Source organism: Rhodococcus sp. C1, from assembly GCF_020809065.1.
GTDB lineage: Bacteria > Actinomycetota > Actinomycetes > Mycobacteriales > Mycobacteriaceae > Rhodococcus_F > Rhodococcus_F qingshengii.
The window spans coordinates 3,909,356-4,024,698 of sequence record NZ_CP078080.1; the positions used below are offsets into that span (position 1 = coordinate 3,909,356).

102 protein-coding genes and 3 tRNA genes (2 of these 105 running past the window's edge) are annotated in these 115,343 nt (G+C 62.2%); 49 read left to right on the plus strand and 56 right to left on the minus strand.

The features are described from left to right. From octT to KTR60_RS17875, 7 genes are all read right to left on the minus strand, one after another. Positions 1-35: the beginning of a diglucosylglycerate octanoyltransferase gene (octT, locus tag KTR60_RS17845; protein WP_030536627.1), read on the minus strand. The gene continues 748 nt to the left of window position 1, outside the view; the window shows 35 of its 783 coding nt (coding positions 1-35); its start codon is at positions 33-35; the stop codon falls past the left edge of the window. Then, positions 22-696, minus strand: a complete 675-nt coding sequence (locus tag KTR60_RS17850; protein ID WP_019749053.1) for a histidine phosphatase family protein — start codon at positions 694-696, stop codon at positions 22-24. Before KTR60_RS17850 ends, octT begins: the two co-directional genes overlap by 14 nt. Then, the gene (gene rsfS / locus KTR60_RS17855; protein WP_003944502.1) at positions 693-1,139 is read right to left on the minus strand and encodes a ribosome silencing factor; all 447 of its coding nucleotides are present in this window, start codon (positions 1,137-1,139) and stop codon (positions 693-695) included. Before rsfS ends, KTR60_RS17850 begins: the two co-directional genes overlap by 4 nt. 46 nt (positions 1,140-1,185) lie before the next feature. After that, a complete protein-coding gene (gene nadD / locus KTR60_RS17860; RefSeq protein ID WP_007731022.1) occupies positions 1,186-1,857 on the minus strand; it encodes a nicotinate-nucleotide adenylyltransferase in 672 nt (223 codons plus the stop codon). A gap of 63 nt (positions 1,858-1,920) precedes the next feature. Next, the gene (locus KTR60_RS17865) at positions 1,921-3,384 is read right to left on the minus strand and encodes a vWA domain-containing protein (RefSeq protein ID WP_007731020.1); all 1,464 of its coding nucleotides are present in this window, start codon (positions 3,382-3,384) and stop codon (positions 1,921-1,923) included. A gap of 8 nt (positions 3,385-3,392) precedes the next feature. Beyond that, positions 3,393-4,304, minus strand: a complete 912-nt coding sequence (locus KTR60_RS17870; RefSeq protein ID WP_003944506.1) for an AAA family ATPase — start codon at positions 4,302-4,304, stop codon at positions 3,393-3,395. 40 nt (positions 4,305-4,344) lie between these two features. Beyond that, positions 4,345-5,631, minus strand: coding sequence for a glutamate-5-semialdehyde dehydrogenase (locus tag KTR60_RS17875; RefSeq protein WP_192712956.1), 1,287 nt, complete (start codon positions 5,629-5,631; stop codon positions 4,345-4,347). Positions 5,632-5,872: 241 nt separating this feature from the next. On the opposite strand from KTR60_RS17875, the gene KTR60_RS17880 reads away from it, so the two are divergent. The 9 genes from KTR60_RS17880 to KTR60_RS17920 all read left to right on the plus strand — a co-directional run bounded on the left by KTR60_RS17880 (position 5,873) and on the right by KTR60_RS17920 (position 15,897). Then, positions 5,873-6,976, plus strand: coding sequence for an NADH:flavin oxidoreductase/NADH oxidase (locus tag KTR60_RS17880; protein ID WP_042924054.1), 1,104 nt, complete (start codon positions 5,873-5,875; stop codon positions 6,974-6,976). 243 nt (positions 6,977-7,219) lie between these two features. Beyond that, complete coding sequence (locus tag KTR60_RS17885) at positions 7,220-8,662, plus strand: MFS transporter (RefSeq protein WP_003944479.1); 1,443 nt, start codon at positions 7,220-7,222, stop codon at positions 8,660-8,662. Further along, on the plus strand, positions 8,659-9,540 hold the full coding sequence (locus tag KTR60_RS17890) for a ribokinase (protein ID WP_030536629.1): 882 nt from the start codon (positions 8,659-8,661) through the stop codon (positions 9,538-9,540). Before KTR60_RS17885 ends, KTR60_RS17890 begins: the two co-directional genes overlap by 4 nt. Before the next feature lie 53 nt (positions 9,541-9,593). Then, positions 9,594-10,415: a MerR family transcriptional regulator gene (locus tag KTR60_RS17895; RefSeq protein WP_007731010.1), complete on the plus strand. Its 822-nt coding sequence runs from the start codon at positions 9,594-9,596 to the stop codon at positions 10,413-10,415. Positions 10,416-10,454: 39 nt separating this feature from the next. Continuing rightward, entirely contained in the window at positions 10,455-12,554 is a 2,100-nt protein-coding gene (locus KTR60_RS17900) for a RecQ family ATP-dependent DNA helicase (RefSeq protein ID WP_030536630.1), read from the plus strand. A gap of 160 nt (positions 12,555-12,714) precedes the next feature. Continuing rightward, on the plus strand, positions 12,715-13,230 hold the full coding sequence (gene ectA, locus KTR60_RS17905) for a diaminobutyrate acetyltransferase (protein ID WP_003944572.1): 516 nt from the start codon (positions 12,715-12,717) through the stop codon (positions 13,228-13,230). A gap of 48 nt (positions 13,231-13,278) precedes the next feature. After that, on the plus strand, positions 13,279-14,541 hold the full coding sequence (gene ectB, locus KTR60_RS17910; RefSeq protein WP_007731008.1) for a diaminobutyrate--2-oxoglutarate transaminase: 1,263 nt from the start codon (positions 13,279-13,281) through the stop codon (positions 14,539-14,541). A 15-nt stretch (positions 14,542-14,556) separates the two neighbouring features. Beyond that, positions 14,557-14,955, plus strand: a complete 399-nt coding sequence (locus KTR60_RS17915; RefSeq protein ID WP_003944463.1) for an ectoine synthase — start codon at positions 14,557-14,559, stop codon at positions 14,953-14,955. Positions 14,956-14,964: 9 nt separating this feature from the next. Further along, positions 14,965-15,897, plus strand: coding sequence for a D-isomer specific 2-hydroxyacid dehydrogenase family protein (locus tag KTR60_RS17920; RefSeq protein WP_030536631.1), 933 nt, complete (start codon positions 14,965-14,967; stop codon positions 15,895-15,897). Between the two features lie 44 nt (positions 15,898-15,941). On the opposite strand, the gene KTR60_RS17925 is transcribed toward KTR60_RS17920, so the two are convergent. After that, positions 15,942-16,421 (minus strand): VOC family protein, encoded by a 480-nt coding sequence (locus KTR60_RS17925; RefSeq protein ID WP_228401103.1) that lies wholly within the window; start codon positions 16,419-16,421, stop codon positions 15,942-15,944. Between the two features lie 92 nt (positions 16,422-16,513). On the opposite strand from KTR60_RS17925, the gene KTR60_RS17930 reads away from it, so the two are divergent. Continuing rightward, the gene (locus KTR60_RS17930; RefSeq protein ID WP_007730998.1) at positions 16,514-17,371 is read left to right on the plus strand and encodes an NAD-dependent protein deacetylase; all 858 of its coding nucleotides are present in this window, start codon (positions 16,514-16,516) and stop codon (positions 17,369-17,371) included. On the opposite strand, the gene proB is transcribed toward KTR60_RS17930, so the two are convergent. The 9 genes from proB to KTR60_RS17975 form a co-directional block, all read right to left on the minus strand. Continuing rightward, on the minus strand, positions 17,344-18,447 hold the full coding sequence (proB, locus tag KTR60_RS17935; RefSeq protein ID WP_003944552.1) for a glutamate 5-kinase: 1,104 nt from the start codon (positions 18,445-18,447) through the stop codon (positions 17,344-17,346). The two genes, KTR60_RS17930 and proB, sit on opposite strands and share 28 nt — an antisense overlap. Before the next feature lie 44 nt (positions 18,448-18,491). Beyond that, positions 18,492-19,943 (minus strand): GTPase ObgE, encoded by a 1,452-nt coding sequence (gene obgE / locus KTR60_RS17940; protein ID WP_003944579.1) that lies wholly within the window; start codon positions 19,941-19,943, stop codon positions 18,492-18,494. A 231-nt stretch (positions 19,944-20,174) separates the two neighbouring features. Then, entirely contained in the window at positions 20,175-20,444 is a 270-nt protein-coding gene (gene rpmA, locus KTR60_RS17945; protein ID WP_003944532.1) for a 50S ribosomal protein L27, read from the minus strand. A 42-nt stretch (positions 20,445-20,486) separates the two neighbouring features. Next, on the minus strand, positions 20,487-20,798 hold the full coding sequence (gene rplU / locus KTR60_RS17950; RefSeq protein ID WP_003944533.1) for a 50S ribosomal protein L21: 312 nt from the start codon (positions 20,796-20,798) through the stop codon (positions 20,487-20,489). A 319-nt stretch (positions 20,799-21,117) separates the two neighbouring features. Next, on the minus strand, positions 21,118-24,366 hold the full coding sequence (locus tag KTR60_RS17955; RefSeq protein ID WP_228401104.1) for a translation initiation factor IF-2 N-terminal domain-containing protein: 3,249 nt from the start codon (positions 24,364-24,366) through the stop codon (positions 21,118-21,120). 448 nt (positions 24,367-24,814) lie between these two features. Continuing rightward, positions 24,815-25,234, minus strand: coding sequence for a nucleoside-diphosphate kinase (gene ndk / locus KTR60_RS17960; RefSeq protein WP_003944527.1), 420 nt, complete (start codon positions 25,232-25,234; stop codon positions 24,815-24,817). A gap of 18 nt (positions 25,235-25,252) precedes the next feature. Further along, the gene (locus KTR60_RS17965) at positions 25,253-25,693 is read right to left on the minus strand and encodes a DUF4233 domain-containing protein (RefSeq protein ID WP_003944448.1); all 441 of its coding nucleotides are present in this window, start codon (positions 25,691-25,693) and stop codon (positions 25,253-25,255) included. Then, the gene (folC, locus tag KTR60_RS17970) at positions 25,690-27,129 is read right to left on the minus strand and encodes a bifunctional tetrahydrofolate synthase/dihydrofolate synthase (RefSeq protein WP_228401105.1); all 1,440 of its coding nucleotides are present in this window, start codon (positions 27,127-27,129) and stop codon (positions 25,690-25,692) included. The genes KTR60_RS17965 and folC overlap by 4 nt, the downstream gene beginning before the upstream one ends. Next, positions 27,126-29,807 carry a valine--tRNA ligase gene (locus KTR60_RS17975; RefSeq protein ID WP_228401106.1) on the minus strand — a complete coding sequence of 894 codons (2,682 nt, stop codon included), beginning with the start codon at positions 29,805-29,807 and terminating at the stop codon, positions 27,126-27,128. The genes folC and KTR60_RS17975 overlap by 4 nt, the downstream gene beginning before the upstream one ends. 172 nt (positions 29,808-29,979) lie before the next feature. On the opposite strand from KTR60_RS17975, the gene KTR60_RS17980 reads away from it, so the two are divergent. Further along, positions 29,980-30,681 (plus strand): hypothetical protein, encoded by a 702-nt coding sequence (locus tag KTR60_RS17980; protein WP_019749074.1) that lies wholly within the window; start codon positions 29,980-29,982, stop codon positions 30,679-30,681. 71 nt (positions 30,682-30,752) lie between these two features. Here the strand turns inward: KTR60_RS17980 and KTR60_RS17985 are convergent, their stop codons facing one another. The 3 genes from KTR60_RS17985 to KTR60_RS17995 all read right to left on the minus strand — a co-directional run bounded on the left by KTR60_RS17985 (position 30,753) and on the right by KTR60_RS17995 (position 34,484). After that, a complete protein-coding gene (locus KTR60_RS17985; protein WP_050654660.1) occupies positions 30,753-32,786 on the minus strand; it encodes an alpha/beta hydrolase family protein in 2,034 nt (677 codons plus the stop codon). A gap of 12 nt (positions 32,787-32,798) precedes the next feature. Next, the gene (locus KTR60_RS17990; RefSeq protein WP_228401107.1) at positions 32,799-33,413 is read right to left on the minus strand and encodes a GNAT family N-acetyltransferase; all 615 of its coding nucleotides are present in this window, start codon (positions 33,411-33,413) and stop codon (positions 32,799-32,801) included. Positions 33,414-33,476: 63 nt separating this feature from the next. Further along, the gene (locus KTR60_RS17995) at positions 33,477-34,484 is read right to left on the minus strand and encodes an iron-siderophore ABC transporter substrate-binding protein (RefSeq protein WP_030536639.1); all 1,008 of its coding nucleotides are present in this window, start codon (positions 34,482-34,484) and stop codon (positions 33,477-33,479) included. Positions 34,485-34,605: 121 nt separating this feature from the next. On the opposite strand from KTR60_RS17995, the gene KTR60_RS18000 reads away from it, so the two are divergent. Beyond that, complete coding sequence (locus tag KTR60_RS18000) at positions 34,606-36,915, plus strand: FdhF/YdeP family oxidoreductase (protein WP_030536640.1); 2,310 nt, start codon at positions 34,606-34,608, stop codon at positions 36,913-36,915. A 1-nt stretch (position 36,916) separates the two neighbouring features. Continuing rightward, positions 36,917-37,786: a formate dehydrogenase accessory sulfurtransferase FdhD gene (gene fdhD / locus KTR60_RS18005; protein ID WP_003944453.1), complete on the plus strand. Its 870-nt coding sequence runs from the start codon at positions 36,917-36,919 to the stop codon at positions 37,784-37,786. Here fdhD and KTR60_RS18010 read toward each other — a convergent pair. Genes KTR60_RS18010 through aroQ form a run of 3 tightly spaced genes read right to left on the minus strand, consistent with a single transcriptional unit; the run spans position 37,737 to position 40,974 of the window. Further along, the gene (locus tag KTR60_RS18010; RefSeq protein ID WP_030536642.1) at positions 37,737-39,650 is read right to left on the minus strand and encodes a sugar phosphate isomerase/epimerase and 4-hydroxyphenylpyruvate domain-containing protein; all 1,914 of its coding nucleotides are present in this window, start codon (positions 39,648-39,650) and stop codon (positions 37,737-37,739) included. The two genes, fdhD and KTR60_RS18010, sit on opposite strands and share 50 nt — an antisense overlap. Beyond that, complete coding sequence (locus tag KTR60_RS18015; RefSeq protein ID WP_054187687.1) at positions 39,647-40,525, minus strand: shikimate dehydrogenase; 879 nt, start codon at positions 40,523-40,525, stop codon at positions 39,647-39,649. The genes KTR60_RS18010 and KTR60_RS18015 overlap by 4 nt, the downstream gene beginning before the upstream one ends. Then, the gene (gene aroQ, locus KTR60_RS18020; RefSeq protein WP_007730969.1) at positions 40,525-40,974 is read right to left on the minus strand and encodes a type II 3-dehydroquinate dehydratase; all 450 of its coding nucleotides are present in this window, start codon (positions 40,972-40,974) and stop codon (positions 40,525-40,527) included. The genes KTR60_RS18015 and aroQ overlap by 1 nt, the downstream gene beginning before the upstream one ends. Positions 40,975-41,101: 127 nt before the next feature. Here aroQ and KTR60_RS18025 point away from each other — a divergent pair, with 127 nt between their 5' ends. The 3 genes from KTR60_RS18025 (at position 41,102) to KTR60_RS18035 (ending at position 45,598) form a co-directional block, all read left to right on the plus strand. Next, on the plus strand, positions 41,102-41,776 hold the full coding sequence (locus KTR60_RS18025) for a TetR family transcriptional regulator (protein WP_007730968.1): 675 nt from the start codon (positions 41,102-41,104) through the stop codon (positions 41,774-41,776). Positions 41,777-41,847: 71 nt separating this feature from the next. Continuing rightward, positions 41,848-44,070, plus strand: coding sequence for a glycoside hydrolase family 3 C-terminal domain-containing protein (locus KTR60_RS18030; protein WP_158170128.1), 2,223 nt, complete (start codon positions 41,848-41,850; stop codon positions 44,068-44,070). Positions 44,071-44,260: 190 nt separating this feature from the next. Beyond that, positions 44,261-45,598: an MFS transporter gene (locus tag KTR60_RS18035; protein WP_158170129.1), complete on the plus strand. Its 1,338-nt coding sequence runs from the start codon at positions 44,261-44,263 to the stop codon at positions 45,596-45,598. A 101-nt stretch (positions 45,599-45,699) separates the two neighbouring features. On the opposite strand, the gene clpX is transcribed toward KTR60_RS18035, so the two are convergent. From clpX to KTR60_RS18060, 5 genes are all read right to left on the minus strand, one after another. Continuing rightward, positions 45,700-46,980, minus strand: a complete 1,281-nt coding sequence (clpX, locus tag KTR60_RS18040) for an ATP-dependent Clp protease ATP-binding subunit ClpX (RefSeq protein WP_003944582.1) — start codon at positions 46,978-46,980, stop codon at positions 45,700-45,702. A 332-nt stretch (positions 46,981-47,312) separates the two neighbouring features. Then, the gene (locus KTR60_RS18045) at positions 47,313-47,975 is read right to left on the minus strand and encodes an ATP-dependent Clp protease proteolytic subunit (RefSeq protein WP_003944539.1); all 663 of its coding nucleotides are present in this window, start codon (positions 47,973-47,975) and stop codon (positions 47,313-47,315) included. Positions 47,976-48,023: 48 nt separating this feature from the next. Next, positions 48,024-48,611 (minus strand): ATP-dependent Clp protease proteolytic subunit, encoded by a 588-nt coding sequence (locus KTR60_RS18050; protein ID WP_007730960.1) that lies wholly within the window; start codon positions 48,609-48,611, stop codon positions 48,024-48,026. A 216-nt stretch (positions 48,612-48,827) separates the two neighbouring features. After that, positions 48,828-50,201, minus strand: coding sequence for a trigger factor (gene tig / locus KTR60_RS18055; RefSeq protein WP_228401108.1), 1,374 nt, complete (start codon positions 50,199-50,201; stop codon positions 48,828-48,830). 115 nt (positions 50,202-50,316) lie between these two features. Further along, a tRNA-Pro gene (locus tag KTR60_RS18060) sits at positions 50,317-50,390 on the minus strand. 408 nt (positions 50,391-50,798) lie between these two features. Between KTR60_RS18060 and KTR60_RS18065 the strand changes: the two genes are divergently transcribed. Further along, positions 50,799-50,872, plus strand: a tRNA-Gly gene (locus KTR60_RS18065). A gap of 192 nt (positions 50,873-51,064) precedes the next feature. Next, the gene (locus KTR60_RS18070) at positions 51,065-51,841 is read left to right on the plus strand and encodes a hypothetical protein (RefSeq protein ID WP_047270838.1); all 777 of its coding nucleotides are present in this window, start codon (positions 51,065-51,067) and stop codon (positions 51,839-51,841) included. Here the strand turns inward: KTR60_RS18070 and KTR60_RS18075 are convergent. Together KTR60_RS18075 and KTR60_RS18080 are read right to left on the minus strand one after the other, a co-directional pair. Then, a complete protein-coding gene (locus tag KTR60_RS18075) occupies positions 51,838-52,635 on the minus strand; it encodes an Fpg/Nei family DNA glycosylase (protein ID WP_003944531.1) in 798 nt (265 codons plus the stop codon). The two genes, KTR60_RS18070 and KTR60_RS18075, sit on opposite strands and share 4 nt — an antisense overlap. Before the next feature lie 15 nt (positions 52,636-52,650). Beyond that, a complete protein-coding gene (locus KTR60_RS18080; protein ID WP_003944571.1) occupies positions 52,651-53,124 on the minus strand; it encodes a ribose-5-phosphate isomerase in 474 nt (157 codons plus the stop codon). A gap of 142 nt (positions 53,125-53,266) precedes the next feature. Between KTR60_RS18080 and KTR60_RS18085 the strand changes: the two genes are divergently transcribed. Beyond that, the gene (locus tag KTR60_RS18085) at positions 53,267-54,103 is read left to right on the plus strand and encodes a M48 family metallopeptidase (RefSeq protein ID WP_228232720.1); all 837 of its coding nucleotides are present in this window, start codon (positions 53,267-53,269) and stop codon (positions 54,101-54,103) included. Here KTR60_RS18085 and KTR60_RS18090 read toward each other — a convergent pair. After that, positions 54,091-54,714, minus strand: a complete 624-nt coding sequence (locus KTR60_RS18090; protein WP_007730951.1) for a DsbA family oxidoreductase — start codon at positions 54,712-54,714, stop codon at positions 54,091-54,093. The genes KTR60_RS18085 and KTR60_RS18090 overlap by 13 nt on opposite strands. Before the next feature lie 166 nt (positions 54,715-54,880). Between KTR60_RS18090 and KTR60_RS18095 the strand changes: the two genes are divergently transcribed. Both KTR60_RS18095 and pepN read left to right on the plus strand, forming a co-directional pair. Then, a complete protein-coding gene (locus KTR60_RS18095; RefSeq protein WP_030536647.1) occupies positions 54,881-56,116 on the plus strand; it encodes an NAD(P)/FAD-dependent oxidoreductase in 1,236 nt (411 codons plus the stop codon). A 65-nt stretch (positions 56,117-56,181) separates the two neighbouring features. Beyond that, positions 56,182-58,761, plus strand: coding sequence for an aminopeptidase N (gene pepN, locus KTR60_RS18100; protein WP_228401109.1), 2,580 nt, complete (start codon positions 56,182-56,184; stop codon positions 58,759-58,761). Between the two features lie 71 nt (positions 58,762-58,832). On the opposite strand, the gene KTR60_RS18105 is transcribed toward pepN, so the two are convergent. The 3 genes from KTR60_RS18105 to KTR60_RS18115 form a co-directional block, all read right to left on the minus strand. Then, complete coding sequence (locus KTR60_RS18105; RefSeq protein ID WP_003944512.1) at positions 58,833-59,312, minus strand: DUF5130 domain-containing protein; 480 nt, start codon at positions 59,310-59,312, stop codon at positions 58,833-58,835. Continuing rightward, complete coding sequence (locus tag KTR60_RS18110) at positions 59,299-59,562, minus strand: hypothetical protein (RefSeq protein WP_007730943.1); 264 nt, start codon at positions 59,560-59,562, stop codon at positions 59,299-59,301. Before KTR60_RS18110 ends, KTR60_RS18105 begins: the two co-directional genes overlap by 14 nt. Positions 59,563-59,708: 146 nt before the next feature. Beyond that, a complete protein-coding gene (locus KTR60_RS18115; RefSeq protein WP_003944465.1) occupies positions 59,709-60,407 on the minus strand; it encodes an HNH endonuclease in 699 nt (232 codons plus the stop codon). Positions 60,408-60,589: 182 nt separating this feature from the next. Here KTR60_RS18115 and KTR60_RS18120 point away from each other — a divergent pair, with 182 nt between their 5' ends. After that, positions 60,590-60,997, plus strand: a complete 408-nt coding sequence (locus KTR60_RS18120) for a globin (protein ID WP_003944464.1) — start codon at positions 60,590-60,592, stop codon at positions 60,995-60,997. Positions 60,998-61,001: 4 nt separating this feature from the next. Here KTR60_RS18120 and KTR60_RS18125 read toward each other — a convergent pair whose 3' ends face one another. Continuing rightward, a complete protein-coding gene (locus KTR60_RS18125) occupies positions 61,002-61,430 on the minus strand; it encodes a cupin domain-containing protein (RefSeq protein WP_228401110.1) in 429 nt (142 codons plus the stop codon). Between the two features lie 170 nt (positions 61,431-61,600). Here KTR60_RS18125 and KTR60_RS18130 point away from each other — a divergent pair, with 170 nt between their 5' ends. Beyond that, positions 61,601-63,199, plus strand: coding sequence for a glycoside hydrolase family 13 protein (locus KTR60_RS18130; protein WP_030536650.1), 1,599 nt, complete (start codon positions 61,601-61,603; stop codon positions 63,197-63,199). A 28-nt stretch (positions 63,200-63,227) separates the two neighbouring features. Here KTR60_RS18130 and KTR60_RS18135 read toward each other — a convergent pair whose 3' ends face one another. The 12 genes from KTR60_RS18135 to KTR60_RS18190 form a co-directional block, all read right to left on the minus strand. Next, positions 63,228-63,914 carry a hypothetical protein gene (locus tag KTR60_RS18135; protein ID WP_228401111.1) on the minus strand — a complete coding sequence of 229 codons (687 nt, stop codon included), beginning with the start codon at positions 63,912-63,914 and terminating at the stop codon, positions 63,228-63,230. Then, positions 63,907-64,281, minus strand: coding sequence for an acyl-CoA thioesterase (locus tag KTR60_RS18140; protein ID WP_042450296.1), 375 nt, complete (start codon positions 64,279-64,281; stop codon positions 63,907-63,909). The genes KTR60_RS18135 and KTR60_RS18140 overlap by 8 nt, the downstream gene beginning before the upstream one ends. 41 nt (positions 64,282-64,322) lie before the next feature. Next, positions 64,323-69,170, minus strand: a complete 4,848-nt coding sequence (locus tag KTR60_RS18145; protein WP_228401112.1) for an NAD-glutamate dehydrogenase — start codon at positions 69,168-69,170, stop codon at positions 64,323-64,325. Positions 69,171-69,269: 99 nt separating this feature from the next. After that, a complete protein-coding gene (locus tag KTR60_RS18150; RefSeq protein WP_003944475.1) occupies positions 69,270-69,689 on the minus strand; it encodes an acyl-CoA thioesterase in 420 nt (139 codons plus the stop codon). Between the two features lie 4 nt (positions 69,690-69,693). Then, positions 69,694-71,373, minus strand: a complete 1,680-nt coding sequence (gene ettA / locus KTR60_RS18155; protein ID WP_007730925.1) for an energy-dependent translational throttle protein EttA — start codon at positions 71,371-71,373, stop codon at positions 69,694-69,696. A gap of 166 nt (positions 71,374-71,539) precedes the next feature. After that, positions 71,540-72,718: an acyl-CoA dehydrogenase family protein gene (locus KTR60_RS18160; RefSeq protein ID WP_042923855.1), complete on the minus strand. Its 1,179-nt coding sequence runs from the start codon at positions 72,716-72,718 to the stop codon at positions 71,540-71,542. 127 nt (positions 72,719-72,845) lie between these two features. Continuing rightward, positions 72,846-73,085, minus strand: a complete 240-nt coding sequence (locus KTR60_RS18165) for a hypothetical protein (protein ID WP_228401113.1) — start codon at positions 73,083-73,085, stop codon at positions 72,846-72,848. After that, positions 73,082-73,285 carry a hypothetical protein gene (locus tag KTR60_RS18170; RefSeq protein ID WP_228401114.1) on the minus strand — a complete coding sequence of 68 codons (204 nt, stop codon included), beginning with the start codon at positions 73,283-73,285 and terminating at the stop codon, positions 73,082-73,084. Before KTR60_RS18170 ends, KTR60_RS18165 begins: the two co-directional genes overlap by 4 nt. Then, positions 73,282-73,686 (minus strand): TetR family transcriptional regulator, encoded by a 405-nt coding sequence (locus KTR60_RS29265; RefSeq protein WP_323374279.1) that lies wholly within the window; start codon positions 73,684-73,686, stop codon positions 73,282-73,284. The genes KTR60_RS18170 and KTR60_RS29265 overlap by 4 nt, the downstream gene beginning before the upstream one ends. A 6-nt stretch (positions 73,687-73,692) precedes the next feature. Continuing rightward, positions 73,693-74,487, minus strand: a complete 795-nt coding sequence (locus KTR60_RS18180) for an IclR family transcriptional regulator (RefSeq protein ID WP_007733367.1) — start codon at positions 74,485-74,487, stop codon at positions 73,693-73,695. A 359-nt stretch (positions 74,488-74,846) separates the two neighbouring features. Continuing rightward, positions 74,847-75,893 carry a phosphotransferase family protein gene (locus tag KTR60_RS18185; RefSeq protein WP_228401115.1) on the minus strand — a complete coding sequence of 349 codons (1,047 nt, stop codon included), beginning with the start codon at positions 75,891-75,893 and terminating at the stop codon, positions 74,847-74,849. Next, on the minus strand, positions 75,890-76,522 hold the full coding sequence (locus tag KTR60_RS18190; protein ID WP_007733365.1) for a TetR/AcrR family transcriptional regulator: 633 nt from the start codon (positions 76,520-76,522) through the stop codon (positions 75,890-75,892). Before KTR60_RS18190 ends, KTR60_RS18185 begins: the two co-directional genes overlap by 4 nt. A gap of 160 nt (positions 76,523-76,682) precedes the next feature. Here KTR60_RS18190 and KTR60_RS18195 point away from each other — a divergent pair, with 160 nt between their 5' ends. The 10 genes from KTR60_RS18195 to KTR60_RS18240 all read left to right on the plus strand — a co-directional run bounded on the left by KTR60_RS18195 (position 76,683) and on the right by KTR60_RS18240 (position 86,017). Then, a complete protein-coding gene (locus tag KTR60_RS18195; protein ID WP_007733364.1) occupies positions 76,683-77,546 on the plus strand; it encodes a CoA transferase subunit A in 864 nt (287 codons plus the stop codon). After that, positions 77,543-78,301 (plus strand): CoA-transferase subunit beta, encoded by a 759-nt coding sequence (locus tag KTR60_RS18200; RefSeq protein WP_228401116.1) that lies wholly within the window; start codon positions 77,543-77,545, stop codon positions 78,299-78,301. The genes KTR60_RS18195 and KTR60_RS18200 overlap by 4 nt, the downstream gene beginning before the upstream one ends. Further along, positions 78,298-79,428, plus strand: coding sequence for an NAD(P)H-dependent flavin oxidoreductase (locus tag KTR60_RS18205; RefSeq protein WP_228401117.1), 1,131 nt, complete (start codon positions 78,298-78,300; stop codon positions 79,426-79,428). The genes KTR60_RS18200 and KTR60_RS18205 overlap by 4 nt, the downstream gene beginning before the upstream one ends. A 1-nt stretch (position 79,429) precedes the next feature. After that, positions 79,430-80,305, plus strand: coding sequence for an SDR family NAD(P)-dependent oxidoreductase (locus KTR60_RS18210; RefSeq protein ID WP_030537576.1), 876 nt, complete (start codon positions 79,430-79,432; stop codon positions 80,303-80,305). Continuing rightward, the gene (locus tag KTR60_RS18215) at positions 80,298-81,083 is read left to right on the plus strand and encodes an SDR family oxidoreductase (protein ID WP_416309245.1); all 786 of its coding nucleotides are present in this window, start codon (positions 80,298-80,300) and stop codon (positions 81,081-81,083) included. Before KTR60_RS18210 ends, KTR60_RS18215 begins: the two co-directional genes overlap by 8 nt. A gap of 27 nt (positions 81,084-81,110) precedes the next feature. Further along, on the plus strand, positions 81,111-81,560 hold the full coding sequence (locus KTR60_RS18220; protein ID WP_003945322.1) for an FAS1-like dehydratase domain-containing protein: 450 nt from the start codon (positions 81,111-81,113) through the stop codon (positions 81,558-81,560). Continuing rightward, on the plus strand, positions 81,557-81,979 hold the full coding sequence (locus tag KTR60_RS18225) for a MaoC/PaaZ C-terminal domain-containing protein (protein ID WP_030537578.1): 423 nt from the start codon (positions 81,557-81,559) through the stop codon (positions 81,977-81,979). Before KTR60_RS18220 ends, KTR60_RS18225 begins: the two co-directional genes overlap by 4 nt. Continuing rightward, positions 81,976-82,956, plus strand: a complete 981-nt coding sequence (locus tag KTR60_RS18230) for an NADPH:quinone oxidoreductase family protein (protein ID WP_039973333.1) — start codon at positions 81,976-81,978, stop codon at positions 82,954-82,956. Before KTR60_RS18225 ends, KTR60_RS18230 begins: the two co-directional genes overlap by 4 nt. 25 nt (positions 82,957-82,981) lie before the next feature. Further along, positions 82,982-84,181 carry an acyl-CoA dehydrogenase family protein gene (locus KTR60_RS18235; protein WP_007733351.1) on the plus strand — a complete coding sequence of 400 codons (1,200 nt, stop codon included), beginning with the start codon at positions 82,982-82,984 and terminating at the stop codon, positions 84,179-84,181. A 147-nt stretch (positions 84,182-84,328) separates the two neighbouring features. Beyond that, complete coding sequence (locus KTR60_RS18240) at positions 84,329-86,017, plus strand: FAD-dependent oxidoreductase (RefSeq protein ID WP_228401119.1); 1,689 nt, start codon at positions 84,329-84,331, stop codon at positions 86,015-86,017. A gap of 118 nt (positions 86,018-86,135) precedes the next feature. Here KTR60_RS18240 and KTR60_RS18245 read toward each other — a convergent pair whose 3' ends face one another. Further along, a complete protein-coding gene (locus KTR60_RS18245; protein ID WP_007733348.1) occupies positions 86,136-87,953 on the minus strand; it encodes an ABC transporter ATP-binding protein in 1,818 nt (605 codons plus the stop codon). Between the two features lie 106 nt (positions 87,954-88,059). Between KTR60_RS18245 and KTR60_RS18250 the strand changes: the two genes are divergently transcribed. After that, entirely contained in the window at positions 88,060-88,518 is a 459-nt protein-coding gene (locus tag KTR60_RS18250) for a MarR family winged helix-turn-helix transcriptional regulator (RefSeq protein WP_003945320.1), read from the plus strand. 4 nt (positions 88,519-88,522) lie between these two features. Here the strand turns inward: KTR60_RS18250 and ssb are convergent, their stop codons facing one another. After that, positions 88,523-88,936, minus strand: coding sequence for a single-stranded DNA-binding protein (gene ssb, locus KTR60_RS18255; RefSeq protein ID WP_007733347.1), 414 nt, complete (start codon positions 88,934-88,936; stop codon positions 88,523-88,525). Between the two features lie 182 nt (positions 88,937-89,118). Further along, the gene (locus tag KTR60_RS18260) at positions 89,119-91,254 is read right to left on the minus strand and encodes a cytochrome c oxidase assembly protein (RefSeq protein WP_228401120.1); all 2,136 of its coding nucleotides are present in this window, start codon (positions 91,252-91,254) and stop codon (positions 89,119-89,121) included. A 97-nt stretch (positions 91,255-91,351) separates the two neighbouring features. On the opposite strand from KTR60_RS18260, the gene KTR60_RS18265 reads away from it, so the two are divergent. Together KTR60_RS18265 and KTR60_RS18270 are read left to right on the plus strand one after the other, a co-directional pair. Next, a tRNA-Arg gene (locus tag KTR60_RS18265) sits at positions 91,352-91,424 on the plus strand. A 927-nt stretch (positions 91,425-92,351) separates the two neighbouring features. After that, the gene (locus tag KTR60_RS18270) at positions 92,352-93,110 is read left to right on the plus strand and encodes a hypothetical protein (RefSeq protein ID WP_228401121.1); all 759 of its coding nucleotides are present in this window, start codon (positions 92,352-92,354) and stop codon (positions 93,108-93,110) included. Between the two features lie 72 nt (positions 93,111-93,182). Here KTR60_RS18270 and KTR60_RS18275 read toward each other — a convergent pair whose 3' ends face one another. Then, positions 93,183-93,674: a hypothetical protein gene (locus tag KTR60_RS18275; RefSeq protein WP_228401122.1), complete on the minus strand. Its 492-nt coding sequence runs from the start codon at positions 93,672-93,674 to the stop codon at positions 93,183-93,185. A 557-nt stretch (positions 93,675-94,231) separates the two neighbouring features. Here KTR60_RS18275 and KTR60_RS18280 point away from each other — a divergent pair. The 5 genes from KTR60_RS18280 (at position 94,232) to KTR60_RS18300 (ending at position 102,030) form a co-directional block, all read left to right on the plus strand. Then, complete coding sequence (locus KTR60_RS18280) at positions 94,232-94,390, plus strand: hypothetical protein (RefSeq protein ID WP_003945304.1); 159 nt, start codon at positions 94,232-94,234, stop codon at positions 94,388-94,390. 1,729 nt (positions 94,391-96,119) lie between these two features. Continuing rightward, positions 96,120-100,724: a DUF5979 domain-containing protein gene (locus KTR60_RS18285; RefSeq protein WP_416309278.1), complete on the plus strand. Its 4,605-nt coding sequence runs from the start codon at positions 96,120-96,122 to the stop codon at positions 100,722-100,724. Positions 100,725-100,851: 127 nt separating this feature from the next. Continuing rightward, a complete protein-coding gene (locus tag KTR60_RS18290; RefSeq protein WP_003945342.1) occupies positions 100,852-100,995 on the plus strand; it encodes a hypothetical protein in 144 nt (47 codons plus the stop codon). A 66-nt stretch (positions 100,996-101,061) separates the two neighbouring features. Then, positions 101,062-101,877: a class E sortase gene (locus KTR60_RS18295; RefSeq protein ID WP_042923869.1), complete on the plus strand. Its 816-nt coding sequence runs from the start codon at positions 101,062-101,064 to the stop codon at positions 101,875-101,877. Next, the gene (locus tag KTR60_RS18300; RefSeq protein ID WP_003945315.1) at positions 101,878-102,030 is read left to right on the plus strand and encodes a hypothetical protein; all 153 of its coding nucleotides are present in this window, start codon (positions 101,878-101,880) and stop codon (positions 102,028-102,030) included. It begins immediately after the preceding gene. 211 nt (positions 102,031-102,241) lie between these two features. On the opposite strand, the gene KTR60_RS18305 is transcribed toward KTR60_RS18300, so the two are convergent. Continuing rightward, a complete protein-coding gene (locus tag KTR60_RS18305) occupies positions 102,242-102,511 on the minus strand; it encodes a putative quinol monooxygenase (RefSeq protein ID WP_232329879.1) in 270 nt (89 codons plus the stop codon). 225 nt (positions 102,512-102,736) lie between these two features. Between KTR60_RS18305 and KTR60_RS18310 the strand changes: the two genes are divergently transcribed. Then, on the plus strand, positions 102,737-104,914 hold the full coding sequence (locus KTR60_RS18310; RefSeq protein WP_019749120.1) for a glutamine synthetase III: 2,178 nt from the start codon (positions 102,737-102,739) through the stop codon (positions 104,912-104,914). A gap of 83 nt (positions 104,915-104,997) precedes the next feature. Here the strand turns inward: KTR60_RS18310 and KTR60_RS18315 are convergent, their stop codons facing one another. Further along, positions 104,998-106,332 carry a DUF4185 domain-containing protein gene (locus tag KTR60_RS18315; RefSeq protein WP_058227156.1) on the minus strand — a complete coding sequence of 445 codons (1,335 nt, stop codon included), beginning with the start codon at positions 106,330-106,332 and terminating at the stop codon, positions 104,998-105,000. Between the two features lie 270 nt (positions 106,333-106,602). On the opposite strand from KTR60_RS18315, the gene gdhA reads away from it, so the two are divergent. The 4 genes from gdhA to KTR60_RS18335 all read left to right on the plus strand — a co-directional run bounded on the left by gdhA (position 106,603) and on the right by KTR60_RS18335 (position 110,608). Then, positions 106,603-107,946, plus strand: a complete 1,344-nt coding sequence (gene gdhA / locus KTR60_RS18320) for an NADP-specific glutamate dehydrogenase (RefSeq protein ID WP_003945368.1) — start codon at positions 106,603-106,605, stop codon at positions 107,944-107,946. A 484-nt stretch (positions 107,947-108,430) separates the two neighbouring features. Further along, the gene (locus tag KTR60_RS18325) at positions 108,431-109,690 is read left to right on the plus strand and encodes a PucR family transcriptional regulator (protein WP_003945374.1); all 1,260 of its coding nucleotides are present in this window, start codon (positions 108,431-108,433) and stop codon (positions 109,688-109,690) included. 363 nt (positions 109,691-110,053) lie between these two features. Further along, the gene (locus KTR60_RS18330; RefSeq protein ID WP_003945326.1) at positions 110,054-110,197 is read left to right on the plus strand and encodes a hypothetical protein; all 144 of its coding nucleotides are present in this window, start codon (positions 110,054-110,056) and stop codon (positions 110,195-110,197) included. Between the two features lie 243 nt (positions 110,198-110,440). After that, positions 110,441-110,608, plus strand: coding sequence for a hypothetical protein (locus KTR60_RS18335; RefSeq protein ID WP_003945367.1), 168 nt, complete (start codon positions 110,441-110,443; stop codon positions 110,606-110,608). Positions 110,609-110,762: 154 nt separating this feature from the next. Here the strand turns inward: KTR60_RS18335 and KTR60_RS18340 are convergent, their stop codons facing one another. Genes KTR60_RS18340 through KTR60_RS18350 form a run of 3 tightly spaced genes read right to left on the minus strand, consistent with a single transcriptional unit; the run spans position 110,763 to position 113,363 of the window. Beyond that, the gene (locus KTR60_RS18340) at positions 110,763-111,008 is read right to left on the minus strand and encodes a hypothetical protein (protein ID WP_003945295.1); all 246 of its coding nucleotides are present in this window, start codon (positions 111,006-111,008) and stop codon (positions 110,763-110,765) included. A gap of 13 nt (positions 111,009-111,021) precedes the next feature. Further along, the gene (locus tag KTR60_RS18345) at positions 111,022-112,194 is read right to left on the minus strand and encodes a fatty acid desaturase family protein (protein WP_064689260.1); all 1,173 of its coding nucleotides are present in this window, start codon (positions 112,192-112,194) and stop codon (positions 111,022-111,024) included. 35 nt (positions 112,195-112,229) lie between these two features. Further along, positions 112,230-113,363, minus strand: a complete 1,134-nt coding sequence (locus KTR60_RS18350) for a ferredoxin reductase (protein WP_050656813.1) — start codon at positions 113,361-113,363, stop codon at positions 112,230-112,232. A 168-nt stretch (positions 113,364-113,531) separates the two neighbouring features. Here KTR60_RS18350 and KTR60_RS18355 point away from each other — a divergent pair, with 168 nt between their 5' ends. The 3 genes from KTR60_RS18355 to KTR60_RS18365 form a co-directional block, all read left to right on the plus strand. Continuing rightward, complete coding sequence (locus KTR60_RS18355) at positions 113,532-114,227, plus strand: TetR family transcriptional regulator (RefSeq protein WP_003945327.1); 696 nt, start codon at positions 113,532-113,534, stop codon at positions 114,225-114,227. A gap of 35 nt (positions 114,228-114,262) precedes the next feature. Further along, the gene (locus tag KTR60_RS18360) at positions 114,263-115,102 is read left to right on the plus strand and encodes an alpha/beta fold hydrolase (RefSeq protein WP_003945355.1); all 840 of its coding nucleotides are present in this window, start codon (positions 114,263-114,265) and stop codon (positions 115,100-115,102) included. A 75-nt stretch (positions 115,103-115,177) separates the two neighbouring features. Further along, a protein-coding gene (locus tag KTR60_RS18365; RefSeq protein WP_007733332.1) for an acyl-CoA thioesterase crosses the window boundary here: on the plus strand, positions 115,178-115,343 show its beginning. Its footprint extends 656 nt past the window's final position; only the first 166 of its 822 coding nucleotides appear in the window; it begins with the start codon at positions 115,178-115,180; the stop codon falls past the right edge of the window.

A 115,343-nucleotide genomic window follows, 5' to 3' on the forward strand; every position in this document is an offset into this window, starting at 1 on the left:
GGGCGCTGCCCGTCGGCACTTTCAGAGGACGTCATTTGCGACACTCGCAGAAGCATTCCATACGTCGAGTCGCCACTCGATCGACTTGACGTCACCATGTCCACTGAGTTGCACCCAACTGGTGTTTCCCAATCCGCCGAGGACGGCCCAGCGATCGACGGGTAAGTCGAGCAATGCCGCTGTCAGTGCCGCGATCAAGCCTCCGTGCGCCACCAGAACCACGGGCCGCTCGGCCCAGTCCGGGTGCGTGTCGAGCAATTCGTGAACTACGGGGAGGCTGCGATTCGCGACGTCGATTCGGCTTTCGCCGCCGGGCGGCGCCAACGTGGCATCCGCTCGCCACGCAGATCGCACACCGGGAGTGCGCTCGTCGACGTCATGATGAGTCAGGCCCTGCCATTCCCCCAGGTGTGTCTCACGCAGACGCGTGTCGGTGAGGACCGGAAGTCCGGCGGCATCACCGACTGCGACGGCCGTGAAGTACGCCCGACGCAGATCCGAGGACACGATCGTCAACGGCCTGCGATCGGCGATCACCGGACCTGCACTCTTGGCCTGCGTGCGTCCCAACTCCGACAGGTCGGTGTCGAGTTGCCCCTGCATCCGAGAGTCGGCGTTGTATTCGGTCTGTCCGTGACGCAGCAGGATGAGCCGGCGGACAGGGTTCGACGCCGCACTGGGCGCCGACGAAGTCACAGCGAGGGATCCTGCGCGTCCGGCTCGGAAACCGTGTCGGTCTCGAACACCGTGTTGGCGTCGGCGGGGCCGGGACGGTTCTGTCCGAGGCCTTCGACCTCGACCGTCGGGCAGTCCTTCCACAGACGATCGAGAGCGTAGAAGTTGCGCTCCTCGTCATGCTGGACGTGGACGACGATGTCGGCGTAGTCGAGCAGTGCCCAGCGGCCCTCGCGGGTGCCTTCACGGCGGACCGGCTTGTGTCCCGCTTCGCGGAGACGGTCTTCGATGTTCTCGACAATCGAGTTGACCTGACGCTCGTTCGTCGCAGATGCGATGACGAAGCAGTCCGTGATGACCAGCTGTTCGGACACATCGAGCACCACCACTTCGGTGGCCAGCTTCTCGTCGGCTGCCAAGGCCGCGATGCGTGCCATGTCGATGGCTTCGGTGTTTGCGCTCACTCGATGTTCTCCAGTTTCGTCTTCAGAAAGTACTTGTTGTTCTCGGCTAGCTCGATTCGGCGCCCGGGACGGCTTCCGACTTCCCCGGTGCGGGCTCCGACATCGTTGTAGCTCCGTCGCGGCGCTCCGCGTCGACAGGTCGATACAGGTTCCGCTTCGAGATGTACTGCACCACTCCGTCCGGCACCAGGTACCAGACGGGGCGGTCTTCACTTGCCCGACGCCGACATTCGGTCGACGAAATGGCAAGTGCCGGAATCTCTATCAACGTGACCGCGTCGGCGGGCATGGTGTCGAGGTGACCGGCCAGGTGCTCTGCATTGAGATCGAAACCCGGTCGCGATACCCCGACGAACTTCGCCAATGCGAACAACTCTTCCCAATCTTGCCAGGAAAGGATGCTGGCCAGCGCATCGGCACCGGTGATGAAGAAGAGTTCGGCGTCAGGGTGGTAGGCCCGGAGGTCTCGCAGCGTGTCCACGGTGTACGTCACTTTTTCACGGTCGACGTCGACCCGAGAGACGGAAAACCGCGGGTTGGAGGCGGTGGCGATGACCGTCATGAGGTACCGGTCCTCGGCAGGACTGACGCCCTTCCCCTGCTTCTGCCAGGGCCGCCCGGTGGGGACGAAGATCACTTCGTCGAGTCCGAACCGGTCGGCGACCTCACTGGCCGCAACGAGGTGGCCATGGTGAATGGGGTCGAAGGTGCCACCCATCACTCCTAGGCGTCGAGCACGTTCCACCGATAGTCCCTTCTGCACGAGTGTCGAGCTTACGGGTCAGACCGGCAGCAGACGGGACACGACGTCGGCAAGCTGCTGGGCCGAGCGGCACTCGTGCATGCTGATGACCTCGTTGTAGACCTTCGCCGCGGAGTCACCCGTTCCCCATTGCCCCTTCGGCTCGGGGTTGAGCCAGTGCGCGTGCTTGGCTACTGCCACCATCTGCGACAGCGACTGAAGGTTGGGATCGCGGTAGTTGTTGCGACCGTCGCCGAGTACCAGTAGCGACGTGCGACTGGTGATCGACTGCGCAAACTTCTCCTGGAACACTCCGAAGGCGTGTCCGTAGTCTGAGTGGCCGTCGTAGGTGATCAGTTCGGCCTCACGCACCATCCGTGACATCGCTGATCCGAGGTCTGCGTTCGAGTCGAAGAACCGCGTGACCTCGTCGGTCGTGTCGATGAACGCGAACACCCGCACGCGCGAGAACTGCTCACGCAAAGCGTTCACGAGCAGCAGAGTGAAATGGCTGAACCCCGCCACCGAGCCGGACACGTCGCACATCACCACAAGTTCGGGCCGCGCCCGCTTCGGCTTGCGCTGCACCAGATCGATCGGCACTCCGCCCGTCGACATGGACTTGCGCAACGTACGACGTAGGTCGATCGAACCCGCGCGAGAGCGGCTACGACGCACGGCGAGACGACTGGCCAACAAGCGAGCCAGGGGTGCGACGTTCTTCTTCAGCGTGGTGAGTTCGGCATCGGACGCTCGCAAGAAGTCGACTTCCTCGGCGAGTTTCGGAACGCCGTACGTGGCGACCCGCTCCTTGCCCAAATTCTCGGCTGTGCGTCGACGCGTTTCCTTCTCGACCATCTTGCGGAAGTCCGCGATGCGCTGCGCTGCCGTGCGCTTGGCGACCTCGGACTGGTAGTCGGAGTTGTCCTTGCCCTCTGACCCGGAACCCTCCTGGTTGCCGAGCAGGCCCTGCAGGATCTTGTTGAGCAACGTCTCCGGGGCGACGTCACGCAGCGCCTGATAGGCGGAGAACGACGGGCCGTTGCTCGACTGGTACTGCCCGAGTTCCTCGACCATCGCGGCGGTCAGGAGTTCGGTCATCTCCATCGCCTCGTCACTGCCGTCTGTCAGCAGTTCGGCGATCAGCTCACGCAATGCCTGCAGGTCGATCGAGCCGTCTGGCTTGCGCGGCAGTGTGACGTCGACGTCGCCGACCGCACGGTCACCGATCGCCTTGGGGAACCACAGGTCGAAGACGGCGTCGAACGTCGCCCGGTGGGTCGGCCTGCGCAGGAGCGAGCATGCCAGCCCTTCACGAAGCGCTTCACGATCGAGCAGGTCGAGAACAGACATGACCTGACCGGCGTCGACTGTCTCGGACGGGCCGACCATGATTCCGCGTCGTCGCAAAGCCTCGACAAAATCGACGAGGTGACCGGGAATCCCGTGCGGCGCTGCCAGGCCGCCAGGTGAGAGCGGCGACGTCGATGCTGCGGGAGCCATGTCAGACCTCAGTTCAGCCGAAGTTCAGCGGCGGCACGCACCTGGTCCGACTGGTGCTTGAGGATCACGCCGAGCGTGGCGCGAACGGCATCGTCGTCGAGAGTGTCCATGCCCAGAGCAAGAAGGGTGCGTCCCCAGTCGATGGTCTCGGATACCGAAGGGACCTTCTTGAGCTGCATTCCGCGAAGAACACGAATGGTGTTGACCAGCTGCTCGGCAATCGCTTCAGGAAGCTCCGGCACGCGGCTTGCGAGGATGCGACGCTCGAGGTCGGCGTCCGGGAAGTCGAGATGCAGGAAGAGGCAACGACGCTTCAGAGCCTCCGAGAGTTCGCGAGTGGCATTCGAGGTCAACACCGTGAACGGCTTGCGGGTGGCGGTAATGGTTCCGAGCTCGGGGATCGTGACCGCGAAGTCGCTGAGCACTTCGAGGAGCAGACCTTCGATCTCGACGTCGGCCTTGTCCGTCTCGTCGATCAACAGCACCGTCGGGTCCTCGCGGCGAATGGCCTTGAGCAGTGGACGAGCGAGCAGGAACTCCTCCGAGAACACATCCGCCTTCGTCGAATCCCAGCTGTGGTCGACCGCGACATCACCCCTCGCTCCGCTCGCCCCGCCCGACTGAATCCGAAGAATCTGCTTCGCGTGGTTCCACTCGTACAGCGCACGAGCCTCGTCGACGCCCTCGTAGCACTGCAGACGCACCAGTTCTGCGCCCGTGGTCTGGGCGACTGCGCGGGCGAGTTCCGTCTTTCCGACACCGGCCGGGCCCTCGATGAGCAGCGGCTTGCCCAGACGATCGGCCAGGAAGACTGCCGTCGCGGTGGCCTTGTCGGACAGATAGCCAGTTTCGGCCAGCCGTTCGATCACGTCGTCGACGGTCGAGAAGAACGGCGTCGTGTCGGGAAGTGCTCGGTCCACGGTTAACTCCTTGAGAGGTGGGGCAAGTCTGGTGAACTTTTCAGGCGGGTCGGGTATGCCCGTCGCCCCAGACGATCCACTTGGTGGACGTCAGTTCCGGTAGCCCCATGGGGCCACGCGCGTGCAGTTTCTGGGTGGAGATGCCGATCTCGGCGCCGAACCCGAACTGCTCACCGTCGGTGAAGGCAGTCGACGCATTGACCATCACTGCCGCAGCGTCGACTCGAGCGGTGAACTCGCGGGCAGCCGAGAGATCGGACGTCACGATGGCTTCGGTGTGGCCGGTCCCGTACTGGTCGATGTGCTCGACGGCAGCGTCCAAGTCCTTGACGACCTTGAGGGCGACGTCGAGGGTGAGGTATTCCTTCGACCAGTCGTCCTCGGTCGCGGGAACCAGTCCCGGCAGATCACCGTGCACGACGACGTCGTGCATCTGGAGCGCTTGGAGCAGCTTCGGCACGGCCGTCTCGGCAATAGCGGCGTCGACCAGCACCGTCTCTGCCGTGTTGCACACACTGGGCCGACGGGTTTTCGAGTTGAGAAGAATCTTCTCGGCCATCAGTAGATCGGCGGCCGAGTGAACATAGACGTGGCAGTTACCGACACCGGTCTCGATGGTGGGCACGGTGGCATCACGCACGACGGCGCTGATCAAGCCGGCACCGCCGCGCGGGATGACGACGTCGACGAGGCCACGGGCCTGAATCAAATGAGTGACCGTGGAGCGATCCGCACTCGGCAGAAGTTGAACGGAATCCTCGGGCAGTCCCTGATCAACCAACGACGCACGCAGAGCCGCCACCAACGCTTCGTTGGACTTGACCGCCGAGGACGAACCACGAAGCAGCGCAGCATTTCCCGACTTGAGAGTCAGCCCGAAGGCATCGACGGTCACGTTAGGACGAGCCTCGTACACCATACCGACGACACCGAGCGGAACGCGCTGCTGACGTAGTTCCAAACCGTTCGGCAGAGTGGATCCACGAAGCACTTCACCGATCGGATCGGGTAGTCCGGCAACCTGACGCAAACCCGACGCGATGCCCTCGATCCGGTCAGCGGTCAGACGAAGACGGTCGAGCAGCGATTCCTCGGTGCCGCCCGCCTTCGCGGTGTCGATATCGAGAGCGTTGGCCGCGAGAATCCGATCACTTGCCGCGAGTACCGCGTCGGCTGCGGCGTGGAGCGCAGCATCCTTCTGCGCCGTGGTCAGCAGAGCCAGGACACGCGAAGCCTTACGGGCTCGGCGTGCGGCGTCGTGCACGACGGACTTGGTGTCGGACGCGTCCGAGTCGACGGTTTCTGCGTTGGAAGTCACAGCGGTCATGAATACACATTAACCACCCACCGTGACGGCCTGCTCGGCGGAACGAGGCTGTGACCACCCGGGACCATTCCGGCGGACCGCCTGCGAACATTTAGGCGGACCGCCTGCGAACATTTCGGCGGACCGCCTGCGAACATTTCGGCGGACCGCCTGCGAACATTTCGGCGGACCGCCGGGGAACAATTCCGGCGCGCGACACTGTTGCACCCACCGACCTTCTTCTTCGAGTCAGGAGCCATCCGTGAGTGTGTTGTTCGAGCCTTTGACCCTGCGCGGCGTCACCATCCCGAACCGCGTCTGGATGGCACCGATGTGCCAGTACTCCGCTGACGTCATCGGCGACCAGGTCGGAGTGCCCAACGAGTGGCATCGCACGCATCTGGTGAGCCGTGCAATCGGCGGCACCGGCCTGATTCTCACCGAGGCGACGGCCGTCAATCCCGAAGGCCGCATATCGGCAGCTGATCTGGGGATCTGGAACGACACGCAGGCGCAAGCCTTCGCCGAGATCAACGCGCAACTCGCGTACTTCGGCGCAGTGCCCGGAATTCAGCTGGCGCACGCCGGACGCAAAGCGTCGACGCAGGTTCCGTGGCGCGGCGGCAAGAGTCTGCCCGCCGACGACCGACTCTCGTGGCAGACGGTTGCCCCGAGCGCGGTTCCGTTCGGTCACCTTGCCGATCCGGTCGAGCTCACCACGGAGGGCATCGAGAAGGTCGTCGCGGACTTCGCAGCGGCGGCTACCCGCGCATTGAAGGCCGAATTCAAGGTCGTGGAAATTCACGCGGCCCACGGATACCTGATCCATCAGTTCCTCTCCCCCGAGAGCAACAAGCGAACGGACCGCTACGGAGGCAGCTTCGAGAACCGCATCCGATTGCTCCTCGAAATCCTGAGCGCAGTCCGCGAGGTGTGGCCGGCCGAGCTACCGCTCTTCGTCCGGGTCTCGGCGACCGATTGGCTGACGGAAGAGCGTGGGCTCGAGGTCGACAGCTGGACCGCGGATCAGACCGTTGCCCTCGCCAACATCCTCTCCGACTACGGCGTCGATCTCGTCGACGTGTCCACCGGCGGTAATTCACCGGCGGCCAAGATTCCGGTGGAGCCGGGATACCAGGTTCCGTTCGCCCGTCGCCTGCAGAACGAGAGCCTGCTACCGGCCGCCGCCGTCGGCCTCATCACCGAACCCGAACAGGCCGAGAAGATCGTCGAAGACGGAAGCGCAGTGGCGGTGCTCCTCGGCCGCGAACTGTTGCGTGATCCCTACTGGGCGCGCCGGGCGGCCCGTGAACTGAACGCCGAGGTAGGACCGCATATCCCGTCGCAGTACGCCCGCGCCTTCTAGCCCGAAAATCGGCTCCCGCGCACAACTTTGATAGCGTAAGCGTCTTACTTGCCGGTAGTCCGGAGCCCTGTGGGCTCCGGACACTGCCGCGGGCCAGAGCCGTGCGACGGGGGTCGCAACGAGCCACAGGGCACGCGGACGCTCGATTTCCCGACCGGCTCATCGGCGAGTGGGCAACGAAAAGATGCGTGCATCAGGTACGTGCCCCGCTCGGTTCGATGATTGCGCTGGGGAGCGCATGTCATGACTACACCAGAGAACTCGATCAGCGCTCTCGAAGTGGCCGAATCACCCGATGTCTGCGTCACCGACAATGCGTCCGTCAAGCGCGCTGTCAAGGCAACGATGCTCGGAAATGCCATGGAGTGGTTCGATTTCGGCGTTTACGCATATCTAGCTACCACCATAGGAAAAGTGTTCTTCCCGGACGCGAGCGGCAGCGCTCAACTCCTCTCTACCTTTGCAATTTTTGCGGCAGCCTTCATCGTCCGCCCACTCGGCGGATTGTTCTTCGGTCCACTCGGTGACCGCATCGGACGCAAGAAAGTCCTGGCCACCACCATCATTCTGATGGCGGGCAGCACCTTCGCCATCGGCCTCATCCCGAGCTACGAATCCATCGGTATCGCCGCCCCGATCCTGCTGGTACTCCTACGCCTACTGCAGGGCTTTTCCACCGGCGGCGAATACGGCGGAGCCAGTACGTTCGTCGCCGAATACGCACCGGACAAGCGCCGGGGTTTCTTCGCCAGCTTCCTCGAATTCGGGACTCTGGCAGGATATGTGGCGGCAGCGGGCATCGTGACGATCATCCAGACCGTCGTCAGTGCCGAGGACCTCCTCCAGTGGGGCTGGCGCATCCCCTTCCTCATCGCCGGACCTCTGGGTCTCATCGGCCTGTACCTCCGTCTGCGTTTGGAGGAAACTCCCGCATTCCAGATGATGGAGCAGGCCGAAGAGCGCTCCCTCGCAGATGAATCCACAGGCAAGAAACTACGCGAAACTCTCGTCGACAACTGGCGTCCGCTTGTTCTGTGCATCGTCCTGGTGGCCACGTACAACATCGCTCACTACGGCCTGCTCAGCTACATGCCGACGTATCTGACCAACACGTTGGGTTACGACGAATCCCACGGACTCGTTCTGATGATCATCGTCATGATCGTGATGATGATGGGAATCAGCTACGTCGGAAAGTTCTCGGACCGCGTCGGGCGTAAACCCTTGCTGCTCAGCGGTTTCATCGGATTCTTCGTCCTGTCCCTGCCTGCCTACCTGCTGATCGGCGTCGGCAACTACGTGACGGTCTTCCTGGGACTCGCAATTCTCGGCGGCTTGCTCCTGCTGTTCGTCGGAGTGTTCCCGTCCGTGCTTCCCGCACTGTTTCCGACCGGAATCAGGTACGGCGGCTTGGCAATCGGATACAACCTCGCGGTCTCCATCTTCGGCGGGACCACTCCCCTGGTGCTCACCGCCCTCGAAAGTGCAACGGGCAGCAACTTGGTCGCACCGATGTACATGATGATCGCCGCCGTGATCGGCGGTATCGCAGTCCTGATGATCCCCGAGACCGCACGCAAGCCACTCGACGGCTCTCCGCCCTCTGTCGCCACCGACGAGGAAGCACGTCGGATCATCCGCAAGGTTCGTCGAAAGAGAATGAAGGCCGATAACCTCGAGGTATGAGCACGCCTCGAATCGTCGTCGTCGGCAGTATCAACATGGATCTGACCACGTCAGTGTCCAGATTCCCCGCTCCGGGAGAAACGCTACTCGGCACTGCCTTTGCCACCGCGGCGGGAGGCAAAGGCAGCAACCAGGCCATCGCCGCCGCGAAAGCCGGTGGGGACGTGTCGTTCGTCGGCGCGGTCGGCGACGACGGTTTCGGCACCCAATTGCGCGAGACCCTGCAAGACGCCGGGGTCGACACCGCGTTGCTTCGTAGTGTCGACGGCCCGAGCGGCGTTGCCGCCATCACCGTGAGCGAGGACGCGGAGAACAACATCATCGTCGTCCCGGGCGCCAATTCCTCGGTCACCTCGTTGTCCGAAGTAGACCTCGACGCGATCGCACACGCCGACGTTCTCCTGTGCCAACTCGAAATACCCCTCGACACGGTCACCACAGCGGCCCGGCACGCGCGTGCCAACGGAACAACTGTCATCCTCAATCCTTCACCGGTACAAGACCTTCCGGGCGCCCTGATCGAGTCTGTCGACATCCTGATCGTCAACCAGACCGAGTCGGAGCAGTTGGCCGCGGTCACCGGTCGCGTCCGATACCTCGTCACGACGCTCGGGGCCGGCGGCGCGGATCTCCGGTCGGGCGAGGAGACAATCCACGCCGACTCCCCGGCCGTGACACCCGTGGATACAACTGGCGCAGGCGATGCTTTCACCGGCGCCTTCGCCGTGGAGTGGGTGCAGGGCCAGGACCGCGCCCTGCAGTTCGCTGCCACGGCGGGAAGTCTGGCGACGACGGTCCGCGGCGCGTCGGTGTCGTCACCCACTCGCGCTGCGATCGAAAAAGTCCTGAACCGACAGCTTGACTCTGACACCGTGTGAGGTCGTAAACCTGTAGGTATCGGGTTTGTGAGAGAGAAACGGGACGATCAAGGATGTTGAGCATCGGAGACTTCGCGAGAGCCGGTCGTGTGTCGGTGCGCATGCTCCGCCACTACGACGCCATCGGTCTGCTCAGACCCGCGAGGGTCGACGCATCCACCGGGTATCGCTCGTACACCGCGGGCCAGTTGGCGCTGCTCAACCGCATCGTCGCTCTCAAGGAGTTGGGCCTGACTCTGGCCCAGGTCCAGCAAGTGGTGGAGTCGGCGGTCACCGTCGACGAGATCCGCGGGATGCTCACGCTTCGCCGAGCAGAACTCGAAACCCGAATCCAGGAAGACACCGCGCGACTGGCGCATGTACAGGCGCGCCTACGGATCATCGAAAGTGAGGGACAGATGTCCGCATACGAGGTTGTGATCAAGTCAGTTCCGGCGCTGCGGGTCGCGGAGTTGACCGGTACCGCCAAGACGATGGATCCGTCGTCGATCGGCCCGGTGGTTCGCGGGTTGTACGAGCGCCTTTGTACCGGTCTGGATCGTGCCGGTATCGCCGCGATCGGACCCGCTGTCGCTTACTACGAGGATGCCGGTGACGACGAGAACGTCGTCGTCCATGCGGCGCTACCGGTAGACGCGAATCCCGATGGCGACTACGAGTTCGCTGTGGTAGACCTGCGGGCCGAAGAGCACGTGGCCTCGCTGCTGCACAAGGGTTCGATGGACAACTGCCTGCCCGCTTATCAGGCGTTGGCCCAATGGATCGACGCAGCGGGATACCGCAATGCCGGCCCCAGCCGTGAGGTGACGCTGGCGTGCCCGGAGGATGTCGACGGCTGGGTCACCGAACTGCAGGAACCTGTTGCCAAGGCCTGAAGCCCGCACGTGTCGGCAGGGTCGTGCACCATGGGGTCCATGACCACCGCCACTGCCCCAGCCATGCGCGACGAAGCCGAGCGGCTGCTCCGCGAACTCGCGGGGCCGGATGCCCGCCTACGCGAGGACCAGTGGACGGCCATCGAGGCGCTGGTGGTGCAGCGCAAACGCGCGCTCGTCGTACAGCGGACCGGCTGGGGCAAATCTGCGGTCTACTTCATCTCGGCGAAGCTGCTCCGGGCAACGGGCCACGGCCCCACCGTCATCGTCTCTCCGTTGTTGGCCCTGATGCGAAACCAGGTCAGTTCTGCCGAACGTGCCGGAGTGCGCGCCGCAACCATCAATTCGGGCAACGTCACCGAATGGGACGACATCCATGCCCGCGTCGCAGCCAATGATCTCGACGTCCTTCTGGTCAGCCCCGAGCGTCTGAACAACCCTGACTTCCGCGATCAGGTGCTCCCGGCCCTGGCAGCTGATGCCGGCCTGGTCGTAGTCGACGAGGCTCACTGCGTTTCCGACTGGGGCCACGACTTCCGTCCCGACTACCGCCGCATCAGGACCTTGATCGCCGAACTCGGCGAGGGCATTCCCGTCCTCGCAACCACGGCGACGGCCAACAACCGCGTCGTCGAGGACGTGTCCGCCCAACTCGGCGTCGGCGGTGAGGAAACCCTCGTCCTTCGCGGCGGGCTCGAACGCGAATCGCTTCACCTCTCTGTAGTCCACATTCCGGAGGCGACGGCGCGCGCTGCCTGGCTTGCCGACATGCTCGAGACGCTGCCGGGTTCGGGCATCATCTACACGCTGACGGTTTCGGCCGCGCGCGACCTCGCAAGCCTGCTCTCCGAGCGCGGCCATACCGTCGCCGCCTACACGGGCCAGACCGATCCCACTGAACGTGAATCTCTCGAGCAGGACTTGTTGGGTAATCGCGTCAAGGCTCTGGTGGCCACCTCGGCACTCGGGATGGGCTTCGACAAGCCTGATCTCGGGTTCGTCGTCCACCTCGGCGCACCGTCGTCGCCGATCTCGTACTACCAGCAGGTGGGCCGCGCCGGTCGTTCCACCGACAGGGCAGACGTGATCCTCCTGCCTGGCGCCGAGGACAAGCAGATCTGGAGTTACTTCGCCTCGGTCGCCTTCCCCCGCGAGCACCTGGTCCGCAGCGTCATCGAACACCTCGACACCGAAAAGGCCACGTCGACACCGGCACTCGAACCTCTGGTGGAGCTCAATCGCACGCGTCTCGAGATGGTCCTCAAAGTCCTCGACGTCGACGGCGCGGTCAAACGCGTCAAGGGCGGGTGGATCAGCACCGGCGAACCCTGGGTGTACGACGCCGAGCGCTACGGCCGACTCGACGACGCCCGCCAGGCCGAGCAGGCCGCAATGGTCGAGTACCAGAGCATCACGACGTGTCGAATGACCTTCCTGCGTGAACAACTCGACGATCCTGGTCTGACCTCGGAGAACTCACAGTGCGGTCGCTGTGACAACTGCACAGGCAATCGCTACGACACCACTGTCGACACCGCCGCCCTCGACGAGACTCGGGCGCGCTTGCAGCGCCCCGGATTCGACCTGGAGCCGCGCAAGATGTGGCCGACCGGCCTGAGCAAGCTGGGCGTCAAGCTGTCCGGGAAGATCACCGAGGGGCCCGAAACCGGGCGCATTCTCGGACGGATGTCGGACCTGGGCTGGGGTCAACGTCTCCGCGCGCTTTTCGACGGTCCCGACGCCGAGGTACCCGATGCGGTGGTCAGCGCGTGTATCAGCGTTCTGGCCGCCTGGAATTGGGCCGAGCGACCCACCGGTGTCATGGCCCTCGAATCCACGACGCATCCTTTGTTGGTGTCGAGCCTGGCTGCCAAGTTGGCCGAGGTCGGGCGATTGACCGACCTGGGCACTCTTCGCTTGCGCCCCGACCACCCTCCGGTGTCGGCAGCGAACTCCGCCTACCGCGTGTCCGGACTGGTCGATGTTTGGGAAGTCCCGGACATGAGCATCCACCAGGGACCGATACTTCTTGTCGACGCAATCGCCGATACCGGTTGGACTTTCACGATGGCCGCGCGCGCACTTCGACAGGCTGGTGCTCACTCTGTACTTCCGTTGGCGCTCGCAAGCCCGAAATAGCGAGTTTTTGCCCGAAATAGTCGCTCCGACAACGGCAAAAGTTACATAATGTGAGCACCATCACATTCATGTCCTCACCTGGGGCGCAACGGGTTCCACACGGCCCGAAACGGACATCTGCATGACTTCGACAGCAATGATTGTTACGTTCAGATGACCGATGAAGCCTGTTGATACGAGAGCTATCCCGACCACCGCGCCGGACGCGGTGTTGTTCAGAAGCCCACAGATCGATGACGGAGTCCGGCTCTGGGAGATCGCACGTGATTCGAAGGTGCTCGACCTCAATTCGAGTTATGCATACCTGTTGTGGTGCAGGGATTTCAGCGCGACGTCCATCGTCGCGGAGGTAGACGGCCGCGTAGTCGGATTCGTTTCCGGTTATACCCGTCCCAGCGCGCAGGAAACCCTGTTCGTGTGGCAAGTTGCGGTCGACGAAGACCAGCGCGGCAAGGCAATTGCTGCCCGCATGCTGTCCGACTTGATGGATCGCACTGCCCCACTGGGTGTTACACATCTGGAGACCACGATCAGCCCCGACAACGAGGCTTCGATCGCACTCTTCACCGCGCTCGCACGTCGACGCGAAGTACCGATAACCAGGCAGACCTTGTTCTCGCCCAACGATTTTCCCGATGGACACGAAGCCGAAGATCTTTACACGATCGGCGCCTAGCGCACTTCGCGCTCGGCATACAGCATGCCCCGGAGGAACAAAGAAGATATGAATATCAACGAAGCAAGCATTTTTGAAACCCTCGAGTCCGAGGTTCGCAGCTACTGCCGTGACTGGCCCGCAGTGTTCACCAGCGCATCCGGATCCTGGATTCGTGACGAGAACGGGCGCGACTACCTCGATTTCTTCGCCGGTGCCGGCGCCCTCAACTACGGCCACAACAACCCGGTGCTCAAATCCGCACTGGTCGACTACATCATGAGCGACGGCATCACGCACGGCCTCGACATGTCGACAGTCGCCAAACGCGAATTCCTCGAGACCTTTCAGCGCAACATCCTCGAGCCACGCGGCCTGGACTACAAGGTCCAGTTCCCCGGCCCGACCGGATCGAACACCGTCGAGGCTGCACTGAAGCTGGCCCGCAAAGTCACCGGACGTTCGGCAGTCATCAACTTCACCAACGCATTTCACGGAATGACACTTGGTGCACTCTCCGTGACCGGTAACTCGATGAAGCGCGCGGGCGCCGGTGTCCCCCTCGTGCACACGACACCGATGCCCTTCGACAACTACTTCGACGGCGTCACCGAGGACTTCCAGTGGTTCTCCCGCGTTCTCGATGATTCCGGCAGTGGAATCAACCGCCCCGCGGCAGTGATCGTCGAAACCGTGCAGGGTGAAGGTGGCGTCAATGTCGCTCGCCCCGAATGGCTTCGGGCGCTGGCAACACTGTGCTCGGATCGCGGAATCCTGTTGATCGTCGACGACGTCCAGATGGGTTGCGGCCGTACCGGCCCGTTCTTCTCCTTCGAAGAGGCCGGAATCGTTCCCGACATCGTCACGTTGTCCAAGTCGATCAGCGGCTACGGAATGCCGATGGCGCTCACGCTGTTCAAGCGTGAACTCGACGTCTGGGGACCGGGCGAGCACAACGGCACCTTCCGCGGCAACAACCCGGCGTTCGTCACCTCCAAGGTGGCACTCGACCACTACTGGTCCGACGACGCCCTCACCAAGACGACGTTGAAGAAGGGCGCACGCATCAGCGAATGCTTCGCCAACCTCTCCGATCAGTTCCCCGGCGAGGTCTCGCACCGCGGGCGTGGCTTGGTTCAGGGCCTCGTGTTCGAACAGCCCGAGCGCGCCGGCAAGGTCTGCCAGTTGGCATTCGACGAGGGATTGCTCGCCGAGACCTCCGGACCCTCCGACCAGGTTGTGAAACTGCTTCCCGCACTGACGATTACCGACGACGAGCTCGAGCACGGCCTCTCCATTCTGGCCGAGGCGACACTCAAGGTCTGCAGCTAGAGGAAGGACTCTCCCATGATCGTTCGCACCACCACCGAGATCACCGACACCGACCGCGACATCACGAGTGAGGACGGAAACTGGCGCAGCAAGCGCATCGTCCTCGGCGGCGACCGCGTCGGGTTCTCGTTCCACGAGACCACCATCAAGGCGGGTTCGGTCAACGAGTTCCATTACGCCAACCACGTCGAGGCTGTCTGGCTCGTCGAGGGCACCGGCAAGCTGATCGACCTCGACAACAACAAGGAATACGATCTCGCACCGGGGTCGATGTACCTGCTCAACGGCCACGAGCGTCACCGCGTCGAGCCGGACACGCAGATGCGCATGCTGTGCGTGTTCAATCCGCCGGTCACCGGGCGTGAGGTGCACGACGAGAACGGTGTCTACCCACTGGTGGAGGTCCCCGCGTAGCGTCTAGTCATGGCGACTGACACCTCTCCACGCGTAGCGATCGGCCCCGTCCCCGATGCACTGCTCGACAGCGCGGTGCTTCGGGGCGGTGGTCTGATCAGTCCGATCGACACTGCGGACGCCCTGATCTGGGCGGGCTCACCCGAGACCTTTCCGTCGGAGTTACCGGCGTCGGTCAGGTGGGTGCAGCTTCCGTCGGCGGGAATCGAGGATTGGTTCGACTCCGGTGTGATTCCGAGGGACACAGAAATCACGTGGACCTCGGCGGCCGGTGCGTTTTCGGCGTCGGTGGCCGAGCATGCACTCATGCTTCTCTTGGCCGGAGTTCGTCACTTGCCTGCACACATCGAGGCTCGAACGTGGCGTCAGTTCGAGTTCTTTCCCAAGATCGGCACCCTTCGTGGCTCGACGGTTGCGATCATCGGCGCAGGCGGTATCGGCCGCGCGCTGATTCCGATGCTGGCCGCGCAGGGGGCGGACAGCATCGCAGTCAATCGTTCCGGTAGCCCGGTCCCCGGGGCGATCTCGACGTACCCCGCATCCAGGATGGATGAAATCTATTCTCGCGCAGATCACTTCGTGATTGCTGCACCCGCCACCCCGGCCACCCGTCACCTCGTGGGCCGTGCGCAGTTGGCGGCGATGCAACCCCATTCCTGGGTGATCAATGTCGCGCGCGGATCACTGGTCGACACCGACGCACTGGTCGAGGCCATCGAGTCGGAACAGATCGGCGGCGCCGGTCTCGACGTCACCGATCCCGAACCCCTCCCGGACGGTCACCCACTGTGGGATCTGACGAATGCGATCATCACACCCCACGATTCCAACCCGCCAGGCGTTCGCCCCGCTGCCTTCGCGGATCACGTCTCCAAGAACGTGACCCGCTTCGCGAAGGGTGAGGCGCTGGCTGCCCTCGTGGACCCAGTAGCCGGATACTGAGTACGCCGCCGAAGCTCGAATGCTCGGACCACGGTTGCCACAAATTACTGTGGCGACTGCGTCTCCGGAAAGAAGAGCGCCCGCGCCCGGCGAGCGACCTCTTCGGCAGGTACATCCTCGACCTTCGTGCATACTGTCCACCTGTGGCCGAACGGATCGAGAAACACTCCATGCCGGTCGCCCGAAAATGTATCGGCCACAGCCGTGACCAGCGTGCCTCCCTCGGCGACTGCCCGAGCGACAAACCCGTCCGTGTCCTCGGTGTAGACGACGATCGACGAATGCACCCAGCCGCCCTGTGGTGATTTGAGTCCGAAGTCCGGCATCTCCTGCGAAAGCTGCAGCATCGAATCGCCGATCCGGATCTCCGCATGCATGAGGGAGCCGTCAGGTGCGTTCATCGCATCGACTATCTCAGCTCCAAGTGCTCGTTTGTAGTAGTCGAGTGCGGCATGACCGTCCGGCACCGCGAGGTAGGGAGTGATCGTGCGGTAACCAGCGGGGATTGGGTTCACTGTGTTCATGTCTACGAGTATCGGCGATCGCACACGTGTTCTATTGAACATTTCGGACTTCCTCCGCGCCTCCGTCTCGCACACGCGCCTATCCTGGAGCAGTGCCCACCGACAACAGCCGCCTCGATGCCCTTCCCGAACTCCTGGCCGGCCGTCGCCTGGCAGTTCTGACGGGCGCCGGCATCTCCACCGACTCCGGAATCCCGGACTACCGCGGACCTGATTCACCCCCGCGCAATCCGATGACGTTCCAGCAGTTCATCGGCGATCCGGCGTTTCGGCGGCACTACTGGGCGCGCAACCACATCGGCTGGCGATACATGGACAGCTCCCGCCCCAACCAGGGCCACCGGGCCGTCGCGGCGCTGGAACGAACAGGGCGAGCCGTCGGCGTGATCACCCAGAACGTCGACCTCCTGCACACCAAGGCCGGCGCGCGAAACGTCATCGACCTCCACGGCACCTACGCGCAGGTTCGATGCCTGAGCTGCCAGCGGCTGATCTCCCGCACCACTCTCGCGGAGAGACTGGAAGAAGCCAATCCTGGATTCGCCGAAACAGTCGCTGCTGCAACAGGAGTCGAAATCGCACCCGACGCAGATGCCGTGATCGAATCCACCGCACACTTTCGCGTCGTGGATTGCGCCGTGTGCGGTGGCTTACTCAAACCGGACATCGTCTACTTCGGCGAATCCGTCCCCAAGGAACGCGTCGCCCGTGCATACAGCCTTGTCGACCAATCCGACGCTCTGTTGGTAGCCGGGTCGTCGTTGACCGTGATGTCCGGCCTACGTTTCGTCCGGTATGCCGCCAAGACCGGGAAGCCGATCGCCATCGTCAATCGAGGCACGACTCGCGGCGACGAATTCGCCGACCTCAAGCTCGAAGTCGGTTGCGCTGAAGCACTTTCCGCCCTCGTCGAGCACGAAAGCTACAGCGCCACCAAGTCGTCCGCGTGAACCACGGGACGCTGCATGTCGGCCGGTAGATCGGTGGTGGAGCGCCCCAGGATCTCCTCGATCTCCGCAGCGTCGAACGCAACGACACCCCGGGCGACGGGCTTCTCCCCCGGCCCCATCAGGGACACGACGTCGCCGGCGTGGAAGTCACCGGATACACCGACGATGCCAGCGGACAGAAGGCTTCGACGCTTGGACACGACCGCGCGGACGGCGCCTTCGTCGAGGTGGAGGTCACCCGATGTGTCAGCGGCGTGACGAACCCAGAATCGGCGGGCCGACAATCGCGTCGGCCGGGGCGCAAATGCCGTTCCGACATCGGCACCACTGAGTGCCTGCGCAGCATCCGATGCTGCCGCGAGCAGAACCGGCACGCCGGAATCAGCGGCCAGGCGTGCTGCTGAGAGCTTCGACGCCATGCCTCCGGTACCGAGGGCGCCACCCGAACCGGCAACCACACCGTCGAGATCCTCGGGACTGTTGACCTCGGGAATCAGTGTGGCATCGCCCTTTCGGGGATCCCCGTCGTACAGTCCGTCCACATCCGACAACAGGATCAACGCGTCGGCGCCGACCAGATGAGCAACCAGTGCAGCCAGCCGATCGTTGTCACCGAATCGAAGTTCGGTGGTGGCAACGGTGTCGTTCTCGTTCACGATCGCCACCGCGTGCAATGCCCGTAGACGATCGAGTGTCCGTTGGGCGTTGCGGTGCTGCGTCCGTCGAGCGATGTCGTCAGCCGTGAGTAGAACCTGCCCGACGGTACGGCCGTAACGGGCGAACGACGTACCCCAGGCGTGAGCCAGAGCCAACTGACCGACGCTGGCCGCAGCCTGCTTGGTCGCGAGATCGCGAGGCCGCTTGGTCAGTCCCAGCGGCGCCAGTCCGGCGCCGACGGCACCGGACGAGACGACGACGACATCGGAACCCGCACGCATGCGAGCCTCGATGGCGTCGGCCAACAGATCGAGTCGGTGAGTATCGAGTCCCGCCACCAGACTGGTGAGCGCAGACGACCCGATCTTCACGACGATACTGTGAGCCGACGCTATCGACTCCCTGGTGGACCCGAGCACAGTCCCGTTCCCTCTCTTCGGTTTTCGTCCTGAAATCGCGTGGGTCAGGCGTCTTCGTCGAGCAAGCCGCGGCGGACACGACGCGCGTGCTTGCGCTCGTCGGCGCCGATGCGCTCCACCTGATCGAGACGCGGGTCGGTTCCACGGCCCGTGCGGGTCAGATCGATACCGGCCGGCGTCATCGGCTCCCACTCGAAGCTGACGTCGCCGATGGTGACGGAAGCTCCTGGCTGAGCGCCCTTCTTGACCAATGCGTCCTCGACGCCCAATCGAGCAAGACGGTCGGCGAGGTAGCCAACGGCCTCGTCGTTGTCGAAGGCGGTCTGACGAATCCACCGCTCCGGGCGGGTGCCTCGGACGACGAACCCACCGGGAATATCGGGATCCTTCTCGATGGTGAAGCTGGAATCCTTGACCTTGACCGGGCGAATGACCTGGCGCTTCGGCTCGGGCTTCGGATGAGCTTCGCGGTAGTCGCGGACCATCTTCGCCAGCGCGAATGTCAACGGTCGCAATCCTTCTCGGCTCACCGCCGAGATGGTGAAGACCGGCCATCCGCGAGCTTCGATCTCAGGCGTGACCATTTCGGCCAATTCGGCGGCCTCGGGAACGTCGGTCTTGTTGAGGATGACGACGCGCGGGCGCTTGTCGAGGTCACCGAGTCCCGAATCGCCGGAGAGCGCGGGCGTGTACGCGGCCAGCTCTGCTTCCAAGGCGTCGATGTCGGAGATCGGGTCACGTCCCGGATCGAGGGTGGCGCAGTCGATCACGTGCGCCAATACGGCGCAGCGTTCGATGTGGCGCAGGAAGTCCAGGCCCAAACCGCGGCCTTCGCTTGCACCGGGGATCAGCCCGGGCACGTCGGCGACGGTGAAGGTGGTGTCACCGCTCGAGACGACGCCGAGGTTGGGGACCAGAGTGGTGAAGGGGTAGTCGGCGATCTTCGGCTTAGCCGCAGAGAGAACGGACACAAGCGAAGACTTACCGGCGGAGGGGAATCCGAGCAGACCGACGTCGGCTACCGACTTGAGTTCGAGAACCAGGTCACGCTCGACACCGTCCTCACCGAGGAGTGCGAAACCGGGAGCTTTGCGGGCTTTCGAGGCGAGTGCTGCGTTGCCGAGTCCGCCGCGGCCACCCTGAGCGGCGTCGAAGCGTGAACCGACTCCCACGAGGTCGGCAAGCACGTTGCCGTCGGTATCGAGAACCACAGTTCCATCCGGAACCTTGAGGATGAGGTCTTCACCGTTTGCACCCTCGCGGTTACTGCCGGCGCCCTGCTTGCCGTTGGTCGCCTTCGCGTTGGGATGGAAGTGAAAGTCGAGGAGGGTGTGGATGTTCTCGTCGACCACGAGGATGACGTCGCCACCGCGACCTCCGTTGGCACCGTCCGGACCGCCGAGCGGTTTGAACTTCTCGCGGTGTACGGAGGCGCAACCATTGCCGCCTTTTCCAGCGCTGACGTGCAGCACAACACGGTCAATGAATCGGGACATGACTGCCGGATCCTTCCTCAGTCAATTGCGGGTCTCACGCGATGAGCTGAACTTCTGGTGAGCAGGGTTGCTCGGGGCAAAACGGGTACTGCTTAAACAAACGATAGGGGCGGACCGGGTTATTTCAACCCTGGTCCGCCCCTATCGGGAGCTTGGAACGCGTCACTCTCTTACCGAAAGCAGAACCGGCTTACCGAAGTAGAACCGATGACGCACAACTAGCGAGAAAGACTAGACCTCAGCCGCAACGACGGCCGGAACGATGTTCACGGTCTTGCGTCCACGCTTCTGGCCGAACTCGACTGCGCCGGCAGCGAGAGCGAACAGGGTGTCGTCGCCGCCACGGCCGACGTTGACGCCGGGGTGGAAGTGCGTGCCGCGCTGGCGAACCAGGATTTCGCCTGCGCTGACCGACTGGCCGCCGAAGCGCTTCACGCCGAGGCGCTGGGCGTTTGAATCGCGACCGTTACGGGAGCTGGATGCACCCTTCTTATGTGCCATGCTATTGACCCTCCTCGGGTGAAATTAGCTAGAAAGAACTGGTTACTTGATGCCCGTGACCTTGAGCACCGTGATCGGCTGCCTGTGGCCCTGACGCTTGTGGTAACCGGTCTTGTTCTTGAACTTGTGGATGCGGATCTTCGGGCCCTTGGTGTGCTCGACGATCTCACTGGTGACTGCGACCTTGGCCAGCTTGGCCGCGTCGGTGGTCAGGTCAGATCCGTCGACCACGAGAACGGGAGCAAGCGAGACAGCAGTGCCGGGCTCACCCTCGATCTTCTCGACCTTGACGAGGTCACCAACAGCGACCTTGTACTGCTTTCCGCCGGTCTTGACGATCGCGTACGTTGCCATCGGAGGGCTACCCCTTGCTTCTTCGAACTTGCTCGCGCTGCTGCCTGAGGCTTCAAATGCATCGCGACTGGTCTGGTTTATGTCACCTCGGCTCGGCACTGACGTACCGGGACATTCACGCGCACTCTAGGCACACGGAATCTCTACCGCCGGGTGGCGACCCTCCAAGGTTACGGGAAAGCAACCGTCAGGGTCAAACCGCCCCGCCGAGGGGTGGTGCTTACTACTCTGTACTGCTTCTACCAGCTGAAACTTCGGATAGCGGTTGGATGTCCTCGCTCATCGCGAAGTCATCCAACCGACCGAAAGCCAGTAGTTCTTACTCTCCGTCTACCGGAGGACCTGCGGGACGTGCTGCTGCACGCCTGCGACGGGGTCTCTTGACGACGACAACTTCTTCCTCAGCCGGAACTTCGGTGGCCGGAGCCGGAACGTTTTCCGCGACCGCGTCCACCACGGGTTCCGGAGTCGGAATCACGAAGACCGTGCCCACCTCGGGAGCTGCCTCGGCAACCGGTGCCGACGCTGCCCGCGACGCCCGGCGACTACGCCGACGACCGCGCGGAGCTGCTTCGGTCGAAGCTGCGGCCGACTCGTTGTCCACTGCGGATACTTCTTCCGCAGCAGAGTCCACAACAGGAACGTCATGGTGCTCAGCAGCAGCAGGAGTATGTATCGGCCGATCTTGTTGCCGATCGGCACTTTTGGATGCATCGTCCCCCGAAGACACACCGGCGGAATCAGACTCGGTCGAGTCGGCCGCGACGGTCTCGTCGTCGTCGTGGTGATGCGAGGCCATCGCCAATGCCACCGGATGAGCCCGCTTGACCGTCGCGTCGACGGCCGGAACCTCCGGCGCCGGAGCTTCCTGTCCGTTGGACTCGGTCGAAGCCGACTTGTCTCCGCGGCCACGCTTGTTCTTGCGCGAGGTACCGGAATCACTGCGCTGCGAGCCCGAACGCGATCCTCCGTCGTCCGAGGACTTCACCTCGACGGGCTCGGAATGGACGATGATGCCGCGGCCGTGGCAGTGCTCACAGGTGGTCGAGAAGGCCTCGACCAATCCGGTGCCCAACTTCTTGCGCGTCATCTGCACGAGCCCGAGTGACGTGACCTCCGACACCTGATGGCGCGTGCGATCGCGACCCAGGCATTCGGTGAGCCGACGCAGGACCAGGTCCCGGTTCGATTCGAGAACCATGTCGATGAAGTCGACGACGATCATTCCGCCGATGTCCCGCAGGCGCATCTGGCGAACGATCTCCTCGGCCGCTTCGAGGTTGTTACGGGTGACGGTCTCTTCGAGGTTTCCGCCGGCTCCGGTGAACTTGCCGGTGTTGACGTCGACGACGGTCATGGCCTCGGTGCGGTCGATCACCAGGGTGCCGCCGGACGGCAGCCACACCTTGCGATCGAGTGCCTTGGCCAACTGCTCGTCGATACGGCGAGCCGCGAAGACGTCGATACCGTTGTTCGGCGTGTACTTCTCGAGCCGCGGAAGCAGGTCGGGCGCAACGGAGTTGATGTAGTTCTCGACCGTCGTGTGCGCCTTCTCGCCCTCGATGACCAGCTTGGAGAAGTCCTCGTTGAACAGATCACGAATGACCTTGACCAGCATGTCAGGCTCTTCGTACAGCGCCTGCGGGTTGCCGGACTTACCGGTGTCCGCAGCCGCAGCCTGCTCCTCGATGCCGGCCCACTGAGCCTGCAGACGAGTCACGTCGCGCGCCAACTCTTCTTCGCTGACGCCCTCGGACGCCGTGCGAATGATCACGCCCGCGTCGGCGGGCACGATGTCGCGCAAGATTTCCTTGAGACGCTTGCGCTCGGTGTCCGGAAGCTTGCGGCTGATACCCGTGGACGTACCACCGGGCACGTAGACGAGGAAACGACCGGCAAGCGAAATCTGTGTCGTCAGTCGAGCACCCTTGTGGCCGACCGGATCCTTGCTGACCTGAACGAGCACCTGATCGCCAGGCTTGAGAGCCTGCTCGATCTTGCGCGAGTTGCCACCGAGACCGGCAGCCTCCCAGTTGACCTCACCGGCGTAGAGAACACCGTTGCGGCCACGTCCGATGTCGATGAACGCAGCTTCCATGCTGGGGAGCACGTTCTGGACACGTCCGAGGTACACGTTGCCGACCATCGACGCGGACGCCGAGTTGGTGACGAAGTGCTCGACCAGCACTCCGTCTTCGAGGACTGCTACCTGTGTAGTCGCATGCGGCTGACCGCTGTCTGCCCGATCGCGCACGACCATGACGCGATCGACGGCCTCACGACGCGCGAGGAACTCCGACTCGGTCAGGATCGGTGGGCGACGTCGGCCGGCGTCACGACCGTCGCGGCGACGCTGGCGCTTCGCTTCCAGACGTGTCGAACCACTGATGCCCTGGACCTCGTCCTTGACGCGGGTCTTGTTGCGCGGCTCGCGCTCGTGAACGACGGTGTTCGGCGGATCGTCCTCGGACGTCGCAGTCGCGTCGGTGGCGCCATCGGTGCCGGTCTTGCGACGACGACGACGACGGCGACGGCGGCTCGATCCGTCGGCATCGAGATCGGAATCGTCGGCGTTCTCGGAATCCGCATCCGCGGTGGACTCGGACTTCTCACCGGAGTCTTCGCCGGCAGCGTCGCCGGTTTGCTTCTCGACTGCCGCAGGGGCAGATTCCTGCTCCGATTCGGTAGCGGTATCCGACTCTTCGTCCGAACCCTGCTCGCCACCCTGTTCACCGCGACCACGTCCACGTCCACGGCGTCCACGACGACGGCGACGCGGCTGATCGTCGTCCTCGTCCTCGGACTCGGCGCTCTCGCCCTCGGTTTGCGGTGCGGTCACAGCCGGCTCTTCGACGGCAGGAACTGCAACCGGCGCTGCCTCGGGAACGACGGTTTCGGCTTCCGCGGTTGTCTGCTTCTCTTCGACGACCGCCGGTGCAGCAGGCTCGCGGCGTGCGCGACGGCGACGCGGAGCTACCTCGGCGGCTTCGAGATCCGGCTGCAGGAACAGCGGGACCTGCGGCGCGGCGGGAGCCACCTCGGGCTGATGGGTCTGCGGCGCCTCGAAGGAAGTGAACAGATCGGACTGCTCGGCTTCCTTGCTCTGCAGCGCAGCTGCGGCGTCGAGTCCAGCGCTGATCTCGGCGACAGCCGGATCCACTGTTTCTTCTGCTGCAGGTTCTTCGACGACGACCTTTTTGCGAGTGCGACGAGCCCTGACAGGCTTCTCGGCCGGAGCCTCTGCAACAGGAGCAGCCTCCACGGGAGCTTCTGCAGCAGGCTCCTCGGCAACCGGCGCCTCGACAACCGGGTCGATGAGTGTGTCGAGCTCGGCGACGACGGGCTCGATGGCCTCGGCCGCGGAAGTCAACGAGGCATGAATCCGCTGAGCGACGTCACGGTGGAGACTCGACTGCGCGCTGCGCAATTCGGTACCGAGCGCTGCGGCTTCGGCAAGGACCTGCTTGCTGGTGACGCCGAGCAACTTCGCCAGCGCGTGTACGCGCATCTTGTCGGGAAATTCCGGGGTGGTGCTGGAATCTGATTCGGTTGGGGATTGATCGGCCACGTAAGTCTCCTCAGCCCCCGGGCGCGTCCAACCCAGAAGTCGAGTTGTCACGCGGCCACGCGGGAGCGTGCTGTGTGTACTCGCACTCAGAAGTGAGTACGAGATTGTAAGGTCTCGCTCCGCATGGTCCGCAATGCCCGTTATTCACTGCGAGCACATGAAGTGCCTGGCTGGATGGCCGTTGTCCTGTGCGCGAGCGCCTGATCATCCAGCGTGCAGAGGTCCAGGGATTTCCTGTTGACCTGGAGCAGCGATGAAAGGGCATCGAACCTAGGTGTCATCCGGTTGAACGTGCGTAAAACAAATTGCGGTTCAACTGAAAGCAGTATCCCACACCAACGCGCCTGCAACTGCAAAGGGCGCACCGATGTGGGATACGTGCCGAGAATTCGCTGTGGAGATGTGGGCCGAAGGCCCGTTCATGTGGGCCAGAGGCCCGATCGGAGATTCAGATGGACGACAGCGCGGGGAACCACAGAGCGATTTCACGCTCTGCCGACTCCACGGAGTCGCTGCCGTGAACGAGGTTCTGCTGCGCTTCGAGTCCGAAGTCGCCGCGGATCGTACCCGGAAGAGCCTTGTCGACCGGGTCGGTTCCGCCGGCCAACTGACGGAAAGCAGCGATGGCTCGGGGGCCTTCGAGCACTGCGGCCACCAGCGGACCGGAGGTGATGAACTCCAACAAGCTCGGGTAGAACGGACGCTCGGCGTGTTCTGCGTAGTGGCTACCAGCCACCTCTTCGGAAGCTACGCGGAGGTCGAGTGCTGCAATTGTCAGGCCTTTGCGCTCGATACGGCTGAGGATTTCTCCTACGTATCCACGGGCAACGGCGTCGGGCTTGATCAGTACGAGGGTGCGCTCAGTCACAGCGGACAGCCTAAATGGTCAGTCCCGCTGACCGGGAAGCAGGCCCTTGTCCATCCGGCGCTTGATGTCTCTCTGCAGGTAGACGAGGTATCCCCAGACGATCCCGAAGGTGATCGCCACACCGGCGATCGACGGGTGGACGAAGAAACCGAACAGAAGGATCACCTGCAGCGCGACGTTGAACCCCATCGCCCACGGCTTGCCCTGGATGCCCGCACCCAGAATCATCAGTACCGCCAACCCGATGATGAATCCCGCGGAGGCCGCGGTGAGTCCTCCGCCGACGACCGCGACAACCGGCAAAGCCAGCAGCACGACGATCGCCTCGAGGATCAGGGTTCCGGCCATCACTCCGCGGAAGCTTTTCCACGGGTCCTTGGTCGGCGGCCCGAACTCGCCGGCAGTGTCTCCGGGCTCGTGGTCTCCGGACTCGGGATTGGCATCTGACGGGGTACTCACGCGGGGCCCTTTCCGAACAGCGTGCGGGCGGCGCCTGCGGTCACGACGGATCCCGTCACCACCACACCCGCCCCTGATACGGCCTCACCGGGTTCGGCGACCTGCTCGGCGATTTCGATCGCGACTTCCAAGGCGTCGGCAAGCACCGGCGCAACGACGACGCGCTCGTCGCCGAACTTCGCGACGGCGATGTTCGCCAGTTCTTCGACGTCCATCGCCCGGGGTGACCCGTTGTGGGTGACGACGATCTCGTCGAAGACGGATTCGAATGCAGTCAGGATGGCGTCGACGTCCTTGTCCGCCATGACGCTGACCACTCCCACGAGCTTGCGGAAGTCGAACTCGGCGGCCAGTGCGGCCGCGAGAGCGCGGGCACCGTCTGGATTGTGGGCGGCGTCGAGAAAGACCGTCGGCGCACTCCGAACACGTTCGAGGCGACCGGGATTGACGACCGAGGCGAACCCGTTGCGGATTGCATCCTGATCCAGTTGTCGATCCGGACCGGCACCGAAGAACGCTTCTACGGCAGCGAGCGCGAGCGCGGCGTTGCGCGCCTGATGCTCACCGTGAAGGGGGAGGAAGATGTCGGTGTACACACCGCTCAAGCCTTGAAGTTCGAGCTGCTGTCCGCCCACCGCGATCTGGCGAGCAAGCACCTTGAACTCCGAGCCTTCACGAGCGACCGCGGCCTCCACCTCGACAGCACGCCGCAGCAATACCTCCATGGCTTCGGGAGTCTGCTCGGCGATGATCGCGACGGTGTCCACCGGAACCAGGTCCTCGCGGCCCTTCTTGATGATCCCGGCCTTCTCCTCCGCGATCCCGGCCAGGTCGGTGCCCAGGTACTCGGCGTGATCGAGGCTGATCGGGGTGATCACCGCAACCTGTCCGTCGATCACGTTGGTGGCGTCCCAGCGTCCGCCGAGGCCGACCTCGACCACGGCGACGTCGACCGGCGCCTCCGCGAAGGCCGCATAGGCCATGGCGGTGAGCACTTCGAACTTGCTCATCGCCGGTCCCCCGGCTTCCTCCGACTGTGCGTCGATCATCTGCACGTACGGCTCGATCTCGCGGAACGTGTCCACGTAGAGCCGCGGCGAGATCGGATGACCGTCGATGCTGATCCGCTCGGTCGCGATCTGCAGATGAGGGCTGGTGGTTCGCCCGGTGCGACGATGCAGAGCCGTCATCAACGAATCGATCATGCGCGTCACCGACGTCTTACCGTTGGTTCCCGTGACGTGCACCGACGGATAGTTGTGCTGAGGCGAGCCCAGGACATCCATGAGCGCCTCGATACGAGTCAGTGACGGCTCGATCTTGGTCTCGGGCCAACGTTTGTCGAGTTCTGCTTCCACCAGCGCCAGTTCGGCGATGTCGACCGGAGTCGGAACCGAACTCTGAGCGTCGAATTGGGACGGTTCGTACGAACTCACTTGTCGGCCAACTCCTTCAGACGTCCCGTGATGCGCTCGATCTCTTCGACGGCGATCTGGCGACGTGTCTTGATCTTGTCGACGACGGCGTCGGGCGCCTTCGCCAGGAAGGCCTCGTTCGCCAGCTTGTTGTCAGCGGTGACGAGCTCCTTCTGCGCTGCCGCGAGGTCCTTTTCGAGCCGCTTCTTCTCCGCGCCGAGGTCGATGGTGCCCGAGGTGTCGATGTCGACAGTGACGGTGCCCTGGCTCAGGCGCACCTCGACGGAGATCGACGCGGTGAATCCCTCTTCGGGTTCGGTCAGCTTGGCCAGCGCCGCCACGTAGGCGAACTGGCCGTCCATGCCGGCCTCCGAGAGCCCGGACGCACGAGCCGGGACCTTCTGGGAAGGCTTGAGTCCCTGATCGTTTCGGAATCGTCGCACCTCGGTGATCAGCTTCTGCGTGTCTTCGATCCTGGTTGCGGCCTGGGCGTCGACTGCCTCACCGGACAACGTGGGCCATTCGGCGACGACGACGGACTCGCCGCCGGTGAGCACCTTCCACAGGGTTTCGGTCACGAACGGAATGACCGGGTGCAGGAGGCGGAGCAGTGCATCGAGAACGTTGCCGAGCACGGCGCGGGTGTTCGCGGCGACGGCCTCGTCGGCGGCGAACTGCACCTTGGCGAGTTCGAGGTACCAGTCACAGACCTCGTCCCACGCGAAGTGGAACAGGCCTTCGCACGCCTTGCTGAACTCGTAGCGATCGAATGCGGCGTCCGCCTCGGCCTGGACCGTGTCGAGACGGTCGAGGATCCAACGATCGGCGTCGGTCAGTTCGCTTCGAGCGGGCAGCGGCGCGGGAGCAGCGCCGTTCATCAGAGCGAACTTGGTCGCGTTGAACAACTTGGTCGCGAAGTTGCGCGAGGACTGCGCCGAATCCTCACCGACGGACAGGTCGCTGCCCGGGTTGGCGCCGCGTGCAAGTGTGAATCGCAGGGCGTCGGCGCCGAAACGATCGACCCAGTCGAGTGGGTCGATACCGTTGCCGCGAGACTTCGACATCTTCTTGCCGTACTGATCGCGGACCAGTCCGTGCAGGAACACGTCCTTGAACGGCATCTGCGCGCCGGACTTACCCGGACCGGCGGTGATCGACTCGTCCTCGGACACGTAGGTGCCGAACATCATCATGCGGGCGACCCAGAAGAACAGGATGTCGTAGCCGGTGACGAGAACGCTGGTGGGATAGAACTTTTCGAGTTCGGGCGTGTTGTCCGGCCAGCCCATCGTCGAGAAGGGCCACAGTCCGGAGGAGAACCAGGTATCGAGGACGTCGGGATCCTGGACCCAGCCTTCCGGCGCCGTTTCGTCAGGACCGAAGCACGCAACTTCACCCTCGGGGCCGTACCAGACCGGAATGCGGTGACCCCACCAGAGCTGACGGGAAATGCACCAGTCATGCATGTTGTCGACCCAGTCGAACCAGCGTGGCTCCTGGCTCGCCGGGTGAATGACGGTGTCCCCGTTGCGAACCGCGTCACCCGCAGCCTTGGCGAGCGTCTCGACCTTGACCCACCACTGCAACGAGAGACGAGGCTCGATGGCCTCGCCACTGCGCTCGGAGTGCCCGACGCTGTGCAGGTACGGGCGCTTCTCGGCGACGACGCGTCCCTGCTCGTCGAGAGCTTCGCGAACCTTGACGCGAGCCTCGAAGCGGTCCATTCCGTCGAATTCGGTTCCGGTGTCGGCAATCTTGCCGGTCTTGTCCATGATGGTGGGCATCGGCAGGTTGTGCCGCAGGCCCATCTCGAAGTCGTTGGGATCGTGAGCCGGCGTGATCTTCACAGCGCCGGTTCCGAACTCGGGGTCGACGTAGTCGTCGGCGATGATCGGGATCTGACGCCCGGTGAACGGATGATCGAGAGTGGTGCCGATGAGGTGCTTGTAGCGCTCGTCCTCGGGATGGACCGCTACTGCGGTGTCACCGAGCATCGTCTCGACGCGAGTGGTCGCGACGATGACGTGCGGCTCGTTGTCGTCGAGCGAGCCGTAGCGCAGGGAAACCAGCTCACCCTCGACGTCCTCGAACTTCACCTCGATGTCGGAGATCGCGGTCTGCAGCACCGGCGACCAGTTCACGAGACGCTCGGCGCGGTAGATCAGGCCCTCGTCGAACATGCGCTTGAAGACGGTCTGGACGGCGCGGGAGAGGCCCTCGTCCATCGTGAAACGATCACGACTCCAGTCGACGCCGTCACCGATGCGCCGCATCTGGCCACCGATGGTTCCACCGGATTCGCGCTTCCAGTCCCAGACCTTGTCGATGAACAGCTCGCGGCCGAAATCTTCCTTGGTCTTTCCGTCGGCAGCGAGTTGCTTCTCGACGACGGACTGCGTGGCGATACCGGCGTGGTCCATGCCTGGCAGCCACAGCACCTCGTAGCCCTGCATCCGCTTGCGACGGCTGAGCACGTCCATGAGGGTGTGATCCAGGGCATGGCCCATGTGCAGGCTGCCGGTGACGTTCGGGGGCGGCAGCACGATGGAGTAGCCGGGCTTGTCGCTGGTCGCGTCGGCCTGGAAGTACCCGGCGTCTACCCAGCCTTGATACAGATCGGCCTCTACCGCGCTGGGGTCCCAGCTCTTGGGTAGGGCGTCGGCGGGGGTCTGGGGGTTCTCTGGAGCTGCACTGGTCACCACTTGATCCTAATGACTCCCCCGTCGTGAACGAATTCGCCCGTCGGCCGCCGCGGCGCACACGAACGACTGCCCCGCGGTCCGGGGTCAGCCGAACAAACGATATTCACCGATCCGCTCGGCTGACAGGATCGCTCTGAAGGACGACCGACCAACTACCCGTGGAGCAAATATGTTGAACAACTGGAGTTCTCGCCGTCCCGGCGTTCGAACCTTGGCGGCGGCCGCGACGATCGGAGCGGCGGTTGCCCTCGTGCTTCCGGCGACTGCGTCCGCTGCCCCCGGCATCGAAGAAAGTGTGCAAGGAAGCATCGACAGTGGCAGCGCCACGATCAACGGAAGCGTCGGCGATATCGGGAACGACATCGCAAACGGCATCGCCAGCGGCAGCGTGGGTGACATCGTCGGCGGGATCGCCACTGGGAACCTCAACGACGTCCTCGGCGGCCTGAACGCCGGCTCGACCAGCGCGACGGACATCGTCAACGGCCTGGCCAGTGGCAACGTCAGGGACATTCTCAGTGGCCTGGCCAGCGGCAGCGGCGGCGGCGGATCGTTTGCGCCCACGCAGCGCTGCGACGCCTCGACCGTCTCGGGCGGCGCAGGAATCACCAGCACCAAGCACGAACTCGGCCGCGGTGGCCCGACCTCGTTCGTGCTCGGCTACGAGACCGAGAACGTCCCGGACCTGATCGAGGTGTACTACGAAGGTCGGTTGATCCACAGCACCGGATACATCGGCGACAACATCAACGAGGGAACTGGTTCAGCTGTCGTCAACGTGCCCGCCGGTGGGGCGTCGTCCGTTCTGGTTCGCGTCACGGGCCCTGACCACACCGAGTGGTCGTACACCGTTCGTTGCCCCGGCGCCTGATTCCGGTCCGGATCCACGCGAAGACGCTCGTGCCTCGTTCGGTGTTTCATCCGAACGAGGCACGCGCGGGTTCAGCCCAGAATCTCCGGTAGCGCGACATCTTCGCCGAGAACGTGCTCGGAGAGGAACGCGGTGACCACCTCGTACCAGATCTTGGTGTGCTGCGGCTTGAGCACCCAATGATTCTCGTCGGGGAAGTAGAGGAAGCGATGGTCCGTTTTCCCGTCGTCGTCGGCGGGCAGACCTGACTCGGCAAGCAGTTCGTACCAGAGTCGCAAGCCCTCACCGATCGGAACCCGGTAGTCCTTGTCGCCATGGATGACCAGCATCGGAGTCGTGATGTCCGCGACGTACAGATGCGGCGAATTCTCGACGGCCATCTCAGGCGACATCTCGCGCTGCCAGTACCAGGCAGCGTCCGTCGTCGGGCCGAATTGATCGAGTGCCCACAGACTCGCGTGGGTGACGATGGCGTCGAAACGGTTGGTATGTCCGGCAATCCAGTTGGCCATGTAACCACCGAACGAACCACCCATCGCGCCGGTTCGCTTGGGGTCGATCTCGGGCTGGGCGACAGCAGCATCGGTGATCGCCATCAGATCGGTGAAGGGCGCCTTGCCCCACTGACCCCACCCCCGCTGGACGAAGTCCTGGCCGTATCCGGTCGAGAGCGCGGGATCTGGTAGCAGTACTGCATAGCCCTTGGCGACGAGCAGCCACGGATTCCACCGCCAGGACCAGGTGTTCCACGAACCGAGTGGGCCGCCGTGGACCCAGAGAAGCAATGGCACCGGTGCATGCGGCGCGGCGCCCGTCGGCAGCGCCAACCAGCTACGCACCGTCGAACCGTCCTCGGCACGCGCGGTGATCTCGGTCAGTGTTCCCGGCAGCTCCGGCAAAGTGTCGGGCCCACGAAGTGCGGTGATCTCACCTGATCGCAGATCGACCCGCACCACGTGCGGGGGCGCTTCGTACGAGGCTCGCAACGCGTAGATCGACTCACCGTCCGGCGCCACTCGAAGGTCGGTGTACGCCGCGTCGTCGGCTGTCAGGCGCACTGGTTGGCCCCACAGGTCGATGGTGAAGATCGGACCGCGGCCGCCGTCGTCAGCGGTGACGACCAGCCCGGATCCGTCGGGTAGCCAGGCAAGTGAGGTAGGCCAGCGATCCCAGCCGTCGGCGACGCCGGTCACGGCACCGGATCCGAAGTCGTAGAGCTGCAGAGTCATTCGTGGTGCGGACTCCGGTGTGGTGAGTGTCTCCCGGATGAACGCGAGCTTGGTTCCGTCCGGCGAGAGCACCGGGTTGTAGACGTCCGCGTCGGCCTCGTCGACAAGCGTGACTCGGTCACCGGTCACCGTGTCGATCCGAACCAACGTCGATCGGCGGGCGGCACTCGCATCGCCGACAGTCCACGTGGTCACGACGAAGAGACCGTCGTCGGAAATCGTGGTCGACGTCTCCCGCAGCGCTGCGCCTGCCGTCGGTGTGATGTCCCGCAACTCGACGGATTCCTTCGAATCCGTCTCGGCCACAACCAGATGCGGATGATCGGGGCCCAGGTCGTGGTCCCAGTGGCGCACCGGATAACCGGTGTGCAGCATCGCCGTGACTTTCTTGTCCTTGCGCGCCGATCGCACCTGATCGTCCTGGTCGAGGCTGATCGCCGAAGCCATGACCGACGTCTGGGCCACGAACGTCGGCGCCGCCTTCGCCGCTGATACCGACGAGACACCACCGGGACGCGAGATCAGCAGCTGAGCTTCTCCGCCCGCCGCTGGTAGGCGCCAGAGTGCTGGTTGCGGATCACTCTCGCCCGGCACGGCTCGCGTGGCAGTGAAGAGCACGTCGCCGTCGAATGCGAAGGCAGCACCGGACTCGCTGGTCGAACCCCAGGTCAACCGACGCGCAGGACGCCGGCCTTCCGGGTCGATCTCCCACAACGAGGACACGTATTCGGCGCTCTTGTCGTCGAGAACGGCGCGCGCGCAGATCAGCAGCGAGCCGTCAGGTGACAACACCAGGCCGGACAACCTGGCCAGAGCGATGTAGTCGTCGAGTTCGTCGAACGGTGTGCCTGCGTGGAGCTCGGGAATCTGGGTCACCACTAGTTCGTATCACGCGCCCCGCGGTTGACGCATCATTGCGTAGATCGTCGGCCCGCCGCCTGGCATGACGATGTCACGGGTCACTTCGAAACCGAAGCGGTTGTAGTACGGGATGTTCGATTCCTTGCTGCTCTCGAGGTAAGCGTCGACATGTTCACGGTCACAACGCTCCAACCGAGAGTTCAGGAGCGCTTTGCCGTATCCCCCACCGCGCGCCGCGCTGCCGGTCCCGACGGTCGCGAGATACCAGTGCGGCGAATTCGGGTGTGCTCCTTCGAGAACGGAGCTGACCTCGGCCGCGTGTCGTAGCCCCCTGCCGAAGACACGCACCATTGCGGGCAGGCTCACGAGCCCGGAAATCCACGACTGCTTCCACCGCCCCGGCGGATCCCACAGAGTTGCCCCGCCGATCAGGCCGTTGTCGCCGGTGGCCACCTCGACGCCGCCCCCGGCGAGGTGGTGGTAACGAGTCTCTGCGGCAAACAGTTTCGTCAGGCGATCAGCCCTGGTGGCCTCGTCCGGCAACATCCACGCCATCAAGGGATCATCTTCGAACGCCTCGGCCAACACTGCCGACAGTGCCGGAATATCGGATCGGACAGCCGGCCGTACGTGTACACCCATGAGGCGAGAGTACCGCCGACGGTCCGAATCACTGGACTTTGAACAGCGCTGTCCTTGAACCGATCAGACGAGCAAGCCCGCAATCCGCGGCGGAATCTGTTCGAGCGCGTACGGCAAGCTCAGTACGGTGCTCCACGTCATGGCTTCGGCAGCAGCGTCTTCCAGAATGATCGCGCGGCCGTCCTTCACGACGTCGAGTTCCTGGTAGATCGGGGTCTTGTCCAGCTCCGCGCGAAGCTTGTCGCCGTAGCCGCCACCGGCGTACCAGACGAGTACGTCGACGTCCGCGAGCGAGAGTTGCTCGGTGCTGATCTCGGCGAAGTTACCCGTGATCTGATCGGTGACAGGCGGATTCACGAATCCGAGTTCGGTGAAGAACCGCACCTTCGGGTCTTCCGGTCCGTAGACCCCGAACTGCCCCGGCCCCTTCAACGCGCCGACCAGAACGGTCTTGCCGGCAAACGCCGGATTGGCCGTCTTCACGTCGGCGAACTTCTGGTCGACGCCGGCGATCAGCTCGGTGGCCTTACCCTGCTGCCCCAACGCTTCGCCGATGATGGTCGTCTGGTTCTGCCAGGGGATTCCGTAATCCGCGAACTCCTTGGGCTGCGCCACCGTCGGCGCAATGGCACTGAGTTTGTCGTATTGCGCCTGAGTGAGCCCGGAGTAGGTGCCGACAATGAGGTCGGGTGTCGTGGCAGCGACCTTCTCCATCTGAATGGTGGTGCCCGCAGTTCCGATGATCTCGGGAGTCGCCCCGTTCAGCAGCGGCTGCGCCCAGGGCCACACTCCGTAGGGGTAATCGCCGTACCAGTCGAAGGTTCCGACCAAGGTCCCACCGAGCGCCAGGATCGCATCTTGATCGTTGTATCCGACACTGACGATCCGCTGCGGATCCTTGGGCAACTCCGTAGCCCCGAACTTGTGGGTGATCGATTCCGCAGAGTCACCGCTGGGAGGTGTGTCCTCGTCGTTCGAACTGGAGCAGGCTGCGGCGAATGCCAGCAACGCTCCCGACGTGCCGATCAGAAATCCGCGCCGGGTCAGCCGACCTGCGTCCGTTCGATCCATGTTCCTACCCCTTAAAGTCTGCTGGTTCGGTAGGTAAGGCTAGCCGATGGAAGCTTCATTCCGGCTAGTTCGACCGGCCCATTCGATGGCAGTACCGCGCCGTTCGGGCCACTATGGAGACATGACGCGCCAGGGCCCCTCGAAGGACATCGACGAATCGGATCTCGAAGTCACGCACCCCAAGGACTACGCCGCCGGAGTTCCGGCCGTTCTGGTGTCGCTGCAACGAGGAATCGAGCAGATGGGAGCCTTGCGGACCGCCCGAACGCTCACCAGACTCAACCAGCGACACGGCTTCGACTGCCCTGGGTGTGCGTGGCCGGAGACTCCCGGACATCGCAAGCCCGCCGAATTCTGCGAGAACGGAGCGAAGGCTGTTGCCGAGGAAGCAACGCTTCGCACCGTCACACCCGAATTCTTCGCGGAGCACTCGATCGCCGATCTCGAAGGCAAGACCGACTACTGGCTCGGACAGCAGGGGCGACTGACGCACCCGATGGTCCTGACGCCGGGAGCAACCCATTACCGGCCGATCGACTGGGACGGCGCGTACGCACTGATCGCCGAACATCTGAACGGCCTCGCATCGCCGGACGAAGCGGTGTTCTACACCTCCGGTCGCACGTCCAACGAAGCCGCGTTTCTCTACCAGTTGATGATTCGCAGCTACGGCACCAACAACATGCCCGACTGTTCCAACATGTGTCACGAGTCGTCCGGAAGCGCACTGACCGAATCCATCGGCATCGGCAAAGGCTCGGTGACGGTTCCCGACCTCGAGAACGCCGATCTCATCCTCATCGCCGGACAGAACCCCGGCACCAACCACCCTCGAATGCTCTCGACGCTGGAGAAGGCAAAGAGCAACGGCGCCAAGATCATTGCCATCAATCCTCTGCCCGAGGCGGGATTGCGCAGGTTCAAGGATCCACAGAAGGTGTCCGGCGTGATCGGGCACGGAGTCGACATCGCGGACGAGTTCCTGCAGATCCGGCTGGGCGGCGACATGGCGCTGTTCCAAGGCCTGGGGAAGCTGCTGCTCGAGCAGGAAGATCGCGCTCCCGGGACGGTCGTCGACCGCGCTTTCGTCGACCGGTACTGCGCCGGTTGGGACGAATACGAGAAGCACATCCGCGCGGTCGATCTCGACACGGTACTCGAGGCAACGGGTCTGTCGATGGCACAGCTCGAGGAAACGGCTGCCGCACTTGCCCGATCCGAGCGAACCGTCACCTGCTGGGCCATGGGGATCACTCAGCACACACACGGAGTCGCCACCATCGAAGAAGCAGTCAACCTGCTGCTCATGCGTGGAATGATGGGCAAACCCGGTGCCGGCGTTTGTCCGGTGCGAGGACACTCCAATGTCCAGGGTGACCGCACGATGGGCATCTGGGAAAAGATGCCGGAAGAGTTCCTGGCCGCGCTCGATACCGAGTTCTCGATCTCGAGTCCCCGCAAGCACGGATGGGACACCGTCGACGCGATCCGCGCCATGAACGCAGGCAAGGCAAGCTTCTTCATGGCGATGGGCGGCAACTTCATCCAGGCAAGCCCGGACACCGCAGCGACTGAAACAGCGTTGCGTCAATGCGAACTCACCGTGCAGGTGTCCACCAAGCTGAACCGCAGTCACGTGGTCCACGGGCAGACCGCGATCATCCTCCCCACCCTCGGACGCACCGACCTCGACGTCCAAGCCGGCGGAAAGCAGCTTGTCTCCGTGGAGGATTCGATGTCCATGGTGCACCTGTCGCGCGGACGCCTCACACCGGTCAGCCCCTACCTGCGTAGCGAAGTCGCCATCATCTGCCAACTCGCCCGCGAACTACTCGGCAACGATCACTCCGTCCGCTGGTCGGCCTTCGAGGGCAACTACGATCTGATCCGCGATTCCATCTCACGGGTAGTGCCAGGCTGCGAAAACTACAACTCCCGCGTTCGAGAGCCAGACGGATTCCAACTCCCCCACCCGCCGCGTGACTCGCGTGAGTTCCGCACGCACACCGGCAAAGCCAACTTCGGCGTGAACGACCTGCACTGGATACCCACTCCGAGTGGGCGCCTGATTCTGCAGACGATGCGCAGCCACGACCAGTACAACACCACGATCTACGGCCTCGACGACAGATACCGCGGCATCAAGGGCGGACGCAAAGTCATCCTCGTCAACGCCGAAGACATCACCGCGCTCGGATTCCGTGACGGCGATCTCGTCGACATCGTGTCCGAGTGGACAACACCCGACGGCACACTCGAAGAGCGTCGGGTCACGGAATTCCGCATCGTCTCCTACGACACCCCGCGCGGCAATGCTGCGGCGTACTACCCCGAGACAAATCCGCTCGTTCCCCTCGAACACGTTGCAGCCAAGTCGAACACGCCGGTGTCGAAGGCCGTCACCGTTCGACTCGAAGCATCGGGCGCCTGAGATGGGACGAGTCACCGCACGAACACCGGTCGTTCGAATCTCGGGTGATCGGGTCGTCACGCGCCCCGACACGCTGGCCGTCGAGGAACCACTCGAAATGAGAGTTGGCGGTCAGGTGCTGGCAGTGACGATGCGGACCCCCGGCAACGACGTCGATCTCGTGCACGGATTCCTTCTCAGCGAAGGTGTCATCGCCACCCGCGACGACGTGAGCGTCGTCCGCTACTGCGACGGCGTCGACGAATCCGGTGCGAACACGTACAACGTCCTCGACATCGCTCTCGCTCCCGGAGTGCCGTTGCCCGACCACACCACCGACCGCAACACCGTCGTCAGTTCCGCGTGCGGAGTGTGCGGCAAGACCTCGCTCGACGCCGTCCGAACCACGACGCGACATCCGCTGGTCGGTGACACGACTTCCGTCACCTCGACCATCCTGTCGGCCATGCCGGTCACACTGCGGGAGAGCCAACGGATCTTCGAGCGCACCGGTGGCCTGCACGCGGCCGGATTGTTCACCGCCACCGGCGAACTCCTTGCACTGCGCGAGGATGTCGGCCGTCACAACGCCGTCGACAAGGTGATCGGTTGGGCCATCACCGACGGCCGAGTGCCCCTCTACGACACGATCTTGATCGTCAGCGGGCGGGCGTCGTTCGAACTCGTCCAGAAGGCCGTCATGGCCGGCATTCCGATCCTCGGTGCTGTCTCCGCGCCGTCGTCGCTGGCAGTGGAACTAGCGCAGGAGTCCGGGCTGACTCTCGCCGGTTTCATCCGCGGCGATTCGATGAACGTCTACTCGCACCCGCACCGAGTCGAGGTCACGTCGAACTCGCACGCAACTGAGCCGACAGTCGCACAGCGGAGTTGACTTCCCCGTAGCCCTCGTATCCACCCACCCGCTGCACGACCTCGAAGAACAGGTCTCCCCCGACGGTCGGGGTGAACAGGTGGAAGAACTCGCCGTGAGCGTCCGCGTCGTAAAGAATTCCGGTGCTGCGCATCCGGTCGAGCAGTTCCGGATTCAGTCCGAAACGCGCGTCCAGATCGTCGTAGTAGTTCGGGGAAATGGGTAGCGGAGCAAATCCCCAGTCCTGCATGGACGCAGCGGCACCGAAGATGTTCTCACACGCGAAGGCGACGTGGCTGACGCCGCCGCGACGGACCGTCGGCAGCCCACTTCGACTTCCCTCCACCATGTTCAGCGAGATGCGCAGGGTATGTCCGTCACCGCCTTGAACGAGCGTGAGTGCCTGGCTCCGCATGAGTCCGACCGAATCGGTGACGTCCTGCCCCTCGTGCGGTTGCATCTCGAACACGGACCGCAGGAGCAGCATGATGCCGTCCCAACTCTCCGCCGGAACTGCCAGTGCCACGTGGTCGATCCCGGTGAACACTGCGCCCTGTTCACGATTGCGCTCGGCGGGTAGCGGGTAGATCTCGAATGCCGATTCCCACGCTGCAGCGCTGCCGGGGCCACGAAGGTCGATCGATGTCGCATCGGTGACCTTCAGGCGTACGACGTCCGGTACCTCGGAGTTCTCGTCGCTCGACCCCGGCAACTGCACGCGCGTCGCCGGCACTTCGAGAGCCAGAGCGCGCTCTCCCCACACCTCGGGTTCGGTTGCCCGGATGCCGATCTGAGTGAGAACCGGTAGATCCGCAGGCAGCCCGGGCGCCGTCCACACCGTGCCCGCAGTCGCATCCACGGCAACGGTGAGCGGTCCGTGCCGCCACAACTGCAAATCGTGATCGTGGTGCCGTCCGACAAGATGAAAACCGACGCGGGAGAGCATCGAGTGCACCTGGTCCTGTTTCGCCGGACCCGCCGCGATTCGCAGAGACACGATTCCTTCGAGCGGTGTGCGCTCCGGGGCGGTGAACAGCGTGGGTCCACCGGCGGCAGGGTTCGCGGCGGCGACCTGTTCTTCCAGATGCAGGAGCGACCGATGAGCGTCGATTGCCGTCCGCTGGGTGTCGGCGCGGCGGAATACGTCGTTGAAGATCTCGAGCGACCACGGTCCGTCGTAACCGGTGGCGTAGACATGCTGAGCGAACGCATTGAGATCGAAGCTGCCCTGCCCCGGGAAGTTTCGGTGATGCCGGCTCCACTGGAGGATGTCCATCGCCAAGAACGGAGCGTCCGCCAACTGGAGGAAGAAGATCTTCTCGCCGGGAATCTCGCGAATTCCGGCGGGATCGTCACCGCGCGAGAGGATGTGAAAGCTGTCCAGACAGGTACCGAGCGAAGGATGGTCGACGCCCTCGACGATCTGCCACGCATGGCCGTACGTGTTGACGTGGGCACCCCACGCGAGCGCCTCATAGGCAACCTTCTTGCCGTGCTCGGACGCCAGTTCGGCGAGAGCTCCGAATTGCTCTGTCAACTGACCGTCATCGTGACTTGCGGTCGGCAGGGGCGAGGAGCACACCAGGAGCGTCTCGCACCCCAGTTGATCCATGAGCTCGAATTTGCGTTGCACTCGAACAAGATTCCGAGCAAATTGGGCCTCGTCCACCGTGTCGAAGTCACGGAACGGCTGATACAGATCGAGGGTCAAGCCCAGATCCGCAGCCCTCGTTCGTAATTCCTTCGGGGACCACGGCGAAGCAACAAAATCCGGCTCGAACACCTCGAAGCCGTCGAAGCCGGCAGCAGCGATGGCGTCGAGCTTCTCCTCGAGAGTGCCACTGAGCGATACCGTCGCGATCGACGTCCGGACCGGGGCACTCACAGCGCTGCCGCAGTCTGTTCGCCGTGTACAAGTTCCGTCATGTGCGCGAGCATGCGCTTACTGTCGGGCTCGATGCCCGTGAAGATCCGGAACGCGTCGACGGCCTGGAAGACAGTCATTCCGCCTCCGCTGAGCGTCGGGGCTCCGATCAACCTTGCCTGACGCAACAGTTCGGTTTCGAGTGGACGGTAGACGATTTCGGCCACCCACAGATCAGGGCGAAGCAGATCTGGCGAGAACGCCATTCCGGGATGAGCCGCCATTCCCATCGGCGTCGCGTGGATCAATCCGTTTGCCTTGCCGAGCACTTCGGCGAGGTCGCTCGTATGCCGCGCCTCGACAACCTGCGCCGGAAACTGCTGCGCGAAGGTTTGTGCAAGTTCCTGCGCGCGAGGCAGGCTCGAATCGACCAACGTCAGTGTCCCGACGCCACGGGTGAGCGCGGCATAGGCAACCGCCGCACCGGCTCCGCCGGCACCGAGCTGCACGACACGATCGAGCTGTGCTCCGGGAAGTCCGTCGTCGAAATTTCGGCCGAAGCCCGACCAATCGGTGTTGTGTCCGATCGCCTTGCCGGAGTCGAAGAGGACCGTGTTCACCGCGCCGAGCCGGCTCGCATCGGGCGAGAGCTCGTCGAGGTGCTCGATCACCAACTGCTTGCACGGGTGAGTGATGTTGAGGCCGCGGAACCCGAAACGTCGTGCATAGGTGAGAAGTTCACCGATGTCCGACGGCGCCATGCCCATCACGTCGAGATCGAGGATGCGGTAGACGTACGGAAGACCCTGTCTGCGCCCTTCTTCCTCGTGCATGATCGGAGTCAAAGAGGCTCCGATTCCGGTGCCGATCAGACCGCAGAGCATCGAATCACTCATCAGTTCTTCCCTTCTCGGACGCAGACGAATTCGACTGCGGCGCTGTAACCGTCGATTCCCAATCCGCAGATGACAGCGTCGGCGATCCCGGAGACATACGAGTGGTGACGGAATTCTTCGCGACTGTGGATGTTGCTGATGTGCACCTCCACGACGGGGGCATCGAGTGTGACCAGAGCGTCACGCAACGCAACGGAGGTATGCGAGTACCCACCGGGATTGATGACGATGCCCGCAACGTTTCCCCTGGCCTCGTGGATCCAATCGATCAGTTGGCCCTCGTGGTTCGACTGCCTTGCCTCGACCACCGCTCCGAACTTCGCGGCCGCCGCTTCACAGCGGGAAACTACGTCGTCCAGCGTGTCTCTCCCGTAGAACTCCGGTTGGCGCTGGCCCAACAAATTCAAGTTGGGCCCGTTGAGGACCAGAATCGGTAGAGATGAAGTCATCAGGGGCACCTCGGGGTTGACGCTCGAAACTAATGTACGAACTAGTGAGTTAGTTCACTGGACGTTACTCCCCCGACGCGGACTCGACAAGCAAAGTCGACAAACTGCTGACAGATAGAGTGAGCACATGGTTTCCGAGCAGTCAGTGAACTCCGTGGTGTCGAAGCCGGAGAAACGACGCCGAAACAGCGATCTGACCAGGGTGAACATCATCGCCGTCGCCACCGAGGAGTTTGCCGACAAAGGCTTTGCCGGCGCCCGAGTGGACGAGATCGCAACCAAGACTCACACCACCAAGCGCATGATCTACTACTACTTCACCGACAAGGAAGGGCTGTACAAGTCCGTCCTCGAACACGCGTACAGCGTCATTCGTGCGCAGGAACGTGAACTCGACCTCGAGGGATTGAAACCCACGGCAGCAGTCCGCGCCTTGGCCGAACTCACCTTCGACCACCACGAACAACACCCGAACTTCATTCGGCTGGTAGCCAACGAGAACATGCTCCGCGGTGAGCACATCGAGAAATCCGAGCTACTCAGCGGTCTCGGCGCCCCCGCCGCCGACCTGGTCTCGCAGATCCTCCACGACGGACAGCAGTCGGGAGCATTCCGCTCCGACGTAGATGCTCTCGATATTCACATGTTGATCAGCAGTTACTGCGTCTTTCGTATCGCCAATCGTTACACCTTCAAAGCGCTCTTCGACCGCGACCTGACCGACTCGACGCATCGTGAGCATCTTCGAACAATGCTCGGCGACATGGTTGTTGCGTTCTTGACCTCGAAGGCGCCGTCCTGACCCACCCCGAAGTCCGAAAAATCCCCCTACGGTGGTGAGTGGAACTCACAGCTGCCACCGGGAGGAATGACGTGACCGAGAATTACGTAGACGGGCTTTCACTCGAGGAGAAGGCGTCGTTGACGTCGGGCTCGGATTTCTGGCACAGCCAGTCCGTTCCCGGAATCGAATCGATACTCCTGACCGACGGTCCGCACGGAGTCCGGAAACAACCCGAGGGCGGCGACGCACTCGGACTCGGCCACAGCATTCCAGCGACATGTTTCCCACCGGCGGTCGGGTTGGGCTCGTCGTGGAACCTCGACCTCATCCGCCAGGTCGGTGAGGCTCTGGGCGACGAGGCCAAAGCCGAACAGGTCTCGGTCCTCCTCGGCCCAGGCATCAACATCAAACGATCACCCTTGTGTGGCAGGAATTTCGAATACGTCTCCGAGGACCCATTCCTCTCCGGCCGCGTCGCGGCAGCGCTGATCACCGGCATCCAGTCTCGCGACGTCGGAACCTCGCTCAAGCACTTCGCTGCCAACAACCAAGAACACGACCGGATGAGAGTCAGTGCCGACGTCGACGAACGGACGCTGCGCGAGATCTATCTGGCCGGCTTCGAATACGCCGTCAAGACCGCGGCCCCGACGACGGTCATGTGCTCGTACAACAAGATCAACGGTGTGTACTCGAGCCAGAACCATTGGCTGCTCACCGAGGTACTCCGCGAACAGTGGGGCTTCGACGGCCTCGTCGTTTCGGACTGGGGAGCGGTCAACGACCGCGTGGCGGCACTCGCCGCGGGCCTCGACCTGGAAATGCCGCCGACCGGAACCGATACCCAGATCGTCGACGCCGTGCGCGGCGGCGACCTGGACGAATCAGTGCTCACCACTGCCGCCGAGCGCCTGGCGACGCTGGTGGCACGCACCGCCGCCGCGCGCACCAAAGGCCACACGTACGACGTCGAGCGTCACCACGAACTGGCACGGACCGCTGCAGCGGAGTCCGCTGTCTTGCTGGCCAACGACGGAGAACTGCTGCCGCTGACCCCCGGCGGGCAAACCGTCGCGGTGATCGGCGAATTCGCGTGCAGCCCGCGGTACCAGGGAGCCGGCAGTTCACAGGTGGTCCCGACCAAGCTCGACAATGCCTTGGACGCGATCCTCGACCTCGAAGGCGCCGACCGCGTCACTTTCGCACCGGGCTTCACCTTCGACGGCACTCCGGACGACGACATGGTCACCGAGGCTGTCGACGCCGCACGCCGCGCCGACGTCGCGGTGCTGTTCCTCGGACTACCGTCCGCCACGGAATCCGAAGGATTCGACCGAACCGACATCGAACTGCCGGCTGACCAGATCGCCCTGCTGAAAGCGGTCCACGGCGCGAACCCGAACACGGTCGTCGTGCTCGCCAACGGCGGTGCGGTTGCGATCGAGCCTTGGAAGGATCATGCCGCCGCAATCCTCGAGGGCTGGCTACTCGGCCAGGCGGGCGGCTCGGCGATTGCCGATCTTCTGTTCGGCATCACGAATCCGTCCGGCCGCCTGACGGAGACCATTCCGCTTCGCCTCCAAGACAATCCGTCGTATCTGCATTTCCCGGGATCACAGCAGCACGTCCGCTACGGCGAAGGCCTGTACGTGGGATACCGCTACTACGACTCCGCGCTGCGCGAAGTGGCGTACCCGTTCGGGTTCGGGCTGAGCTACACCACCTTCGACATCACCGATACCTCCGTCGAGGCCGGTGAGAACTCCGCCGAAGTGACCGTCACCGTGCGCAACAGCGGCGACCGATCGGGCAGCAGCGTCGTTCAGGTCTACGTCCACGACGCCTCGGCAAGCATCGATCGACCCGCGCAGGAATTGAAAGGCTTCGCCAAGGTCCACCTCGACCCCGACGAATCCGCGACTGTGACCATCACGCTCGACAGCAGGGCATTTGCCTATTGGTCTGTCACGGAAAAGGACTGGGCGATCGAGGCCGGCGACTACGAGATCCGCGTCGGCTTCTCGTCTCGGGACATCGCAACCACCGACACGATCACCCTGGCCGGGAACGTCGGCGTCGGCACGCTCGACGCCATGTCGACCATCGGCGAATGGCTCGCCCATCCCGTCGGCAGCGCAGTTCTCGGCGCCGCCATGGCTGCCGCAGCGGGCGACGGTGCACAGGCGGTCAGCCCCGAGATGATGGCACTCGCAGGCTCGATGCCGCTCGGAAAACTCGCCACCTTCGGCCTCGGGATCACCGAGGAACAGGTGGAGCAGTTGGTGGCGGCCGCAGCACAGCCGGCCTCCTAACTCTCTGAACTGCGGTTTCGACGAGCAGCGTGACCGCCAGTAGATTTTTATGAACTATTTGGTTAATAATCTTGTGTAGTTGCTGTGGCGTCGGTTACATTCCTTGTATCGCTCTCCGCACAGACGTTCTTGATACGAACACAATCGGCGGATGTAGAGCCTCCACGACGCTTCCACCCAGGAGATGAGCATGTCAGCTAGCACGGTTACACCGTCCGAGCCCGAGGCGGGATCCTTGGCAAGGCCGGATACGACCAAGGTCAAGCGCGCCGCAACATCGTCGTTTCTCGGCAGCATGCTCGAGTACTACGACTTCTACATCTACGCCTCCGCCGCTGCGCTCATCTTCCCCACGGTGTTCTTCCCGGACAGCGGACATGCGGCTCTGCTCTCGCTGGCCACCTTCGGTGTCGCGTACGTCGCGCGTCCCCTCGGCGCTGTAGTCCTCGGCCATTTCGGTGACCGCGTCGGCCGCAAGAAGATCATGCTGCTCACGCTCATTCTGATGGGCGCAGCCACCTTCCTCATCGGATGTATTCCCAGCGCCGATTCGATCGGAGTTCTTGCACCGATCCTTCTTGTCCTGATGAGAATCGCCCAGGGCATCTCCGCTGCCGGTGAACAGAGCGGTGCCAGCTCACTGACGCTCGAACACGCCCCCGAAGGCCGACGCGCGTTCTTCTGCAGTTGGACCCTCAACGGCACCCAGGCCGGCTTCATCCTCGCCAGCCTCGTATTCCTGCCCATCGCCGCGCTCCCCGACGACATCCTTTACACGTGGGGTTGGCGAATCCCGTTCTGGGGCAGCCTGATCGTTCTGGTCGCGGCATACATCATGCGTCTCAAGCTCGAAGAGCCCGAAGAGTTCACCGAGCAGCAGGAATCCAAGACCGTCGCCAAATTGCCTGTTGCCGATCTTCTTCGCACCCACAGCGCAAATCTGATTCGCGTGATCTGCTGCGCTTTCATCGCCGTCGTCTCGACCATCTTCTCCGTCTTCGGTCTCGCTTTCGCCACCACCGAAGAAGTGGGGATTCCGAAGTCGACCATGCTCTGGGTTGCCATCGCAGCCAACGCCGTAGCCCTGCTCAGTCAGCCCGCCTGGGCGATGCTCTCCGACCGGATCGGTCGCAGGCCGTTGTTCATCGGTGGCGCCCTCGGTAGCGCGGTGTTCATCTACGTGTACTTCGGCGCAATCGCCAGCGGCAACGTTCCCCTGATCTTCCTCGCCGCAATCGGATTGATGTCCGTCTTCTACGCTGCCCCGAATGCCATCTGGCCGTCGTTCTACTCCGAGATGTTCAACACCAAGGTCCGCTACTCGGGCATTGCGATCGGCACCCAGGTCGGCTTCGCCCTCGCAGGCTTTGCCCCCGCCATCGGCAACGCCCTCATGGGCGGCGACAAGACACACTGGATGCCCGTTGCCATTCTGACTTCGGTGGCCTGCGTCATCTGCGCGATCTCGGCGTTCACCGCCAAGGAGACTTTCCGCACCCCCCTCAAGGAGCTCGGCAACCCGATCTAGCCGACCACCCCACAGACACCCTGCACGAACGACTGTGTTGCGCGAACGACTGTGGCCCGGCATCTCGCGAGAGATACCGGGCCACAGTCGTTTTGAGTTTTCTACGCCGTCTTGTCGCGACGCTCGCCACGTTCCGGCTTACGCGGAACGATGGTCGGAAGTACGTTGTCGTTGACGGTCTCCGCGGTGACGACCACCTTTTCGACGTCGTCACGGCTGGGGATGTCGTACATCACCGGAAGAAGAACCTCTTCCATGATGGCGCGCAGGCCACGAGCGCCGGTTCCACGCAAGATCGCCTGATCGGCGATAGCGTCGAGCGCTTCTTCGGTGAACTCGAGTTCGACGCCGTCCATGTCGAACAGGCGACGATACTGCTTGACGAGAGCGTTCTTGGGCTCCGACAAGATCTGAACGAGCGATTCCTTGTCGAGGTTGGTCACCGACGCGATCATCGGCAGTCGGCCGATGAACTCCGGAATCAGACCGAACTTGATCAAATCCTCCGGCATGACCTCGGCGAAACGATCGACCGTATCCAGTTCGGCCTTCGACCGAACCTCGGCACCGAATCCGATACCGCGCTTACCGACACGATCGGAGACGATCCGCTCGAGACCTGCGAAAGCGCCCGCGACGATGAACAGCACGTTAGTGGTGTCGATCTGAATGAATTCCTGGTGCGGATGCTTACGGCCACCCTGCGGCGGGACGCTCGCCTGCGTACCTTCGAGGATCTTCAGCAACGCCTGCTGAACACCTTCGCCGGACACGTCACGCGTGATCGACGGGTTCTCGCTCTTACGGGCGATCTTGTCCACCTCGTCGATGTAGATGATTCCGGTCTCGGCGCGCTTGACGTCGTAGTCGGCAGCCTGAATCAGCTTGAGCAGAATGTTCTCGACGTCCTCACCGACGTAACCGGCCTCGGTCAACGCCGTCGCGTCAGCGATGGCGAACGGGACGTTGAGCATCTTCGCGAGAGTCTGAGCGAGATACGTCTTGCCGCAGCCGGTGGGGCCGAGCATCAAGATGTTGGATTTCGCGAGCTCAACCGTCTCACCCCGCGCATCACGGCCCTTGTCGCCGGCCTGAATGCGCTTGTAGTGGTTGTAGACGGCCACGGCCAACGTCCGCTTGGCGGAGTCCTGACCGATGACGTAGTTCTCGAGGAATTCTCGGATCTCCGCAGGCTTGGGAAGCTCGTCGAGCTTGACCTCGCTCGATTCGGCCAATTCCTCTTCGATGATCTCGTTGCAGAGGTCGATGCACTCGTCGCAGATGTACACCCCGGGTCCTGCAATGAGCTTTTTGACCTGCTTCTGACTCTTACCGCAGAAAGAGCACTTGAGCAGATCCCCGCCGTCGCCGATGCGTGCCATCTCGTGAGGTCCCTACTTTCCATCATGTACGTGCACTCGCCGCCACTCGATCGGTCGAGACGCTCCGCAGTACTTCGGTAGTTGTCAGATCAGACAAACTGATCGAACAAATCTGGTCGAACAATCGCAGAACGCCGGTCGAGAACCAGCCCGTGAAGTGACGGTACCCGCAGATCCCGAACGGGGTCGACCTGTTCTCGGCGTTTCGCCTGCGGATAAAAAAGAAAAGAGTCGAGATTTCAGCCTGGCAAGCGCTCCACCAGGCACTTCTCGACGTGTCCGCCTCGTGTCGGGAATCGGGATACAGGTCCTCGACACGAGGCGGAAATCGACTACTTCTGTGCGCTGAGCTTCCGGTAAGCCAGCACGTCGTCGATGATGCCGTACTCCTTGGCCTGCTCGGCCGTGAGGATCTTGTCGCGATCGGTGTCGACGCGGATGGTCTCCGGATCCTTACCCGTGTGCAGCGACAGCGTGCTCTCCATGAGCCGACGCATACGCTCGATCTCCGCAGCCTGGATCTCCAGATCGGAAACCTGACCCTGGATGCCGCCCGTAGCCGGCTGGTGGATCAGAATGCGCGAGTTGGGGAGCGCGAAGCGCTTGCCCGGCGTACCGCCGGCCAGAAGCACGGCAGCTGCCGAAGCAGCCTGACCGAGGCAGACGGTGGAAATGTCGGCACGGACGTACTGCATCGTGTCGTAGATCGCCATCAGCGCGGTGAAAGAACCACCGGGCGAGTTGATGTACATCGTGATGTCGCGGTCCGGATCCTGCGATTCGAGAACCAGCAACTGCGCCATGAGGTCGTTGGCGGACACGTCGTCGACCTGCGAGCCGAGGAAGATGATGCGCTCCTCGAACAGCTTGTTGTACGGGTCGGACGTCTTGACGCCGTAGCTGGTCTGCTCCGTGAACTGGGGCAGGATGTAACGCGATTGGGGGCCCGACGGCGCCTGGCCGCCCAGCGAGTTAGCTCCGAAAAGATTGGTCATCAGTTCTCCAAAGTATGAATTGGGCAGCGAAAGGATGGGCGAACCGGCTCAGTTGCCGGTGCCGCCGGCCTGATTCGCACGGGAGACGACGTGGTCGACGAAGCCGTACTCGAGAGCTTCCTTCGCCGTGAACCAACGGTCACGATCGGAGTCCGCGGTGATCTGCTCGACCGTCTGGCCGGTGTGCTGAGCAATCAGCTCGGCCATTTCGCGCTTGGTGTGCTTGAACTGCTCGGCCATGATCGCGATGTCACTGGCGGAACCACCGATGCCGGCGGACGGCTGGTGCATCATGATGCGGGCGTGAGGCAGCGCGTAGCGCTTGCCCTTGGTGCCTGCCGAGAGCAGGAACTGACCCATCGACGCCGCAAGGCCCATGCCGAAGGTGGCGATGTCGCACTCGGCGAACTGCATCGTGTCGAAGATCGCCATACCTGCGGTCACGGATCCACCGGGCGAGTTGATGTAGAGCGAGATGTCTCGCGTCGGGTCCTCGGCCGAGAGCAGCAGGATCTGTGCGCACAGCTTGTTGGCGATGTCGTCGTCGACCTGGGTACCGAGGAAAATGATGCGCTCTCGCAGCAAGCGCTCGTACACCGAGTCGCTGAGGTTCAACCCAGCGGTCGCTGAAGTCATGGCGGGACTCTGCAAAGTCTCCAGGTGATTGGAAGTCACGGTACCTGCCTTCTATGTGGATCTACTTGTGCGGTGGATCGTCTATGCGAAACACTTCTACTGACACAGACAGTAACGAAGTAGGGCGGCACCGGAGTCCCGGTGCCGCCCTACTTCGCTCAAAGCGGAAAACTCAGTGCAGTCGATCGTGGTGAAAACACCCGTCCGCCTGCGTTTTTACTTGTCTTCGCTCTCGGCGGAATCAGACTCGTCCGCTTCGGTTTCGGCCTCACTGCTGCCGAACAGCTCTGCGGTGTCGACAACTGCGCCGGAGGTGTCCTTGACACCGGCCGACTCGACGACGGACGCGAGAGCCTTGCCACGACGGACGTCTGCGAAGACGGCGCCGAGCTGGTTGGCCTGCTGGATCTGCTGGATGAACTGCTCAGGAGCCATGCCGTAACGCTGCGCCTGGAACAGGATGCGCTCGGTGAGCTCGTCCTGACCGACGGTGACGTTGCCCGCATCGGCAATCGAGTCGAGCAAGAGCTGCGTCTTGACGGAGCGCTCAGCGGCTTCCTGTGCATCCTTGTCGAACTCTTCGCGGCTGCTGCCCTGCTCTTCGAGGAGCTTGTTCAGTGCCTCTTCGTCGTGATCGAGACCGTGAACGGCGTCGTGCAGTGCAGCGTCGACCTCAGCCTTGACGACAGCCTCCGGCAACGGAACCTCGACGGTCTCGAGCAGCTGCTCGAGAACCTTGTCGCGGATCTGACCGGCCTGCTCGACCTTGCGGACGCGTGCGACGCGCTCACGGAGGTCAGCCTTCAGTTCTTCCAGGGTGTCGAACTCGCTGGCGAGCTGAGCGAACTCGTCGTCCTCAGCCGGAAGCTCGCGCTCCTTGACCGTCTGCACGGTCACGGTGACAACAGCTTCCTTGCCTGCGTACTCGCCGGCGACCAGCGTCGACGTGAAGTCCTTGGACTCCCCCGCCTTGAGGCCGATGATGGCTTCGTCGAGGCCCTCGATGAGCTGGCCCGAACCGACCTCGTGCGACAGTCCGCTCGCGGTTGCCTCGGCAACGTTCTCGCCGTCGACGGTGGCCGACAGATCGATGGAGACGAAGTCGCCGTCCTCGACTGCGCGGTCGACGCCGGTGAGGGTGCCGAAACGCTGACGCAGCGAAAGCAGCTGCTCTTCGATGGCTTCGTCGGTGATCTCGATCGGATCGACCTCGACGTTGATGGAGCTGAAGTCAGGGAGCGCGATCTCCGGGCGCACGTCGACCTCGGCGGTGAACTCGAGGAGCTCGCCGTCTTCGATCTTGGTGACCTCGATCTCGGGCTGGCCGATGGCCTTCACGCCGGCGCTGGTGACAGCCTCGGAGTAACGCGACGGCAGAGCGTCGTTGACGACCTGCTCGAGCACCGCGCCGCGACCGACACGCGCTTCGAGGAGGCGGGCCGGAGCCTTGCCGGGACGGAAGCCGGGGAGACGAATCTGCTGCGCGAGGGCCTTGTAGGCCTTGTCGAAATCAGACTTGAGTTCCGCGAAGGGCACCTCAACGTTGATACGGACTCGCGTCGGGCTGAGCTGCTCGACGGTGCTCTTCACGAAACTTCGCTCCTTCGTCTGGTCTTGCTCACAACTTGTGTTGAATCGGTACTGCTGTCTGGCGCGGCACTTCACTCCCGGACTTACTGGAGGTGAAGTGCCATGTACGTACTTGTCGGGATGACAGGATTTGAACCTGCGACCCTCCGCTCCCAAAGCGGATGCGCTACCAAGCTGCGCTACATCCCGTTTCCGATCACATGAAACACACGATACGGCCATCCGAGGCCGCTAAGACAGCGGGCCACAAAGGCAGCCACCATCGGTGACCGCGCACAACCCTATCGCGCTCACTACTCTCTCACGAACCCGACCGCCATTTGTACACGGCCCGGCTGTCGACCCCGTCAGTATGTCATCCGACGGCAGCCACATACGGGAGCCACATACAGCCTTGCCTCAACTGCCATTCAGAGCCGGAATCAGAAGCCGCGCCTGCGGCCGAGACACCCCGACTCGCCGAGCAATTCGCCAATTCCCCAGGTGAACGACGGTCTCGAACTTCTCCGACCCCCCGATTATGAAATCCGGTGGGGCATTGGGTACAGTTTCGTATCGCAGACGACGAACACGGCGATCCCGAGTTGTCGTATGCACGGGGATGTAGCTCAATGGTAGAGCCTCAGTCTTCCAAACTGATCACGCGGGTTCGATTCCCGTCATCCCCTCCATCAGGAGGGAAACTCCACAAAAGATCCGCATCGGCCCAGCCGGTGCGGATTTTTTGTATTCCGACTTTGTCCACTCAGACCACTCCCCTGCGGTCCGTATCCTGGAGTTGTCCGGATCGATTCTGCTCGGGAGGCCACGTGACCACGATTCTTCTCATACTCGTCGTTCTGGCCGTAGTCGTATTCCTGGTCATGAAAAGCCAGCAACGCGGTTCCGGCCACAGCGCAACACAACTCGACGATGCGAAAGCCGATGCCCGGCAGTCGATCGAACGCCTCGGCGGTCAGGTCTACAACCTGACCGGCAGTGACGACGCGTCGCGCCAAGCCCTCGCCGACGCGGCCGAACGGTACAACGCCGCAGGCTCGCAGATCGATCAGGCCGCAACGCCGGTCCAAGCACGTCTCGCGAAACAGACTGCACTGGAAGGGCTTTACTACATCCGCGCGGCACGGGTGGCGATGGGCATGGATCCGGGACCGGAAGTTCCTTCCATCGACGGACAGAAGGCTGCCGGTTCGGTCACCGAAGACCGTGAGGTCGAATTCGAGGGCCGCAAGGTCGCCGCATCACCCAATCCGTCGTCGCACACACCCAACTACTACCCCGGTGGCCGAGTCGCCGGACGCCCGGTCCCGGCCGGCTGGTACTCCGAACCCTGGTGGAAGCCTGCACTCGTCGCCGGCGCCTGGGGTCTGGGTTCGATGATGCTGTTCTCGACCATGTTCTCCGGCATGGCCGGGGTTCCTTACGGCGCAGAGGCTTTCGCCCAGGGTGGCGATCCCGGCGCCGACACAGGCTCCGGTGACTCGGGAGATCAGGGTATGGACGCCGGTGATCCCGGCGCCGACCAAGGAAGTATCGACAACACGGACTACACCGCTGACGGCGGAAGCGACTGGTCTGGTGGCGACGGAGGCGGAATGGATTTCGGGGGCGGCGGGGACTTCGGCGGCTTCGACTTCTAAGCCGACTGACAGACAGGGCACCAGAACAGGTTTCGTGCCTTCATGACGGAATGCAGGATCGGTGTGCCGCACACGCGGCACGGCGATCCTGCTCTTCTGTAGACATAGGTACGCGGACGATCCTTCGCGTACGCCGGATCTCCGTTGTCGTGCTCGGCGCGAACGACGTGCATCTTCCCCCGTCTGACGCCGACTTTCATCAATTCGACTAGGTCTGCCCACATGGCGGTCCACTCGCCGTGAGAGACGAGATTCCCCGGTCGTTCAGGGTTGATTCCGTGACGAAAGAGAAGTTCGGCGCGATAGACGTTGCCGACACCCGCCAGGACCGCCTGGTCCATCAGCAGGGCGCCGATTGCCGTCTTGGACTTGGAGATTCGCAACCAGGCCTTCTCTGGATCCGCGTCGCGGCGCAGTGGGTCCGGCCCGAGTCTGGCCTCGATCGCGGCGACCTGAGGAGGTAGCAGGACTTCGCAGGCGGTGGGACCACGAAGGTCGGTGCCGAAATCGGCACCGACCATACGCATCCGGACCTGACCTACCGGTTCTTCCATCGGCAGGGCGGCGTCGGTGAACTTTCCGTACAACCCGAGGTGTACGTGAACTGTCAGACCGTTGTCGTACGTGTGCCAGAGGTGCTTTCCCCAGGCATCCGAGGACGTGAGTACGTGTCCGTCCACCAGGCGCGCGTCCTCGGCGAATCTGCCTTGCGGACTGAGGACGCGGACCGGTGAACCGACGAACTTGCGGGCATGCAACCGTGCCAGCCGGTGCAGGGTATGACCTTCAGGCACGGAACAACTTTCGGATCAGGCTTGCGGCAGAGCCGGTGCGACGCCGGTCTTCTCGTACTCGGACAGGATGTCGATACGACGCTGGTGGCGCTCTTCACCCGACCATGCGGTGGCGAGGAAAGCGTCGACGATGGCAAGCGATTCCTCGAGGGAATGCATACGTCCGCCGATGCCGATCAGCTGAGCGTTGTTGTGCTCACGTGCCAGCTTCGCCGTTTCGACGCTCCAAGCGAGGGCGCACCGTGCGCCGGGAACTTTGTTCGCTGCGATCTGCTCGCCGTTGCCACTGCCACCCAGGACGATTCCCAGGCTGCCCTCGTCGGCGACGACGCGCTTTGCGGCTTCGATGCAGAAAGCCGGGTAGTCGTCCACGGCGTCGTACTCGTGAGCACCACAGTCGATGGCCTCGTGGCCGTTCGCTTTCAGGTGTTCGATGATCTCGTTCTTACGTTCGAATCCGGCATGGTCGGCACCCAGGTATACGCGCATGGCGACAATTCTCTCAGGCCCGACCAGCCGGGCGCACCCGGGTCGACGTCACACTTTCAGGAACACGCATCGCCGCGCGAGCACACCTATCGTGGTGCCCATGTACCCCGTCAACGGCCAGGCCGCTGCACCCGCCCTTCGTATGTCACCGGGCAGTGACGCCGTTCGCCACCCGTGGGAAATCCCGCTACTCGTGCTCGCGGTACTGACGACGGTCGTCACTTATGTGGTGGCGATCGTTCTGATCGCTGCGGGTGATCTGTCGACGTGGATCCTCGTGGTGCTCGCGGCTCCGATCCTGCTGTTCCTCGCGCGAGGTCAGCTGTACGGATCGCAACAGGTCAACGGAATCAAGATGACGCCTTCACAGTTTCCGGAGGGGTATCAGCTGGTTGCCGAGGCTGCGGCACGATTCGGCATGAAAACTCCGCCGGATGCCTACGTCGTGCTGGGGAACGGACGGATCAACGCGTTCGCGTCGGGGCACGGATTTCGCCGTTTCGTCGTCGTCTACAGCGACCTGTTCGAAGTCGGTGGGCAGGCACGCGAGCCCGATGCGCTCGCATTCATCATCGGCCACGAGGTCGGCCACATCGCTGCCGGGCATGCGTCGTACTGGCGCCAGTGGGGACAGTTCGCGTCGAACTACATTCCGGTGATCGGGTCTTCGCTGTCGCGTTCCATGGAGTACACGGCGGACAACTTCGGCTTTCACATGCGTCCGCAGGGTGCACCGGGCGCGATGGGCGTCCTAGGCGCGGGAAAGTATCTGGTGGGTCTGGTCGGGTTCGACGAACTGGCCGATCGGGCGACACTCGAATCCGGGTTCTTCCCGTGGTTCGTCAACATCTTGTCGTCGCATCCGGTGCTGACCTGGCGTGCGGCTGCGCTTCGCAACCGCACGCACTCAGGGCATCTGTTCTTCCGGCCGGGTCAGCTCTACCGAAATCCGGCGCTCACTGCCGCTCAGTCGAACTGAGGATCCTCGTTGCGGGTCCGCTTGAGCTCGAAGAAGTGGGGGTAGCCGGCCAGCGCGACTGCGCCGTCCCACACCTTGCCTGCGTCCTCGCCGCGCGGGATGCGTGAGAGCACGGGGCCGAAGAACGCCACACCGTTGACATGGATCGTCGGGGTTCCGACGTCGGGTCCGACGGCGTCCATGCCCTTGTGGTGGCTCTCGCGCAGAGCCTCGTCGTACTTGTCGGTGTCGGCGGCCTCGGCCAGTTCAGGTGGCAGGCCGACCTCGGCAAGGGACGACTTGATGACGTCGGCGAAGTCCTTGTTTCCCTCGTTGTGAATCTTCGTCCCCATCGCCGTGTACAGCGGCAGCAGGATATCGTCGCCCTTCAGCTGCGCTGCAGCGATGGCGACACGGACCGGGCCCCAGGCCTTGGTCATCATCTCCCGGTACTCGTCGGGAAGGTCACGGCCCTCGTTGAGAACCGCAAGGCTCATCACGTGGAACTTGGCCTCGATGTCGCGTACCTGCTGGGCCTCGAGAATCCAGCGTGAGGTGATCCAGCACCACGGGCAGAGCGGATCGAACCAGAAGTCAGCAGTGTCCGTGGTCTTGCTCGAGGTTGCGCTCACGAAGAAACTCCCTATCAGTTCATGTCGGTCAGGTCATATCAGTTCGGGGACATACTCCCGTTCTGCCAACAATCATGAACCCGCAATCCTTCCCGCGCTTTCCCCCGAACCACCTCCCGATCGCAGTAGTGTCGAAAAGAAACGAGTACGAAGGAGTGGTTCAGTAATGAGCACCAACCGGAGATTCGTGATCGTCGGCGGCGGGCTCGCGGGCGCAAAGATCGCAGAAGCCCTGCGTGACAGAGATTTCGACGGTGAGATCACCGTATTGAGTGAAGAAGACCACCTCCCGTACGAGCGTCCGCCGCTGTCGAAAGAGTTCTTCGCAGGCAAGAAGACACTCCCCGAATTCACCGTCCACGACGGCGAGTGGTTTCGCGACCATCGCGTCGATCTTCGCCCGGGAACGACGGCAACGGCCATCGACCCCGCTGCGCACACCGTGTCACTTCCGGACGGTTCAACGATCAGCTACGACAAGCTCGCCTTGGCCACCGGTTCGCGGTCGCGGCGCCTCGACATCCCGGGGTCCGACGCCGAGGGTGTTCACTACGTGCGAACAGTCGATCAGGCCGCCGCGCTGCTGCGCACCCTGGCCGCCGACAAGAAGCTCGTCGTGGTCGGTGCCGGCTGGATCGGCCTCGAAATTGCCGCGTCGGCTCGCGGTTTCGACGTCGAGGTCACCGTGCTCGAACATGCCGGCCTTCCGCTCGAATCGACCCTCGGCCCGGAAATGGGTGAGGTCTTCGCCGCGCTGCACCGCCAGAACGGGGTGGACTTACGCACCGGCACGGACGTCACCGCAATCTCTCTCGACGGCGGTCACGCCTCGGGCGTCACTTTGAGCGATGGAACCGTGATTCCGGCCGACGCCGTGTTGATCGCTGTCGGCGCATTGCCGAACACCGAGTTGGCATCGGAGGCGGGTATCGACGTCGACAACGGGGTTCTCGTCGACGCCGGTCTGCAGAGCAGCGACCCCGACGTGGTCGCAGTGGGTGACATCGCGGCCGCACAGCATCCGATTCTGAATGCACGAATTCGGGTGGAGCACTGGGCAAACGCACTCAACCAACCCGAGACGGCCGCAGAGACCATGTTGGGACGGCCCGCCGAGTACGTCCGCATGCCGTATTTCTTCACCGATCAGTACGACCTCGGAATGGAATACGTAGGTCACGCACCGCACGGCGGCTACTCCCGTGTCGTCACTCGCGGCGACGTCGACAAGCGCGAGTTCCTGGCATTCTGGCTCGATTCCGCGAACAAGGTGCTCGCCGGCATGAACGTGAACATCTGGGATGCCGGTGACGCCATCAAGGAATTGGTCGCGTCTTCGCGTCCCGTCGATCCGGAGCGGTTGGCCGATCCGGAGATTCCGCTGGCAGAAGTGTCCGCTTGAGTGAAGTCGTTCTCTTCGTGATGGGATGGACGTAATAGATCCGCACCATCTACGAGGAGATCTTTGTGGTCGCACCGAACCTGACACGCGAAACCGCAGCGCAACGGTCAGCAATCCTGACCGTCGAGAACTACCTGATCGAACTCGATCTCACCGACGGCAAAGACGCACCCGGCGAGGAGACGTTCTCCTCGAAGACCACCGTCACGTTCACCGCCACGGCCGGAGCAAGCAGCTTCATCGACATCGTCGCGGCCAGAGTCCATTCCGCGGTCCTCAACGGCACCGCGCTCGACGTCTCCGGCTACGACGAGTCGACTGGCATCAGCCTGCCTGATCTCGCTACCGACAACGAGTTGGTCATCGAGGCCGATTGCATCTACTCCCACACCGGCGAGGGACTGCACCGATTCGTCGACCCGACCGATGACTCCGTCTACCTCTATTCACAGTTCGAGACGGCCGACGCCAAGCGCATGTTCGCGTGCTTCGATCAGCCTGATCTCAAGGCCACGTTCGACGTCCGCGTCACCGCTCCCACGTCGTGGAAGGTCATCTCCAACTCCGCGGTCGTCGAGACCCTTGCCGCCGATCCCGGCAAGCACGTCTTCAGGACCACCCCGAAGATGAGCACGTACCTGGTGGCGCTCATCGCCGGTCCCTACGCGCAGTGGACCGACAACTACTCCGACGAGCACGGCGACATCCCGCTCGGAATCTTCTGCCGCGCTTCGCTGGCCGAGTTCATGGACGAGGAGCGACTGTTCACCGAGACCAAGCAGGGATTCGACTTCTATCACCGCAACTTCGGTGTTCCCTATGCTTTCGGCAAGTACGACCAGCTCTTCGTCCCCGAATTCAATGCCGGCGCGATGGAGAATGCCGGCGCCGTGACATTCCTCGAGGACTACGTCTTCCGCTCCAAGGTGACCCGCTACTCGTACGAACGTCGTGCCGAAACGGTCCTGCACGAAATGGCGCACATGTGGTTCGGCGACCTCGTCACGATGGCGTGGTGGGACGACCTGTGGCTCAACGAGTCGTTCGCGACCTTCGCTTCGGTCCTGTGCCAGACCGAGGCCACGGAGTACACGAACGCCTGGACGACGTTCGCCAACGTCGAGAAGTCGTGGGCGTACCGCCAGGACCAGTTGCCGTCGACGCACCCGATTGCCGCGGACATTCCGGACCTGGCCGCCGTCGAGGTGAACTTCGACGGCATCACGTACGCGAAGGGCGCCAGCGTCCTCAAGCAGTTGGTGGCATACGTCGGACTCGAGCCGTTCCTCGCCGGACTGCGTGAGTACTTCCGTGAGCACGCATTCGGAAACGCAACCTTCGACGATCTGCTGGGCTCACTCGAAAAGTCCTCGGGCCGTGACCTTTCCGACTGGGGTCGGCAGTGGCTCAAGACCACCGGTTTGAACATCCTGCGCCCCGACTTCGATGTCGACGCAGACGGAAAGTTCACCCGCTTCGCCGTCCTGCAGGACGGTGCTGCACCAGGCGCCGGCGAGCGGCGAATCCACCGGATCGCCATCGGCATCTACGACGACGTCGACGGCAAGTTGGTACGAAGCCATCGCGTCGAACTCGACCTCGATGCTGTGGAAAGCACGGATGTCCCCGAACTTGTCGGCGTCGCCCGCGGTGCACTCGTGTTGGTCAACGACGACGATCTCACCTACGGCTCCGTGCGACTCGATCCCGAATCGTTGGCGACGGCGATCGAGCGGGTCGGCGACATCACCGACTCACTCCCCCGCACCCTGGTCTGGTCGGCGGCGTGGGAAATGACCCGTCAAGCCGAACTGAAGGCACGCGACTTCGTCGCGCTGGTCGAGCGCGGCATCAGTTCGGAGACCGAAGTCGGTGTGGTGCAACGTCTCTTGCTCCAAGCCCAAACCGCCATCGGCTCCTACGCAGATCCGGCCTGGGCCGAGCCCGAAGGCGCGGCGAGCTTCGCCAATCGGTTGCTCGAACTCGCACGTGAGGCAGAGGCCGGGTCCGACCACCAGCTGGCATTCGTCAACGCACTCACCGGCGCAGCACTCTCCCCGTGGCACACCGAGGTACTGCGCGAATTGCTCGACGCCGATCCCTCCACCGTTGGGCTCGACGGCCTGATCGTCGACACGGACCTGCGCTGGCGCATCGTCGGGGCACTCGCGGCCGCCGGTGAGATCGACGCCGAAGGAACCGCAACTCCATTCATCGACGCCGAAGCTCAGCGTGACCCGACCGCTGCGGGCGCTCGTCAAGCCGCGGCGGCCGCGGCCGGACGTCCGCAGGTCGCTGTCAAGGAAGAGGTCTGGGCAAAGGTCGTCGGCGACGACTCCGTGCCCAACATCACCGCGCGATCGATCATCGGCGGGTTCGCTCGCGAAGGCCAGGACGAATTGCTCGAGCCCTTCGTCTCCCGCTACTTCGCCGATATCGCGGCGGTGTGGGAACGACGCTCGAGCGAAGTGGCACAGACGGTCGTCATCGGGCTGTACCCGTCGTGGTCGATCTCGGACGAATCCGTAGCGGCAGCAGACCGGTTCCTCGAAGGCGACATCCCTCCCGCGTTGCGTCGCCTGGTCGTCGAAGGCCAGGCCGGCGTGGTTCGTTCACTCGCAGCACGAAAGTTCGACGCGAGCTGACATGCGAAAGGCCGGTGCCCGCGTCGATTCTCACGAATCGAAGCGGGCACCGGCCTGTGTCTGACAAACAGTTACGGCGCTGAAATTGCGGCTGCCATAACGCGGATGGCACTGATCAGTCCGTCGATCAGGTTGCCTTCACTGAAGGATGCAACAGCTGCCGTTGCTCCGAGCTGGGTAACACGATCGGTGACCCGATCGGCGATTGCCCGACCGCTGCGAACCTCGACGGTGCGCTGGTTGGGCGAAACGGCAATCAGGACGGAACGCTCGGCTTCGGGCGTGGTCGGGAACAATGCGTCGGCACCCGCTGCCGGATCAGAACCGAGATCACCGACGTACGCGTTGAACCGCACCTTGGTGGCCCGCGTCGCTTCGGTCATCGCGACGTCGAGCGCGACCAGATCCATGGTCTCGAACGGAAGATCGTCGGTGAACGGCTCGCCGATGCGATGCACACCGGATACGCGTCCACTGGACGTGACGACGCTGCCGACGGGCAGGTCCTCGGGCGCTACTGCGAGCGCGGTCGAATGATCACCACTTGCCACTTGCGGACCCTCCGATCAGATCAGCCGAACCGGCTTCGATTGCGTGTGCACTGCCGTGATGGCCACCGCGAACGGTGACCTCGTCGACAGCACTCCACAGCACGGGAGCGTGATCCCACGACTCACCGAGATGGAACGCCGGCGGAACCGGTCCCGGCGTCTTCTTCCCGAGGAAGGACGCAGCCGCGAAGAACGCGGTGATCAAGGCCGGAATCCCAACGTATATCAGTACTACCTCGAGAATGCTCACACCAGATAACGTAGCCCAGAACGCCAGGAAGGAAAGCGTCAGGGCCACAAATTCTCGGGCAATTTCGTTTCGGTGACGCTAGAACTCAATTCAGGCTGCGCCCACGCCGACACATTGCTCAGGCTGCGCCCACGCCGACACATAGCTCAGGCTGCGCCCACGCCGAGATAAGGCATCCACGCCGGATGCAATTCCTTGGTCGCCGCGAGCAGACGCCAGTGCGGTCCGGACGGCGGGACCAATTCCGCACGGAGGGTCCATCCGAGTTCGCTGAGCATCTTGTCGGCCTTGCGGTGATTGCAGGGGGCGCAGCACGCGACGCAGTTCTCCCACGAATGCCCGCCACCTCTGCTGCGAGGAACGACGTGGTCGATGGTTTCGGCTTTGGCTCCGCAGTACGCACATCGGAAGTGGTCACGATGCATCAGCGCGGCACGAGTCATGGGGATGCGGGCGCGATACGGAACGCGCACGTAGGTGCGCAATCGAATGACCGAGGGAACCTGCACCGACCAGTCCGCGGAATGGACTACCGGGCCCTGTTCGTCCTCGTGGACGGTATCGGCCTTGCCGCAGGCCATCAGTACGACCGCGCGCCTGGCAGGAAGGGCGGTCAGCGGCTCGTACGTGACGTTGAGCAGTAGCACCCGACGTTTCACCCACTCGGGGACTACGCGATCGGGAGGGAACATCTCGAGGTGAGAATGCTCGTCGGAAAAGAGTGGGTCGGCAGTGTGCGCGAACCCGTCAGGAACAACTTCCAGAACAGCCCCTAACGCGTGGTCGTTCCGCGCGCTAGTGGGCTGGAGTTGTCGGTGATTGCGTGCAGCATGTCGGTTCTTCATACGACCTCCGGGAGACTGCCCCCAAGTTGACCACGGATGATCGCGTTACGCACTCTCATTTCGAACAAAATTGCCAGGACGGCCGGTGAATTTCCGGTGAATGGGTACGCACTCCGACTCGATACAACCGTCGTCGACCCGGAAACCGACCACTACGGCCGTCAGGCACAATGGAACTTGCCATGAATGACGTACAGCACGACGTGCAGCAGACCTTCTACGACGCCGTCGGCGGAGCCGAGACGTTTCACAAGCTCACCGCGCGATTTTACGAAGAAGTAGCGAAGGACGAGGTTGTGCGCCCGCTCTACCCCGAGGCCGACCTCGGCCCGGCCGAGCGGCGGATGCGGATGTTCCTCGAGCAGTACTGGGGCGGACCGCACACGTACTCGGAGGAGCGTGGACACCCGCGTCTGCGGATGCGCCACAATCCATTCGTGATCGGCCCGATCGAGCGTGATGCGTGGCTGCGGTGTATGCACGTCGCCATCGCGTCCATCGACGAGAAGACTCTGAGCCCGGTGCACCGCAAGCAGTTGATCGACTACATGGAGATGGCTGCCGCGTCCATGGTGAACTCCGCTATCTGACCGTCTACCTAGCCTTCGGCCTGAACACGCGCGCGACCCGGCGGACTGCTCGTACCCCGAACGACACCGTGGGATGCAGGGGCGAACTCAAGATTGCATGCTTGCGCACGTACTCTTCGACCTCCCACTCCGACCAACTGCCCGCACGGAAGAGTGCGGCATCGCCGACACTCAGGGTTCGCTCGGCGATTCCGTCGGCCTGAACGGTGACCGACCCTTCGATGATGTGCACGATTTCGTCCGCGTGGAAGTACCAGCGGAAGCGCCCCTTCGTGCAATCCCAGACGTGTGTAGTCGTGGTCCCGTCTTTACTCGCCGACCATTGCGCCGACCGTGCAACCGGTGTGCCGAAGATTATCCAGTCGCGGTTGATCGGATCATCCTCGAGCAGTACATGATCCAAACTGACCGCTTCGATTGCCGACAAAGTCAAGGCCAAGCCCCCTTGGTTGAATTCCCGAATACTTCTCCCCCGGCAGTAACACCAAAGTTGCCACATGGTGTCACCGCGTGAATGCAAAGTACACCAAGGCTAGGTAAAGAGTCACGCTTTTGCCGTGTCCAAGTCGTGAGAGTGCCAGACGTTTGGCACTATGAACTGCTGTGAGCACCCCCGCGGATTCGTCCTCTGTAAGCCGGCCCGAAGCCCCGTGGTGGAACGAGGCGGTCTTCTATCAGATCTATCCGCGTTCTTTTGCCGATTCGGGCAGCGACGGTATCGGCGACCTCGGCGGAGTCGAGGAGAAACTCGGCTACCTCGAACTGCTCGGCATCGATGCAATCTGGTTGAGCCCGGTGATGAAGTCACCGATGGCAGACCACGGCTACGACGTCTCGGATCCTCGCGACATCGATCCCTTGTTCGGCGATCTGGCGACGATGGATTCACTGATCACGTCAGCCCACGAACGCGGAATCAAGGTCACGATGGACCTGGTCCCGAACCACACGAGTGATCAGCACGAGTGGTTCAAGGCAGCCCTGGCGTCGGCGCCCGGTTCTGCGGAGCGATCCCGTTACATCTTCCGAGACGGCAAAGGTGAGAACGGCAACGAACCGCCGAACAACTGGCCGAGCATCTTCGGCGGCCCGGCGTGGACCCGCGTCACCGAAGCCGACGGAACACCCGGCCAGTGGTACCTGCACATCTTCGCCAAGGAACAGCCCGACCTGAACTGGGACAACCCCGAGGTCTTCGACGACCTCGCCAAGACTCTGCGGTTCTGGCTCGAGCGCGGAATCGACGGATTCCGCATCGACGTGGCCCACGGAATGGCCAAGCCCGACGGTTTGCCGGACCACGACTGGGAGCTCAACGAGCTCATGCGCAATTCCGACGACGACCCGCGGTTCAACAACCCGGCAGTTCACGAAATCCACCGCGGCATCCGCAAGGTCATGGACGAGTTCCCGGAGGCGATGACCGTCGGCGAGATCTGGGTGAAGGACAACCAGAAGTTCGGCGAATACATCCGGCCAGACGAACTGCATCTCGGATTCAACTTCCGACTTGCAGAAACCGAATTCTCCGCCGAGTCCGTCCGGGAGGCCGTGGAGAACTCTCTTGCGGCCGTCGCCGAGGTCGGGGGTGTGCCCACGTGGACGCTGTCGAATCACGACGTCGAACGTGAAGTCACGCGCTACGGCGGGGGTGAGATCGGAACGCAACGCGCACGGGCGATGATCCTCGTCGAACTGGCGCTTCCGGGCGCGAGCTTCATCTACAACGGAGCCGAACTCGGCCTGCCGAACGTCGACCTGCCCGACGAGGCACTACAGGACCCGGTCTGGGAACGATCCGGACATGCCGAGCGAGGACGCGACGGCTGCCGAGTGCCCCTTCCGTGGGAAGGAAGCGAACCCCCGTTCGGATTCACCACCGGTGCGAGCACCTGGTTGCCGATGCCACGCGAGTGGTCGACACTCACGGTGGAGGCGCAGATCGAGGACGTCGACTCGATGCTCTCGCTTTATCGCGCCGCCCTCGAACTTCGTAGCGCCAGGCCGGAGTTCTCCGGCGCCGACATCGATTGGTACGGCAGTCCCCCCGGCTGCCTCGCTTTCCGTCGACGCGGTGGTCTGATCTGTGCTCTCAACACCACGGAGGTGCCGATCGCACTGCCGAGCGGGCAGCTACTGTTGAGCAGCGCACCACTCGTCGACGGTCAACTACCCGTCAACGCTGCGGCGTGGCTGATCTGAGAGAACACCGCACCCGCCACCTGAACTCCTATCGTGCGACCATCAGCGGTATCGAACCACCGCGGTGACGGTAGATCGAACCGAACCGTGCATCGAGCCGCACCCACGATCTACTCGCCCGCACCCGAACCAGTTCCGAGGCGTCGATCTGCTCGAGGTCGATGTCGGCGGTCATCGCCTCGGACCCGGCGTGCGGAACGAATCCCATTGCGGTCAAGGCAAAAACAACCCGCATCGAGATCCCGACCGTGCCGGACGGACCACTGACCTCGAGCACGTCCTGATCGAGCAACGACGCCGGCGGACCGTGACTACTTCCATGCTCCAGTGCCAAGGCGTTGCCCCGCTGCGCCAGTTCGATCAGCACCCGGGCGGGTACGTCGTCCAGGTGCTCGAAGCCGTCCATCGGCGGCAACGCCCCACGCCACGCCGAATCCATGGCGAACCCCGGATCGATCAGCTCACTTGTCGCCTGCTCCACCGCCGAGAGCAACTGATCGCCGGCAGCCGAGGTGTCGTCAGGGTTGATGGTGCCCGCCACGGTTCGCGTAGCGAGAGCGTCGAAACCCGTTGACGCCCAAACGCTCAGGTGAGCATCTCCGCGTCGACGCATCCGGATGACCGTGGACTCGTCCAAACGCAAGGCATGACCGATGAAGCCGGCCAAGTTCTTTCGCTCGGCTTCCTCGGGCACGGTCAGTACACGTTCATGCACGTTGCCAGCTCTCCAAGTACTCGCGCTCGGGCCCGCTGAGGCGACGCAAACGTTGAGTGTCGATATCGAAGGCCGCGATCTGAGTCGACGCCACGATGGACGGCGGGACACTGAGATCCGCACCGCGGGGGCGAACCTCGTACGCGATGGTGAAGTCCACCGCGCGCACCTTTTCCACCCACATGAAGACGTCGAGCGGCGAATCGTCGTGCCGCAGTTGGCCGCGGTACCGCACATGGAGATCGGCAATCACGGCCCCGTCACGCAGGGTGACCGTCGGGCGCGAGTCTTCGAACAACCAAGGAATCCGCGCCTCTTCGAGCAACGTCACCATCCGTGCGTGGTTGATGTGCTGGAAGGCATCCATGTCGGACCACCGAACCACAACTTCGGCGTGGAATCCTTCGCTCAACGTCCTACCTCCGATCGGGTGCCCATGCTGCGCACCATGCTACGAACCTGACGCGCCGCCACCGAGAGCGTCGCGAGGTCAAGCGTCCCAGACTCGAAGATCTCGACGAGAGCTGCCCTCGCCCGGCTCAGACGCGAGGCGTTGGTCGACTCCCATTCGTCGATCTTCTCCTGCGGCGACTCCCCCGGCTCGCCGCCGGCCAGAACCTCCATCGTCAGCTGCCGAAGCGAACTGTAGAGGTCGTCTCGCAACGCGAGCCTCGCGAGCGAGTGCCATCGATCGCCGCGCTCGAGTCCCGAGACCGCGCTCAGCAACCAGTCGATTCCCAGATGCGCGTCCAAGGCGTAGTACAGCTCCGCGACTTCGGTGATGTCGTGATCTGCGATGTCGGCGATATCCGCGATGTCGAGCAGGCAGTAGACATCCAGCAGTCGGAACACGTCCAGCGCCAACGCTTCCGGAGCCCCGCGATCGATCACCGATTGAGCCCGCACCAGCAGATCGTCGAGTTGATGGCCCGCAAGCAGCCCCGGGACCAGAGGTGCCGTAGCCCGATACGCCGCCGAGTAACGCGCAACCTCGGCGCCGACGGCGATCGGCTGGGGCCGATTGGCCAGGAACCACCGCGACGCGCGGTCGAGCAAGCGGCACGACTCAACGATCAACTCGTTTTCGATCTCTGCACTGACGCCCGCCGAGCGGATTCGCGACCACACCTCGTCGAGCGCAAACACCTCTCGCACAGCGGCGTAGGCACGGATCGAGTCCGTACTGCTCGCTCCGGTCTCCTCGGCCAAGCGGTAGGCGTACGTGATTCCGCCGTTGTCGATCACTTCGTTCACGAGCATCGTCGCGACGATCTGCCGCCGCAACGGGTGTGCCTTGATCTCCGTTTCGAACCGATCGCGAACAGCGGTCGGGAAGTACTGCGGGATCTGCTGGGCGAAGAAATCGTTGTCCGGCAACTCGGTTGCGAGCAGATCGTCCTTGAGTGAAAGCTTCACGTGCGCCGTCAGCGTCGCCAATTCCGGCGACGTCAGACCCACACCGGCCTCGAGTCGACGCTCGATCTCCTTGTCGGTCGGCAACGCCTCGAGTTTGCGGTCAAGGCCACGTGCCTTGGTCAGATCCGTCAACTGACGGCGGTGAACACCGAGCATCTGAGAAGCGGTCACGCGGGAGATTCCGAGCAGCGCGTTCTGAGCAATGTTGTCCGCCAACACCAGCGCCGCCACGTCGTCGGTCATCGACGCCAGCAACGGATTCCGTTCCTGCGTGGGCAGTAACTGCGAACGCACGAGCGAATCGAGAAGAATCTTGATGTTCACTTCGTGATCGGAGCAGTCGACGCCGGCCGAGTTGTCGATGGCGTCGGTGTTGATGTGACCGCCGCTGGCGCTGAACTCGATTCTTCCCAGAGCAGTGACGCCGAGGTTGCCGCCCTCCCCGATCACCTTGACCCGCAGATCTTGACCGTCGACACGCACGGCGTCGTTGCTCTTGTCGCCAACCTGCGCATTGGTCTCGGTCGACGCTTTGACGTATGTACCGATTCCGCCGTTCCACAGCAGATCCACCGGTGCCGACAGAATCGCCTGCATCAATTCCGGCGGCGAGAGCTTCGTGACCCCCTCGGCCAGACCCAGTGCGATCCGGACGCTTTCGGCGATCGGAACCGACTTGACCGTGCGGTCCCATACGCCGCCACCTTCACTGATCAGGCTCTTGTCGTAGTCGGCCCATGACGACCGTGGCAACTCGAACAGTCGTTGACGTTCGACGAACGAGCTCGCTGCATCCGGGTTCGGATCGAGGAAGATGTGTCGATGATCGAACGCGCCCACCAGACGGATGTGCCGACTGAGGAGCATTCCGTTGCCGAACACGTCTCCGCTCATGTCGCCGACGCCTACCGTCGTGAAATCCTGCGTCTGCGTGTCGACCCCGAGTTCGCGGAAGTGCCGCTTGACGCTTTCCCAGGCGCCGCGAGCGGTGATACCCATGCCCTTGTGGTCGTATCCCACGGAGCCACCGGAGGCAAACGCGTCGCCGAGCCAGAAGTCGTACTTGGCGGCAACCGAATTGGCGAGATCCGAGAACGTCGCCGTGCCCTTGTCCGCGGCGACCACCAGGTAGCGATCCTGATCGTCCTTGCACACCACTCGATCCGGCGTCACAACTTCGCCGGTAGCCGCGTGCACGTTGTCGGTGATGTCGAGCAATCCGGAGATGAACGTGGTGTAGCAGGCCTTGCCGGTTTCCAGCGTCGCCATTCGATCAACGGCCGGATCGCCCGTCGGCAGAGGCGGATTCTTCACGACGAAGCCGCCCTTGGCGCCGACCGGCACGATCACCGCGTTCTTGACGGCCTGAGCCTTCACCAAGCCGAGCACCTCGGTGCGGAAATCCTCGCGCCGGTCGGACCAGCGGAGCCCGCCGCGCGCGACTGCGCCGAATCGCAGGTGGACGCCTTCGACCTCGGGTGAGTACACGTAGATCTCGAAAGCCGGCCGCGGCTTGGGCAACTCGCTGATCCGTGAGGGATCGAGCTTGACCGACAGGTAGTCGCGAGAGCGGCCATCGGCGTCGACGACGTAGAAATTGGTACGCAAGGTCGCCTTCACCAAGGAGAACATTCCACGCAGAATGCGATCGGCATCCAAGCTGAGTACCTCGTCGATGGACGCACGCAACTGCTCGTCCAATTCGGCGACGCGAATGTCGTCCTGCTTCTCGGGGTCGAACATCGCCTCGAACAACTGCACCAATGCAAACGCGGTCTGCGGGTGTGTAAGCGCGATTCCTTCGATGTGGAACTGACTGTATGGAAATGTGGCCTGGCGCAGATACTTTGCGTAAGCACGCAGCACCACGGCTTGCCGCCAGGACATTCCGGCCCGCAGCACCAACTCGTTGAATCGGTCAGCTTCGGCCCGGCCGAACCAGACTGCACCGAATGCAGCCGTGAATCGCTTCTGGACCTCGGTCAGCGGGGCGGTACTGGTCTCGAGCGGCACCTGCGCATCGAGGTCGATCTCGACCGACGCCCGAAGATCCGCCGGTACCGACAATCCGAAATCGTAGATCCAGCACTGAACGCCGTCGAGTCGCTGCACGACGTGCGGCCGCTCGTCGAGAACTTCGACGCCGAGTGACTGCAGCACCGGTAGCACCTGGCTCAACGAGATACCGTCGCCGCCGACGAAGAGCGTGAAGCGCCAGGCACCGGGCGCGGAGTCCACAGCACGATAGAGCAGTACGTCGATCGCGCCTGGCGCCAACGCCTCGAGTCGGGCGATGTCGGCCAACGCGCGTGACGGTTCGAAGTCCTCCTTGTATCCATCGGGAAGCACCCGCGAATACCGCTGCACCAGTTCCGGATCCACACCCGGACTTTCACGAACAAGGTCGTTGATGCGGTCGTCCCAGCTACGACTGACTTCGGTCAACAGAGCCTGAACTCGCTCGCGGTTGACCTCGGAGACATCCAGATGAACCGGCTCACTGTCCGGATCGCGCCGGATCGTCACGTGCAACAGCGCAAGATCGTTCTCGGTAACCCGGGCGGTGTAATCGACTGTGCCTGGTCCGAATTCGCGCCACAGCAGGTTTTGCATCGCCAGTCGCACCCGCGTCGTGTACCGGTCGCGGGGTAGGTACACCAAGCAGGACACGAAGCGTCCGAACGTGTCCTCGCGGACAAAGAGTCGCACCTGTCGACGCAGCCCGATGCTGTGCACGGCGTGGACGGTCTCGAACAAGGTCTCGGCGTCGCTCGAGAACAACTCGGTGCGTGGGAACGACTGGATGACCTCGAGCATCGCCTGACCGGAGTACGAATGCAGGTCGACACCGGCACGCGCGATGACTTCGCGGACGCGGCGCTCGATCAGAGGAATCGCGAGGACGTTCTCGTGGAGTGCGACCACGGTGAACACACCCAGGAATCTGTGCTCCCCCACGATGTTTCCCTCGTCGTCGAGGATCGAGACACCCACGAAGTACGGGTAGACAGCGCGGTGCACCGTGGCGGGGAACGATCCCTGCGTCAGGACCAGAAGCGGTCGATCCGGGAGATCTGCGACGGGAGGCAAACTCATCGGGCCTTCGGTGACCGCGTCGGAGCGCAGCACGCCGAGCCCGCTGCCGGCTACCGTGCGTGAACCGTCCTTCGTACCCTCGAATCGCCGGTATCCGAGCACGGCATAGTTTCCGTCCGCCATCCACCGCAGCAGCCGAGCGGTGTCGGAGAATTCTTCGGGGGTGATCCTCCCGGAGGCAGTTTCTGCGGCACTCTCCAACTCGTCGGCAACGCGCAGTTGCAATGCCTTCATGTCCGGGGTGTCACCAACCACCTGGCGGACGTCTGCGAGCACCTTGCCGAGGTGTGCTTCGATCGCGTCGAGAGCGGAATCCTCGACTTCGGAGTCCAACTGGACGTGCATCCAGGATTCTTGGATACCGCTGTCGCCCAAGGACATCAGATTGCCCGAGTCATCGCGTTCAACCGTCAGGATCGGATGGGCGAATTGACTGATTCCCACACCTTGTCGGTTGAGCATCGCGGTAACGGACTCGACGAGCAACGACATGTCGTCGGTGACGATCTGGACGGCAGCGCCGAGACCCTCGGATCCTGACGGGCGGTACACACGCCATACGGCCGTGCCCGGGGTCCGCTGCCTCCCGAGCGCAAGATGCGCGAGCAGGACTCGATCCGATCGACCGTTGATGACGTCGTCGCTGTCACCCTCGTCGATATGCGTGAAAAAGGCCTCGCGAAGACGCGTCAACAACGTCGCTTCGTCGAGGCCTGTGCCCTGCTGCCGTACACGGTCTGTCATTCCTGGCTCACATCCTTGTGGGTTCTGATCGCCGCGACCAATCTCTGACTCGAGACTAGCCGCGGCAACCAGTACCTAGGGTGAACTGAGAAACGAAATCTACGATGTCGTCATCTGAACAAGCGATGCTTCGAGCACCGCGCGTTCGCTGTCCGCCAGCGGTCTGGACTTTTCGGACACCGTGTCGAATCCGACCATCAACGCGTCGCCGAAAGCGCATTCGACACCCGCGTTGTCACGGATGACGTGCCGAACCGTGAACGAGGAAGTCCCGACGTGAGTCGTGAAGATCTCCACATTCAAGGGACCGGACCGATCGGTGACCGGCTTGAGGAACTCGACGGTCATCTTTCGAACCACGAGGTATCCCGGCCGGCCGCCGAGCGGCGCCAGTTTCGCTTCCAGGAACTGGATGCGCGCTTCCTGCATGTACTCGACGTAACGCGTGTTGTTGACGTGACCCAACCGGTCGGAATCGCCCCACCGGACCTGGATCTGCGCTGTGTATACGTCGGACACCGGATCAGTCCCTGGTGAGCTTGCGGTGAGTCACGCGGTGCGGGCGTGCGGCGTCGGGGCCGAGTCGCTCGACCTTGTTCGCCTCGTAGCCCTCGAAGTTGCCCTCGTACCAGTACCAAGCTGCCTCGTTGTCGCCGAAGCCACCTTCCCACGCGAGGATGTGGGTACAAGTCCGGTCCAGGAACCAGCGATCGTGCGAGATCACGACGGCGCAGCCGGGGAACTCTTCGAGAGCGTTCTCCAGCGAGCCGAGGGTTTCGACGTCGAGGTCGTTGGTGGGCTCATCGAGCAGGATCAGGTTGCCGCCCTGCTTGAGCGTCATCGCCAGGTTCAGGCGGTTGCGCTCACCACCGGAGAGGACGCCGGCCGGCTTCTGCTGATCGTGACCCTTGAAACCGAACGAGCTGATGTACGCACGCGAGGGAAACTCGGTCTGGCCGACGACGATGAAATCGAGCCCGTCCGACACGGTCTCCCAGACCGTCTTCTTGGGGTCGATTCCGGAACGGTTCTGGTCGACGTAGCTCAGCTTGACCGTCTGACCGATCTTGACCTCACCGGCGTCAGGCTCCTCGAGACCGACGATGGTCTTGAACAGCGTCGTCTTACCGACGCCGTTGGGGCCGATGACGCCGACAATTCCGTTGCGCGGCAACGTGAACGAGAGATCCTTGATCAGAACGCGACCGTCGAAGCCCTTGTCGAGGTTCGAGACCTCCACGACCACGTCACCCAGGCGCGGCGGTGCCGGGATCTGGATCTCGTCGAAGTCGAGCTTGCGCGTCTTCTCGGCTTCGTTCGCCATTTCCTCGTAGCGATCGAGACGAGCCTTGTTCTTGGCCTGGCGGGCCTTGGCGCCGGAACGAACCCATGCGAGCTCGTCCTTGAGGCGCTTCTGCAGCTTCTGATCCTTCTTGCCGGCAACTTCGAGGCGTGCAGCCTTCTGCTCCAGGTAGGTGGAGTAGTTGCCCTCGTACGGGTACAGGCGTCCGCGGTCGACTTCACAGATCCACTGCGCGACGTGATCGAGGAAGTAGCGATCGTGAGTCACGGCGAGGATTGCGCCGGGGTAAGCAGCGAGATGCTGCTCGAGCCACAGGACAGATTCGGCGTCGAGGTGGTTGGTGGGCTCATCGAGGAGCAGGAGGTCGGGCTTGCTCAGCAGCAGCTTGCAGAGCGCAACGCGTCGCTTCTCACCACCGGAGAGGTGGGTGACCATCTCTTCCGGCGGGGGGCAGCGCAGGGCGTCCATAGCCTGCTCGAGCTGCGAGTCGATCTCCCACGCATCTGCGTGATCGAGCTTCTCCTGCAGCTCGCCCATCTCTTCCATGAGCTCGTCGGAGTAATCCGTAGCCATCAGCTCGGCGATCTCGTTGTACCGCTTGAGCTGGACCATCGTCTCTCCGAGACCGTCCTCGACGTTCTCGCGAACAGTCTTGGTCTCGTCGAGCTCCGGCTCCTGCATGAGGATGCCGACGGTCGCGCCCGGAGCCAGGAATGCCTCGCCGTTGCCCGGCTGGTCCAGTCCGGCCATGATCTTGAGGATGCTGGATTTACCAGCGCCGTTCGGTCCGACGACACCGATCTTCGCGCCGGGGTAAAAGCTCATCGTGACGTCATCGAGGATGACCTTGTCACCGTGCGCCTTGCGCACCTTCTTCATCGTGTAAATGAACTCAGCCATGACCGCCAGCCTATCGGTGTTTGCCCTATAACCCACATTGCGCGTTGGCCGTCACTCCGATGCGGGTTCTGCGGACAGTCCGAGGTCATCGACCAGATTCACCGACATGCTCATCGACCCCCACGAAAACCGCGATGGGGACACCTCCGGGTGTCCCCAGGACGGCTCAGATCATTGCCCTGTGGATGCCCTTCGGCTCGCCACCGAGCTGCGAGAGCGTCGACGCATGGAAAATGGAACCGGGTACATGGATCGCGTGCGCCAAACCGGCATGCGCATCACGCCAGAACCGCTGCATCGGCGTGCTCAACTGCAAAGCCCCACCACCGGAACGAGCAAAGATCTCGTCCACCGCCCGCACCGCCCGCCACGCAGCAGCAGTCTGCGTACGCCGACCGATCGCACGAAGCTCGAACGAAACTTCCTGCCCCTTCTCCGTCATGTCCCAGAAACGATCCACCGTCTCCAAGATCGCAGCCCGAGAAGCAGCGATCTCGGCCGCCGCCTCACCGATCGCGAACAGCACGTACGGATCTTCCTTGATCGGAACACCACTGACCGTCACACGCTCACGCTGCGCCGCCATGTTGCACGCCAACGCACCTTCGGCGATACCGATCAACGACGAAGTGATCCCCAACGGGAAAATGCACGAGAACGGGAACTTGTACAACGTCTCCGTACGACCCGCTTCCTTCCACGCCGTCCCGTCGAAAACCTTTCCGGCGTCGATCGTGCGGTACGTCGGCAAGAACGCATCCTTGACGATCAGATCCTTCGACCCCGTACCGCGCAGACCCACGACATTCCAGCTGTCCTGGTCGATGTCGTAATCCGAACGCGGCAACAACACGTGCAGAATCTTCGGCGGCATCAACGGCTTACCGGACTCGTCACCGACCATCGCACCGATCATGATCCAGTCACAATGATCGGTACCCGAGGAGAACGACCAACGACCGTTGAGGATGTACCCACCCTCGACCGGCCTCGCCACACCCATCGGCGCATACGGCGACGCCATCCACGTATCAGGATCGGTTCCCCACACCTCTTCCTGAGCCTTGCGGTCGAAGAACGCAAGCTCCCACGGATGCACACCGACGATGCCGCTGACCCAGCCCGTGGCACCGTCCATCGCGCCGATAGCCATTGCCGTCTCGGCGAATTCACGCGGATGCGCCTCGAGGCCTCCGAACTCCTTCGGCTGCAACATCCGGATGACGCCGGCGTCGCGCAAACGCTTCGCGCTGCCGTCCGTCAAGCGCATCAGCTTGTCGCCCTCGACCCCGTCGGCGCGGATCTCGTCGGCGAACTGTGAGATGTTGTCCAGAACCTGACCCATGATCTTCCGCCTCCATTGATAGCCCGCCAACCTTCAATAAAGTAGAACACGTTCTAGAAAAATGCGGAAGTAGAACGGCCAGTTCGTTCAGCGCCGATCAATACGAATGCGACAAGGCCAGTGGCGTTCAGGTCGACACGTGCCCCAGTCCCGCGGTCAGAATGCGAATACACCTCATCGCAACTTCCGCAGGCGAGCCGTCGCCATACGCCGGGGAGTCCCCGTCAACCCACGCGACAACGGCCATCCGCTGGGCCGTGTTCGCTGCAATTGCAAGCAAACGCACTTCCAGTTGCTCTGCGCCGGGTCCCATCAAATCACGCAGTACGAGCACCAAAGCAGTCTCGGTGTCGTTGACCAAGCTCACCACGCGTTCCGAAGCGCCGGATCGCCAGAAACAATCCTTTGAAGTCGGCGAATCAACGCAATCGCATCGGGTGTTGCGGCAGGTGAATTCAGTGCGACGCGGGCGGCGGATGCCAGCACCTGAACAACAGGCGTACCCGGCGAACTGGACGCGATATACCCGAGCCATTCGTCGATCCCGTTGGCGAGTATCGGCCTCACCGCATCTTCCTTCGTCCGAAGTATCGATAGAACGTGCGAAGTCCGATTCCAGCTGCGCGTGCAATGCCCTCGGCGGTCACCGGATTCTCGCCGCGAAGGACAAAAAGCTCTGCAGCACAACGTGATATCTCCAACTTTGCCTGCTCCTTCCGCCGTTGGGTGAGCGACGGGGAGTTAGACACTGAACCATGCTCATGCCAGTATCGCACGGTGCGCCACCGTGCTTCGGAGTTGAACAGGAAGAACCCTGGCATCGGCTGCGGAAGCCATGAACCGTCCACTTCGCCTTCGATCAGTTCCGCCACCGACTGGACATCGAGACGCCAGGCCAGCCTCGTCTCACCCCCATCGCCATTTGACGCGATTCGAGGCGGCAGCGCAGGACCAAGTCTACGGATCATCGACGTTCACGAACGCATACGCCTGGGTCCCGCCGACGGCAACGCTCGCAGTTCACGCATGGTGCGTTGAACATCGAAATGTGTCGCAGTTTGGCCAACCGCCCCCCAAATCGATGACGCTACAAGGCGGACAGGTACCGCACTTCGGTAGTCGAGTTTGAGCATCGCGGACGGACCGGAAACAGCAACGGCAGCAATCGCGTTTCCTTGCGGCCCAACCGGTGCAGCAACGCAATTGAGGCCGGGACTCAACAGCCCCGCGCCGTACGCTACGCCGGTATCACGTATTCGACTGAGTTCCTGCCTTAGAGTCATCGGCGCTTCAGCGCCCACAGGGGAGCCTCCGAACGCAAGGAGCGCACGTCCAAGAGCCGACCTGTCGGCCGAAGAACGTTCGCCGACACGAGTAGGAACTACACCGGACAGCATTCCGCCGATCTTGTCGAGGTAAACGACATCCGGCGCGTCCAGCACTCCGAACTGCACTACCAGTCCGGTCACTCGATGCAACTCGCGGAGGAAGGGCAAAGCGACCGAATACAATCGATCCTGTTGTATTGCAAGGCTTCCCAGCTCCATCAATCTGATTCCAAGGCAGTAATCAGTGCCATCCCGCCGGAGCCACTTCTTGGCGACGAGCTGCTCGAGCATGCGATGCACCGACGAACGAGGCAAGCCGGTAATTCGCGAAACTTGACTGAGAGTGAGCTGTCCGGACACTTCGAAAGCATCCATGACCGACGCCAGTCGATCCAGGAACCCCGCCGGGGTCGTAGCGTCTGCACGAGCGGAAGCTTGCATGCGAATTCCTTGAAGTCATTCCCACAATTTATGGTGCATGTGGGGCACGTGGAGCCGAAAAGCGCTACCGTCGGCAACGGTGTTGTCGCCGTGGCCGTTGTTGCCGACATCGGGCTTACTGGTTACGGCCCGCTGCAACAGCACCGCGACACCAGGCCGTCCGTCACCGTCGGATGTTCGAACGATCTCAGTGTGACAAATTGTGCCATGTTGACATCGGGTGTGAAGAGAAAAACCTCAGGAGCATTCACAGAAGGATCACGGTGGACGTTAACGCCGCAACATGAACAGAGAAGGACGAAATACGTTGCCCCGGAGGCATATTCCACTAGACCAGAAAGTCGCACGGAAGATTTCCGTCAAATCCGTTGGGCCATTCGCCACGCTTGTGCCGCAAGCCTGTCCGCCTGGGCGCCGAACGATTCCGCCGACCGCTCGATTTCGCCCATCGCGCCACGTAGCGTGCGGCTGTACACACCCTCGACAATGCATGCGATCTTCCACCAGTTGAACGCAATGTAGAAGTCGATATTGAAGTCCGCATCTTGTTGGGCCGCAGAGATATAGACGTCCAACAGCTCATCGCGCGACGGGAACCCTTCGATTCGAGTCGGAGCATTCTCCAATGCACAAACATCGTCATCGGGTTCGGCCCAATAGACCAACAGTTGGCCCAGGTCTGCCAAGGGGTCACCCACCGTGGCCAGTTCCCAATCCAGTATTCCGGCGATCACGCCGTCGGCGCCGACAATGCAGTTGTCAAGGCGAAAGTCACCGTGCACGACGCTGCTACTGCACTGAGGGGGAATATTTCGAGACAACTTGGCATGTGTGCGTTCGAGGTCGAGGCTATCTCGCACACGATCACCCTTCCAGTTCCGCAACCACCGATTCAACTGACGATCGATGTAGTCCGTCCGATCGGCCAGAGCATTCCATCCGATCTCACGAGGGTCGACCGAGTGCAGGGCGGCAAGATTGCGAACCAGTTCCGCGGCCAATCCGGCTCGCGTTTCGTACGGGATTTTCGCGCGTACTACCTCCGGATCACGCAGGACTGCGCCGTCGATGAAGTCCATGACAAAGAACGGAGCACCAGTCACAGATTCGTCAATGCACTTGCCTACAACGATCGGTGACGGAACCGGCACGTTCTGCAGTCGCTCGAGAATGTCAGCTTCGCGAATTACATCATGGGAGGATGCATGCCTGATTCCGAGCGGGGGTCGACGTAGCACCCATCGAGAACCTGCCTCGTCGCTCACCGAGTAAGTCAGGTTCGAGCGTCCACCGGCGATCCGTTCGAATTCGAGCAATCCTTGCGTGGCATCGGGCAGATACTCACGGAACCACGCCGCCACCAGGGGCTCACACAAACCGTTGTCGCCCTGCGGTGCCGGGTTCACGACCTCACACCCTCTCGCGCGGGACCACTTCCGACAGATGCTGATTTCAGCGGCGCATCGATGCCGTCGAGAAACACCGAAACGACGGCATCGGCGAGCTCTGAAAGACCGAACTCCTCTGTGGGGCTGAACCATCGGAGCGACAACCACACAGCGTCGCGAATCAGTCCGTAGAGAATCTCCGCCGGCAGGTCCGATCGAAACTCGCCTGCGCTCATTCCGGATTCGATAACAGCGATCCAGGCGTCCTTGGTGCTACGGGCGGCCTCACGGATGTCGTGATAGGAGTCAAGTTTCCGGAGATAGGTGCTGTTGTTCTGATAGATCTCGGAGGCGTGTGGGTGCGCCTGACTGACCTGAAACGAAGCTCGAACCAGCGAACCGAGGCGAGTACGTGGGTCACCGGCAGATTCCAGGATCGACCCGTATGCGCTCGTGAGCGCCTGAAGATATTGTGTGACAATCGTATTCGCGATTGCATCCTTCGATGGGAAGTAGTGATAAAGGCTTCCGGACAGAATTCCCACCGCATCAGCGATATCGCGAACTTTGGTGCCCGCGATCCCCTTGGTGGCGAACAGTTCTGCAGCCTGTTCGAGTATCAAGTCGTGACGATCCGACCATTCCATTCAAGTCCTCCTGACGAGTCTTCACGTGTCACCTCTGACGAGGTTGCAATTTTGACTCTATACCGCGAATCAAACGTTTGCTACAGTCGCTCCGTACCGCGTAGCAAACGTTTGATACGGAACTTTGAGCGCTCGTGAAATACCAGGAGAGGACGGACGCGTGTCGGACAAGACAATGTCGGAAGCAGATGTCGTAAGTCGACTGAGATCGGGAATGACAATCGGAATCGGCGGGTGGGGTTCGCGCCGGAAGCCGATGTCACTCATCCGAGAGATCCTCAAGTCAGAACTGACCGATCTGACCGTTGTGTCGTACGGCGGAGCTGATGTGGGGTTGTTGTGCGCAGCCGAAAAGGTTCGAAAGGTTGTGTTCGGTTTCGTCTCGCTGGACTCGATCCCCCTGGACCCTCACTTCAGAGCAGCCCGACAGGCTGGTCGTATCGAGGTCAGCGAATACGACGAGGGCATGCTCCAATGGGGCCTGTACGCGGCCGGGATCCGTATGCCCTACCTGCCGACTCGCGCGGGACTCGGTTCCGACGTCCTCCGGGTGAATCCGGAACTGCAGACGATCGTCGATCCTTATGCGGGCGAATCATTGGTTGCGATGCCGGCGCTCCCCCTCGATGCCGCGCTGGTACATATGAACCGCGCGGACATGCATGGCAATGCCCAATACCTCGGGCCGGACCTGTACTTCGACGACCTGTTCTGCCTAGCTGCCGAATCGGTCTATGTCTCTTGCGAACAAGTGGTTCCCACTGCGGAGTTGACCGCGGATGCACATCCGTCGACGATTCGAATTCCCCGGTTGCTTGTATCGGGAGTCGTTCACGCTCCAGGTGGTGCGCATTTCACATCCTGCGTACCCGACTACGATCGTGACGAGGCTTTCCAACTCGAATATGCCACTGCAGCAAAAGATCCAGAAGCTTGGCAACGCTTCGTGGACCGATATCTGTCCGGCTCCGAGGCCGACTACCAGAGACTCGTCGCTGCGGAATTCGAAGGAGTGCCGGCATGAGTGACGCCACTCGGGCAGAGGTCTGCGCGATCGCGTGCGCCGAGGCGTACCGAGGCAACGGTGAAATGATCGCGAGCGCATTCGGCGTGATACCTGCAATCGGTGTGCGATTGGCGCGTCACACTTTCGAACCCGATCTCGTTTTGTCCGACGGAGAAGCGTCAGCCGTGCGCGGCACGTGGGCCGTCGACCGAACTCCGGCAGGCGAGGTCGAATCGTGGTTGCCCTTCAACCAGATCTTCAATCTCGTCTGGAATGGCAAACGGCACATCATGATGATTCCCACGCAGCTCGATTCCTATGGGAACTGCAACATCTCCGCGATAGGTGATCATTCGCGGCCGACAGTGCAACTCTTGGGAGTCCGCGGAGCGCCGAGCAATACCGTGCATCACCCGACAAGTTACTGGGTGCCGAAACACAGTGCACGCGTTCTCACTTCACAGGTCGACATGGTTTCCGGTGTCGGAAACGACAATGCACGCAAGGCCGGACCGTCGGCCAGCCGATACCACGAGTTACGACGAGTTGTCACAAATCTCGCAGTTCTGGACTTCGAGCCGGATAGCGGACAGTTGCGTCTGGTGTCGACTCACCCCGGCGTAACCGTCGACGAAGTAGTAGCCGCAACCGGGTTCGAACTCCACCTGCCCAAAGCCGTACCCACTACTCGAACCCCCACAAGCGAGGAACTCGACCTGATTCGCAACGTCATCGATCCACGGAACCTACGTGACAAGGAAGTACCGGCATGACCGTGCTGAACTCAGGTACCGGGCCACTGCACACCCGTATCTGCGAACTCTTCGGTGTGAAGTATCCGATTGTGCAGACCGGCATGGGGTACGTCTCGGACGCCCGACTTACGGCGGCCACAACCAAAGCCGGCGGTTTGGGAATCATCGCCGGGGCGATGCTGACCTACGACGAACTCGTCAGCGCCATCGATTACGTCAAAGACCGCACCGACCAACCATTCGGCGTGAACTTGCGAGCCAACCAGGACGACATCGATCGCAGAATCAAACTTCTCATTCGATCGGGGGTCAAGATCGCCTCCTTTGCGCTCGCACCGAACCAGGCGCTGATCGGCCGACTCAAAGATGCAGGCCTTGTTGTCGTGCCGTCGATCGGAGCTCGCAGACATGCCGAGAAAGTTGCAGCGTGGGGAGTTGACGCAGTTGTCGTTCAAGGCGGCGAGGGCGGCGGACACACAGGCGCAGTTCCCACGAGTTTGCTTCTGCCACAGGTAGTCGACGCCGTCGACATCCCCGTTATCGCGGCAGGCGGATATTTCGACGGCCGAGGTCTCGTCTCAGCACTCGCCTACGGTGCAGACGGAATCGCGATGGGGACTCGCTTCATGCTCACCAGCGATTCGCCGGTGTCTCAGGCAGTCAAAGATGTCTATCTCTCGAAGTCGGTCAACGACACCGTGGTCACACTCGAGATCGACGGGGTTCCTCAGCGTGTGCTGCGCGCAGGAACGATCGATCAACTCGAATCAAGCCACGGACCGACGCGCATGTTACGTGCTGCCCGCAATGCTGTTGCTTTCCAACGTCTCTCGGGAACACCCTGGCCGAAGTTGATACGTGAAGGCCTGGAAATGCGGAAGAGCCACGAACTCGGCTGGCGGCAAGTTGTGATGGCCGCCAACGCACCGATGCTGTACCGATCCGCACTCCTCGACGGCCGCACGGATATCGGAGTCATGGCGACCGGGCAGGTCGTCGGACTGATCGACGACATCCCCAGTAGCGCAGAACTCGTCGAACGCATCATGCAGGACGCGGAGGCCGTCCTTGCTCGACTCACACCCGCACCCGAATTGGACAGTCGAGTCTTGTCAACTGAAAACGTGAAAGGAACAACGAACTGAAATGAATCAGCTGAAAGATCGAGTAATCATAGTAACCGGCGCCGGTCGTGGTTTGGGCCGGGAGCACGCCCTGCTACTTGCGGCCGAAGGCGCAAAAGTGGTTGTCGACGACACCGGCGCCGGACCGGACGGGCACGGAAACGACATCAGTATTGCGGCATCGGTCGTCGACGAAATCGTCGCGGCCGGAGGAATCGCAGTTGCCAGTGTCGCGGACGTCACGACGATCGACGGCGCGAGCGAACTCCTGGACCTGGCCCTCGAGGCATTCGGCTCGGTCGACGGCCTGGTCAACAATGCCGGCATCCTGCGTGATCGAATGTTTCTGAACATGCCCGAGGCCGATTGGGACGACGTGATCTCGGGACAACTACGCGCTACATTCGCGCCCTGCACTGTATTCGGCAACTACTGGCGCGAGCGTTCGAAGTCGGGCGAAACCGTCGCGGCGTCGATCGTGAACGTATCGAGCACCTCCGGGCTGCTCGGTGCCGTCGGTCAGAGCAACTACGGCGCCGCGAAGGCCGGGATCGCAGCGTTGACAACGATCCTCGCACAGGAGGTCGCCCGATACGGTGTGCGAGTCAACGCAATTACGCCTGTGGCCAGGACACGGATGACCGAGAACGTTCCCGGTATCAAGGAACTTGTTGCAGCACCTGACGATCCGAGTACATTCGACACCTATCATCCAGGCAACGTCTCGCCAGTTGTGGCCTATCTGCTCACCGAGAAGTGCCCCGCCACTGGTCAGGTGTTTTACGCCAAAGGCGGCGAAGTCCGCCAGTTTCTCGGGTGGCAGTACGGAAAGACCATCGCCAGAGACTCGCGATGGACGGTGGAAGAGTTGACAGAGGCGATGAGTGAAATTGTCTGAGACGACTGCGCCGATCCCTGGTCCGGGACACGGCCTTGCTGAAGGCAAATCCGTTCTGGTGACAGCAGCAGCGGGAACTGGAATCGGATTCGCAGCGGCACAACGCTTTGCTGCCGAAGGTGCCCGACTGGCGATCAGTGACCGGCATGAGCGCAGATTGATCGCGGCCGCCGACCGCATCGAGTCCGAGTTCGGCACCCGCCCACTCACTGTTCCTTGCGATGTCACGGACAATCAGCAGATCGACGCAATGGTCGATCGGGTGGTTGCCGAGTATGGATCCATCGACGTCCTCATCAACAACGCAGGCCTCGGCGGGACGGCGAGCATTCAAAGTATGACCGACGAGCAGTGGTGTTCGGTACTCGATGTGACCCTGACGAGCACTTTCCGCACCACACGATCAGTGTTGAGAGTCATGATTCCACAAGGGTCGGGGGTGATCGTCAACAACGCGTCGGTCATCGGCTGGCGTGCGCAGGAAGGGCAGTCGCACTACGCCGCAGCGAAAGCCGGCGTCATGGCGCTCACACGATGCTCTGCCCTCGACGTGGCACCGCACGGAATCCGGGTCAACGCGGTTGCACCGAGCATCGCGATGCATCCTCACCTTGCCAAGGTGACCAGCGACGAACTGCTCGAACAGCTCAGCAAGAGTGAGGCTTTCGGTCGTGCGGCACAGCCGTGGGAGGTCGCCAACGTCATGGTCTTTCTTGCAAGCGACTACTCGTCGTACATGACGGGCGAAGTCGTTTCGGTAAGTAGCCAACATGCATAGCCACCCATGGGCTCTGAAGGAGAAGCTGTGGTCGACAAAGAGTCACTAGGTATCACGGGCACCCCGTTCCGTATGGACATCGAGCGCGGCAAGATTCGTGAGTTCGCCGTTGCCACGTATTCGAGCAATCGGAACTATGTCGAAGACGAGTTCCCGGTAGTGCCCCCGACGTTTCTCACCACGACCCTCCTCTGGCAGACAGAGGGCTCGGATCCGTGGCGGAAGGTAGAACTCGACGGCAAACGCGGACTCCATGCCGAACAGAAGTACGAGTTCTTCGGTCCACCTCCCCGCGCAGGTACTCGTCTGAACTGCACTTCGCGGATCGTCGACATCTACACGAAGCAGGGACGGAAGGGCGGCGAGATGACTTTTGCCGTGATGACAACGGATTTCGAAGACGAACAGGGAAATCTCATTGCTCGGGCAACTATGACCGGAGTGGAAACTGCTCGACCGACTGTGGAGGAATCTTGATCAACACAGTGTCAGTCCCGACCCCGTGGGTTGTCGGTCCGGTATCCCGCACCGATTTCGTCAGGTACCAAGGTGCGTCGGGAGACATGAATCCGATTCATCACGACCAGGTTTTCGCCGAGGCGGCGGGGTACCCGAGTCCGTTTTCGGTCGGGATGTTCCAAGCTGGGCTCCTGGCCACCTTCGCCACCGATTGGCTGGGTGCAGAGAACATCCGAGCGATACGAGTTCGGTTCCTCGAACAGGTTTGGCCCGAAGACACTCTGACATGCTCAGCGCTTGTCGAACGAACCTATGCGGACGACGAAGGTGACAAGATCGACGTCGAACTCGCCTGCACGCGGCAGACCGGCGGATTGGCGGTCAAGGCGTGGGCAACCTTCGTGCGGACGCCCCTCGTACCTTCGGAGCGGCCGTGAAGGCGCACGTATGTACCCAGCTGGGGTTGCCGAATCAACTGCAGTTCACAGAAATTGACGATCCCACGCCGACACCGAACCAAGTTCTCGTCTCGGTCAAGGCGGCGGGTGTCAATTTTCCCGACGGGTTGATCGTCGCCGGAACGTATCAAACTAAACCCCCACTCCCCTTCATTCCAGGGTCGGAAGTCGCGGGTGTAGTGCACAGTGTCGGCTCGGACGTCCAAGGGGTCACCCCGGGGATGCGAGTCATGGCCTTCTGCGGCATGGGCGGATACGCGGAACTCGTGGCGGTCACCAGTGACAAGGTCTTTGTCATCCCTGATTCCATGAGTTTCTCCGACGCTGCCGGATTCGTGGTTACCTACGGAACGTCCTACCACGCACTCGTCGACCGAGCTGCGATCCAACCAGGAGAGACATTGCTCGTCCTGGGTGCCTCCGGGGGCGTCGGGCTCACCGCAATCGAGATCGGCAAAGCATTGGGTGCACGCGTGGTGGCGGCGGCGTCCTCCGAAGCGAAACTCGAGGTCTGTAAGCAACATGGAGCAGACGAGTTGATCAACTACACAACGGGCAACCTTCGCGAACGAGTCGCACAGGTCGCACCGTCCGGTGTAGACGTGGTGTACGACCCGGTCGGTGGAGATCACGCCGCTACAGCGGTGCGCGCATTATCCACCGCAGGAAGATATTTGACGGTTGGCTACGCTTCGGGGCAGATTCCGAAGATCGGCATGAATCGCCTCCTCGTCGTTGGCGGGGCGCTACATGGAGTTCTCTGGGGCGCATGGGCGAAGCGTAATCCGGAGTGCAACGCGGACAACATGCGAGCGCTCTTCGACATGTACGACGGTGGCGCTCTGTCTCCTCATGTGAACAGCATCCACCCGCTGATCAATGCTCCTACCGCACTCGAGGAAGTCATGAGTCGACGAGCGCTGGGCAAAGTCATCCTCTCAACCAACCCCGAATGACAATTCACGACAAAAGGTGCCGTCAATGGACTTAGCTCCGAGCCCCGCCGCGCGCGAAATCATCGCGCGTCTAGAAGCATTCATGGACGAACACGTCTACCCAGCTGAGTCGGTCTACTCCGAACAACTCGAGGCCGCAGGACCTCGCAGTCACGTCTTGCCACCCGTGGTCGAGTCGCTGAAGTTGGAAGCGAGACGCCAGGGCATGTGGAATCTGTTCATGCCGGCGCTCTCACGACTGTCTCACCTCGACTACGCCCACATCGCCGAGGTGACGGGACGCTCGCCCTACATTGCCCCCGAAGCCCTCAACTGCGCGGCGCCCGATACCGGAAACATGGAGATCCTGCACCTGGTGGGAACCCGCGAGCAGAAGGAGCGATGGCTTCAACCACTGCTCGACGGCACAATGCGTTCGGGCTTCTCCATGACTGAACCCGATGTTGCGTCCTCCGATGCCCGAAACATCACGACGTCGATTGTTCGGGACGGCGACGAATACATCGTGAACGGTCGAAAATGGTGGACGACCGGTGCAGCAGACCCAAGGTGCGAAATTCTGGTAGTCATGGGGAAGACGAATGCCGAGGCAGAGCCCCACAAGCAGCAATCGATGATCTTGGTGCCCGTCGCCACCGCTGGAGTCGAAATCGTGCGCAGTTTACCGATATTCGGATACCACGACCAACACGGCCACTGTGAAATTCGGTTCGATAACGTTCGAGTACCGGCAACAAATATGCTTGCGTCCGAAGGAGACGGGTTCGCCATCGCACAGGCGCGCCTGGGTCCAGGCAGAATTCACCACGCCATGCGCTGTATCGGCATGGCGGAGCGCGGATTGGACTTGATGGTTCGACGTGCCCAGTCTCGTAACGCTTTTGGCGGGCCGATCTCGGATCAGGGAGTTGTCCGGACCTGGATCGCCGAATCGCGAATGGAAATCGAGCAGGCCCGCCTTCTGGTGCTGAAGACAGCATGGCTCATCGACCAGGTCGGAGCCAAGGGCGCTCAGATCGAGATCGCGGCAGTCAAAGTCATCGGTCCTCGTGTGGCGCGCAACGTCCTGAATCGATCGATCCAGTGCCACGGGGGTGGCGGTGTCACCGACGACTTCCCGATCGCGAGAATGTGGGCGAGTGCCCGGATCCTCGGTATCGCCGACGGACCAGACGAAGTGCATATCAGGAGCGTCGCACGCCACGAGTTGCGCAAGCACCGCTGACGGCGATCGGTGTTCGAGGCCCGCGAAAGCCGTTGTATTGCTGAATCATCAGCCTTCGTCCGCTCGAGCGCATGGTTGACCTCGGTCAACCCCTTCGGGCTGCGGCCCGTGAAGAGAAAACCTCAACCAATTGAATAGGAGAGGCAAATGCCTCGCGCGTCAAAATCAAGGGAAGTGTCCTTCGATCACGAAGTGGACTTCCTCGTTGTCGGCAGCGGTGCCGGTGGGTTGACCGCGGCGTTGGCAGCCGCCGCCAATGGTCTGAACACCCTCGTCATCGAAAAAGCAGACGTTTATGGCGGCACCACCGCGCTGTCGGGCGGCAACATCTGGGTGCCCAACAATCCAACTCTCATCCGTGAAGGGCTCTCGGACAGCCGTGACGACGTCCGGGCGTACATGCGAGCTGTCGTTGGTGATGGAGTTCCCGAGGACAACATCGACGCGTTCGTCGACGAAGGTCCACGCGTGTTCGAGTTCCTCGAGAAGACCAGCCCGCTCATGCGATTCCAATGGTGTACGGGCTATTCGGACTATCACCCGGAGAAGCCGGGCGGTCGCCCACGTGGACGTACTATCGAACCGCTTCCTTTCGACCTGAAAATGCTCGGCACCGACGAGTCCGGTCTGCGCCCCGGCGCACTTCCGACTCCCGCCGGTCTGTACATCACATCCAAAGAGTTCGTGAAACTGAACATGGTCATGCGTACCTGGGCAGGGCGACGTGCCGCGCTGGCAACCGGGTGGCGTGCAGCGAAGAGTGTTCTGACCAGAAGGCACATGGAAACACTCGGGCAGGCCCTGGTCGGCCGTCTGCGCCTGGCGATCAAACAAGCCGGCGTTCCGCTTTGGCTGAACACTGCGATGGAATCGCTGATCACGGACGACGATGATTGCGTGGTGGGTGTGGTGGCCGAGCGCAACGGCCGCACTGTCAGAATCCGAGCTTCCAAAGGCGTACTGCTCGCCTGCGGCGGTTTCGAACAGAGCGACGAGATGCGTCGGCAGTATCTCCCGGAAAACGCCAGCGCCAACTACAGCCTCGGTTCGGTCGACAACACTGGAGACGGCATCCGCGCGGGACAACAAATCGGTGCCGCAGTTGACCTGATGGATGACGCGTGGTGGATGCCCTCGTTCAAGAGACCTGACGGGATCATGCACGGATTGGTCTCCGAACGGTCGGTTCCCCGATCGATCATCGTGAACCAGAACGGAGTTCGGTTCACCAATGAATCCGCTCCCTACGTGACATTCGTCCACAACCAGATTGCCGGGGGTCACGACCCAGCGTGGTTCATCTTCGACGCGAAGGCCAAAAGTCGCTATCAGATCGGAGCGATCATGCCGGGGCAGAAGTTCCCGAAATCCTGGTTCGACAACGAACTCCTCTACACCGGCGACACGCTCGACGAGTTGGCCGGCCGCCTCGGACTTCCGAAGAAACAATTAGCTCTCACTGTGCATCGATACAACAGGTTTGCGCACAACGGTGTAGACGAAGACTTCGAGCGTGGAAAAAGTGCGTACGACAACTACTACGGGGACCCGACATTGCCAGTCCCCTCGATGGACATGATCGACGAAGGTCCGTACTACGCGATTCGACTACGAACCGGCGATCTGGGAACGAAAGGCGGGCTCGTCTACAACAAACATGCACAGGTCATGCACTGTTCCGGTGAACCGATTGCAGATCTCTACGCGACGGGCAACACCTCGTCCGCGGTCATGGGCAACGACTACGCCGGGGCAGGCGCGACCATCGGGCCGGCGATGGTTTTCGGATACATCGCGGCGCGCCACGCAGCTGACCGCCGACAGGACCCGCGATAGATCGGAGTCGTTCCCGTTCCCGTCGGCACGACGTACAACCACGCGGAGGTGGCCTGGACGAACATCCATGCCACCTCTGGTCGGTGCTCGGTGACTCGCCAACGCGATGGATGCACTGTCACACAGTCTGCAATTCCGCAGGCAGTTCGACCGCGTCGCTACCCGAAGCCGCAAGCAGCTGCGCGTACCGCCCGCCTTGCTTCACCAGTTCGTCGTGGGTGCCCTTTTCCACAACCACGCCCTGGTCGAGGACCGCGATGAGATCCGCATCTCGAACCGTGGAGAGTCGGTGCGCCACAACAAGAGTGGTGCGTCCGACCATCAGCTCGTCGAGCGCGTCCTGCAACGCACGTTCAGTGCGATTGTCCAAGGCGCTCGTCGCCTCGTCGAGGACGAGGATCGGCGGATTCCGCAGGACTGTGCGCGCGATCGCTATGCGCTGTTTCTCACCGCCGGAGAATCGGTAGCCGCGCTCGCCGACCATGGTGTCGTACCCGTCGTCGAGACCGGAAATGAACTCGTGGATCTGCGCGATGCGCGCTGCCTGCTCGATCTCGGCGTCCGTGGCGTCGGGTTTCGCGAACCGAAGGTTCTCACGAATCGTCGTGTGGAAGAGATACGTCTCCTGCGACACCACACCTACCAGGTCGGAGACCGTCGCCAGATCGAGGTCCCGCAGATCGACGTCGTCGATTCTCACCGATCCCGCAGTCGGGTCGTACAGACGTGCGGCCAAGTATCCGAGAGTGGTCTTGCCCGAACCCGTGGAGCCGACAAGCGCCAAGGTTCCGCCGGCCGGGACCGTGAGGTCGATGTTGTCGAGGGTCTTGCTGTCGGTTCCTGGATACGAGAAGTCGACGTGGTCGAACCGAAGTTCGCCGGACATCTTGGTGCGGTCGAAGCTCTTCGACTCTTCCGGATCCGCGATGTCGATCGGCAGATCCAGGTACTCGAACACGCGACTGAACAGTGCCATCGAGCTCTGCACCTCGACGCCCGTGTTGAGCAGCATCATGGTGGGGCGGAACAATTGTGTTTGCAGCGTGGTGAATGCGACGAGGGTGCCGACGGTGATGGTGTTGCCGTGATCGAGAGTGAAACCGGCAAACCAGTAGACCAGTGCAGGCATGGCTGCGAAGGTGATCGACATGGTCGCCATGCGCCACTTGCCGGCCATCATGGCTCGGAGTTCGACGTCTGCGACTTCCGCTGAACGCTCGGTGAATCGATCCGTCAGAGCCGACTTCGCGCCGGTCGTCTTGCCGAGGAGAATGCCGCTGACGGAGAGAGATTCCTCCACCTGGACCGACAGATCACTGAGTAGCTTCTGCCGCTTACCAGAGATCTTGCGGCGCTCGTCACCGATCTTGCGTGCGATACGGATGAACACCGGCAAGATCGCCAGCGAGAAGATGGCAAGCCGCCAATCCAGAAGGAACAGAGCAACAATGGTGGCTGCCACGGTCGTTGCATTCTGCGCGATGGACGTTGCCGTGTTGGTGACCACCGACTGCATACCGCCGATGTCGTTGGCAATACGCGACTGAACTTCTCCGGTTCGGGTTCGAGCGAAGAATCCGAGCGACTGATTCTGCAGATGCGAGTAGACCCGCACGCGCAGTTGGTGCATCAGTTTCTGGCCGATGCTGTTGGACATCCATGTCTGGGCCACGCCGAGACAGCTCGTGATCACGGCAATGGCGATCATGCCGATGGCCAGAACGCTCACGAGTCCGAGGTTCTTGTCCGGGATCGCCTTGTCGAGCATTTCGCGTAGGAGCAGCGGGCTGCCCAGCGCCACGATCGCGCTGAGTGTGATGACCGCGGTGACGATGGCGATCTGAGTTCGATACGGCGCGAACAGTCCGAGTACGCGCTTTGCCGGTACGGATTCCGCCGGAGTGATCTCGACAGCGGATCGTTCGATGTTTCGCATGTGATCTGGTTTCACGTTCTACCTCCTGGAGGCTTTCTCACCCTAGTTTCATATTGATGAGGTTACCTCACTATGAGGCTGACACCAACAACGCTAGACTGACGCCATGCATTCCCGAGAGCGCGAACTCACCGACGTCGTGATGTCCGTGGCACGGCTCATCCGCCGACGTCAGGTGGCAGCGCTGGAACCATTCGGTCTCTCGCCGTCGCAAAGCCGAGCGCTGCGAGTACTGACCCGAGTGGGCGAGCCGGTTCGACTCGGGTTTCTTGCCGAGCGATTGCGCATCGTTCCGCGGTCGGCGACCGACGTCGTGGATTCCCTCGAAGAGGCCGGATGGGTGCGCCGCACTCCCGATCCGAACGATCGGCGAGCCGTGTTACTCGAGCTCACCGACGCCGGCGCTACCCTCGCTGCCGACGTCGCAAAAGCTCAACGACGCGAATCTTCGGATGTGTTCGACGACCTCGACGAATCGGAGCGAGCAACTCTCACCGAACTTCTCGAGCGAGTGGACGCGGGGCACGACTCGCGGCCCCGCGACTGCCCGAAACCTTCGGTCTGAGTCCTCACGCAGCGACGGTGTCGACTGCGTCCTCGACATTCTCCGCCGACGTCGGCTTACTCTGACGCTCGATCTTCGAGATGCAACGAGCAAGGTCCGCGCCTACCGCAGTCGCCCGTAGCTCGAGATCGGAACGAGGCACACCCTCTTTGGTCGTGTACTCGTTGGTGCGCAACTCCCCCGCCACCATGACCGGATCACCCTTCATGATGGATGCGCCGACGCCGGTGACCAACCGCCGCCAGCAACTCACCGTGAGATAGAGGGTCGCTCCGTCCGTCCACTCTCCGGTCACCGCGTCTTTGCGACGCGTGTTGCTCGCCATCCGAAAGCTCAGCACCTCTTCGCCATTGGTGGTCTGCCGCTTCACCGGATTGGTGATGACGGTTCCGACAACCGTTGCATGCGTTTCGTACATGTCCGATCCCCCCTCGAACTCCAGAACCCGCCAACTGCCGCGGGGCCGATCATTGCGTCGGCAGTTTCGATTGTGGAACGACAAACGCGTGGCTCGGGATCTTCGATTTCCACCTGTGCATCGGTGGAACAGCTGTGGAGAAACAGCACTGCCCGAGCCAAACGGCCCGGGCAGTGTCGGAGCTAAGTGCTAGTGGAGGATTCGTCGGATTTCTTCTCGCTGGGTGTCTCGTCCGCAGAGTCCTCGCTTGCAGTCTCCGCGTCAGCAGCCTCACGCGGTTTCCACCCCTCGCGGTCCCGCCTGGCCAATTCGGCGAACATGGCGTTGTGAGCAGCGAGGTCGGCGTCGTGGTCACGCTCGGCCGCACGGTCGGTTCGGCGCGCTGTCCTGCCATCGCTGCGCGACCACTGAACCAGTAGCGCGAGCATGACCACCATGAGCGGGATCTCGCCGGTCGCCCACGCGATGCTGCCGCCCAGCTGCTGATCGCCGATCAGGTCGTTGTTCCAGCCGAGGCCGAGCGAACGGAAGTACGCGCCGCCCATGACGGCGGTAGTGCTCATCAGTGCCACGCCGAAGAAGGCGTGGAACGGAAGTGAGCCGAAGACCATTGCCAGCTTGGTCACTGGCTGCAATTGACGTGGTGACGGGTCGATTCCGATCGCCACCCAGTAGAAGAGATAGCCGCTGAGGATGAAGTGCAGGTTCATCAGCAGGTGAGCGCTGTGCGAGTCGACCGTCGCACCGTAGATTCCGCCGAGGTAGAGCGCGTAGAAACCGCCGACAAAGAGAACTGCCGCCACGATCGGGTGGGTGATGAATCGCGAGAACGGGCTGTGCAGAGCGGTCAGAATCCACTCGCGAATGCCGGGCACGCCGTCCTTGCCTGCCGGATCGAGCGCCCGCAGAGCCAAAGTGATCGGCGCACCCAGAACCAGCAGGACTGGTCCCAACATCGACAGCGCCATGTGCGCACCCATGTGAACGCTGAAGACTGCCGGTGCGTATTTGCCGACGCCCGACGACGTGGCGATCAGGAGCACCGCACAACCGCTCATCCAGGCGATGGTTCGGCCGACAGGCCAGGAATCCCCACGCTTGGCCAGCTTGCGCAGGCCGATGCCGTACAGAACCGCCGCAGCAACGGCGGCGGTGCCGAACATGAGGTCGAATCGCCAGTCCGTCACGAAGGCCATGAACGACGGCGGGTCCGGAAGGTTGTAACCGAGTTCGACCTCGGGGATCGAGGGAATCGACAGCGGCGGGGGCGGCGGGGTACGACCGAGGCCGATCGCGAGACCGATGGTTGCCGCCATCACGATGCCTTCAGCGCCGGCAAATCGAATCAGGGCAGAGCGACTCTTGGGGTTCTCCGCCAGCGCCGGTAGCGCCCGACTCCGCTGAGCCCAACCGAAGAACCCGAGGATGATCAGTGCAACGGTTTTCGCGACGATCAATCGTCCATACGTCGTGGTGAATACGTCGTCGAGAGGCAGACGGACAATCGCGTTGATGACGCCGCTGAATCCCATGACGACGAAGCAGATGGATGCGACCGTCGAAAAGCGTCGGGCTGCTACGTCGGTGTAATCGCCGCCGCGCCGCGCGTGTGCCAGTAGCGCGAACAAGCCGCCGGCCCAGAGCGAAGCCGCCACGAGGTGCAGGATCAGGCTGTTGGTAGCGATGTCATGCGACCCGCCCGAAGACGAGTGACCGGTGAGAGCGAGCGGCATCAGTCCGAGAAGACCGACCAGCAGCAGTAGCGGGGTCCACCACCAGCGCAGTGTCAGTCGGGCCAGGATCGCCAGAACAACCGCAATGATTGCCGTCCAGCGCCAGGCGCCGGCGATCTCGACCTGATCGAGTCCCGACCAGAGGTTCGCCGGTTTGATCGCTTCGGCGAACGGCTGACCCGATGTGTCGGAGAGCGTCAGGGGCACCATCATGAACGAACAGATCGCCCACACGATCGCGGCGTGCGATGCAGTTCGGACTGCCCGATAGCCGTCGACGTCGAGGACGCCCGACTTCTGCGGCGGCACGAAGAACGCGGCCAGCAGCAGTGACCCGATCGCAATGACCGCGGCGATCTCCCCCAGTGCCCGCATCGCGGGCAGGCCGTACGTGGTGATCGGGCCTGGATCCGGGATACCCAGAAGAGTCAGTGCCTGCGACGCGGAGAATCCCACCACGATGGCTGCGGTGAGCCCTGCGATGAGTCCGCTGACCACGAATATCGCGGTCGAAGAAGCGGGTGCACCGCTGTGCTGTGTGGACTCCGGTGGGGAATCTGTCGGCGCGAGGTCGGGTGTAGCCATACCTCAAGGGTAGGACCTTCGCGAACCGACTACGACAACGCGTCGGAGTTGGGCGGCGCGCGTCACATCCCGAACCCTCGAGTATGATGTTCCACGCGCCTCCGTAGCTCAGGGGATAGAGCAAGAGCCTTCTAATCTCTTGGTCGCAGGTTCGAATCCTGCCGGGGGCACTTTTGTATCGTTTTCCCAGCAACGAATACCCTCTACACCTGCACGTACGAAGCCATGACCGACGCGGCATTCCTGCGTTATCCCACTCAATCGCGGCCAAAGTGTTGAGTAAGTGTTGTTGTGCGGTTCTCAGGTGAGTCCAGTGGATACACCATAAGTTGGGCGCCGAATCCCGGCTTGTCATCGACAATCTTGCTGTCCAGCGGCGGAGCGAATTGGTACGGAAGACGAGTTCTGGAAAGCCCTGCAATGCTTCTGTCACACCCGGAACTCCAAAGGGAACCAGGCTATTTGGGCCCACATCAGTAATGGGCCTCTCAGATTCAAGCTCGGGCGCCAGCACGTCTGGCGCAAGAGTGTCGTACTCGCGTGGGCGCCGAACAGGAACCCCCGTGGTGTCAAGCGCGGCACCCGACCCTCCCCTGAAGTTTGGGCGCAGCGTTCGTTCGAATGGTGGAACTCTGTACGATCCGCACGCTAATCGGTAGATCGCGAATTACTTTCGTTGAGTCGGACGCTGCGGTGGCCGATCAAACGCACGTCGCGATTCGTCATTTCGCCCTGCATTGATCCACCGGCCTCGACCTGGCCGGTCGCCCGGTGGGTCATCCTGGGTGCACGTGTTCCCGACAGCTCAGGTGCGCCGACCTGCCGGAGTGCACGCGGGGGCCACCCCGGCAGGCGACCCCACTACAAGGGGCAGCCACAAGGCAGCTCGTTCTCACTCGCTGAGAAATCACAAGTGCCGATTCACACAAACCTTGATCGTAATTCGCGCGGGAAACCGAAATACGTTACTTGCCAGCCTTTTTCCTTGGACAACCTTGGGCAATCGTTCCCCATCCTCAACATTCACAAACCGGACAGTCTGTGCTAATTTTTACAGACCTTCACCCCCGTTTTACCCTCCGAGAGGTTCATCACGCATGTCTAAAGCCACCCGCCGCGCCGGAATCGTTGCCACACTTGTCGGCTCCGCTGCATTGATTGCACCGGCTTTCGCGGGCGCAGCGCCCACCGGTTCACTCGGTTCCGCAGAGCCGGAAGCGGGCTTCACCTGCTCCACAACGTCTACCGAAACCACCGCGAACGGCTGGGGAATCCCGTTCACCGACGAGAAGGACCAGACCGCCTCCTACGCGGCCGATAATGTCTTCGACAAGGACGGCTCACTCAAACTCGAAGTCACCGACGTCAAGGACCGCTCCGTGTCTTACCACGCGGCTGGAAGCATCAAGCTCGCCGACGCGGTTGCCAAGGAAATCGGGTTCTCCGAGCGCGCCGTAACCACCAGCGCTGCGTTCCAGCTGCGTTTGACCGGTACCACGAATCCGAAAGACAACGGTTTCACCACTCTGGTGTGGGTGCCGAGCCAGAACGACGCACCTGTCACGGACGTTGCGGTCAAGCACGAGAACATCCAGGACGGACTCTGGTGGAGCACCCGTACCATCGGCGGTGCAGTAAAGGGCGAGCCCACCTCACTCGATGCCATCGTGGCAGCCAACCCCGGCGCGAAGGTCGAGCACTACGGTGTGAGCGTCGGCACCGGCTCGGCGGCCTCGAGCGTCTTCGTCGACGCCGTGAAGTTCAACGGTTGCACCACCAACTTCGCAAAGAACGATCCGAAGCCGGAAACAGGCACCGGTTCGCTCGGTTCACTCGGCAACATCTTCGGCAGCTAGCAGCAGAAGTTCTTCTGCAGATGACGAAAGCCCCCAACCTCCTTGCGAAGTTGGGGGCTTTGTCGTGAGTTTCTACGATCCGAACGCGGGGAATTGGATGGATCCGAATCCCCCGCCCGGGTTCACGGGCGCCTGCGGCAGAGTGAACGGGATCTCCTGCAAGTTGTGGGTCTGGTTGTATCCGGCCGGGGTGGGTCCGTCGCTGACGCAGTAGATTCCGGCGACGTAGTTGCCATCCGGAAGTCCTGCGATGGTATCCGTAATCTTCGAACTGTTTTCGGAAGCCGGGTTGGGCGACTTCCACACGGGATCGGCCTCCAGATTCGGGTGCCCATAAATGAAGGTGATGGCGAACCATACCGGATTGTGTTCGGTGAATTCGCGGATTGCTTCAACATTTTCCGGGGTATGGACGGCTGTAGTGCAGTTCGCGAACTCCGGAGTCGTGTACTTCAGTGTGGCCGTCCTGTCGACGACCGAAAAGGACACATCGGTCGCAGTCGGGGTGACAATGTCATCGGCGCCAGCCAGTCCCGGAAGAACCATCACGCTAGCTGCCGTCACGGCCCCAACAATCGCAGCCTTCTTGGCCAATCCCTTTGCGCGCATAGCTTTCCCTTCGTCGTTTTCCACCTGTAGGCATGGAAGTGGCAGACGTTACCGAGGAAAAACCAATCTGGGCAGTCATCCAAATAGATGACACTGCACGAAACCTGCAGGTGAAAACACGTTTATCGGCCCAAGACGAAAAAGACGCCGCGCCCTCCCGATGAGGATGGGGCGTCAGCCGCCCGGCCAGGTGGCGGGAACGTCATGGTGGTTTTGCCCGCAAGCGCGAGAATCCCTGCGAAACTGGGATGCTCACCGTCCCACGTCATCGGGATCACCGTGCTCGCACCGTGCATAGCGGCGAACACGTCGGACGCCCGGACGATGTCGGCGGTTCCGTGGGGCAAGGTGTAGAGCCAGCTGGTCGCAGGTTCGAATCCTGCCGGGGCACCACAAGATTTGCATCACGAATAGTCACGCTGCGTGGATAAAGCGATCTCTCTTCAGACCGATCCGATCCGGACCGAAACCTAGCCCACAAATTGCGTACCGTCCGCAGTAATCTGCCTCGCATGAAGAAGGCGCTTCCGAAGACCCTGAAGTCACTCGCCCGGACCGTTGGAATCCTGGCACTCGCGATCGTCGTGGTATCCGTCGTCGAGCGGTTCACCGGCGCACACCAACCGACGACCGGTCCCGCGTCGTTGACCGGGCCCGACCAATCGTTGTAGCTCTTCCGTTGCGGCAAAGGTCGTCTGACGAAGTTCTGCGACGACGAGTCGGTAGGCAAGAGTCCACCAATGGCGGCTGAGTCGCGTGCAACACGCTGTGCGGAGCGGCCCGCGAGTGTCACAGAATCTCTGGGCTCCGGATCCCAAGGCGTAACAGCAACCGGGGCGGTCAAACCTTGCGGGCAGCCGTGGGTGTAGCGCCATTGACACAAGCTGCGTCAGAATGGTTGCGCGAGAACTTGATTCGAAGGTCCGATTTCGCGAAGTGTCCAGAGAGCTGCGAAAAGTACCGTCTGCGGGACCTCGCGGCCACTCGGTGCGGTTGCTCGGATGTGGCGACTGCGCACCGATCGAACCGGTCGCATCCACCATCAGCAACTACTCAACGACCGTCACCTTTTGACTCCGGGCATCGAAAGCGCTTGAAAAGTAAGCCAGTTCATCGTGCCGAGCCGCGCGAGAACGACCTGAACTTGCGAGGTCTCGCGATCTTCGAAGAAGCCTCCGACGTGGCATTTTCCGAGATTCACACACATCCCAGGCAGTGCCTCATCCGTGCGCACAAGAGCGTCGCCCACAGTCGCTGCGACGCGTGATCAGCTGGACTGACGTAACCGTACCGAAGGCCTTCTACGAAAAGCTGGGCGATTCTTTGTCTCGAAATGCCATGTCGGCCCCCGAAGCATTATCGACAGTTAACTCAGGCCGGAATCCAATCTGCTAAGAAAAACGAATCTAATGTGACCCCTATCTCTGGATCATTTCAGAACAGGGGTTTCGATGACCCTCGACTGAATTCACCCCCTAATTCACCCTCCTCCTACACACAGAAAAATGATTTGCATTTGCGTCGAGCGTGTGTGCACAGATAATTCGCTCCACACCTTGTCGTTCCGACAGCAAATAAGGGGCAGTGAACTGCATAAAGGCTCATTCGGTACAGCAGCGCCGACTCGGCTCGGCCGCTCACCGATTGTCGACAAGGGCCAAGGCAGGCATGCAAACGATGGTCGAGATCGAATTGTGATGAACCAGCCAGTTAACTTGAAAGAAATCAACGGAAGATTGATATACCCAGGTAAGCGCAGTTTTTCTTGCATGGACGCACGTCCATGGTGTGTCCAGCTATGCGATTTGCTCGTGTTAGATTCCTGATTGCGCATCGCCCGGTTTGCGCCTTCTGCGTTGTTTGCGCGGAATTTGCATCTTCTCGCGAACGGCCCCGCGCACATTTCTTTACGTTGTGCCAAAGAAAGGAATTTCATGAAAACCGTCACGGCAGCGAAGCACGTAGCACGAAGACTCCCCCCTCGGAGCCATCGCACTGTTGCTTTTGCTATCCGGGATGGTGCTCATGCTCGAACTGCAATGAATCGCGCAGGAAAGATCCTCGGCCGCAGCCTTTAGTACCTCGAAGGTCGTCGCGTTAGGTAATACCGGCGGTCGATTTTTCTTGGAATTTCCTGGCCTACCCAGAGCCGGCCGTCGGTCTGCGCTGGCGCCAACCAGGTCCGATTACCAACTGTTCGGCTCCGCAGTAGGTCGCCTGAGAATCACCAACGCTCGCAACCAGGCTCCAGAGCGGCTCAAAGGTCCCGTTTCCCTATTCGACGGCCCCGGAAACGGGGCCTAAATCATGTGTTCTGAACGAAAGGTGTTCGTCATGCGTAACCGTGTCTTCCCACGCCGTGCCGGGGAGGGGGTGGTGTCTCGGTGGGCAGCTTTGGGGATGATCGTTGCGGTCCTGGCGCTGGTCGTATCGTCGTTCTCTTTCGTCCAGGTTGCCTCGGCCGATGACGTCGGGACCTCGACCACCATAGTTCCGACCACAATAGTTCCGACCACACCGAAGCCGCCCGCGACTACGACGGAGGCGCCACTGAAGACGACGGCACCGCCTACTTCCACGTCGGAGTCACCCACTTCTGCGAAACCGCCGATCACGACGGCGTCCTCGTCGACGACTCCTGTGGCGGCGCAGCGACTGGCCGCACGCGGAGTCAATCCCGGCATCGATGTGAAAATCACCGACGTCCAGGTCGAAGGAAAGAACGACCAGCAGATCACGGTCGGGGACTCCGTCACGGTGAAGGGCATTTGGGACGCGTCAAGCGCGAGTCCGCAGCCGGGCGACCAGTTCACCATTGAATTCCCTGGCGAGCTGAAGCTTCAGTCCAACCCGACGATCGCGCTGGAGGGCGACGATGGGACGGTTTGGGGCACATGCGATCTGGCTGCTTCCACCAATCTCATGACCTGCGTGCTCTCCGACGCTGTGGCGGATCGGCCGGACGAGGTGAAGGGCGATTTCTTCGTCTACACGAAGGCAGTCGAGTACACCACGTCAGAGACTGTGGATTTCACGATCAACAACAAGGTCACGCAGGTCGACCTGCCCGGCACGGGCGGCATCACCGACGGCCGCGTAATCGGCGAGTCGACGAAGTCCGGCAAACTCCAGGACAACAAGCAGTCAGTGCGGTGGACCATCGACATCCCCGGCGCAGATCTGGCCAAGTTGGACACAGGCAACACCGGTTCGGTGACCCTGAGCGACGAGCTCTCCGACAACATGAAGGTGTGTGCGGGCAGCCTGCTCAACGCGAAGCTGTGGTCCGGTCGCCCGGGCGATCTCAAAGAGACCGCTGGCGGCGTCACCGTCACCCAACCCGACGCGGGTGATCAGGTCACGATCAACATCAACAACGGCGGGCCCTTCGAGGGCAGCAAGCTCTACCGCATCGAGTACACCTCATGCACGACCAGCGGCGTTGTGGATCTCAAGGGGACTCAGTACACCAACTCCGTGACGATCGGTGACAACACGGTGGCTTCGGATGGCGTGGGACAGGACTACGCGCCGCAGACCGAGCCCTGGAAGGGCGGCTACCTCGACGGTGGTAAGCGCAATATGGAAGCCGTCTGGACGATTGTGGTTCCGGGCACCGACATTGCCGCCAACAACCACAAGATCGACATCACCGACACCTTCGGCGGCCCCCATGCGGTCTGTGCCTCGGGCGTGCAGGTAGTCATCGAGAAGTCTGACTACCTCCCAGGGCGGGAGAACGAACCCAACTACCGCACTCCTGCCGCAGGATTCACCATTGCTCCCATCGGCGCAGTAGCCGGCGCGAGTACCTTCACCGCGGCGATCACTGTGGATAACCCGGACACATTCAACGAAGAACAGTATTACTACTTCACGTACCGGACCTGCCTGACCACCACCGAGGTGCCGGACTCCGAGGACCATCTCACCAACTCGGCGGTCGTCAACAAGACGTCGATCACGGGAAAGACTGAGGGACCTGGGTTCACGAGCGGCAAGAACGGCGCGATCAACACCACGTCGCAGACGATCGGCGGTGTGGAGCAGCCGGCAGGCACCACCCTCAATTGGACCGTGGAAATCTCCGGACACGATCTCGAGGGCCTTACGGAACCGGCGGTCATCAACGACAGGTTCTCACCGAACATGACGGTGTGTGAAATCGGCGGCGATCTCAAGAGCAACCTCAATCTCAAGGTCGTCGCGCAAGACTTCTTCGACGGCAACAAGAAACGCGATATAACCGACGCCACCTCGGTGGCGCGCGCCGACGGCGGTTTCGATCTCACCCTCCCTCGGGACGCGGACGGTTACAGCCGTCAGACGAAGTACCTCGTCAGCTACACCCTGTGCACCAGCAGCGGCGGACTGGACCAGCGCGACACGGAATACTCCAACACCCTCACCTATGCCGGCAAGCAGACGCTGTCGAAGAGCGTCAAGCAGGAATGGGGCGGCGGCGGCACCGGCCAAGGTGTGTCGCGGGGCTCGTTCTCGCTTCTGAAGGAGATCGCTCCCTTCTCCGAGAAATTCCCGGAAGACACCGAGTTCACTGTGAAAGTCGAGGAGTTCGCCCCCGGGCAAGATCCAGCGACCGACGCCCCGGTGAGCTCCTACGAGATCAAGGTGAAGGCTGACGGGACACCCGTCAGTGGGATCAACCCCCGCGGAACCGGCTGGCAGATCCGCCTGTCCGAGATCAACCTCCCGACCGTTGACGGTGTGTACTTCGAGAGAGGGACGTTCCGCCCGTCGGAGGGTGTGACGCTCAACGGGGACCGCACCGAGGCGCTGGTGACCATCACGCCGAAGAGCAATGTCGGTGTCACACTGCTCAACAAAGCGAGCCTGGGATCGGCGAGGATCACCAAATCCGTCATCGGTGACGGAGCGCGCACGGGGCTCGAGGCTTTCGTCGTCAACGCAGAGATCGCCTTTGGTGACGACGCCGCCGGCAACGAGCTGCGTCAATTCACCCTGAAGGACGGTCAGCACTACGACCTGGGCAAATTGCCCATCGGAGCGAAAGTCACCTTCACCGAGGTCCAACCGACGAACACCGACCTCGTGACGTGGTCGCTGCCGGTGATCAGCCCGAAGACGCTCACCATCGGCACCGACGCGTCGGCGAACACGGTCTCCGTCACCAACGAGGCCACGATCACGCAAGGCACCTTCGAAGTGAGCAAAAAGCTCACGGGCCCGAAGGCTTCCGACAAGGCCGTACCGGCCAGCTTCGACGTGATTGCCACCTGGCTCGATACGGACGACAACCCGCAGAGCAAGACGCTGTCTCTTCCGTCCGACGGCACCACGGTTCCGTTCGGCGAGAACCTGCCGGGCGGCACCGAAGTCACACTGACAGAGCTGGTTCCGGCAAACGGTGATGGTCTCGCCTATGGCGTGCCCGCATACTCCGGGAATGTCAGGATCAGTCCGGACAACGAGGCCGTGGTGACCATCGGCAAGGATCTGCGCAAGATCGAGGTGTCGAACTTCGTCGACGTCAACGACGGCACTCTGCGCATTGCAAAGCAGGTCGGCGGTGAGGCCGCCGAGGCCGTCGGCGACGACGTGGAGTTCACGGTCGAGGCGCGTTGGCGCGACGGTGTGGAGTACCGCACCCAGGTGCTGAGCGTCAAGCAGGGACAGACCACACCGCTCGGCGTCGACCTCCCTGTCGGCACCGAGGTGACCTTCACTGAGACCGGCCGTCCCGATGTCGACGGAGTCGAGTGGGGCACGATCTCCTGGGGCACCAGCCCGGAAGGCGAATCGTGGCTGCATTCGAACCTCGACGGCACCGCGACGGGCATAGTCTCCGACGACCCGACCAACGGTCGACTGATCACGCTGTCGAACGAGGCGCTGTGGAAATTCGGATCGGTCGAATTCACGAAGTTCATCCTCGACGCTGACGGCAACCCCGTCCGCGCACCCGAGGCCGACCTGCCTGACAGCGCGACGTTCGAGGTCCGTATCGACGGGATCGATCCGGCACTCCCCGCTGGAACTGATTTCCCGGCAGTGGGCCAGACCATCACCCTCGATGCCGCAAACGACTGGAGCTGGACGTCCGACGAGGTTGTGCCGCGGAACACCGTGATCACCTTCTCCGAGGTCGACCCCAAGCCACTGGCCGGTATCGACTGGGCGCGGCCGTACTACTACGTCTCCGCGGATGCCGGTGACGCCGATTACCGCGACACCGTCAAGGCGGTGGCCGGTGAGAAGGCTGTGGTGGAGATCCACAACCGCCCGATCCCGACCACCGAGGTGGATATCGACAAGATCGTGACCGGCCCCAAGGGCAGCCAGGTGGCCAAGGACGGATCCACGATCTTCCAGGTCACGGCTACGTGGACGGACATCGACAATGAGGCGCGGTCTTGTGTTCTCGATGTCAAGCCGGGCGCTTCGGTCACTCCGACCGCCCAGTGCGACGCAGCCGTCATCGACGGCCGGGTCCAGTTCCCGCTGAACACCGACATCACTTTCACAGAAACCGGTGCTCACACCGACGTCACCAACGTCAAGTGGGGTGACGTGATCTGGGGCGTCAAGGAAGGCAAGGCGGATGTCTCGAAGATCGACGGCGAACCGACCGCAACTTCCGTCAAGCTCACCGGCGAAGCAAACAAGTCGGTGGTCCTGGGACTCGAGAACAAAACCAGCAGCAATGGGCTGATCATCATCCCGATCCCGATCCCGCTGCCGCCGTGGGAAATCCCGACATGGCCGGGCTCTGAAGTACCCGGAGGATCAGGCACTGACGTGTCGACTCCCGGCAACAACGCTCCCGGCAATAACGGTGGTGGACACAACGGTGCTCCGGGCACACCTGCTCCGGGAAATCCTGCTCAGGCCAAACCGGACCAGTCCTCGTCCCTGCCGGTAACCGGCGCGAACGTCATCTGGCTCGCCGGTCTAGCGCTGGCACTGATCGGCGGTGGCGCATGGCTCACCCTGCGTAACCGCAAGCGTGCACCCGGCCAGGAGTAACTCCCAACCAGAAATACCGAAACAGGGCGGGTGCGACATACACCTGGTCGCACCCGCCCTGTTTCACCGTCACGACGTATCTATCTCGCGGCCGCCGCCGCGGCCCACCCCTCGAAGGAGAAACACCATGTCATTCCTCCCGTTCCCGATCGTCATCGAAGGCATCGAGACCACTGGTTCTGCCGCGATCGACGGCCTCGGTCGCCTGTCCGTACTCCTTTACGATCTCCTCGGCGGTACCGGAAGCGCCACGATCAACGCGGGCAGCTAGTTCGATACGGCACCAATTCGACCCATCAGCTAGCTCGGTAGATCTGTGAAGAGGAGACCCCGGTCCGTGAGCGATACCGAAGTTCCAGGGCGTCGTCGGCCGGGCGCAGGCCAGGTAATCGGCGAACTGCTCCTCACGGCCGGGGTCGTCATCCTGCTGTTCGTCATCTATGAGGCGTTCTGGACCAATATCGTCTCAGGGCGGCTGCAGGACGAGCTCAACAACAGTCTGGAGGAATCCTGGGCCGAAGTCCCCGAAGCCTCAGGAGCGATCGATGGTCAGCCGGTGTCCCCGCTGATCCCTGTGCTCGGCGAGGGATTCGCGCGCGTGCATTTCCCCACACTCGGCGCCGCGTACGCAATCGTCGAGGGCACACGCAACGAGGACCTGCGGGCCGGCCCCGGCCACTACCCGGACTCGCAGATGCCCGGCGAAGCCGGAAACTTCGCGCTCGCCGGGCACCGCAATGGTTCCGGCGCAGTCTTCCAACACCTGGATCGACTCGATGCATGCGATGCCGTCGTCGTGGAGACCGAGTTCCAATGGATGACGTACCGGTTGCTCCCACTCGACCAGGCCTCGCCCGAACGTCGCGCTGCGGCGAAAGCCTGCTTGAATCCCGAGCAAGCCGATCGTGTTTCCGAAGGCGACTACGTCCATCTCCTCGGGCGGCGCATCACCGTGCCCGGGGATGTTGCGGTCGTCAACCCGCTGCCCGGAAGCCCTTGGGCCGAGCCCGACGCCACGCTGGAAAGTATGTTGACACTGACCACGTGCCATCCGCTCTACTCGAACAGCGAACGCTTGATCGTCCACGCGGTTCTCGTCGAAACAATCTCGAAGACTTCGGGCACCATTCCCGCGGCATTCCAGGAGCAATGAATGTACGGATACCTCTGGGGAGCGCTCCCCGGCCCCCGACCAGTGAAGGCCCTGCTGGCGATCGTTCTCGTGGTCGCGGTGGTGCTGCTACTCATGGAATTCGTATTTCCTTGGGTGTCAGAGCATATGCCCTACTCCGACGTCACCGTATAGAGCGCCCGTGCAGGTCGGCCGACACCTGCACAAAGCCCGGCTGGAGCCCGAAGGTGCTGTCCTACATCGGACTCGACGGATCTACGATGATTCTGGCGTGTCGATGCAAACCAGTTTCCGCGTGTGTCGGAACGGGTCGCCTAGTTGACGCTCGGGGCTCTCCGGAATGTTTGTTCGACGCCTGAGCGAGCACTGAAACCTGACTCCGCCGCTACAGAACCTTCGTGAAGATCTGCGCCGGCGCTGCCGTCTCGAGCTTGTCCAGCGCCTCAACCAACCTGACGAAGTGCTCGGTATGAGTGTGGGCGTCGAGGTGCTCCTGCGATTCCCATTCCTCCGCCAACACGAGCTCGCAGGGATTGTCGGTGCGCTGCAGTAACTCGTAATTGATGCAGCCGACCTCTTTTCGGGTCTCGGTGACAAGTTCTTCGTACAACCGAAGCACTTCCGCGAGATCGCCCTGCTCCACTGTGGTTGGCACCAACACCCTGATCACAAAGACTCTCCGATTCGTCTGACCCGCGTTGACCCCTCCGCTCGAATTCTGCCGTAGACCTCCGACAGATCGACATTTCCGTTGTGACTCGAAGTTTGCGGACAGGCGCAATATCTACGAAACACCCCCGATACCGGAGGTTCGTAGGGTTTGCCGAAGTCGGGCTCGCAATCAGCAGCGCAGCCCTGGGCCCGGGCGAGGGGTAAGCACATGAGTGGAAATGCAGTTCGCTTGCAAGCGATCAAGGACGTCGAGGCCTACACACCTCCGGTGGTCAGTTTCACCACCGACGAGACACCCGGCGAGGTGTTCGGTGCCAACGTCTTCAACAAGGTGGTCATGCAGAAGCGACTGCCCAAGCTCGTCTACAAGTCGGTGATGGCGACGATCGAGCAAGGCAAACCGCTTGATCCCATGGTCGCCGATGCGGTCGCGTCGGCGATGAAGGACTGGGCGTTGGAAAAAGGCGCAACCCACTACGCCCACGTCTTCTATCCACTGACCGGGTTGACGGCCGAGAAGCACGACAGCTTCCTCGAGCCGGTCGGCGACGGCAGTGCACTGGCGGAGTTCGCCGGCAAGACCTTGATCCAAGGTGAACCCGACGCTTCGAGTTTCCCGAACGGCGGGCTGCGCAACACATTCGAGGCTCGCGGATACACCGGCTGGGATGTCACGAGCCCGGCCTACGTTCTCGAAAACCCCAACGGCAACACACTGTGTATCCCGACCGTGTTCGTTTCGATGACCGGCGAAGCGCTCGACCACAAGACTCCCCTGCTGCGTTCACAACAGGCAATGGGTTTCCACGCCGAAAGAATCCTGAAGTTGTTCGGCCACGACGACCCCGAGCACATCGTATCGTTCTGCGGTCCCGAGCAGGAGTACTTCCTGATCGATCGACACTTCTTCCTCGCCCGCCCCGACCTCCTCAACGCCGGCCGAACACTCTTCGGCGCAAAGCCGCCCAAGGGCCAGGAGTTCGACGACCACTACTTCGGGGCGATCCCGGAACGTGTGCTCGGATTCATGATGGACACCGAGCGGGAACTTTTCAAACTCGGTATCCCCGCCAAGACGCGGCACAACGAGGTTGCGCCCGGCCAGTTCGAAATCGCGCCGATGTTCGAGCGAGGCAACATCGCCGCGGACCACCAGCAGTTGCTGATGACCACTTTCAAGACAATCGCCAAGAAGCACGGCATGGAATGTCTGTTCCACGAGAAGCCGTTCGACGGTGTCAACGGCTCCGGCAAGCACGTCAACTTCTCGCTGGGCAACTCCGAACTCGGCAGTTTGCTTGTCCCCGGCGACAATCCGCATGACAATGCCCAGTTCCTCGTATTCTGCGCCGCAGTCATCCGGGCCGTCCACAAATACGCGGGCCTCCTGCGCGCGTCGGTCGCATCGGCAACCAACGATCACCGCCTCGGCGCCAACGAGGCTCCCCCGGCCATCATTTCGATCTTCCTCGGCGATCAACTGGCCGACGTCTTCGAGCAGATCGCCAAGGGCGCCGCGACATCGTCGAAGGACAAGGGCACCATGATGATCGGCGCCGATACCCTTCCCGTCCTACCGACCGACCCGGGCGATCGCAACCGTACGAGCCCATTTGCCTTCACCGGCAACCGTTTCGAGTTCCGCGCGCCAGGATCGCTGCAAACAGTCAACGGCCCGATGGTCACCATCAACACGATCATGGCCGAGGCCTTGGACTACATGGCCACCGAACTTGAGGCCGCGGTCGCCGACGGCGCCGATTTCGACACCGCCGTCCAGAATCTGCTCACCGAGATCATCACCAACCACGGTGCGGTTGTCTTCAACGGCGACGGTTACTCGGAGAACTGGCAGATCGAGGCCGAGTCTCGCGGCCTGCCGAACCTTCGCACGACGCTGGACGCCCTTCCTGAACTGATCACCGAATCCTCGATGGAACTCTTCGAGAAGTACAAGGTCTTCAACCACCGGGAGATGCACAGCCGCTACGAGGTCGGACTCGAACAGTACGCACTGAGCATCGGCGTCGAGGCACGCCTGGCCGCCGAAATCGGTACGACGCTGATCCTTCCGGCCGCAGTGCGCCACCAGACGGAAGTTGCGCAGAACTTCGTCGCACTGAAGTCTGCCGGCCTCGAACCGGATTCAGCACCGCTCGAAGAAGTGTCGGCGCCCGTTGCGGCTCTGCGCACAGCGCTCGCGGCCCTGCGCGCAGCAATCGACACCGACGCCGGCGAGTCGCCATTCGATCAGGCCAAGCACGCACAGGACGCACTCCTGCCCGCCATGGCAGAGGTACGTGCAGCGGCCGACTTCCTCGAAACCATCGTCGCCGACGATCACTGGCCACTCCCGACGTATCAGGAAATGCTCTTCATTCTCTGAGCATCACCCGAATATCACTACCCACAGAACTATGGCCTGCAACTCGATCGAGTTGCAGGCCATAGTTGTCGAATCTTGCTCGGCTAGCGGTCTTCCGGCATCGTGACTTCGAGGACGCGAGCCTCACCGGTGGTCGCGGGGTCAGGACGATCGCGCGAATCCGACGACGCCATCTGGAGTCCGTTCAAATCGGTCCGCATGTAGATGACGTTGTAACGGTCCCACGTGGTGGCGACGAATTCGAGGAACTGTCCGCTCGCCCACGGGTGCATGAATCCGCCGTACAACGCGGGCAACGTGATTCCACTCAACAGGGTCTGCGTACCACTCCACGGCCCTTGCGGTTGGTCGGCCTGACGGATCACCAGGTTGCCCTCGGCACTGGTGTACATGGCAACGAACTTGTTCAGGTAGTCGTTCCACTGCACTGCGAGTTCACTGACCGGTGCCTTGATGACCTGAACGGCATCGGTATCTCGCGGACTCCAACCGGAGCCGTCCCAGTATTCGTAGGCACCGAGATTTCTGATGTCGGCGCCGGCCACTCGCGCCAGGATCGCCTTACCGAAACGACCTGAGGGAGTTCCGTATTCGTAAATGTAGCCGTCCCGACCGTCGAGGAAGGCGCTCTGCTGGAAGTTGGAATTGATCGGCGATACTGCCGGAATCCCCGGAATGCCAAGTCCTTCGGTATTGGCGCGAACTGTCGCCGGATCGAGTTCCCAGTTCTCACCGTTGTCCGTGGAGAAAGCCAGAGCCGAGTAGTTGGTGGTCCAGGCTCCGGGTTCGTCCCACGACCGAACGGACATGAATCTGATGTACTGCACACCACCGTGAGAGATTCCAGCGGTCGGGATGGTGGTGAACTCACCCGGAATGCCGAATCCCGGAATGATCTCCTTGGAATGATTGGGGCCGTCCAAAGGAGAACTGTCGATCTTCATCCCGTCGGCAATGGCGGTGTCGTTGCTGCGGAACAATACGTTGCTGCGCCAGTCGTCACCCGGGGTGTCGCAGTCGCCCACCGTGTCGCCGAATGCCATCAGCACGTCGTGATCCGGCCCCGAAAGACCGTTGTCCCACATGATTCCGAGGTCGGTACCCGACACGTTGAACCGCTCGATGGTGTTGTTGGGACTGCCTGGGCCAGTGACCATTTCGATCGCCTTGGTCCGGCCGGTCAGCACCGGCAGAGCACCGTTGGGGGCGCCGGTAATCCACGGCAACGCGTTGGCGAGGGAGCCGGTACCGGCGGAACCACTGCCAAGTGATCCGGTCAGCGAGCCGAGCGAACCCGTCATCGATCCGGCGGAACCACTTCCTCCCGACCCACACGGTCCGCCGATCGCCGACGCAGACGGTGCTGCGGCAATCGTCGCGGCAATCGTGACGACGCCTATCGACAACATCGCCGACATGGAGTGTTTTTTACGCACGTGCAGCCCCTCTGATCATTTCGACTCCCGTTCGGACCACAGGCACAGTGATCCCCGACCGCAGAAGCAAACCATTTGGACTGTGTTAAGAGAGTGAAAGCTGAGCAAATTGTTATAAATCGCCCGTTCAACTGACACAAGTGACAGCTGTGTCCGATTTCACCTTCACAGGACAGTTGTCCGATACAGCAATAAAGGCGCCTAGTATGTAACGGAAATGTAAAAGAGTTCTCACAACGAGGTAGGTGAGCGGTGTCCGTACGTGACCGCGTAGCGCAGATTTACGATCAGGTTTTGGTTCGCAATGCAGGAGAGCCCGAGTTCCATCAGGCCGCCGCAGAGGTCTTCGAGTCTCTTCACGTAGTGCTCGAACGCCACCCCCGCTACGCCGACGCCGGACTCATCGAGCGGCTCTGCGAGCCGGAACGCCAGATCATCTTCCGCGTGCCGTGGACCGACGACCAGGGCAACGTTCACGTCAACCGTGGCTTCCGCGTGCAGTACAACAGTGCACTCGGCCCCTACAAGGGCGGCCTGCGCTTCCACCCCAGCGTCAACCTGGGCATCGTGAAGTTCCTCGGCTTCGAGCAGATCTTCAAGAACTCACTCACCGGCCTGCCCATCGGCGGCGGCAAGGGTGGCTCGGACTTCGATCCCAAGGGCCGCTCCGACGCAGAGGTCATGCGCTTCTGTCAGTCCTTCATGACCGAACTGCAGCGTCACATCGGTGAATACACCGACGTTCCGGCCGGCGACATCGGCGTCGGCGGTCGCGAGATCGGCTACCTGTTCGGTCAGTACAAGCGGCTGACCAACACGTACGAGTCGGGCGTCCTCACCGGCAAGGGCATCACCTGGGGCGGATCGCAGGTTCGCACCGAGGCCACCGGCTACGGCGTCGCGTACTTCGTCGCCGAAATGCTCAAGGCAAAGGGTGAAGGCCTCGAAGGCAAGAACGTCGTGATCTCCGGATCCGGCAATGTCGCCATCTACGCAATCCAGAAGATCCACCAGCTCGGCGGCGTCGCGATCGCCTGCTCGGATTCCTCGGGATACATCGTGGACAAGAAGGGCATCGATCTCGACCTCCTCAAGGAGATCAAGGAAGTTCGCCGCGGCCGCATCAGCGAGTACGCCGACGCAGTTCCGCATGCCGAGTTCATCGCCGACGGTTCCATCTGGGACGTGCCGTGCGACGTCGCACTCCCCTGCGCGACTCAGAACGAGCTCGACGAAGATGCCGCAAAGACCTTGATCGCCAACGGCGTTCAGGCCGTTGCCGAAGGCGCGAACATGCCCACCACCCCCGGTGGCATCCAGCTCTTCCGTGACGCGAACGTAGCCTTCGCACCCGGCAAGGCGGCCAACGCCGGTGGCGTTGCAACCTCCGCTCTCGAAATGCAGCAGAATGCTTCGCGTGATTCCTGGAGCTTCGAGTACACCGACGAGCGTCTCGCCGGAATCATGCGCGGCATCCACAAGCGCACCATCAACACCGCTGCCGAGTACGGAAAGCCCGGCGACTACGTGCACGGCGCGAACATTGCCGGCTTCGTGAAGGTGGCCGACGCCATGATTTCACTGGGCGTCATCTAGAGATTTCCGCACCACAGACAGCAGTACAAAAAGGGTGATTTCACCCTGGACCGGTTCCCGTACATCGGACTGGTCGAATCAATACCTAGGCCTCGAGGGCCCTGGGTCCGCGAGGACCCAGGGCCCTCGAGCTTGCTCCGAGCAAATCGCCCGCGACGAGCACCGTAGGCGCGGCAATGATCCCAGACGGAACTCGTGGTGTCCTCCGAAACCGTTTTCCGCTCTGACGTCGAAAAACACCGTAAGTGGACGATTGTTTAGGTCCGCAGCGCGTGGGGCATATGGACTTATCTTCACATTTGTCCATTTCACAGTTGGACGATCGTTCATGTGGTAGAAATCACAACGCCTGGCGCAATTCGATCCGCAAATTTCAGCGGCGAGTATGCCCCCGAACAAGGCCTCAGCGTGTACCCCGCTTCGTAACGCGCCGAGCCTCCGGGTGCCTGTGCCAGGCGACGCACCTGTCTAGAGGAGGCCACCCATGTCCCCAGCGCTGCTGAACAACCCGGGACCGCTCATGTTGGGAGGCAAGCCCGCCTCCACAGCGGTCAACGACGTCATCCCACTGGCAAGCGATCTCGTAGATCACCTGTCCCGTGCCAACCCGACGTTGACTTCCCTCCAAACGGAGGCAGTACGTCGGGAACTGATTGCGGTGATCGTGCAGGGGCTCCAAGTGGGGATCCAGCTATTGGATCACCGCAAACTTCCCACCGACCAAGAGTTGGACGGCATTCACACGATGACCGTCCAACAAGCATTGAAAGGCGTGCCACTCAGCGCGATCCTCAACTTGACCAACGAGGGCATCAGCACTTTTCGCACCCTCATCCTCAGCCGGGCCGACGCCGAGGACTCCGCCAATCTCGGGGATCTCAACGAGTTCTTGTTCGCACTTGCGCAGCGGCTTCACTCGTTCATCTCGATCAGCTATCTCTCGGCTCTTCCAGCCGGTTCCCAACTCGGGGAATACTCCGCCGGCGCCCTCGTGAAGGCCATGCTGGACGGCGACGATCCCACCCAGCTTGCGTTGCAGATGGGCGTTGAACTCGCACCCCGCTATCTCGTCCTGCGGCTCCTGGTGAACCTGCCGCCCATCCGCCCGGGAGCACGCAACGGCAACCACCAGCGCATACAGGCCTACCGTGACCTCTCCGTCGCTCAATCGAAAATCGCGGCCCACTTCGGGTCGGCGCTGCTCGAAGCTCCTGCACCGCAACGTGGTCTGGTCCTGATCGAGGGCACACCCGACTGGGGAACAGTGTGCGAGGTCATCCAACGTGCACGCGCAACGGTCGGGGTGGAGATCACAGCAATCGCCGAGAACGCCGCGGTACGAGATATCGCCGCCGCCCAAGCAACCACTCACGAATTGGCACAACTCGTGCGGCGCCTGAGACTGCCGGCGCGGTCGTACCGAATGGAAGACCTCGCGCTCGAGTATCAACTCACTCGGGGTGGCGCAGGCCGCGACAGCTTGATCAATCTTCTCAAGCCACTCGACGGCAATCCGGAACTGCTGCAGACATTGTCCATACATCTCGCCAACGGCCAGCATCGTCAGCGCACCGCGTCGGCGCTCGGCCTGCACACCAACACCGTCGACAATCGAATCAAGCGCATCGCAACCCTGACCGGATTGGATCCGGCCCTGCCCTCTGAACTGCTCAAACTGCGCGCTGCCATGATCTCGCTGACCTTCGCAAGCACTGATGTGGACAATCGTCCAGCGAAAATGTGAACACTCACATCCTCGCTATTAGCTGTCCACGTGTGGCGCCTGGACCCCACTTTTCCGCCCCGAACCGGGCTATAAAAGTGTGGTGCGAATCACCGCGCAAACCAGTAACAATTAAGGGGAAACACATGATCAACGGCCAGGATAACGCTCTCCTCGGTGCCTTCTTCGACACCATCCTGCAGCTCTTCAACGCGGGCAGCACCGGCACGGGCTCGACGGATGGCGGCGGCGTCTCCTAGGACGAATCTCGGGCCCTGTGCGAGAGAATTTCTCGCACAGGGCCCGCTCCAAGCCGCCTGACACTGTGATGGCGGTGACCACGGTGACCACCACGTCGCCACCGCTGAAACCAGGAGCAAGCACATGATCGCCGCACCAACCACAGGCGCTTTGGCCGTCGTTTTGAACACCGTCCTACAGATGTTCAACGCCGGCAGCAGTTTCCTCTACACCGACAACTCTCCGATTGGCGGCGGCGGCGAAACTCCCACGACGCCTGCTCCCTGATCGACTTACCCGCTCGCATCACACAGTCGCGGCACAGACAGGAACCACCGTGATAAACCAGCACACCCTGGGCAGCCTGGTCATCGACTTCGGCTCACTCTCCCGAGCACTCGGCTTCGGCAACGGCTCCATCGTGTCGCTCGGCAGCACCGGAAGTGGCTGAAACAGCCCGCCTGACCACGTCGACGATCCCGTCGCCGCTCACCTTCTCACCACATCTCGAAACAGAAAGCAGGTCCCCCTGTGCCTACAATTCCGCTCACCGGCGACCCCATCGTCATCAACATCATCGTCCAGCTACTGAGCGCGGGCAGCAGCAATGCACTCGCACTGGGCGGAGTCGGTAGCAGCGGTCTCGGTAGCACCGGGCTCGGCAGCTTCGACTCGGCGAGCCTCGGCAGCGCTGCTTAGGACCTCACTTGTGATCGGTGTTCGATCCGCGTCTTCGGCCGCCGAAACAGTCCACGAAACCCACGTTGCCCTCCGTCATCTGTGACGGAGGGCAACGTGGTCGTTCAGGCGAGACGGCTCGCGGTTGCGCGATCAGGCCGTCCGCCGCGGTGAATCAACGCCAGTCTTCAGGTGGATCGCTGTCGTCGTGCTCGATGGTCACGGACTCCGAACGATCGTCAGCTGCAGCCTTTTTCGCTGCTTCACGCATCTCGATTCCGTCGGACACCCAGTCGCCGATCTCGCGCGTCACGTCTCGAACGGCCCCGGCGATGATCATCGCGATCGAGCCCACGTGGTTGGCTGCACTTTCGGTCAGTTCCTGGACCGTGTCCTTGCGGCGTTCGAATTTCCCGACCATCAGTGTGTGCCTCTCAGGCTGCAGTTCGCTGGCGCTCGACGATAACACCGGGAGGGGTCGTCGACTTGACCAAACCGGGCGGAAGAGCGAGCTTGAAGATCTTGCCCCATACCGAACCGATCTGCTTGAAGAACCCACCGGTGTTGTACGGCAAACCGTACTTCCCACACAATTCTTTCACCTGGGGAGCGAGTTCCGGATAACGATGCGCAGGCAGGTCCGGGAACAGGTGGTGCTCGATCTGGTGCGAGAGGTTGCCGGACATGATGTGGAAGAGCGGGCTTCCCTCGATGTTGGCGCTGCCGAGCATCTGACGCACGTACCACTGCCCGCGAGTCTCGTCGGCCGTCTCGTCCTCGGTGAAACTCTGGACACCGGTGGGGAAATGGCCACAGAAGATGATCGAGTACGTCCACACGTTCCGGACCAGGTTGGCGGTGACATTCCCCGCGAGAGTGGTCACGAACAGCGGCCCCGTGAGAACCGGGAAGATGACGTAGTCCTTGAGGACCTGCTTGCCCGCCTTGTTCCACCAGCCCTTCAGAAGCGGCTTGACGTCGTGCCACTTGCGTTTGCCCTGGATGACGTTCTCGATCTCGAGGTCGTGCATCATCACGCCCCACTCGAAGAGCATCATCAAGGCAAAGGCCCAGACCGGATTACCGAGGTAATAGGGGTTCCACTTCTGCGCGTCGTCGATACGCAGGATGCCGTATCCGATGTCACGGTCTTTGCCGAGAATATTGGTGTACGTGTGATGCATGTAGTTGTGCGAGTGACGCCACTGGTCGGCCGGGCACACCGTATCCCATTCGAAGACTTCGGAATTGAGCCCTGGTTCACGCATCCAGTCGTACTGACCGTGCATGACGTTGTGGCCGATCTCCATGTTGTCGAGGATCTTGGACACGCTCAATGCACCGACTGCCGCGAGCCACACCGGAGGCAGGAAGCCGAGGTACATCAAGCCGCGACCTGCGACCTCGAACCCGCGCTGAGCCTTGATGATCTTGTAGATGTACTCCCGATCCTCCGCCCCGAGCGAGGCGACGGTGCGATCGCGCAATGCGTCCAACTCGCGGCCGATCTCCTCGACCTGCTCGTACGTCAGGACGACGGGAGCGTCGTCCTTCGCATCGGAACCGTTGCCGAGGAACGGGAGGGTGGGAAGTGAAAGTCCAAACATGTCGGTCTCCAGACAGTCGTGTGGAAAATGGGACTTCAAATGTCGACGGTGACGTCGCCGACGGGAGCACTGACGCACAGCTGGATCTTCTTGTCCGGCTCGTCGTCTGTCTCACCGGTGCGCACGTTTCGGGTACGGCCCGCCTTCTTGACGGAGGTGCAGGAGAAGCAGATTCCCATCCGGCATCCGTACTCGGGATTGAGGCCCGCAGCTTCTGCTTGTTCGAGAAGTGTTTCGCCGGAGTTCTCGGCCGCCACCCCACTTTTGGTGAATGACACCTCGCCGCCGGCCTCCCCCGGCTCGGCCACCGCCGGCGCAAACTCCTCGGTGTTGAGCAAGTGCTCGACGTCGACCTCACGGAACACCTCACGCACTCCCCGCATCAGTCCGGGAGGTCCGCAGAGATAAGCCTGGGCGTCGATCGTGTCCGGATCGGCGATCCAAGGAGCCACCGCGTCGAGGTGCCCGCGATCGAAGAAACCTTCGAGGTCACCTCCACCGCTTTCGGTGTACACGAGTACCAGTTTCACGTTCGGGTTCTGCTCGGCGATGGTCTTCAGCGCGCGCGTGTACGCCACGTCGGCATCGGTGTTCGCGTAATGCACGAACACGATCTCGCCCGAGTGCTGCTCCTCCACCAGCGTCCGAAGCATCGACATGACCGGGGTGATTCCACTGCCGCCACTGATCAACAACACCCGACGCGGGCGGTCGACGGGAAGGGAGAACACCCCGTCTGCCTGCGAGAGGCTGACAACGAGCCCGGGCGCTGCGTTGGCGTACAGATACTGCGACACCAAGCCACCCGGATGCGCTTTGACGGTGAGCTCGATCAGCCCGCTGCGCGTAGACGCGCCCCCGGCCGGCGAGTAGCAGCGAGTGTGACGAACACCGTCGATCACCACGCCCAACTGCACGAACTGGCCCGCCTGAAAACCGCGCCACTGGCGAGTCGGGCGCAGCGTGAGAGTGACGGAGTCAGCCGTCGGATGGTCGACGGCGACAACCTGCGCGCGGATGTCACGAACGGTCGCCATCGGGTTGACCAACTCGAGGTACCGATCGATCTGATGTGGAGCAGCCATGGCTTCGATCAGTCCCACCAAGGACAGTCCGCGCCGAGGTGTGGACTTCGGTGTCGTGTTCTCAGGAGCAGATGCGATTGTCATGACCCTCCTCGTACTTCGATTGCCGGGTGTATCGATTGCTGGGCTAGCTTCCCCCGACTGCGTGAATTCAGTGTACAAATGTTCACCGAAGATAGTGTGACAGGTGCACACAAGTACATGTCAACAAGAATGTGATCCGAGTTACACGAGTTGCCGAAAGGAGCCGGAATGCCTGTACCTACACTCGACGTCGTGACGAAGGCCGGACCGGTGAACCCAGAGCGCAGGGAACCCGACAACAGGGAGCCGGAAAGTCGTGCCGCAAAGAAGGAACGCACACGCCAAGCACTCCTGGACACTGCCATGGACCTCTCGGCCGATCGCGGCTTCGCCGGAATCAGCCTGCGAGAGGTAGCCAGGGAAGCCGGGATCGTTCCGACGGCGTTCTACCGCCACTTCGCTTCACTGGAGGACGTCGGTGTCGTCCTCGTCGAAGAGAGCATGCGCATGTTGCGCCAGATGCTGCGCGACGCAAGGCGTAATCCCAGCACCAAGGACGCCGCTACGTCACTGGGCATCCTTGTGCGACAAGTGCATACACACGAGCGACAGTTTCGGTTCCTCTGCCGCGAACGCTACAGCGGCGTCAGTGAGGTACGACGTGCGATAGCCACTGAAATGCGGTTGTTCGTCAGCGAACTGACCATCGACCTCTCCAGAATTGCCGGACTGGAAAGCTGGTCGTCGGACGATCTGGAAATGGCTGCCGACCTGATCGTCTCGACGATGTTCAGCGCTGTCGTCGAACTGCTGGACGCCGGGACGGCCGGGTATCGCGACGAAGCCGCCGTCATCACACGAGCCGAGAAGCAACTGCGAGTCATCATGCTCGGAATGGCCACCTGGAATCCACCTCGAAACTGACCTCGGGTTCACCTTTTCGACGTACGGTGAGAGTCATGTCTTCCACGAGTACATACGAAATCCCCGTTGGCGACCTCACCTTCGACGTACTGATCTCGGGCCCGGACGACGGCATTCCGCTGGTAGCGCTGCATGGCTTCCCGGAGAGCGCCGCATCCTGGGGCAAGGTCACACCACTGCTCACCGCAGCGGGCTACCGCGTTATCGCACCGAATCAGCGCGGTTACTCCGCCGGCGCGCGCCCCGAAGGGGTGGATGCCTACAAGATCGAGCACCTGGTAGCCGACGTCGTCGGATTGCTCGACGCGCTCGGCCTGTCCGACGCGCATCTTGTCGGTCACGACTGGGGTTCGGCGGTCGCCTGGCAGGTCGCCGGTCGCCATCCGAACCGGATCCGCAGCCTAACGGCGATCTCGGTCCCCCACCCCACCGCCTTCGGTTGGGCACTCCGCGAGGACGAGGACCAGAAGCAACGCTCGTCCTACATCGGACTTCTCCGACAGGAGGGAAAAGCCGAGGAAGTGTTGTCGGAGGACAACTTTCGCCGGCTGCGCGCCATGTTCGACGGCCAGATCGATCCTGAATTCGCCGACGAGCACATTCGTGTCCTGAGCGGGGAGGGCGCGCTGACCGGCGCCTTGAACTGGTACCGCGCGATGACCCGCGACTTCGGCGACATCGATCGCACCACCGTGCCGACCACGTATGTCTGGAGCACCGGCGACACAGCGCTCGGCCGCGCAGGCGCAGAACGCTGTGGTGAATTCGTGGACGCCCCCTACGAGTTCGTCGTGCTCGACGGCGGAAGTCACTGGATTCCGGAAGAGCGAGCCGAAGAGTTGGCCGAGGCGATCCTCGCACGTGCAGGATCCTGATCGCCGCGACGAATTCGGCTCTATGTATGTTGTCATACATAGAGCCGAATTGATTCCATCACCAGGAGTTCTGCGATGACCGAGACCGTTGCACCACCCCATCCTTTCGACGCTGCTGTCGGATTGACGCCACTCACCGCCGGCTTGTCGACCGGCGAGACCAATCCGGCGTACAACAACATGGTCGGGCCATTCGGCGGCGTCACCGCTGCCACGTTGCTCGAATCCGTACTGAAGCACC

Coding starts and splice junctions, on each gene's coding strand:
- nadD (WP_007731022.1), bottom strand. CDS start 1,857: ATGGGTGGCACCTTCGACCCCATTCACCATGGCCACCTCGTTGCGGCC.
- KTR60_RS17865 (WP_007731020.1), bottom strand. CDS start 3,384: ATGGCTCCCGCAGCATCGACGTCGCCGCTCTCACCTGGCGGCCTGGCA.
- KTR60_RS17875 (WP_192712956.1), bottom strand. CDS start 5,631: ATGACCGCTGTGACTTCCAACGCAGAAACCGTCGACTCGGACGCGTCC.
- KTR60_RS17885 (WP_003944479.1), top strand. CDS start 7,220: ATGACTACACCAGAGAACTCGATCAGCGCTCTCGAAGTGGCCGAATCA.
- KTR60_RS17890 (WP_030536629.1), top strand. CDS start 8,659: ATGAGCACGCCTCGAATCGTCGTCGTCGGCAGTATCAACATGGATCTG.
- KTR60_RS17895 (WP_007731010.1), top strand. CDS start 9,594: ATGTTGAGCATCGGAGACTTCGCGAGAGCCGGTCGTGTGTCGGTGCGC.
- KTR60_RS17900 (WP_030536630.1), top strand. CDS start 10,455: ATGACCACCGCCACTGCCCCAGCCATGCGCGACGAAGCCGAGCGGCTG.
- ectA (WP_003944572.1), top strand. CDS start 12,715: ATGAAGCCTGTTGATACGAGAGCTATCCCGACCACCGCGCCGGACGCG.
- ectB (WP_007731008.1), top strand. CDS start 13,279: ATGAATATCAACGAAGCAAGCATTTTTGAAACCCTCGAGTCCGAGGTT.
- KTR60_RS17915 (WP_003944463.1), top strand. CDS start 14,557: ATGATCGTTCGCACCACCACCGAGATCACCGACACCGACCGCGACATC.
- KTR60_RS17920 (WP_030536631.1), top strand. CDS start 14,965: ATGGCGACTGACACCTCTCCACGCGTAGCGATCGGCCCCGTCCCCGAT.
- KTR60_RS17925 (WP_228401103.1), bottom strand. CDS start 16,421: ATGAACACAGTGAACCCAATCCCCGCTGGTTACCGCACGATCACTCCC.
- obgE (WP_003944579.1), bottom strand. CDS start 19,943: ATGTCCCGATTCATTGACCGTGTTGTGCTGCACGTCAGCGCTGGAAAA.
- rpmA (WP_003944532.1), bottom strand. CDS start 20,444: ATGGCACATAAGAAGGGTGCATCCAGCTCCCGTAACGGTCGCGATTCA.
- rplU (WP_003944533.1), bottom strand. CDS start 20,798: ATGGCAACGTACGCGATCGTCAAGACCGGCGGAAAGCAGTACAAGGTC.
- KTR60_RS17980 (WP_019749074.1), top strand. CDS start 29,980: ATGTTGAACAACTGGAGTTCTCGCCGTCCCGGCGTTCGAACCTTGGCG.
- KTR60_RS17990 (WP_228401107.1), bottom strand. CDS start 33,413: ATGGGTGTACACGTACGGCCGGCTGTCCGATCCGATATTCCGGCACTG.
- KTR60_RS17995 (WP_030536639.1), bottom strand. CDS start 34,484: ATGGATCGAACGGACGCAGGTCGGCTGACCCGGCGCGGATTTCTGATC.
- KTR60_RS18000 (WP_030536640.1), top strand. CDS start 34,606: ATGACGCGCCAGGGCCCCTCGAAGGACATCGACGAATCGGATCTCGAA.
- fdhD (WP_003944453.1), top strand. CDS start 36,917: ATGGGACGAGTCACCGCACGAACACCGGTCGTTCGAATCTCGGGTGAT.
- KTR60_RS18015 (WP_054187687.1), bottom strand. CDS start 40,525: ATGAGTGATTCGATGCTCTGCGGTCTGATCGGCACCGGAATCGGAGCC.
- aroQ (WP_007730969.1), bottom strand. CDS start 40,974: ATGACTTCATCTCTACCGATTCTGGTCCTCAACGGGCCCAACTTGAAT.
- KTR60_RS18025 (WP_007730968.1), top strand. CDS start 41,102: ATGGTTTCCGAGCAGTCAGTGAACTCCGTGGTGTCGAAGCCGGAGAAA.
- KTR60_RS18035 (WP_158170129.1), top strand. CDS start 44,261: ATGTCAGCTAGCACGGTTACACCGTCCGAGCCCGAGGCGGGATCCTTG.
- clpX (WP_003944582.1), bottom strand. CDS start 46,980: ATGGCACGCATCGGCGACGGCGGGGATCTGCTCAAGTGCTCTTTCTGC.
- KTR60_RS18045 (WP_003944539.1), bottom strand. CDS start 47,975: ATGACCAATCTTTTCGGAGCTAACTCGCTGGGCGGCCAGGCGCCGTCG.
- KTR60_RS18050 (WP_007730960.1), bottom strand. CDS start 48,611: ATGACTTCAGCGACCGCTGGGTTGAACCTCAGCGACTCGGTGTACGAG.
- KTR60_RS18070 (WP_047270838.1), top strand. CDS start 51,065: ATGAAAAGCCAGCAACGCGGTTCCGGCCACAGCGCAACACAACTCGAC.
- KTR60_RS18080 (WP_003944571.1), bottom strand. CDS start 53,124: ATGCGCGTATACCTGGGTGCCGACCATGCCGGATTCGAACGTAAGAAC.
- KTR60_RS18085 (WP_228232720.1), top strand. CDS start 53,267: ATGTCACCGGGCAGTGACGCCGTTCGCCACCCGTGGGAAATCCCGCTA.
- KTR60_RS18095 (WP_030536647.1), top strand. CDS start 54,881: ATGAGCACCAACCGGAGATTCGTGATCGTCGGCGGCGGGCTCGCGGGC.
- KTR60_RS18115 (WP_003944465.1), bottom strand. CDS start 60,407: ATGAAGAACCGACATGCTGCACGCAATCACCGACAACTCCAGCCCACT.
- KTR60_RS18120 (WP_003944464.1), top strand. CDS start 60,590: ATGAATGACGTACAGCACGACGTGCAGCAGACCTTCTACGACGCCGTC.
- KTR60_RS18140 (WP_042450296.1), bottom strand. CDS start 64,281: ATGGATGCCTTCCAGCACATCAACCACGCACGGATGGTGACGTTGCTC.
- KTR60_RS18145 (WP_228401112.1), bottom strand. CDS start 69,170: ATGACAGACCGTGTACGGCAGCAGGGCACAGGCCTCGACGAAGCGACG.
- ettA (WP_007730925.1), bottom strand. CDS start 71,373: ATGGCTGAGTTCATTTACACGATGAAGAAGGTGCGCAAGGCGCACGGT.
- KTR60_RS18160 (WP_042923855.1), bottom strand. CDS start 72,718: ATGGGTCAGGTTCTGGACAACATCTCACAGTTCGCCGACGAGATCCGC.
- KTR60_RS29265 (WP_323374279.1), bottom strand. CDS start 73,686: ATGATCCGTAGACTTGGTCCTGCGCTGCCGCCTCGAATCGCGTCAAAT.
- KTR60_RS18180 (WP_007733367.1), bottom strand. CDS start 74,487: ATGCAAGCTTCCGCTCGTGCAGACGCTACGACCCCGGCGGGGTTCCTG.
- KTR60_RS18190 (WP_007733365.1), bottom strand. CDS start 76,522: ATGGAATGGTCGGATCGTCACGACTTGATACTCGAACAGGCTGCAGAA.
- KTR60_RS18200 (WP_228401116.1), top strand. CDS start 77,543: ATGAGTGACGCCACTCGGGCAGAGGTCTGCGCGATCGCGTGCGCCGAG.
- KTR60_RS18205 (WP_228401117.1), top strand. CDS start 78,298: ATGACCGTGCTGAACTCAGGTACCGGGCCACTGCACACCCGTATCTGC.
- KTR60_RS18210 (WP_030537576.1), top strand. CDS start 79,430: ATGAATCAGCTGAAAGATCGAGTAATCATAGTAACCGGCGCCGGTCGT.
- KTR60_RS18235 (WP_007733351.1), top strand. CDS start 82,982: ATGGACTTAGCTCCGAGCCCCGCCGCGCGCGAAATCATCGCGCGTCTA.
- KTR60_RS18240 (WP_228401119.1), top strand. CDS start 84,329: ATGCCTCGCGCGTCAAAATCAAGGGAAGTGTCCTTCGATCACGAAGTG.
- KTR60_RS18245 (WP_007733348.1), bottom strand. CDS start 87,953: ATGCGAAACATCGAACGATCCGCTGTCGAGATCACTCCGGCGGAATCC.
- KTR60_RS18250 (WP_003945320.1), top strand. CDS start 88,060: ATGCATTCCCGAGAGCGCGAACTCACCGACGTCGTGATGTCCGTGGCA.
- ssb (WP_007733347.1), bottom strand. CDS start 88,936: ATGTACGAAACGCATGCAACGGTTGTCGGAACCGTCATCACCAATCCG.
- KTR60_RS18260 (WP_228401120.1), bottom strand. CDS start 91,254: ATGGCTACACCCGACCTCGCGCCGACAGATTCCCCACCGGAGTCCACA.
- KTR60_RS18270 (WP_228401121.1), top strand. CDS start 92,352: ATGTCTAAAGCCACCCGCCGCGCCGGAATCGTTGCCACACTTGTCGGC.
- KTR60_RS18280 (WP_003945304.1), top strand. CDS start 94,232: ATGAAGAAGGCGCTTCCGAAGACCCTGAAGTCACTCGCCCGGACCGTT.
- KTR60_RS18285 (WP_416309278.1), top strand. CDS start 96,120: ATGATCGTTGCGGTCCTGGCGCTGGTCGTATCGTCGTTCTCTTTCGTC.
- KTR60_RS18290 (WP_003945342.1), top strand. CDS start 100,852: ATGTCATTCCTCCCGTTCCCGATCGTCATCGAAGGCATCGAGACCACT.
- KTR60_RS18300 (WP_003945315.1), top strand. CDS start 101,878: ATGTACGGATACCTCTGGGGAGCGCTCCCCGGCCCCCGACCAGTGAAG.
- KTR60_RS18310 (WP_019749120.1), top strand. CDS start 102,737: ATGAGTGGAAATGCAGTTCGCTTGCAAGCGATCAAGGACGTCGAGGCC.
- KTR60_RS18315 (WP_058227156.1), bottom strand. CDS start 106,332: ATGTCGGCGATGTTGTCGATAGGCGTCGTCACGATTGCCGCGACGATT.
- KTR60_RS18325 (WP_003945374.1), top strand. CDS start 108,431: ATGTCCCCAGCGCTGCTGAACAACCCGGGACCGCTCATGTTGGGAGGC.
- KTR60_RS18330 (WP_003945326.1), top strand. CDS start 110,054: ATGATCGCCGCACCAACCACAGGCGCTTTGGCCGTCGTTTTGAACACC.
- KTR60_RS18340 (WP_003945295.1), bottom strand. CDS start 111,008: ATGGTCGGGAAATTCGAACGCCGCAAGGACACGGTCCAGGAACTGACC.
- KTR60_RS18345 (WP_064689260.1), bottom strand. CDS start 112,194: ATGTTTGGACTTTCACTTCCCACCCTCCCGTTCCTCGGCAACGGTTCC.
- KTR60_RS18350 (WP_050656813.1), bottom strand. CDS start 113,363: ATGACAATCGCATCTGCTCCTGAGAACACGACACCGAAGTCCACACCT.
- KTR60_RS18355 (WP_003945327.1), top strand. CDS start 113,532: ATGCCTGTACCTACACTCGACGTCGTGACGAAGGCCGGACCGGTGAAC.
- KTR60_RS18360 (WP_003945355.1), top strand. CDS start 114,263: ATGTCTTCCACGAGTACATACGAAATCCCCGTTGGCGACCTCACCTTC.